Raw genomic sequence first — 112,994 nt, forward strand, 5'->3', positions numbered from 1 at the left:
GTCCTGGCGTACTCGGCGCAGGTCCTGGCGTGGCGGGCCGCCGTCCTGGCGTCCCGCTCGCAGACGTAGACGATCGTCCCCGGCGGGCCGTGACGGCACGGCTCGCCGTTCCTGAAGCAGTGGTCGTAGTGGATCTGCGACACGGCGCCCCCTCCGGGACCGGGCGGTTCTCCCCGCATTATGGCGCCGCCCGGCTCCGCGTACCTCCCACTCCGCGAGCTCGCTCTGATGTGCTGACGCGGGGGGTGGTTCAGTCCCGCGTGACCTTGATGTCCCAGCCTCCGGTGGCGGTGCGCTCGCCGACCTCGATCCGCACGCCCGCGTCCTCGTCGTAGTAGCTCTCGCCCGTCTCCAGCGGGGCGTCGGCCAGCCGCGGGTGCACGGAGCCCGCGTGGCAGGCGCTGGTGCCCGGATGGCCGTCCAGGACCTCCACGGGCCCCTCGGCGGACGCGACGTCGCTGCGGACGCGGTACAGGAGGACGCCACGGGTGCAGCTGGTCGCGTCGTTGCCGGTCGGCGTCCGCGCCTCCGCGACGAGCGCCTCGGCCGGGCCTGTGCGGACGACGGCGAGCCGGACGTCGGAGCCGGGCGGGGCCGCCGCCAGCGGGGCGCCGAGCGGTTGCAGCGTGTGATGGCTGGCGCCCGTGGTGCGGACGCAGGCGACATGGCCCGAGTTCAGCCAGCCCAGCTTCCACTTGTGCCAGCCGAACAGCTCGGGCGAGAGGCCGAACTGGCTGCCCATCAGGTCCCAGTCCCCCACATGGGTGTCCCAGTCACCGAAACCGTCCTCCGGCCGGTCGTACAGATCCGGCAGATCGAACACGTGGGCGGTTTCGTGGGCGAGCACATTGCGGTCCGGCGGGCGGCGTTCGAACACGGTCACGATCCGGCGGATCTCGGCCTCGCCGACGGTCACCGGGCTGTCGAAGTTGACCACCTTGGTGGCGTCGGAGTCCACGCCGGGGGCGTCCGGGTCGGCGACGAGGTAGACGAGGTCGTACGCCGCCAGATCGGCGCGTGAGGACACCGCGGCCAGCGCGTCGCCCAGGTAGGCGGACCGTTTCTCCGGCTCCCAGTCGCGCTGTATCCCGTACGCGCCCGACCGCTCCGGCATCTCGATCCACTCGCCGACCACGGTCTCGCGAAGGTCGAGCCGACCATAGGAAGCGGTGTCGAAGTAGTCGGAAGTCGCCGGGAAGTAGTCACGGGCGATCCGTTCCGGTGTCGTCCTGGGCTCGGCGTCCGGGAAGGACAGGAAGAACATCGCGGCCCGCAGCGTGCCGACCGGGCGCGGGTACTCCTCGTTCCAGCTGGCCACGCCCTCGGAGTGGTGCACCCCTGAACGCGGCAGGCTGCACGGCTCGTCGGCGACCGCGTCGGGGCCTGGCCCCGAGGTCAGCGTGGTACCCAGGAGAGCGGCCAGGACCGTGAGGACGGCCGCCGGGCGGCGGTGGGGACGGCGCACTTCGACCTCCCGTGCGGGCCGTAGGGGACACCGCCACCACTCTGTTCAGATTTGCCGGGGAATGACCTGTTTCACTAGGCCGCCCGAGTCATGGGCAATACGATTACCGTGCGTATTGTTCAATCGAGAACGATCGGGTCCGCCCACCGCCCGAGCAGAAACGGTCAGCTAATCGAAACCTCGGCGGGCGCGGACCGCGCGGCGACCAAGACAGGCGGCCGAAGCACTGGCTCCACCCGCTTCCCAGCCTCTATGATCGCCACATTTCCAGCGCGGATGCGCCGGCGGACGGGCGGGGCGCGGCCGACGGCGGCATCCACCAGGCGACCAGTGCCCTCCGGGAGCGATCGGTGAACGGACCCCCCCAAGGACCGGGCCAAGACCCCGGAGGCGGCCTCGGCCGGGGCCCGTCCCCGTTCACGGAGAGTAATATCCACCGTGATTACCAGGCCGCCTTCCGGATCGCCCAGCTGCCGATGGCGCTGGTTGGCAGATCGGGGCATATCGTCTCGGCGAACCCGGCCTTCGGCCTGCTCCTCGGCGTCGAGCCGACGTCGCTGGCCGGGCTGCGGGCCGACTCGGTGACCGGCCTCGGGCTCGACGGCCGCACGCGCGGCTCGTACCACGCCGTGCTGCGCGGGCTGAGCGAGCGCATGCGCTGCACGCGGCGCCTCAAGCACGCCGACGGGCACACGCTGTGGGCCGAGGTCACCGTGCTGCCCATCGAGCGCAGCGACTCGGCGGCCCTGCTGACCGTCCAGGACATCAGCGAGCGGCGCGACCTCCAGGAGCGCCTGCGGCACATCGAGATGCACGACCCGGTGACGCGGCTGCCCAACCGGGCCCTGTTCTTCGAGCGCCTGACCGCCGCCCTCGCCGAGTCGGCGACCGGCCGCATCGGGCTGTGCTACCTCGACCTCGACGGGTTCAAGGCCGTGAACGACACCCTCGGCCACCGCGTCGGCGACCAGCTCCTCGGCGCCGCCGCCCAGCGGCTCGCGCACTGCGCGACCGGCGCGGGCGGCCACCTGGTGGCGCGGCTCGGCGGGGACGAGTTCGCCGTCCTGGTCGAGGCGTCGAGCGGCACGGAGCAGCTGACCGGCCTGGCGGAGGGCATGCTGACGGCGCTCCAGCGGCCGTTCGACCTGGCGGGGCAGCGGCTGGCGGTCTCGGCGAGCATCGGCGTGGTCGAACGGGAGTCGGCCGGGACGACGGCGACCGGCCTCATGCAGGCCGCCGACACGACGCTGTACTGGGCGAAGGCGGACGGCAAGGCCCGCTGGACGCTCTTCGACCCCGAGCGCAACGCGCACCGCATGACCCGGCAGTCCCTGTCCTCGACGCTGCGCCCGGCCGTGGAGCGCGGCGAGTTCCGGCTGGAGTACCAGCCGATCGTCGGACTGGCGGACGACGTGGTGCGGGGCGCGGAGGCGCTGGTGCGCTGGCAGCATCCGCAGTTCGGTCGGCTCGGCCCCGACAAGTTCGTCGGGCTCGCCGAGGAGAACGGGGCGATCGTCCCGCTGGGCCGCTGGGTGCTGAACGAGGCGTGCCGCCAGGCGCGGCGCTGGCAGACGGAGGCGCCGGGGCCGCCGCTGTTCGTGAGCGTGAACGTGGCGGTGCGGCAGGTGTGGGACTCGGACCTGGTGAGCGACGTGGCGGCGGCGCTGCGCGACTCGGGGCTGCCGTCGGGGCTGCTCCAGCTGGAGCTGACCGAGTCGGCCGTCATGGGGTCGGCGGGACGGCCGCTCCAGGCGTTGCAGGCGCTCTCCGACATGGGGGTGCGGATCGCGATCGACGACTTCGGCACCGGTTACTCGAACCTCGCCTACCTCAGCAGGCTGCCGGTGCGCGCGCTGAAGCTGGACGGCACGTTCGTGCGGGGCTTCAGGACGGCGCGGCACCTGAACCCGGCGGACGAGACGATCGTGACGTCCCTCGTGCAGCTCGCGCACAAGCTGGGCCTCACGGTCACGGCGGAGTGCGTCGAGGGACCGGCGCAGGCGGAGCGGCTGCGGCGGATCGGCTGCGACACCGGCCAGGGGTGGCACTACGCCAAGCCGATGTCGGCCGACCATCTGACGACGATGCTGGCCGCGCGCGGCTGACGGCGCGGGGGCGGCGGGCGGCGTCCGTGCATGCGTGCGTGCGTCCGACGGAGCGGGACATGACGGGCTATGGACCGGCATGCCCGACTGCGGCCATACTCACGGGGCATGACGATCACGGCTGACCCGCTGACTCCCGACCGTTTCGACGCCCTGCTGACCGACGCGACCGTGCCCGTGGTGCACAGGGCGCTGTGGGCGCTGCTGTGGGAGACGGACATACGTGTCCTCGACCTGCTGGCCCTGGACGTGACGGACGCCGCGCCCGACGGGCGGCGTATAAGACCCGGTGCCCCGCCGCTGGGCCCGCGGGCCGCCGCGCTGCTGGCGGAGCTGGTGGGCGCCAGGGAGTCGGGGCCGTTGTTCGCGGTCGGGCGGGCGGCGGAGCGGCTGCTCACGTGGGAGGAGGCCGTGCGGGTCGCGACGGGGCGCGGGCTGGCGATCCACACGCTGCGGGCGACGGGGAAGGCGTACCGGCCGCGGGAGGACTGACGGCGGCGGCGTGACGGCAGCCGGGGGCGGTGGCGGGGGCGGTGGGCCCGCTCAGGCGAACAGGGACCCCATGGCGGGGCATCCGGCGGGCCGGTGGCCGAGGAGGCGGAGCCCTTCCCAGGCGGTGACCTGGTTGGCCGTCAGGACGGCCTTGCCGATCGCCGCCTCGAGATCGGGGAGCCAGGCGGCGGTGTGCAGGGCGGTGTCGGGCAGGAGCACGGCGTCGGCCGCCGGGTCGTCGCCCGCGCGGGTGAGGGCGAGCACGTCGTCGCGCCCCCAGGTGCCGACCTCGGCGGCCGTGATGACGCCGCTGCCGCGCAGCCCCACGACCTCGAAGCCCGCCGCGCGCAGGAAGGCGGCGAACAGGTCGGCGATGTCGTCGGGGTAGGTGGCGGCGATCGCGACCCGCCGGGCGCCCGCCGCGCGGGCGGCGTGGGCGAACGCGAAGGACGTGCTGGAGGCGGGTAGCCCGGCGCGCGCGGACAGCTGCTCGGCCTGCTCGCGCGCGCCCTCGTGGCCGTAGACGAAGCTGGCGCTGGTGCAGGCCCAGACGACGGCGCCGGGGGCGTGCGGGGTCAGTTCGCCGAGGGCGGCGGTCAGGCGATCGACGGAGCCCATCTCCAGGAGGGCGTCCACGCGGTGCGCGTCGGTGCCGATGTCGGTGTGGACGAGGGGCAGGCGGACGTCGGCTCCCGCCGCGCGCAGCAGGGCCTCCATGCGGGGGAAGTCGTCCTCGGCGGAGTGGCCGGGGTAAAGGAATCCTGCGGTCGCGGTCATCATGGGGCTCCGTTCCTGGTGGGGGCAGGGCGGGGGGTCAGCGGTCGTCGTCCGGCGGGGCGGGTTCCGCGGCGTCGCCGGGCGCCACGTCGGGGTCGGCGCCCGGGTCGGTGTCGGGTCCGGCGACGGGCGCGACGGCCACGGCGGGGATCTGCGGGGGGAGGGCGGGGAGCGCGGGCGGCAGGGAGGCGGGGCCGCGTCTGGCGGCCGGGTCGAGGAGCGCCTGGTAGGGGCCGACGGCCGACGTGCCGAGGGCGCGCAGGGCGGCCCAGACGGTGACCTGGTTGGCGGACAGGACGGGCATGCGCAGCTCGGCCTCCAGCTGCGGGATGACGTCGTACGTCGGCAGGTTGGTGCAGCTGATGAACAGGGCGTCGGGCCCGCCGTCCACGGCGCGGCGGGCCATGTCCACGACGTCGCGGTAGGGCACGCGCCAGATCTCGCGGGTGAGGCCGAGGTAGCTGCGTCCTGTGACCTCGATCCCGGCCTCGGCGAGGTAGTCCTCCAGGGCGTCCGTGACGGACTTGGTGTACGGGGTGACGACGGCGATGCGGCGGGCGTCGAGTTCGCGCAGGGCGTCGAGCAGGGCGCCGGAGGTGGTGACGGCGGGGATGCCTCCGGCCTGCGTCATGGCGGCGCTCATGGCGCGTTCCCCGGCGACGCCGCTGACGAAGCTGCCGGACGTGCAGGCGTAGGCGACGGCCTCGGGGGCGACGGCGTTCAGGGTGCCGACGGCGGCGCGCAGCGTCTCGTGCTCGCTGACCATGCGGGCGAGGTCGAGGGAGACCTCGACGGGGACGAACGGCGTGCGGGTGAGGTGCAGCGAGACGTGGTCGGGCACCCAGCGCCACAGTTCTCGGTCGAGCGCGAAGTCGAACGGCGCGACGACCCCGACGCCGCGCTGCGGCTGCGGCCCGCCCAGGAAGGAGACATCCATACGTGAACCCCGATTCGGCAAACGGAGGGGCGGTGCTGATGGAGGAATGCTGTTGTGGGGGGCGACGCCGGTGCTTCCGGGGTGGTGGCCGGAAGGGGCCCGCGTTGACGAAGGTAGATCTGGTTCCTACCGTGGTCAATCCTCGGATTCCACCCAAACAGGCACGCGTTTCGGAACGGTTTCTCCTCCATGTCACCTGCGGCGCAGCTCCTTCACCCCGGTCACACGCCTCGTCTGGTCGTGCTGGACGACGACCCGCCTCCCCGGCTCGGGCGGCTCGGCGGGCGCGCCGACGTCGTGCACGTGCGGGGGGTGGAGGCGCTGGCGCGTGAGCTGCCGGGCGCGGACGTCCTGCTCGTGTGGGACTTCCTGTCGGACGCGGTGCGCGACGCGTGGCCGGACGGCGGGCCGCGCCCCGGCTGGGTGCACACGGCGAGCGCGGGGGTGGACCGGCTGCTGTTCCCGGGCCTGGTGGGCTCGGACACGGTGGTGACGAACGCGCGGGGCGTGTTCGACCAGCCGATCGCGGAGTACGTCGCGGGGCTGGTGCTGGCGATGGCGAAGGACCTCTACGGGAGCTGGGACCTCCAGCGGGAGCGGCGCTGGCGGCACCGGGAGACGATGAAGGTCGCCGGGAGCAGGGCCGTCGTCGTCGGGGCGGGCCCGATCGGGCGGCGGATCGGGGCGCTGCTGGGTGCGCTCGGCGTCTCCGTCGAGCTGGTGGGGCGTGGGGCGCGGCCGGGGGTGCGGGGGGCGGAGGAGTTGCACGGGCTGCTGGGTGGGGCGGACTGGGTGGTGTGCGCGGCGCCGCTGACGGAGGCGACGCGCGGCATGTTCGACGCGGCGGCGTTCGCGCGGATGCGGCCCGGTGCGCGTTTCGTGAACGTCGGGCGGGGTCAGCACGTGGTGGAGGAGGATCTGGCCGCGGCCCTGTCGGCGGGGCGGCTGGCGGGGGCGGCGCTCGACGTCTTCGCGGAAGAGCCGCTGGCGCCCGGCAGTCCGCTGTGGTCGGCTCCCGGGCTGGTCGTGTCGCCGCACATGAGCGGGGACACGGTGGGCTGGCGTGACGACCTGGGTGAGCAGTTCCTGGACAACTTCGACCGCTGGCAGGCGGGCGAGCCGCTGCGCAACGTGGTGGACAAGCGGCTCGGCTACGTGCCGTCCGACCGCACGGAGGACTGATGACGGATCTCACCGCGCTGGGCGCTGCCCGGCTGACCGCGGGGTACGCGGCGCGTGACCTCTCGCCGGTGGAGGTGGCGCTGGCTGTGCTGGACCGGGCGGAGGCGGCGCAGCGGGCGGTGAACGCGTTCGTGCTGCTGGACCGGGAAGGGGCGCTGGCGGAGGCGCGGGCGTCGGAGCGGCGGTGGGGGCGTGGGGAGCCGAGGGGGCCGCTGGACGGGGTGCCGGTGACGGTGAAGGACATCCTGCTGCAGCGCGGGGCGCCGACGCGGCGCGGGTCGGCGGCGGTCCCGGCGGGCGGCGGGCCGTGGGAGGAGGACGCCCCGGCGGTGGCGCGGCTGCGGGAGTCGGGGGTGGTGTTCGTGGGGAAGACGACGACGCCCGAGTTCGGGTGGAAGGGCGTGACGGATTCGCCGCTGTCGGGCGTGACGGGTAATCCGTACGACGCGGGGCGGACGGCTGGCGGGTCGAGCGGGGGCAGTGCGGCGGCCGTAGCGCTGGGCGCGGGGCCTTTGAGCCTGGGTACGGACGGTGGGGGGTCGGTGCGTATCCCGGCGTCGTTCTGCGGGATCTTCGCGCTGAAGCCGACGTACGGGCGGGTGCCGCTGTATCCGGCGAGTGCGTTCGGGACGCTGGCGCATGTGGGGCCGATGACGCGGGACGTGGTGGACGCGGCGCTGCTGATGGACGTGATCGCGCGGCCGGACGCGCGGGACTGGTCGCAGCTGGCGCCGCTGACGGGGGGTTTCCGCGGCGCGCTGGTGGGTGGGGCGGCGCGGGTGCGGGGTCTGCGCGTGGCGTACTCGCCGACGTTGTGGCCGGGGGGTGCGGGGGTGCCGGTGGCGCCCGCCGTGGCGGAGGCGGTGCGGCGTGCGGTGGGGCGGCTGGCGGAGCTGGGTGCGGAGGTGACGGAGACGGACCCGGCGCTGCCGCCGCTGGACGAGCTGCGGGAGGCGTTCCACGTGCTGTGGTTCAGCGGCGCGGCGCGCGTGACGCAGGGTCTGGACGACGCGGCGGTGGCGGCGCTGGACCCGGGGCTGGCCGAGGTGCGGGAGCGGGGCGGGGCGTACGGGGCGCTGGACTACCTGGCGGCGGTGGACGTGCGGATGGCGGCCGGGCGGGCGATGGGCGGCTTCCACGAGCGGTTCGACGTGCTGGTGACGCCGACGATGCCGCTGACGGCGTTCGGTGCGGGCCGTGAGGGGCCGGAGGGGTCCGGGCTGACGCGGTGGACGGAGTGGACGCCGTTCACGTACCCGTTCAACATGACGCAGCAGCCCGCCGCGTCCCTGCCGTGCGGCGTGGACGGCGACGGGCTGCCGGTGGGGCTCCAGGTGGTGGCGGCGCGGCACGCGGACGCGACGGTCCTGCGGGTGGCGCACGCGCTGTACGAGGCGGGGGTCGCCGCGCTGCCCGCGCCGGGGGCCGTCAGGCCCGGCGGAAGCTGAGCGTCTCGCCGATGGCGCCCGCGCGCCACAGGTCCTGGCAGGCGTCGGCCATGCGGTCGAGGCCGTCCACGACGGCGCCCCAGACGATGCCGGGGACCCAGCCCGCGTCGCCGTTGATCAGGAGGTTGTTGCGCTCGTAGAAGAGCGCGAGATCGACGACGGTGGCGCGGCCACGGTGGGCGGCGCCCGTGCCGTAGCCGTAGGAGGCGGTGCCGAGCTGGGTGTCGGTGAAGGTGAAGTAGCACAGGTCGCCGGGGATGGGGGTGACCGTGGGGTTCTCCAGCGGCGGTTCCTCGGCGGCGAAGGCGGGGAACAGGGCGTAGATCTCGTTGCGCGCGTACTTGGCGTGGTAGACGTCGCCGCCGAGGGGGAGCGCGTCCCAGACGGCGGCGCAGGTGAGCGGGGCGCGGTCGGTGAGCAGGCGGGCGGTGCAGCTCACGCCGCGCCGGTCGAGCGAGACGGTGACGAAGCGTTCCTGGGCTGCGGTCGGGTCGTGGTCGGCCATGGCGGGAGCCTCCTGGTGCTGCCGGGGCGTACGGTCGCTGCGGTCCTGGTGGTCGGGGTGGTCGGGGTGGGTCGTGAGGCGCTGTCCAGGACGCCTTCCCCGGACGTCCGAAATGAGTCCGCATGGAACGTGTGGGACGGGGTAGCCGCGCCGCCATGGCTCCACCAGCGAGAACAATACGGACATATAACAGGAGACAGGGCGGTATCAGTCGGCGCTCGCTTCTGGCGGGCGTCGCGGCATTCGGTGCCCTGGGCGCCGCCGGGTGCACCCGGGTCGCGGCCGAGGGCACCGTCGAGGGCGGTGACCTGCTCGACCGGCTGCGGGAGCGCGGCGAGGTCAAGGTCGGCATCGCGAACGAGCCGCCGTTCGGCTACGTGGACGACGACGGCGAGCCCACCGGCGAGGCGCCGGAGGTGGCGAAGGTCCTCTTCGGGCGCCTGGGCGTCGAGCGGATCACGCCGGTCCCGGTCGATTTCAGCGCGCTGATCCCCGGCCTCAAGGCGCAGCAGTTCGACGTCGTGTCGGCCGGGATGACGATCAACCCGCCGCGCTGCGAGCAGGTGCTGTTCGCCGACCCCGACTTCCTCATGCTCGACGCGTTCATCGTGGCGCCGGGCAACCCGAGGAACATCACCACCTACGACGACATCGCCGAGCAGGGCCTCACGATGGCGACCGGCCAGGCGTACGCGCAGATCGGCTACGCCGCGGCGGCCGGGATCCCGGGCAGCAAGGTCCTGATCCTGCCGGACCAGGTCGCCGGGCTCGACGCCGTGGCGCAGGGCCGCGTGGACGCGTTCGCCGGGACGAACGTGACGGTCACCGGCGTCACCGAGGGCAGCGACCGCGCCGAGGCGAGCGAGCCGTTCCAGCCCATGGTGGACGGCGAACCGGCGCTCGGCGCGGGCGGTTTCGCGTTCCGGCTCACGGAGCGGAACCTGCGCGACGCGTTCAACGAGGAGCTGCACCGCATCAAGGACAGCGGCGAGCTGCTGGAGATCGTGCGCCCCTTCGGCTTCACCGAGGCGGAGATGACCGACCTCACGGCCGAGGAGCTGTGCCGATGATGACCTCGGGGATGTTCACGAACTACTTCCTGCCCGGGATCTGGATCACGGTCCAGGTGACCGTCTACAGCGCACTGCTGGCCGCCGCCGTGGCGTTCCTGGTGGGCACGCTGCGGACGTCGCGGCTGTGGATCGTCCGTTTCCTCGCCGGGTGCTACTTCGAGATCTTCCGCGGCATGTCCGCGCTGGTCTTCATGTTCTTCCTGGTGTTCTCGCTGCCGCTCATGCTGCGCTGGCAGCTCGTGCCGATGTGGGCGGGCGTCCTGGCGCTCGGCCTGACGTACGGCGCGTACGGGTCGGAGATCGTACGGGGCGCGCTGGCCGCCGTACCGGTGGCTCAGCGCGAGGCGGGGGTCGCGCTCGGGTTCAGCCGGTCGCAGCGGCTGCGACGCGTCGAGATCCCACAGGCGTGGCCCGAGATGGTGCCGCCGTTCAACAACCTGCTGATCGAACTGCTGAAGGGGACCGCGCTGGTCTCGGTGATCATGGTGTCCGACGTGACGTTCGCCGCGAACCTGGTGCGCTTCGCGAACAACGAGAGCGCGCCCGTCTACACGCTGCTGCTCGTCGTCTACTTCGCGATGGCGTTCGTCCTGACCCGCGGCATGCGCCTGCTGGAGCGGCGCGCCAAGGCGGGCGTCGGGCAGGAGCAGCCGCGCGGCGGCCTGCTGCGCCGGGGGCTCCACGAGGACGCGGGTGAGGGCGCCGGCGCGCTGACGGCGGGGGGTGCGGCCCGATGAACTGGGACTGGGACGTCGTCGGCGACTACATGCCGAGGTTCTGGGACGGGGTGCAGCTGACGCTCCAGGCGCTGGTGCTCGGCAGCCTGATCGCGTTCGGCCTCGGCCTCGTGTGGGCCATCGCGCAGCGCTCGCCGTACCGGTGGGTGCGCTGGCCGGTGAGCGCGGTCACGGAGTTCATCCGCAGCACGCCGCTGCTCGTGCAGCTGTTCTTCCTGTTCTACGTGGTGCCGGAGTGGGGGCCTTCGATGTCCCCGCTGACGACCGGGATCGTCGGTCTCGGCCTGCACTACTCGACGTACACGGCCGAGGTGTACCGCGCGGGCATCGGCGGCGTGCCGCAGGGCCAGTGGGAGGCGGCGACCGCCCTCAGCCTGCCGCGCGTGCGGACCTGGCTGGCGGTCATCCTGCCGCAGGCGATCCGCCGGGTCGTCCCTGCGCTCGGCAACTACGTCATCGCGATGCTGAAGGACTCCCCGATGATCGCCATCATCGGGGCGCTCGACATGTTCGGAGAGGCCAGGAGCTTCAGCAACGAGACCTTCACCAGCGAGGCGTACGTCGTGGTCGGCGTCGCCTTCGTCGTCATCGCCTATCCGGCCTCTGTGCTCATCCGACTTCTGGAGCGTCGTCTTGTCCTCACCAGCTGACACACCCGAGATCCCCCCGACCGTCACCGACCCGCCGGAGCCCGCCGTCGTCACGGCGGCGGAGAGCCGCGCGGCGGGCACGGAGCTGGTCAGGTTCGACAAGGTCACCAAGCGCTTCGGCGGGACGACCGTCCTCGACCAGCTCGACTTCTCCGTCGCGGCGGGCAAGCACGTCACGCTCATCGGCCCCTCGGGCTCGGGCAAGACGACGATCCTGCGCCTGCTGATGACGCTGCTGCGGCCCGACGAGGGCACGATCCGCGTGGACGGCGCGCTGCTGACCCACGAGGAGCGGAACGGGCGCCTCGTCAAGGCGGGCGACCGCCATGTCCGCGAGGTGCGCAAGAAGATCGGCATGGTCTTCCAGCAGTTCAACCTCTTCCCGAACATGCGGGTGTTGCGCAACGTGATGGAGGCGCCCGTGCACGTGCTGGGCCTCTCCAAGGACGAGGCGGAGCAGCGGGCCAGGGACCTGATAGAGCTGGTCGGCCTGTCCGAGCAGCTCGACAAGTACCCGAGCCAGCTGTCAGGCGGCCAGCAGCAGCGCGTGGCGATCGCCCGCGCGCTGGCGATGCGTCCGCAGGTGCTGCTGCTCGACGAGGTGACGTCCGCGCTGGACCCCGAACTGGTCGCCGGTGTGCTGGACGTGCTGCGGGACATCGCGCACAGCACGGACATCACGATGCTGTGCGTCACGCACGAGATGACGTTCGCCCGGGACATCTCGGACGCCGTTCTCATGTTCGACAAGGGGAAGATCGTGGAGTCGGGTCCGCCGGACAAGATCTTCAGCGACCCGGAGGAGAGCAGGACACGGGAGTTCCTGAGCACCGTGCTGTGACCTCTCCCCCGCGCGCCCGCCCTCGCGCGCAGGCGGCGAACGGCCGGAACCGGCACGTCCGGACGGCCGTTCGTCGCTACGCTGGAGTTCCGCCGCTCACCGGACCGGCGCTGTCAGGAGGCGAACGTGGCGATCACGTGCGGGCGGACCACGCCGTTCCACTCCGTGCGGCACGCGATGCGGCTGCTGGAGACGATAGCCGTCCACCCGGACGGCCTGCGCGAGGACGAACTCGCGGCCATGACGGGCCTGCCGCCCGCCCGGCTGACCCAACTGCTGCGGCTCCTCGACCGCGACGAGTACGTGCGGCGCCTGCCCGACGGCGGGTACGTGCCGGGTGACGCCCTCGTGCGGCTCGGCGGCAGCGGCGAGAGCGGGCGGCTGGAGCGGCAGCAGAAGCTGCAACAGGCCCTGGACGCGCTGCGCGACGCGGTCGGCGCGGCGGTCTACCTCGGCCGGTACACGGACGGCGAGCTGGAGGTGACCCACACCTCGCAGGCCCCGGCGCTGCCGACCGTCAACGAGTGGGTGGACTTCAGGTCGGCCGCCCACGCGACCGCGATCGGCAAGTGCCTGCTGGGCCAGCTCGACCACGACGGGCGCCGCGACCACCTGGCGCGCCACAAGGCGGCCCGGCTGACGTCGCGCACCATCACGGACCCGCGCGTCCTGCTGAGCGCCCTGGACAGGCAGCCCGCGACGATGCCGGTCCTCGACATCCAGGAGTACGCCGTCGGCACGCTGTGCGCGGCCGTGCCGCTGACGGCGGGCTCGGCCGTGGGCTGTCTCGCCCTGTCCCTGCCCGTCGGGCAGGCGCACCGGCTGCGCAAGGCGGCCGAGGCGCTGAACCGGCAGGCGGCGCCGACGCTGCTGTCGCTCACCGTGTGAGGACGTGCAGCCGGGGTGTCCGCCCGCCGGACTCGCGGCTGTCCAGGCGCATCTCGGGCCCCTCGTCGTCCTGGGCCAGCGCGAGCGTGACGTACGCCTCGCCGCGCGCGGCGGCGTCGCGTACGGCGCCGGTGACGTCGAGGCCCGTCCAGTCGGGGTAGGTCGTGAGCAGGCCCTCGCCGAGCGGCGCGGCGGGGGCGGGCGCGGTGTCCCAGGTGAGGCGCCGTTCGCCCCAGCGGGCCCCGGGCGCCGTCGCGTGGGCGCGCAGCGGGTGGTGCAGCAGGTCGGAGGCGCGGCTGTCCGGGTCCTTGGGGATCGCGCCGTACACCCACAGCACGGCGCGCTCGGGGCGGGCGCCGCCCGGCAGGCGGAAGCGGAGGTACGCGCGCCGGGTGTCGTCCGCGGCGGCGGCCCGGCGCACCGTCAGGACGTCGCCCCGCCCGTCGTTCAGCCCGGCGTGGGCGCCGCCGCGCACCGTCGCGTCGGCGTCGGGGGGCAGGGACGTCAGGCGCGCGGGGCGTGCCGGTGTTCCCGTGGCGGAGAAGGCGGCGGTGAGGCCGGCGCCCCGTGTGCCGCCCGTGGCCGCGTGCAGCCGCAGCCCGCCCCGGCCGGTGGCCAGGACGGTGAGGCCCGGGTCGGCGGCGAGCGTGCGGCGGCCGTCCGCGATCCGCAGGGTGACCGCAGGGACGGACCTGGACGGGTCGGCGACCGCCACGCGCAGCGTCCCCGCCGCGTCCTCGGCGAGCAGCACGGCGCACGGGCCGTCCGCCGTGATCCCGGCGGCGGAACCGGCGGTGAAGAAGACGGCAGCCGTGACCTGCCCGGCCCTGAACGCGTGCGCCTCCCGGTCCAGCCGCAGGACCTCCACGCCAGGCGCGGCCGCCCGCGCGGCGGTCGTGGCGGCGGTGGCGCCGGGCAGCAGCAGGTCGGCGAACGCGGCGTCGGCCGGTTCTTCGCCGTGGTCGTGCCACAGCGTCAGGTAGCGCCGCGTCAGCCGGGCCGTGGGGCCGCCCTGCCTGATGTCGGCCCACGCGCCCTCGCGGTCCTCGCGGAGGCTGCGCAGGCGGCAGGAGGCGGCGGTGTGCAGGAAGACGTGGCCGCCCGTGCCCGCGAGGTGTGCCCAGCGTGCGCCGGGGTGGGCGCGCGTCACGCCGGGGGTGTCGGGCTGGGCGGCGCCGTCCACGGTGAACGCGCCGGGCCGCTGCCGGTGTTGGACGACGGACTCGACGCGCCGTCCGCCGGTCGCCGTGATGCCGGATCCTGCGGTGAGCACGGCGTCGTCCAGGAACAGCCAGGAGCGGCGGGCGCGCAGCGGCGAGTCCGTGCCGCGCAGGTCGCAGCCCGCGAGGGCCGTGTCGCCGAGCCGCACGGAGCCTGACCAGCGGGTGCCGGACAGCGGCACGTGGTCGTTGTCGCCGCCGGCGCCGACGGGGAGGGGGGCGGTGTCCACGGTGATGCCCGCGAGGCGTTTGGGGTCGCAGGTGGGCCAGTAGGCGTCCGTGTACGGGTACGGGTCGGCGCCCTCGCCGTCCACGTACAGGAGGGAGGCGCCGTCGCCCGTGTGCCAGCCGTGGGCGTTCTCGCCGTTCATGTACTCGTAGCGGGCGACGCGGTCGGAGTTGAGCGAGAGGCAGTACGTCCAGCCGGGGCGGCGGTGCACGTACCGCTCCATGCCGTCGTAGCCGAAGTGGCCGAGGGGGCCGTCCGCCGGGACGACAGAGTCGTCACCGAGCACGGTAGCGGCGGTGGCGACCTGGGCGGGAGACCGGACGGCGAGATCGCGCCATGTGTTGTGCGCCAGCGCGTACTTGGCGGTGGCGCGCAGCCGGGCCGCCTCGGGGGGCGGCAGGGCGTCGGCCAGCAGGAGGAGGTCGAGCGCCAGCCGGAAGCCGTCGTCCGCGTCGGTCGCGGTGTGCCGGGCGATCGCACGGCCGCGCACCGCGTCGAGCGTCAGCCCGTGGTGGGTGAGCGGGACGAACGTGCGGTCCACCGCCTCGGCCGTCAGCCGCCGTTCGGGCGCGCCGACGTCCCAGGCCGTCCCGGCGAGCAGCCGCATCAGCTCGGCCATGCCCCGGAGCAGGACCTCGCCGTACGTCCCCGGGTAGGCGACCGACGTGTGCATGAGGAACGAACCGTCCGCGTGGAAGCCGTCGCCCAGCGGCACCGGGTCGAGCACCCCGGACAGCGCGGCGGCGGCCGACGTGAGCCGCCCGTCGTCGCCGCCGAGGGCGCCCCTGACGGCGACGACGCGGCACAGGTCCACGCGGTTGGCGCCGGTGGACTCCAGCTCGCCGCGCAGCATCCGGCGCGGGTCGGGCACGAAGTGATCGACGGCGGCGAGGAGTCCGGCCGCCGTCGCGGCGTCCGTGGCGGGGCCGAGGAGGGCGAGCGCGTCGGTGAGGGCGCGGGGCGTGCCGATCTCCCAGTCCCACCAGTTGCCGTACTGCGCCTGGCCCGCGTGGTAGCGGGCGCGCCACAGGACGCGGCAGCCGGAGGCGGTGCGGGCGGCGGCATCGGCGTTCCCGTACCACTGCCCGCCGGGGGTGGCGGTGGCGAGGGCGAGGGAGCGCAGGCGGTCGGCGGCGGCCGTGACGTTCGCGGACAGCGCCGGGGTCTCGTCCAGGGGCAGGTCGGGCCAGGGCGAGGGGGCGTCCTCGTCGATCACGAGCCCGGCCAGCCGTCCGGCCGCCACCGCGTCATGGGCGGCGACGGCGCGGGCGTACGCGTCGGCGTACGGGCCCTGCGGCGCGCCGGGCCCGACGAGCACGGCCCGCCAGCGCGCGAGCAGTTCGCCGTACGTGTCGCCGTCCCCGCCGGTACGGGCACGCGCGGACGCGCCGCTCCCGAGCCCCGTACCGGCGGCCAGGCCGAGGCCGCCCGCGAGGACCGTGCGCCGTCTCATCCGCACCACTCCTGACCGTCCGTCAGCAGGCGTCTACCCGCCGCCAGGGGCGTTCAGCCGCGCGCCGGATAGGCTCCGGGCCGTGGAACGCTTCCTGGTCTCGCACGACTACGGCATGGGCGCGCTGTGGTGGTGGGTGCGGGCGCCCTCGGCCGAGGACATCGTGCTCGCCTGCGCCGACGTGCAGGTGGTCACCTCGGAGGAGGCGTGGCGCTGGGCACGGGCCCAGGACACGCCGCTCCCCGAGGTGGACCTCGACGCCCCGCACCCCAACCCGCTGTCGTCCTTCCGGGCGACGCGCGACGCCCAGCGCGACCGGCCGGGCTTCGGCGCCCTGGCGGGCCGCGAACGCGTCCACCTGCGCGCGGAGGGCGAGGAGGGCGTCGTGCAGCTCGCGGAGCTGGGCCCGGACGGGCGCCGCCTGCGGCAGGTCGAGATCGGCCCTTCGGGGAAGGGCGTGCGCACGGGCCCGGCCGACTGGCTGTTCAACCCGCCGAGCGACCTGTACGACCCGGACCTCGCGCCGCTCGAGATCCCGGCCGACACCTTCGAGTCGGCCTGGCGCGCGGCGCGCTGAGCGGTCGGCCGCCGGTCAGTCCCGGCGCGGCGCGGCCTGCTGCACGACGTCGAACGACCACAGCGTCGCCCCGGCGGCGGCGGGCCGCTGGCCGCCGCCCTGGTGGGCCTCACGCATGGACCCGGCGAACCACTTCTGGAAGTCCTCCTCGCTGCGCCAGCGGGTGTAGACGAGGTACTGGTCGGTGCCCTCGACGGGCCGCAGCAGCTCGAACCACTCGAAGCCGTCCTCCCCCTCGACGAGCCCGGCCCGCGCCGCGAACCGCTGCTCCAACTCCTCCCGCCGCTCCTCGGGAACGGTCAGCACGTTGATCTTCACCACGGACATCTGCGGCACCTTTCGCACGGGGGTCGGGCGTTCCGGGACGAGCCGGACCACGTACGAGCAGTCTGCTACACCGGCCGGTCAACGCGGCGCGGGGACCGCCTTCCTCACCGTGAGCCCGGACTGACGCACCGGACGAACAGCGTGCCCGTGCGCCGACTTCCCGGGGGCGGGGCGATGACGGACGCCGACACCTCGACGTACCCGAACTCCTTCAACGTCAGCCCCCACACGTCGGGTTCGTAGTCCCAGCGCTTGACGACAGCGGGGTCCTCGTCGGGCCCGCGTGGGATGTAGGACGCCTGGCAGCCGTAGCACCCGTCGATCGGGGGCCGTTGGGAGAAGGCGAGCACTCCCCCGGGCTTGAGGCGTGCCTGGACGAGCGGGAGCAGCAGGCCGGGGTCGGTGAACCAGGCGGCGCCGAAGACGCTGTAGACCGCGTCGAAGGTCGTCGGTGTGTCGGCGAGGTGGGTGAGGGCGTCGGCCCGGTGGAGTTGCATCCCGTTGACGCCCGGCCAGCGCTCACGGGCCTTGGCGAGTTGCTCGGCGGAGAGGTCGATCCCGACGGATGTCATGCCGAGCGTCGCGAGGTGAGCGGCGTTCCCGCCGGAGCCGCACCCGAGGTCGAGCACGCGGTCTCCGGGGGCGAGGCCGAGCACGTCGGCCCCGGGGCCGTGGTCCGGGTACTGGGTCCAGTTGAACCACGTGGTCTCGCCCTTGGCGTTGGTCGTCCGCCGCTGGGGCTTGCCCTGCGCGTACGTGTCCCATGCGGTGCTGCGGGGGTCGGTCACTACCTGTCCGTTCTCGTCCACGGCGACAGCCGCCCGGCACGATACCGGGCGGCCGAAGCTCCGGTGGGTCGGTCGCTCCGCTTGTGGCGGAGCTACTTGACGACGGGGCTGTCGGAGCAGCCCGCGTAGCTCTGGGTGCAGTCGGCCGCGCCGTCGCTCGGCCAGAACTCCGTGTCCACGTCGAATCCGGCCGACCGGATCATCTCGGCCGTCCGGCGCATCGCGGCCCGGCCCTCGGCCGGGTCGTGGCCTTCGCCCCGATCGGGCACGTGGTGGATGAACCCGCCGCCGAGCGCGTCGCAGAAGGCGGCGTAGTGCTTGGTGTGGAGAACGAACGCGTGCCAGAAGAGGTCCACGCGGAGGCTGGGCGTGGCCCTCTCCGTGGTGGTCGCGGCGACGGCGAGGAAGGCCGCCAGCTGGCGGACGCCGCGCTCGCCCTGGTCGTAGGTCATCTCCGGCCAGGAGTCCTCACGGACCAGGGTGATGAGGTCGGCCCTGACCTCGGGGGTGATGAGGTCGTACACGGTCGTCGTCGTGCCGGTGATCGTCATGTGCGCCTACCTGTTCTTCGAGGGCCACAGCGGTCAACGGCCCCTCGGCCGTGCCGCCCGGGTGGATCACCTCCGGGCCGGACGTGCGGCGGATGGCGCGGAACTCCTGAACGCTCATGGTTCCCGCTCGCCTCCCGCCGCTCGGTCCCGTCGGTGAACCGATGGTCCCGCCGCCGTCCGGCCGGAACGACGACGCTCCAGGCGTCGCCTGGGCGTCACTCGGCGCGGGCAGAAGACGTCCGACAAGGCGTCAAAACGGTGTCATCACAGGGCCGACAGGTCTAGGTTCGACGCCATGACGACGTCTGCTGTGGTGCCGAACGATGTGCTGCGGGCCGTACGTATCGGCCTGCGCCAGAGTCAGGACGACTTCGCCAAGGCGCTCCGCCGGGCGGGTGCTGAGCTGGGGGAGCCGAACGAGGCGTCCAAGCGGCTGGTGCAGCGCTGGGAGTCCGGGACCAGCAGGACGCCCCGGGGCGTGTACGCCAGGGCGCTGGAACGGGTCACCGGCCGTCCGGTCGAGGCGTTGGGCTTCGCCCTGCCGGTGCCGATGCCACGGGTACGGGCCGACGGGAAGGGAGGGCACGACATGGAGACGGGCGCAGGTGGTGTCGCCTCGGCCGCGGTGAGCGTGCAGCAGGCCGTGCAGCCGACCGGGGAGACGTTCTCGGGAGTGTGGCTCAGTCGCTACGAGTTCTTCTCTTCGAGCCGGGACGACTCGTTCGAGGGGAGGCATCACGTGGTGATCGTCCAGCACGGGAACCGACTGACCGTCCAGAGCCTCCCGGGCGGGAGCAGCAACCCCGACAGCCCGCTCACGCTGGACCTGACCGTTGACCGCAACGTGGTCACCGGCACGTGGGTCGAGCAGACGGCCACGGACGGCTACTACAACGGCGCCCGCTACCACGGGGCCGTTCAGCTCCTGGTCGAACCGACAGGACGGCGCATGTCAGGGAAGTGGGTCGGCTTCGGCAAGGACTTCGACGTCAACACGGGACCGTGGGAGCTGCGGCTCGTGGACAGGTCCACGAGCAAGGCGGCGCTGGAGAGGTACGGCCGACCGCCGGAATGACGCCCCCGCCGGAGGGCAGTTGTCGGCATCCTCGCGCGGGGGCGGCGCAGGCTTCAATGGACCTGATAGCACGTCAACACCAGCGGAGGTGGCCGTGAGCCGTACCGTCATCGATCTCGACGACACTCTCGTCGCCGAGGTGGCGCAGGTCCTGGGGACCTGCACCGTGGAGCAGACGGTGAACACCGCGCTCCGGCAGGTGCTGGAGACCAGGCGGCTGTACGCGGCGGCCGGTCCGTATCCGTCCGGGGACCGGGCGGCTCAAGGCCGGTGACCGGCCTGGCGCGAAGGCGCCGCGCTCCCCGGGTGGGGGGGCGCGGCGCCGCCGTGCGGTGGTGCGGGGTCAGGCGAGGAGTTCGGCCTCAAGCGAGATGGGCGCCCCGGCGAGTGCCTTGCTGACCGGGCAGTTGGCCTTGGCGTTCTCGGCGGCGGTCTGGAAGTCCTCGGCGGACAGGCCGGGCACGCGGGCCTTGACGCGCAGCACGATGCCGGTGATGCCCTCACCCGGCTGGAACGTGACGTCGGCCTGCGTCTGCACCGTCTCGGGCGGGGTGCCCGCACCGGCGAGGCCGTGCGAGAGGGCCATGGAGAAGCACGACGAGTGGGCCGCCGCGATCAGTTCCTCCGGGCTGGTCCGCCCGTTGGGGTCCTCGGCACGGGACGCCCAGGTGACGTCGAAGGTGCCGACGCCCGAGGAGTCGAGGGCGACGGTGCCCGAGCCTCCCATGAGGGGGCCTTCCCAGTTCGTCGTCGCGGTGCGTGTGGTTGCCATGTGGTCGATCCTCCTGGAGGAACGCGGGATGCGGAAGCGGGAGTCGCCTCACGGTACCCACGCTACCGGGGTGACGAGTGGTGCGGCCGGAGGGATTCGAACCCTCACGCGCGCTAGCGCACTGGGACCTAAACCCAGCATGACTGCCAGTTCCATCACGGCCGCTCGGCGGGTCATCCTACCGGCCCGCCCCCCGGCCCTCAGCCGCCGAGCAGCCGGGTGACGGTGTGGATCGCGAGCCCCGCCAGCGCGCCGATGACCGTGCCGTTGAGGCGGATGAACTGGAGGTCACGGCCGATGTGCAGCTCGATCTTGCGCGAGGTGGTCTCCGCGTCCCAGGACGAGACGGTGTCGCTGATGAGGGAGGTGATCTCGGCGCGGTAGCCGGAGACGACGTGCACGGCGGCGTCGGTGACCCAGCCGTCGAGCTTGGCGCGGAGCCGTTCGTCCGTCACCAGCCGGTGGCCCGCGGCGAGGACGGCGGTGCGGGCGCGCAGCCGCAGGGCGCTGCGCTCGTCCTCGGCGGCGTTCATGATCATGGCGCGGATGTTGCCCCAGGCGGAGGCGATGAGGTCCTGGACCTCGGGCCGCGCGAGGAGTTCGGACTTGAGGCGTTCGACGCGGGCGCGCGTCTCCTCGTCGTGCTGGAGCTGGCCCGCGAAGTCGGCGAGGAAGCGGTCGAGCGCGCCGCGCGCGGGGTGGTCGGGGGCGTCGCGCATCTCCGTGACGAAGCGCAGCAGTTCGCGGTGGACGCGGTCGCCGACGCGGCGGTCCACGAAGCGCGGCGTCCAGCCGGGCGCGCCGCCCTCGACGGCCGACAGGACGGTGTCGCGGTGCTTGACGAGCCAGTCGTGCGCCTGGTTGACGAAGAGGTCCACGACGCGGCGGTGGCCGCCGTCGGCGACGGTGCGCTCCAGCAGGCGCCCGAGGTGCGGGGCGATCTCGGCGCCGTTGACGCGGCGGGTGATGGCCTCGCCGAGGACGGCCTGCACGTCGGCGTCGCGCAGGACCGTGAGGCCGCCGCGGACGGCGGTGGCCATCTCGGCGGTGACGCGGTCGGCGTTCTCGGGGCGGGCGAGCCAGGTGCCGAGGCGGCGGGCGATGCCGATGGCGGCGAGGCGTCCGCGCACGACGTCGGCGGCGAGGAAGTTCTCGCCCACGAAGTCGCCGAGCGACTGCCCGAGTTGGTCCTTCTTGGTGGGGATGATCGCCGTGTGCGGGATGCGCAGCCCCAGCGGGTGCTGGAAGAGGGCGGTGACGGCGAACCAGTCGGCGAGCGCGCCGACCATCCCCGCCTCGGCGGCCGAGGCGACGTAGCCCGCCCAGGCGCCCGCCCCCTGGTGCTCGGCCCAGGTCGCGACGGCGTACACCACCGTCACGAAGAGCAGCAGGCCGGTGGCGACGGCCTTCATGCGCCGCAGGCCCTTCGCGCGTTCGGCGTCGCCCGGGCTCGGCAGCGTTGTCTCGTCCATGCTTCCGATTGTCCCGTCCCCGGCGGGCGGACGGGCCCGCCGGTGCCGGTGTGCTCCGGCCGAGTGAGCCGACGTGGTCCGATCGTGGGACGATATGCGGGTGGGAGTGGTGAGAGCACGGTGGGGATTCGCCCTGCTCGCGGGCCTGCTGGTGGTCCTGCTCGGCGTCCTCGTGGCGGTCGGCGCGGGGCGCGACACGCGGCGGGACGTCGCGGCGGCCCCCGCGCCCGAGGCGGTGCCGACGCCGGACGTACGGCCCGCCGCGAGCGGTGCGTGGGTGGGGACCTGGACGGGCGCGCCGTCCGGCGCGGAGCCGGGCACGCGCGACGGGCTGCCGGGCCGGTCGTTGCGCAACGTGATGACGGCGTCGGTCGGCGGCAGCCGGGCGCGCGTGGAGCTGTCCAACGAGTACGGGACGCGCCCGGTGACGTTCACCGAGGTGACGGTGGCGCTCGCGGCGGGCCGCGGCCCGGCGGCGCTGCCGGGGACGCTGCGGGGGCTCACGTTCGACGGCGAGGGCGCGGTGACCGTGCCCGTGGGCGCGACGGTGCTCAGCGACCCGGTGGACCTGGAGGTCCCCGCAGGGGCGGGCCTGCTGGTGTCGGTGTACGCGCCGGAGCCGTCCGGCCCGGTGACGTACCACCGCATGGCCCGGCAGACCGGTTACTCGGCGGCAGGGGAGGCCGCGGGTGACGAGGGCGGCGCCGCGTACACGCGGACGACGGAGCACTGGCGCTACGTGACGGGCGTCCAGGTGTTCACGCCCTACACGGACGGCGCGGTCGTCGTCCTCGGCGACTCGCTCACCGACGGCGTCACGTCCACGCCGGACGCCGACCACCGCTGGACCGACTTCCTCGCCGCGCGGCTGCGCGAGGAGCCGGGCGCGCCGCGGATGGCGGTGCTCAACCAGGGCATCAGCGGGAACCGCCTGCTGCGCGACGCCCCGTTCGACCGCCTGTTCTACGGGGTGAGCGGGGAGCGGCGGCTGACGGCGGACGTGCTGCGCGAGGAGGGCGCCCGCACGCTGGTCGTCCAGCTGGGGATCAACGACCTCATCCTCGACCCGCACGAGACGGACGCCGACGCCGTCGTGGCCGGGCTGACGCGGCTGGCGGACGAGGCGCGGGCGGCCGGGCTGCACGTCGCGGGCGCGACGCTGACGCCGTTCGACTGGAACCGGGCGGAGTCCGTCCGGCTGGAGCGGGTGCGCCAGCAGGTCAACGCGCGCATCCGCGCGGGCGAGGTCTTCGACGTCGTCCTCGACTTCGACCGCGCCCTGCGCGACCCGAACCGCCCGCACCGCCTGCTGCCGCGCTACGACTCGGGCGACGGCCTGCACCCGAGCGACGAGGGCTTCCGCGCGATGTCAGCCGCCGTTGACCTGTCGCGCCTCGCGCACGGCGCCGACCGCACGCTCTGACGCCGCTCGCCGCGAGCCGCGCCCCCGGCGCCTGACGCCCCCCTTCCGGGTGAGCCGGACCACGGACGGGGTACGGGTGCGGCGGGTTGCCCGCGGCCGGTGCCAGAGTGGTTCCTCACGGACCGCGACGGCGGGCGGACGCACCGTGCGGGAGGCGTGACGGCAGCCATGAGCGACGACAGCGACGCGCGGGAGCCGGGGGAACCGGCAGGGCCGGGGGGACCGGCGGAGCCGGAGCGCGGCGCCCGCTGGCGGCGGTGGCCGTCACGGCGGGCGTCCCGGCCGCCGAGGACGAAGCGGCGGCGGCACGGCTGGCGCCGCCTGGTCCCGACCTGGCGCATGGCCCTGGGCGGTGTCCTGCTGGTGGTGCTGCTGGCGATGGGCGGCCTGGTGACGGCGTACTTCCTGGTGGACATCCCGAAGGCGAACGCGGCGGCGGCGGCGCAGAGCAACGTCTACCTCTACGCGGACGGCTCGGAGATCGCGGTCGCGGGGGAGGTGAACCGCGAGAACGTCGCGCTCGCCGACGTGCCGCTGACGGTGCGGCGCGCCGTCCTGGCGGCCGAGGACCGCAACTTCTACGACGACCCGCCCGTCGATCTGCGGGCCATGGTCCGCGCGGTGTGGAACATGGTGCGCGGCGAGGGGAAGCAGTCGGGCTCGACCATCACGCAGCAGTACGTGAAGAACTACTACCTCGACCAGCGCCAGACCCTGGGCCGCAAGGCGAAGGAGCTGGTCATCGCCGTGAAGCTGGGCCGCGAGGAGAGCAAGGACGACATCCTGCGCGGCTATCTCAACACCAGCTACTTCGGGCGGAACGCGTACGGCGTGCAGGCCGCAGCCCGCGCCTACTACGACAAGCAGGCGAAGGACCTCACCACCGAGGAGGGCGCGTACCTGGCCGCGCTGCTCAACGCGCCGGGGGCGTACGACGTGCGGGCCGACCCGGAGAACCGGGACCGCGCGCTGGCCCGCTGGAACTACGTGCTGGACGGCATGGTCAAGGAGGGCTGGCTGAACAAGACGCGGCGCGACGGGATGGAGTTCCCCGAGCCGGTCGAGATCGCGACGGACGAGCTGTCGGGCGAGCGCGGCTACCTGGTGGAGGCGGCGGCGGGATGGCTCCAGGCCAACGGCGTCGCGGAGAAGGACGAGCTGCTCGACGGCGGTTACCGGGTGCGGACGACCATCGACCCCGACCGGCAGGACCTGCTGCGGCGCGCGGTGGAGGAGGGCTTCCTCGATCGGCTCGCCACGGACGAGGCCCCCGACCGCTTCGCGCGCGTGGGCGCCACCTCGGTGGACGTGGACAGCGGCGAGGTGGTGGCGATGTACGGCGGCCGTGACTACACCGAGCAGTTCGTCAACAACGCGACGCGCCGCGACTACCAGGCCGCCTCGACGTTCAAGCCGTTCGTCTACGCCGCCGCGCTCGACCGGCGGGCCGAGACGGAGGACGGCGACCGCATCGGGCCGCGTACCGAGTACGACGGCGACAGCGGGCGCGAGGTGGTCGGCCGCGACGGCGAGAAGACCGGCTGGGCGCCGGAGAACGAGGACGACGCGGACTACGGCACGATCACCGTCGCCGAGGCCATGGACGCGTCGGTCAACGCGGTCTTCGCGCAGATGGGCGAGGACGTCGGCCCCGACCGTGTGAAGGAGACGGCGGTCGCGCTCGGCATCCCGGACAACACCCCCGGCCTCGACTCGGCGCAGGGCTCCATCTCGCTCGGCACGGCGACCCCGAGCACGGTGCACGTCGCGAACGCCTACGCGACGCTGGCCCGGCACGGCGTGCACCGGGAGGTCACGCTGATCGCCGAGGTGACGCGCAACGGGGAGCGGATCGACCTGCCGCGCCGCGACCCCGACCGGGCGATCTCCCGGGAGGCGGCGGACGGCACGACCGAGGTGCTGCTCGACGTCGTCCGCGTCGGCACGGGCGCGGCGGCGCAGGCCGCGGGGCGCCCCGCGGCGGGCAAGACGGGTACGGCGGAGAACGACAAGGCGGCCTGGTTCGCGGGCTACACGCCTGAACTGTCCACCGTGGTCGCGGTGTTCGGGCAGGACCCGGTGTCGGGCGCGCAGAAGGAGCTGTACGGGGTGGCCGGGCAGGACCGGATCAGCGGCGGCGGCTTCCCTGCGCAGATCTGGGCCCGGTACACGGCGGAGGCGCTGGAGGGCGAGCCGGAGCGGGACTTCACGCTGCGGTCGCGGCAGCCTGACCCCGAGCTGAGGCCGCGCGGCCCCGACCGGGAGGGGGCGCCGCGCCGGGAGGACCGCGACGCGGAGGAGAGCGCGTCGCCCGAGCCGTCGGAGGGGGCCGAGGAGCCCGACGAGTCGCAGGAACCGGAGGAGCCCGAGGAGACGGGCGGCCCCGAGGAACCGGAGGAACCCCCGGGCCCCACCGGGCCGGAGGAGCCGCAGGAGTCCGCCGCACCGGGCGGGCCGGGCGGCGGGGAGCCGACGGGAGCACCGGAGCCGTCAGGTCCCGAGGAAGGCACCGCGCCTGCCCCGGGCCCCCCGGGCGCGCTGCCGGGACGTGGCGGCGCGCAGGACAGGGGGCGGACGGCGCGGCGTACGGCTAGAGGTACAGGCCCGTCGAGCCGTCGGAGTCCTGGAGCCGCTCGGCGGCCACGGCGTGCAGGTCACGCTCGCGCATGAGGATGTAGGAGACGCCCCGCACCTCGACCTCGGCGCGGTCCTCCGGGTCGTAGAGCACGCGGTCGCCCGGCTCGACGGTCCGCACGTTCTGCCCCACGGCCACGACGTCGGCCCAGGCCAGCCGCCGCCCGACGGCGGCGGTCGCCGGGATGACGATGCCGCCCGAGGAGCGGCGCTCACCCTCGGCGGTGTCGGCGCGCACCAGCACCCGGTCGTGCAGCATCCGGATGGGCAGCTTGTCGGGCGAGGCGGGCAGGGGCGGAGAAGGACTCACGGGGGCACCGTATCCCAAGGCCGCGCGGGCACCGCCACCGCCCGGACCTCCGCTACCTGCCCCGGCGACGCGATCCGAGGACGAACAGCCCGGTCACGGCGGCCACCACGACGACGGCGGGCACCACCCGGTCCAGGCGCGGCGCGCCCTCGGGCGTCACGAACTGCGAACGGGCCGACGTGACGCCCCGGTTGGCGGTCACCAGCAGGCGGCCGACGCTGCGGTCCACGGTCGCCGCCGCGCGGGCCTTGAGGTCACCGGCGACAGTGCTGGGGTGGACGCGGACGGCGATCTCGTCCAGGGTCTGCGCGAGGCTCTCCCGACGCCGGGCGATCCCCGCCTCGATCTGTGCGGGCGTCCTGGCTGTGTCCGGCACTCTCGCGCCTCCGTCCTCCGCGTGGTTCTGGCTACGGCACAGTGTGTCAGTTCACGTCGCGGCCTGCCCGTCCGCGTCCCCGATTAGGCTGTGTGGCGGAGCCCGCGCCCGCCGACGGCGCGGAGCCTCCACCAGCGGACGAGCAGGTCCGCCCCACCCCGCGCACGGACGCGGACGACCGCGAGGAGCCTCCATGAGCGCGCGCCTTCAGCCGGGCGACCCGGCACCCGCCTTCACCTTGGACGACGCCGACGGCGAGCCCGTCTCCCTTGCGGACCACGCGGGCCGCAAGGTGATCGTGTACTTCTACCCGGCGGCGCTCACCCCGGGCTGCACGAAGCAGGCGTGCGACTTCACCGACAACCTCGACCTGCTCGCGGGCGCCGGGTACGACGTCATCGGCGTCTCCCCCGACAAGCCGGAGAAGCTGGCGAAGTTCCGCACGGCGGAGAGCCTGCGCGTCACCCTGGTCAGCGACCCGGACAAGGAGGTCCTGACGGCCTACGGGGCATACGGGGAGAAGCAGTTGTACGGCAAGACGGTCACCGGGGTCATCCGCTCCACGGTGGTCGTGGACGAACAGGGCAAGGTCGAGCGGGCGCTGTACAACGTGAAGGCCACCGGCCATGTCGCGAAACTGATCAAGGACCTGGAGATCTGAGGAGCCCCGCATGGCCGAGCGCAAGCCCGTCGAGTCCTGGCTGACCGACATGGACGGCGTCCTCATCCACGAGGGCGTCCCCGTGCCGGGGGCCGACCGCTTCCTGAAGCGGCTCCAGGAGTCGGGGAAACCGTTCCTGGTGCTGACCAACAACTCGATGTACACCCGGCGTGACCTCCAGGCCCGGCTGACGCGGATGGGGCTGACGGTGCCGCCCGAGGCGATCTGGACCTCGGCGCTGGCCACCGCGCAGTTCCTGGACATCCAGCGGCCGGGCGGCACGGCGTACGTCATCGGCGAGGCGGGCCTGACGACGGCGCTGCACGACGTCGGGTACGTGCTGAGCGACCAGGCGCCGGACTACGTGGTCCTGGGCGAGACCAGGACGTACAGCTTCGAGTCGCTGACCAAGGCGATCCGGCTGATCAACGGCGGGGCGCGGTTCATCGCGACCAACCCGGACCACACCGGCCCGTCGGCGGAGGGCGCGCTGCCCGCCACCGGCTCGGTCGCGGCGCTGATCACGAAGGCGACCGGCCGCGAGCCGTACTTCGTCGGCAAGCCCAACCCGCTGATGATGCGCACCGGGCTCAACATGCTGGGCGCGCACTCGGAGACGAGCGCGATGATCGGCGACCGGATGGACACCGACGTGCTGGCGGGCCTTGAGGCGGGGATGGAGACGTTCCTCGTGCTCACCGGGCTGACCGGCGCGGAGGAGATCGACCGGTTCCCGTTCCGGCCGTCCGCCGTGGTGGACTCGATCGCCGATCTGGTGGACAGGATCTGACGCACGCTCCCGGACGGCCCCCCTGCGGATGCGGGCGGCCGTCCGGGGAGGGACCTTCGAGATACCGATCCGGAGGTCTTCCCATGGGTATCCCCTTCTCTGTCAGGCTCACCGTGTGTGCGGCGCTGGTCACGGCGGCGGGCGGCGCCGCGGCGTCGGCGGCGGACGGCGATCCGGTCCCGGCCGCGGGTGGCGGCGGGGGCGCGGGCGTCCGCGTGACGCCGCTGAGTCCGCGCCCCGGTGACGAGATCGACCTGACGATCACCGGCTGCGCGGAGCGGCGGGCCACGGCCAGGTCGGACGGCTTCGCCGCCGAGGCGCTGCTGGCGCCCGCGCCGGACGACGACGGGAACGGCCTGTTCGGCGAGGCCCGCGTCAGCTCCACCGTGGAGCCGGGGGTGTACTCCATCGACGTCTCCTGCGACGGCGCGGACGCCAAGGTGTCGGGACGGCTCGTCATCACCGGCACGGGCGGCGGAGGCGGCGGGCGCGGGGAGGGCGAGGGCCACGGGCGTGACCACGAGCGCGAGCCGGGCGGCGGCGGGCCAGGCCCGCGTCCTGGGGAGCCCGCGCCCCGCCCCACGGGCCCGGTCGAGGCGGGCGGCGGCGGCACGGCGGGCGAAGGGCCGGGGGACGACGTCCTCACGACGGGCCCCGCCGGTCTCGCGCTCGGCGGCGGCGCGCTGCTCGGCGCGGGGACGCTCCTCGCCGTCCGCAGACTGCGGCGGCGGTGAAGGGCGCGCTGGCCGCGGCGGCGACCTGGGCGCTCCTCATCGGCGGACTGTGGCTGTGGGGCGCGCACCTGACGGACCGTGGCGCGTCGGAACCTCGGGCCGCCGCCGTACGGGGGCCGGGGAGCGAGGCGCGCGAGGCGGCCCCGCTGCCGCCCGCCGCGCGCCCCCTGACCGGCGGCGGGCCGCCGCGGCGGCTGGAGATCGCGGCGCTCGGCGTCAGCGCCGACGTCATCGAGCGCGGCGTGGACACCGCGTCGGGCGGCGTCGATCCGCCGCCGTTCACGGCCTCGGGCAAGGTCGGCTGGTACGCGGACGGCCCGACGCCCGGCGCGGTCGGCCCGGCCGTGCTGGTCGGCCATGTGGACACCGAGGAGGAGCCCGCCGTGTTCCACCGGCTGCGGGAGGCCGAGCCCGGCAGCGAGATCCGGGTGACGCGGCAGGACGGCAGCGTCGCGGAGTTCACCGTGCGGGCCGTGGAGCTGGTGGAGCGCGACGCGTTCGACGCCGACCTGGTGTACGGCGCGCGGCGGCCGGGGGCGGCCGAGCTGCGGCTGATCACCTGCGGCGGCGCCTTCGACAGGGAGCGCGACAGCTACTCGGCGAACGTGGTCGTGGACGCGTACCTGACGGGCACGTCCGCCGCGCACACGCCCGCCTGAACACGCCCGCCTGGCCCGGGGCGGGGCGCGCGTCAGGCCAGGACGGCGCCGATCTCGGGAGCCAGCGCGCGGAAGGCGCGCCCGCGGTGGCTGATCGCGTTCTTCTCGTCGGGCGACAGCTCGGCGCAGGTGCGGGTGTCGCCCTCGACCTCAAGGATCGGGTCGTAGCCGAAGCCGTTCGCCCCGGTGGGCGCGAACCGCAGGGTGCCGGGGAGGCGGCCCTCGGTGACGCGTTCGGTGCCGTCCGGCAGGGCGAGCGCGGCGGCGCACACGAAGTACGCGCCCCGGTGCCCGGCCGGGACGTCGGCGAGCTGCGCGAGCAGCAGGTCGAGGTTGGCGAGGTCGTCGCCGTGCCGCCCGGCCCAGCGCGCGGAGAAGATGCCGGGCGCCCCGCCGAGGACGTCCACGCACAGCCCCGAGTCGTCGGCGACGGCCGGGAGCCCGCTGGCGCGGGCGAGGGCGTGGGCCTTCAGCAGCGCGTTCTCCGCGAAGGTCACACCCGTCTCCCGGACGTCGGGCGCGCCGGGCACGGCGTCGGCGCCGATCAGCTCGACGGTGACACCGGCCTCGGTGAGGATGGCGCGCAGCTCGGTGATCTTGTGGGTGTTGCGGGTGGCGAGGACGAGTCGTTGCATGCGTCCGATTATGTCCGGGGCGGGTCTCGCCCCCGCCGCCCGGTCCTTCCGCCCCCGGGTCAGGCGGCGTAGCGGTACGCCGGGTACGTGAGGTACCCCGCGTCGCCGCCCTGGTAGTAGGTGTTCTCGTCCACGGGCGCGAGCGGGAGCCCGGCGCGCAGGCGTTCGACGAGGTCGGGGTTGGAGATGAAGGGCCGTCCGAAGCTGATCAGGTCGGCGCCGAGCCCGAGCCAGTGGTCGGCGGCGGCCCTGTCGGTCTGCTTGGGGCCCATGGGGACGACCGGGTTGACGATCAGGGCGCCGGGCCAGGCGCGGCGCAGCCCGGTCAGCACCTCTTCCTCCGTGGTCGCCTCCAGGTGGAGGTAGGCGAGGCCGAGGGGGGCGAGCGCGGCCAGCAGGGCGGCGTACAGCTCGGGCACGTCGGTCTCGCGGACGCCCCAGAAGGTGCCGCCAGGCGAGAGCCTGATGCCGGTGCGGGCGGCGCCCACGGCGTCCACGGTGGCGGTGACGGCCTCGACCGCGAACCGGATGCGGTGGGCGACGGGGCCGCCGTAGCGGTCGGTGCGCAGGTTGGCGTTGGAGGACAGGAACTGCGAGATGAGGTAGCCGTTGGCGCCGTGGAGTTCGACGCCGTCGAAGCCCGCCTCGACGGCGCGCCGGGCGGCGTCGGCGTAGGAGCGTGCCTGCTCGGGCACCTCGTCCGTGCCCAGGGCGCGGGGGACGGGCGCGGGCAGGGGTCCGCCGGGGGTGAACACCTGCCCCACGGCGGCGACGGCGGACGGCCCGACCGGCTGGCGTCCGATGGTGTCCGGGTGCGACACCCGGCCGCCGTGCATGATCTGGGCGAAGATGCGCCCGCCGCTCGCGTGGACGGCGTGCGTGACGGGCCGCCAGGCGTCCACCTGCGCGTCGGTGTGCAGGCCGGGGGTGCCCGGGTTGGACTGCCCGACGACGTTCGGCTGCACCCCCTCGCTGACGATCAGCCCGGCGGTGGACCGCTGCGCGTAGTAGGCGGCCATCGAGGGTGTCGCCAGGCCACCGGCGGCGGCGCGGACCCGGGTCATCGGGGCCATCACGACGCGGTTGGGCAGGTCCAGCTCTCCGAGGCGGTTGCGGTCGAACAGCGTGGTCATGCGGGGCTCCTTCACGCGGGCCGTCGAGAGGGACCCGCGGTGACGGGCCCCGACGGCTACGCTAGAACCTGACATTGATGTGAGAGGCAAGCGATGTGACGCGGGTCACAGACGGGAGCGTGGCATGCGGATCGGCGACCTCGCGGCGCGGACGGGGGCCAGCGTCCGTTCGCTGCGCTACTACGAGGAGCAGGGGCTGCTGGGGAGCACCCGCAGCCCCGGCGGGCAGCGGCACTACACGGAGGAGGACGTCGAGCGGGTCGCGTTCGTCCAGCGCCTGTACACGGCCGGGCTCTCCAGCCGCACCATCCGCGCACTCATGCCCTGCCGGGACGCCCCGAGCGACGAGAACTCGGCCGCCGCGCTGGCGCGCATGGCCGAGGAGCGCGACCGCCTCTCGGCGCACGTCGAGGAACTGCTGCGCACCCGCGACACGCTCGACGCGGTGATGGCCGCGGCGCGCGAGCACCACCAGGCGCTGCGGACCAGCGTCTAGCCCGCGCGCCCGGGAGACCTCGGCCTCCCGGGCGCGCGCGGGCGATCAGGAGCAGACCTCCGTCAGCTGCCCGGCCGCGTCGGTGATCGGCTGGAGATCGACCTGTACGGTCCCCTCGGCGTCCACCTGGAGCGTGTCGGCGGCGTCGGCGACGGAGTCGCCCACCTCCTGCACCTCGGCGTCCTCCATCCCGTGCAGCTCGTCGATGTTGGCCTGGAGCTCGTCCGTCGCCGCCTCGAACGCGTCGGGATCGTTGTCGTTGACGGCCTGCTGGATGTCGTTCACGTTCCCGGTGATCGCGAGGGACAGCCGGGCACAGTCCACGGCCTGCTGCACGTCACACGCGGTGGTCAGGCCGGCGGCGGTCAGCACCGTGAGGGCCGCCATCGCGGCCGTCGCCAGTCTCGTCTTCTTCATGACCGAATCTTTACCCTGTGGCCAGAGCCGTACGCTGCGCCTCGTCGAGTTGTGCGCAGCCGCCCGAGGCGAGGTCGAGGAGCGCGTCCAGTTCCTCGCGCGCGAACGGCGCGCCCTCCGCGGTGCCCTGCACCTCCACGAAGCGCCCGTCGCCGGTGCGGACGACGTTCATGTCCGTCTCCGCCTTCACGTCCTCGGCGTAGTTGAGGTCGAGCAGCGGCACGCCGTCCACGATGCCGACGCTGACCGCGGCGACGGAGCCGGTCAGCGGCTCGGCGCGCCCCTTGACCAGCTTGTGCGCGCGCGCCCAGGTGACGGCGTCGGCCAGCGCGACGTACGCGCCGGTGATGGCGGCGGTACGGGTGCCGCCGTCGGCCTGGAGGACGTCGCAGTCGAGCACGACGGTGTTCTCGCCCAGCGCCCTGAAGTCCACGACGGCGCGCAGCGAGCGGCCGATGAGGCGGGAGATCTCGTGCGTCCTGCCGCCGATCTTGCCGCGCACCGACTCGCGGTCGCCGCGAGTGTTGGTGGCGCGCGGGAGCATCGCGTACTCGCCGGTGACCCACCCCTCGCCGCTGCCCCGGCGCCAGCGCGGGACGCCCTCGGTCACGCTGGCCGTGCACAGCACCCGGGTGTCCCCGAAGGAGACGAGGACCGAGCCCTCGGCGTGCTTGCTCCAGCCGCGTTCGATGCGGACGGGGCGGAGCTGGTCGGCCGAGCGGCCGTCGATACGAGACATGGGCCGAGCCTAGTCGGGGTCAGATCTCGTAGACCGCCCCGGGCCTGGCCAGCTCGACGGGCCCGTCGAAGGCGGCCTTGGCGTCGGAGAGGTTGACCTGCGCGTCGGTCCACGGCGGGATGTGCGTGAGGACGAGCCGCTCCGCGCCCGCGCGCTGGGCGCACTCCCCCGCCTCGCGGCCGTTGATGTGGACCTCGGGCAGGTCCTCCTTGCCGTCGGTGAACGACGCCTCGCACAGGAAGAGGTCGGCGCCGCGCGCCAGTTCCGTGAGGCTGTCGCAGCGGCCGGTGTCACCCGAGTAGCACAGGACGCGCCCCCGGTGTTCGACGCGGAAGCCGTACGTCTCCACGGGGTGGACGACGCGGTGCGCGGTGACGAGGAACGGGCCGACGGCGAACGGCCGGTCGGGCACGAGCGTGTGGAACGCGAAGACCTCGCTCATGGACCGCTCGGTGGGGGTGTCGTCGTACGCGGTCGTGAGGCGGTGCTCGGTGCCTGTCGGGCCGAAGACGGGGAGCTGCGGGCACCGGCCGCCCTCGTGGCGGTAGTAGCGCGCGACGAAGTAGGCGCACATGTCGATGCAGTGGTCCGGGTGCAGGTGGCTGAGCGCGACGGCGTCGATGTCGTACAGCCCGCAGTACTTCTGGAGCTCCCCGAGGGCGCCGTTGCCCAGGTCGAGGAGCAGCCGGAAGCCCTCGGCCTCGACCAGGTAGCTGGAGCAGGCCGAGTCCGCGGACGGGAAGGAACCCGAGCAGCCGACGACGGTGAGCTTCATGGAACGGGGAACCTCCGGTGTGGGGTTCGAACGACTCTAAGTCGCATCGGACCGTGCCGTGCCTCGCGCGTGCCGCGGTGTGGGCGGAATCACCAGCGCGGGGTACCGTCGCACGTGTGGACGGAGTGTGGTGGCTGGCGCTGGGCGCGGTGGCCGTTCTGGGGCTGATCGCGGCGGTGGTCGATGGCGCCGGGCGGCTGGGCGGCAGGCCCCGCCGCGGGCGGCGGCGCGGACGCCGCCGCGACTGATCACATCCGGCTGCGCGAGCGGGCACGGATGGCCAGCAGCAGACCCACCGCGATCCAGATCGCGAACATGGACGAGCCGCCGTAGGACAGGAACGGAAGCGGCAGGCCGGTCACCGGCATGATGCCGAGCGCCATCCCCATGTTCTGGAACGCCTGGAACGCGATCCACGCCACGATCGAGGCGGCGACGATCGTCCCGTACATGTCCGGCGCGCCCGAGGCGATGCGGCAGCCGCGCCACAGGATCACCCCGATGAGCACGATGACGGACGCGGCGCCGACGAAGCCGAGTTCCTCGCCGACGACGGTGAAGATGAAGTCGGTGTGCTGCTCGGGCACGAACTGCCCCGTCGTCTGGCTGCCGTGGAACAGGCCTTGGCCGGTCAGCCCGCCGGAACCGATCGCGATGCGGGCCTGGTTGGTGTTGTACCCGACCCCGGCCGGGTCGAGGGAGGGGTTGGCGAAGGCCGCGAACCGGTTGATCTGGTACGCGTCCAGCAGCCCGGCCTGCCAGACGGCCAGCGCGCCGCCGATGCCGAGGCCGATGAGCCCGAGGATCCAGCCGCGCCCGGTGCCCGACGCGATGAGCGCGCCGAGCGTGATGGCGGCGAGCACCATCGTCTGGCCGACGTCCGGCATCAGCATGATGATCACGGCGGGGAGCGCGACGAGGCCGAGGGCCTGGAGGACGGCGCGGGTGTCGGGGCGGGGGCGCTGGTCGCTCTCCAGCGGCGCGGCGAGCAGCGTCGCGACGGCGAGGATGACGCCGACCTTGACCAGCTCGGACGGCTGGAACGCGAAGCCGCCCGGCAGCTGGATCCAGCTGCGGGAGCCGTTGATGGAGGAGCCGAGCGGGCTGAGGACGGCCAGCGACATCAGCAGCGACAGGACGTACAGGACGGGGACGGCGTTCCGCAGCCGCACGTGCCCGAGCCAGACCATGACGGCGGCGAGCCCGCCGCCGATGCTGAGGTTCAGGATGTGGCGCAGCAGGAAGTACTGCGGGTCACCGTTGTTGAGGTCGGTCCTGCCGCGTGTCGCGGAGTAGACGAGCAGGGTGCCGAGGACGGCCAGGACACCGGCCGACCCGAGCAGCCACCAGTCGAGGCGCCGGACGACGGAGTCCCGGGCTCTGATCCTGGTCCAGACGGACTGCTCGGCGGCCGGCGGCGCGAGGGGGTAGCTGCGTACGGTCACTCCGGTGACGATACGTGGCGACGCGTGCGCCTTCGGTGATTACGCCCACAGCTGGCCGTGCAGCAGGGCGACCGCCTCCTCGGTGGACGCGGCGGTGTAGACGCCGGTGGACAGGTACTTCCAGCCGCCGTCGGCGACGACGAAGACGATGTCGGCCTCCTCGCCCGCCGCCACGGCCTTGCGCGCGGTGCCGAGCGCGGCGTGCAGGGCGGCGCCCGTGGAGATCCCGGCGAAGATGCCCTCCTCGGAGAGGAGTTCACGCGTCCGGGCGACGGCGTCCGTGGAGCTGACGGAGTAACGGGAGGTGAGCACGGCGGCGTCGTACAGCTCGGGCACGAAGCCCTCGTCGAGGTTCCGCAGCCCGTAGACCAGGTCGTCGTAGCGCGGTTCCGCGGCGATGATCTTCACGCCGGGGCGCTGCTCGCGCAGGTAGCGTCCGGCGCCCATGAGGGTGCCCGTGGTGCCGAGCCCGGCGACGAAGTGGGTGACCGAGGGCAGGTCGGCGAGGATCTCGGGGCCGGTCGTCGCGTAGTGGGCGCCCGCGTTGTCCGGGTTGCCGTACTGGTAGAGCATCACCCAGTCGGGGTGTTCCGCGGCCAGTTCCTTGGCGACGCGGACGGCGGTGTTCGAGCCGCCAGCGGCGGGGGACGAGATGATCTCGGCGCCCCACATGGCCAGCAGTTCCCGGCGCTCCGCCGAGGTGTTCTCCGGCATGACGCAGACGATCCGGTAGCCCTTGAGGCGGGCGGCCATGGCCAGGGAGATGCCCGTGTTGCCCGAGGTGGGCTCCAGGATGGTGCATCCGGGGGTGAGGCGCCCGTCCTTCTCGGCCTGTTCGATCATGAACAGCGCGGGGCGGTCCTTGATCGATCCTGTCGGGTTGCGGTCCTCCAGCTTCGCCCACACGCGGACGGACTCGGCCGGGGACAGCCGCGGCAGCCGTACGAGCGGGGTGTTGCCGACGGCTGCCAGCGGGGAGTCGAAGCGCATCAGCGCATGCCTCCGGCGACGGCCGGGAGGATCGTGACGCTGTCGCCGTCCTTGAGCGAGGTGGCGATGCCATCGAGGAAGCGCACGTCCTCGTCGTTCAGGTAGACGTTGATGAAACGGCGCAGCTCGCCGCCGTCCACCAGCCGCTCCCGGATGCCGGGGTGGCTGGCGTCCAGGTCCGCGAACAGCTCGGCGAGCGTGCCGCCGCTCCCCGCGACGGCCTTCTCGCCGTCGGTGTAGCTGCGCAGGATGGTCGGGATGCGGACCTCGATGGCCATGGGGGCTCCAGGGAAGACTCGGCTCGGGTGACGTGGACGGGCAGCGGACCGTGCGATCGACCGTGATCAGTCGCGACCGGTCGTGATCAACGAGACGCCGGACACAGGGCACCGGCGAGACGGCACAGATCGACATGCAGACGTGCCACGAGCAGCACACCGCCGCCCCGGATCTCGTCGCTCACGCCGTGGGGAACCATGGCGGCATCGTATCGATTCCCCCCAGGCCCCCCAGCGATCGGTTCATCATACGGACGTGGCCGTCCCGCAGGGTGGGACCGCAGGTCAGACGACCCGCACCTCCTCCTCGGTCACCACGCCCTCCACGATGCGGAACGACCGGAAGGAGACCGGCCCTTCGCCGCCGCCGCTCTCGGCGGTGGAGACGAGGACGTAGTGCGCGCCCGGCTCGTTCGCGTAGGTGATGTCGGTGCGCGAGGGGTACGCCTCGGTCGCGGTGTGCGAGTGGTAGACGACCACCGGCTCCTCGTCGCGGTCGTCCATCTCCCGGTAGAGCTTCAGCAGATCGCCCGAGTCGAACTCGTAGAACGTCGGGGAGCGGGCCGCGTTCAGCATGGGGACGAAACGCTCGGGCCGGTCGCTGCCCGCCGGTCCCGCGACGACGCCGCACGCCTCGTCGGGGTGATCGGCGCGGGCGTGGGCGGTGATCCGGTCCACCAGGTCCTGGGTGATGGTCAGCATGCGGTCAGGGTAGAGCGCGCCCTCCGGCTCACTGCGTGAGGGTGACGGACCCGGCGGGCGGTCCCGGGTCGTCCTCCGGCGGACCGGCCGCGCCGCCGGGGCCGCCGTCGGGGTCCTCGTCGGGCAGCCCGGCGTCGCGGCGGCGCAGGAAGACCTCGACCTTGCGCAGCTCGGCCCGTACGACGGGGGCGAGCAGGTAGAGCCCGATGATGTTGAAGACGGCGGCCAGGAAGAGGAAGACGTCCGCCAGGTCCACCAGCGTGCCCAGCGAGAGCAGCGCGCCCGCGACGATCATCACGCAGAACAGCGCCTTGTAGGCGGCGTCGGCGATCCGGCCGCCGCCGAAGAGGTAGGCCCACGCCTTCTGGCCGTAGTAGCCCCAGGTGATGATCGTGGCGAAGGCGAAGAGGAAGACGGCCACCGTCAGCACGCCGGGGAACCAGGGCAGGGCCGTCGCGAAGGCGTCGGAGGTGAGCGAGATCCCGGCCGTGGTGTCCCCGCCCTCGCCGCCCTGCGCGGCGGCCTCGCGCGCGGCGGCGTAGCTCGGGGCGCCCGCGACGACGATGGTGAGCGCGGTCATCGTGCACAGCACGACGGTGTCGGCGAACGGCTCCAGCAGCGCCACGAGCCCCTCGGTCGCGGGCCGGGTGGTCTTGACGGCGGAGTGGACGATGGGCGCCGAGCCGACGCCCGCCTCGTTGGAGAACGCGGCCCGCTGGAAGCCGGTGATCAGCGCCCCGGCCATGCCGCCCGCGACCCCCTCGGGGCGGAACGCCTCGCGCCAGATGGTGGCGACCGCGTCGGGGATCTGCGGCGCGTTGGCCAGCAGGACGACGAGACAGGCGGCGACGTACAGGACCGTCATCGCGGGCACGAGGCGGCTGGTCACGCGCCCGATGGCGCGCATGCCGCCGAGCAGCACGAGCGCGGCGAGCACGGCGACGACGACGCCGAAGAGCAGGGCGCCGCCCGAGCCGGTGAAGAACGCGGTGTGGTCCTCGGTGGCGGTGGCGAGCTGTTCGAGGGACTGGTTGACCTGGAAGAGGTTCCCGCCGAAGAAGGCGAAGAAGAGGATCATCGCGGCGGCGGGCGGGGCCAGGGCGCGGCCGAGGCGCGGCATGCCGCGTTCGGCGAGCCCCTTGGTGAGGTACTGCATGGGGCCGCCGGAGACGCGGCCCCGCGCGTCGATGTCGCGGTACTTCACGCCGAGTGTGCACTCGACGAACTTGGTGGCCATCCCGAGGAAGCCGCAGAGCATCATCCACAGCGTGGCGCCGGGACCGCCGACCGAGACGGCGATGGCGACACCGGCGATGTTGCCGAGGCCCGCCGTGCCGGACAGGGCGGACGTCAGCGCCTGGAAGTGGGTGACCTCGCCCGGCGCGTCCGGCTGCTCGTACCGCCCCGAGGCCAGCTTGAGCGCGGTGCCGAACCGCCGGATCTGGACGAAGCCGAACCCGGCCGTGAAGAGCAGCCCGGCGAGGACCAGCCAGCCGACGATGAGCGGGAAGCGCGTGCCCGCGATCCCGATCTCGCAGAAGACGACGGCGTTCAGGACATCGCGAACAGGTTCGAATACGTCATTGACGGCCGTGTCGATCCGGTCGGTCCATGATGCGTCGCTCGCCATGGCATGGGAGATTACCCATCGCCGCCCGCTATTCCGTGATTATCGGATCAGGGCGCCAGCGTTTCGATAAGTGATTCCTGAAGAAGTCCGAGCCAGGAATAGGCGATGACCAGCGGCCGGCCGGGATCGTCCTGCGGAGTGTCGAACAGACGGTCGCTGCTCTCGTCATCCGAAAGGCCGAGCCTGCTGCCGAGGGCGAGCCGCATGTCGTTCAGCGCGCCGAGCCAGCGCCGGGAGGCGTCCGCCTCCAGGGTCAGCAGCGCGTCCCCCTCCGTCTCGGCCGCGTCACGCGCCGCCGCGTCGAGACCGCCCACCATGAGCAGCAGGTTCTCCCGCTTGGCCGTGCGCAGCTCGGTCTCGGTGAACCGCCTGAACTCGGCGGACAGGCGCCTGGTCTCCTCGTCGGGCGGCGCGCCCGGCTCGCCGTAGGCGTCCGGGAAGAGGCGCGCGAGCGCGGGGTCGGACGGCGGTTCGCTGGGGCCCTCGGCGAACAGCGCGGCGAGCGGGTCGTCGCCGTCCGCCGGTCCTTCGCCAGGACCGATCAGTTCCAGCAGCTGCACGGCCAGGCTGCGGAGGATCGAGATCTCCGCCCCGTCCAGCGCGACGGCCGCCGCGCCGTCGCCGCTCTTCTCGAAACGTCCCGCCATCACCGTTCCTGCTGAAGCGTCGCCCAGAGGCCATATCCATGCATGGCCTGCACGTCCCGTTCCATTTCCTCGCGGCTGCCCTGCGAGACGGTCGCCCGCCCCTTCTCGTGCACGTCGCGCATGAGCTTGGTCGCCTTGTCCTTCGGATAACCGAAATAGGACTGGAAGACGTAGGTCACGTAGCTCATCAGGTTCACCGGGTCGTTGTGCACGACCGTCACCCATGGGACCTCGGGGAGCGGGGCCTCCACCCGTGCCTCGTCGGTCTCCGTGCGCTCGACTTCCATGGGCATCGCAGCACTCACGCCCCCCATGCTGCCACCGCAGCCCCCCCGATGGCCAAACGACGCCCGCGCGCCCCATATCGTCAATCTGACGAGATGGGGTGTACGCTGGCCGTCATGGATGCCACACACGACGCGGCTGGCCTGCCGGTGGCCGTGCCATCGACCGCCCTGTTCACCGACCAGTACGAACTGACCATGCTCCAGGCCGCGCTGCGCTCCGGCACGGCGCACCGGCGGTCGGTCTTCGAGGTCTTCACCCGCCGCCTGCCCGAGGGCCGCCGCTACGGCGTCGTGGCGGGCACGGGGCGCATGCTCGACGCGGTCGAGAACTTCCGCTTCGACCCCGCCATCCTGGCCTTCCTGCGCGAGCGGGAGATCGTGGACGCGCCGACCGTCGAGTGGCTGGCGGGCTACCGCTTCGGCGGCGACATCGACGGCTACCCCGAGGGCGAGGTGTACTTCCCCGGCTCGCCCCTGCTGCGCGTCGAAGGCACGTTCGCCGAGTGCGTCCTGCTGGAGACGGTGATCCTGTCGATCCTCAACTACGACTCGGCGGTCGCCGCGGCGGCCTCCCGGATGGCGGTGGCGGCGAACGGCAGGTCGCTCGTGGAGATGGGCGCCCGCCGGATGCACGAGCTGGCGGCCGTCGCCGCCTCGCGCGCGGCGTACATCGGGGGCTTCTCGACCACCTCCGACCTCGCGGCGGGCTTCCGCCACGGCATCCCCACCGTCGGCACCAGCGCGCACGCCTTCACCCTGCTGCACGACACGGAGCGCGAGGCGTTCACCGCGCAGGTCGCCTCGCTGGGCGAGGGCACGACGCTGCTGGTGGACACCTACGACGTCCGCGAGGCCGTGCGGATCGCCGTCGAGGTGGCGGGGCCCGACCTCGGCGCGGTGCGGATCGACTCGGGCGACCTGCTGATGGTCGCCCACCAGGTGCGGCGGCAGCTCGACGAGCTGGGCGCGCACGGCACCCGCATCGTCGTCACCAGCGACCTGGACGAGTACGCCATCGCGTCCCTGGCCGCCGCCCCGGTGGACGCCTACGGCGTGGGGACGCAGCTCGTCACCGGCAGCGGCCACCCGACGTGCTCGATGGTCTACAAGCTGGTCGCGCGGGCCGGGGACGACCCCGGGGCGCCGCTGGTGCCGGTGGCCAAGAGGTCGTCGGGCGGCAAGCTGTCCGTCGGCGGCCGGAAGTGGGCCGCGCGGCCCACCGACGAGGAGGGCGTGGCGACCGCCGAGGTGATCGGCACGGGCGAGGTCCCCGCCGAGTACGCCGGGCGGCTGCTCATGGCGCCGCTGATGCGCGCGGGGCGCGCCGTTGCCAGGGAACGGCTCGACGCGGCCCGCGACCGCCACGTACGGGCCCGCGCGGGGCTGCCGCTGTCCGCGACGCAGCTCTCGCGCGGCGAACCCGCCCTGCCGACCCGCTACCTGACCACGCCCTCCGCCTGACGCCGCCGTCCCGGGGCCGTAGGCTCGGGGCCGGTCCGCGCGAACCCACTCGAAGAGGTGTCCATCACATGCACCGCGCCCTGATCGTCGTCGATGTCCAGAACGACTTCTGCGAGGGCGGCTCGCTCGCGGTCACGGGCGGCGCGGACGTCGCCGCCGCGATCACCGACCTGATCGGCGCGGCCACGCCCGCGTACGACCACGTCGTCGCCACCCGCGACCACCACATCGCGCCGGGCGACCACTTCTCCGACACCCCGGACTTCGTCCACTCCTGGCCGAGGCACTGCGTCGCGGGCACCGAGGGCGTCGGCTTCCACCCGAACTTCGCGCCGGCCGTCACCGCCGGGTCCGTGGACGCCTGCTTCGACAAGGGCGCCTACTCGGCCGCCTACAGCGGCTTCGAGGGGACGGACGAGTCGGGCGCAGGACTCGCCCGGTGGCTGCACGCGCGCAACGTGACGGCGGTGGACGTCGTGGGCATCGCGACCGACCACTGCGTGCGGGCCACGGCCCTGGACGCCGCCCGCGAGGGCTTCGCCACCCGCGTCCTGCTGAGCCTCACCGCGGGCGTGTCCCGCGCGACGACGGACCGGGCCCTGGCCGAGCTGCGGGCCGCCGGGGTCGAGCTGACGGGCGAGCCGGTCGTCAGCGGCTGACTCCCCTGCCGGGACCTCCCCCGCGCGTGGCGCCGGGGGACGAGCGGACGGCGGCGGGCCCGGGGCCCGTCACGCCCTGCGCCTGGCCCTGCGGGGCGGCGACGGGGAGCGCCCGGCCGTGCCGGTGCGGGTAGGAGCGGCGCCTGCGGCGCGCCGGGCCGACGAGCCGGGCCATCGGGCACCAGCCCGCGGCGGCGTCGCAGGAGGCGGGGCGCCAGACGGCGCCGTCCGGGTGGTACAGGACCGCCGAGATCTCGTCGGGGGTGGGCGGCGCCCCGTTGCCGCGCAGCGACAGCACGCGCAGGCCGAGGTTCCGCAGGCGCGTCAGCGCCCGCGGGCGGTTCGCGGCGTGGACCAGCACACGGACGGCGTGTCCCTGCTCCCCGTGCCCCTGCTCTCGGGGGTGCGGGAGCACGAGCGCGACAACGACACTGCCGTCCGGCAGCTGGATGAAACCTCCATCGGACATGACACACATCTTTACGCGCTTGCCCGCCGTCCGTCGAGAGGTAGTCAGCAAAATGACCTCTGACCTGCGGCTTTACCTATTCGAACACCAGTGGCCATGATCTCGTCACGCTGCGCTGCTAAAGATCTCCCCCGGGCACTTGTAGGGAGGCCACTGTCCCGCCCGCCCTGGCCCACCCCGCCGATCGCGTTCTGACGGACGGTCACCACATCGAACAGCCGTGCGCCCCCCGTGCTTCCCCCCACGCCCCGCACCACGGTTGCACGGCTCCCGGCGGGGGCATCGAGGCCCGTAGAGGCGTGCGGACGGCGGCCGTTCACGGTCACGCGCGCGCACGCACGCACGCACGCCGACGGGATCACGACGAGGACGGAACCGACATGCCGCACCCGACTCCCGCGCAACTCGTCTCCGGCTCGGTGACCGTCGTCGGAAGCGCGCTCGCGCTCCTCCTCCTGCTGCCCTCGGGTTCCGCCCTCGCGCTCACGGCCGTCGCCGCGGTGTCCCTCACGCTCGGCACCGTCGCGGCGCTCGCGGCGGCGCCGGAACGCGCCGCGCGCAACCGCCGGGCACACGCGCGGTCCGTGTCCGAGCGCGCGGCGGTCAGACGGCCGTGACGACCACCGTCCGGGCCGACTTGTCGTGCAGACACTGGCGGTACGGCTGGTCCCAGGTGCACCACAGCACGTTCACCAGCCAGAAGAGGAACCCGATGCACGGCACGAGCTGCGGCAGCGAGTAGACGGCCGCCCGGTTCCAGGCCGGGTTGCCGCGCGGCACCGCGCCGTCGTCCAGCATCGCCACCCGGATACGCACCGCCATCTTGCCGAGCGTCTGGCCGCGGGCGCTCAGCATCAGCCCCTCGTAGAGGAAGTAGACCAGCAGCACGATCGCTTGCTGCGTCCAGGAGCCGCCGGTGCTCGCGTTCTCGTTCCAGTCGTAGTCGCCGCGCAGCGGCCACAGGAGCAGCGACACCGGGACGCCCACGACGATCGCGTCGATGACCCGCGCGATCAACCGCCGGAAGCGGGACGGCAGCGGGGGCATCCCGGCCAGGGGATCGACGGCCCCCTCGCCGTTGCCGTACGGGTTGGCGCCGTACGGGTCGCCGGGCGGCGGGGCCTTGGGGATGCCCGGGTCGGGACCGGCGGGCTCGCCCGGCGCGCGGTCGCCGTCGCGGTCGGGGTCGCCCTCGTCGCCGGGTCGCGGCTGATCGGTGGTCATGAGGCCCAGTGCAACCCGGCCCGGCGCCCGGCGCATCCGGCGCCGGGCGATCGGGTCACGGCACTGGGCCGGGCGGGGTCAGTTCCGCGCGGGCTCCGGCTCGCCGTTCCGCTTCCCCGCGACGAACGTCTTGGCCGCCTTGTCGTGCCACGCCTGGCGCCACGGCTTGTCGCGCGCGCCCATCACCAGGCTGACGACGCCGACGACGAACAGGGCCGACGCATTGAACACCAGCCAGCGCAGGAGTGCCGCGCCGAACGAGGGCTTCTCCTGGTTCTGGAGGTCGAGCACGCGCGCGCCGACCATGCCCTTGCCCGGCGTCGTCCCCCAGATGGCGGTGGGCAGTGCCTCGAACAGCAGCCCGACCACCAGGAACACGCCGAGGACGAGCGCGATGTAGCCGCCCGTCGTGCCGTCCACCAGCCAGATCTGCCGGGTGACACCGGCGCGTTCCGCCGCGTCGATCTGGTCCTGGATGTGGTCACGCGCGCTGCCGAGCAGCGGCCAGGCGACGGCGGCGGCGACGGCGGTGGGCAGCAGCGTGTCCACGATCCGCGCCAGGAGGCGCCGCCCCAGCTTCGCCGGGTACGGGCGTCCTGGATCGACCAGGCGGCCCGTCATGGTGAGCGGCGCGCCCTCGTGCGACTGGAGGAACGGCGACTGCGACGGGTTCGCGGCCTGCGGCGGGTAGCCGTAGCCGCCCTGGCCGCCCGGCTGCACCGGCGGCGGGTAGCCGTAGCCCCCGGGGCCCGCCTGCTGGGGGTGCGGGAAGCCGTAACCCCCGGGCGGCGTGCCCGGTTGCTGCGCGCCAGGCTGCGGATAGCCGTAACCCGGCGGGGGTCCCGTCTGGGCCGGGATGCCCTGCGGCGGGCTGACGTGGCCCGGCTGCGGGCCCGCGTTCTGCGGCGGGACGGCCGCTCCCGGCAGGCCGAGCCCCGGCACGCCCTGCGGCGGGCTCGCCTGCGCGGGCGGCACGGGGCCGCCTTGCGCCGGGGTGCCGGGGGCCTGGCGGGCGAGGTCGTGGACCTGCCGCTCCCAGGAGCCGCCGCTCTCCGTCCTGCGCAGGGCCGCCGTCTGCGGGTCCGTCACCTCGGGGGCGTCCGCGCGCGGCTCCTGGTGCCCTTGGCCCGGCACGGCCGCGCCGTCGGCCGGGGTCCGGCCGAACGGGGAGCGCGGGTCGGAGCCCTGCGCCACGGCGGCGGACGGTGAGGCGCTGACGTCCTCGTCGGAACCCCACGGGGCGCGCTGGTCGCCGCCGCCCGCCCACGCGGCGCCGCCCGCGGCGGGCGCGACGTCGCCGCGCCTGCGCAGCTCGGGCAGGGAACTGCCGGACGCCTGGTCGGGGATCAGCCGCTCGCCCGCGTCGCCGCCCGCGGCGGCGGGGAGGCTGTCCTCGTCGAAGAAGAAGGGCTGCGTCTCGTGTTTGGGCGGGTCCTGGGCCGGGCCGGGCGCCGGGTTCGCCGATCCGCTGGGCGGGGTGGGCACGGGCTCGCCCTCCCGCGGCTCAGGCCGGCTGCTGCCCGGCACCCACGAGGTGCCGTTCCAGTACCGGATGTAGCCGGGAATGGACGGGTCCGGATACCAGTTGGGCCCCGGGCCGTCGCCTGCGGGTGGGGAGCTCATACGCGGTCCGAATCTCCTCGTCCGTTACGTCCGTACAGTCTGTCGCGCTGCTGGAGCAGCATCGTAGTCGCCGGGCGGCCCGCCGGTTCGCCCGCGGGTCAGGACAGGACCCTAACGAACGCGCGGCGGTCGCGGGCGCCCCTCCGTACGCAACAGCCGTACGACGACGCTCACATCGAGCGTATCGCCGCCCGGAGCGGGGTGTGCAGGCCGAGGAGGTCGGTGTTGTCGGCCCACTGGTCGGCGGCGCCCGTGAGTGGCAGGCGCCGCAACGCGGGGTCGGTGACGGTCGCGCGCAGCGCCTCGGCGAACCGCTGGGCGCCGATGACGAGATACGGGCGTCCGTGGAAGGGCCGCCGCGACGGGTCGAGGGGCGGCGCGAGCCCCGACTCGTTCTGGACGGCGGCGACTCGCTCGTACGCCGTGCACAAGTGGCGTTCGCGCAGGGGCGCTCCGGTGGCGGCGAGGGCGCCGCGCAGGTGCGGGGTCAGCTCCGCCGCGACGGGCAGGCGGGCGAACGCGCTGCCGAGCCACTTGCTGTAGGGCGCGTAACGGCGGGCCAGCAGCAGGCACAGCCGCATCAGGTCGCGGACGAGACGGCCCGTGACGACGGCGGCGCCGAGGTCGTCGCCCGCCTCGGCGCAGCGCCCGGGGAACGCCTCCTCCTGGGCTATGCGTTGCCACTGGCAGGCCAGCAGATGACGCCACACCTGGTCGGGGTACCAGCTCAACGCCCCTCTTGCGGCGGTCAGTTCCCCGCTGTCGTCACGGAACACCTCGCCCCCGGTGGCCTCGGCGAGCCGCTGCTGGGGCATCGCGAGCCAGTCCTCGGTGACGGGCTCCCGGTGGCGCAGCCCGAGCGTCGCCGCGAGCCAGGAGTCCAGGTCGGTCACCCCGACGCGGTGCGCGACCGGCCCGTCCGTGCGGGCCATCCGGCCGACGGGGTCGAGCGGGTCGTCTCCCCCCTCGAAGTGCGTGGGCCAGCCGTGGACCTCCTTCGGCAGCCGCTCGGCGAACAGCCGCACGAGGTCCGCGCCGTGCGCGGCGGCGTCGGGCGCGGAGAGGAACAGCGTCAGACGCGGGCCCCACTCGTGGTCGGCCGAGCGGGCCGAGTCGAGGCCGAGCACCTCGGAACCGGAACCGACGCGGGCGGCGGCGTACCGCAGCCCAGGCAGCGCCTCCGCCAGGAGGGGCCGCACCGCCTCCTCGTACAGGTACCGGGACAGACGCAGACCGGGGAGGAAGCGCGCGTGCGTGGGAGACATACGTTCCACTCTCTGCGCGCGGGGCGGGAGGGTCCAGTGGTTTACGGGGCCGATCGGGCGGCGTCGGGCGGATGCCGGAATCAATTCCGGGAAACCGCGTAATGAATCGCCGCACGGCCCCTCTATCTCTTGCGTGCGGGCCGCCGGGCGGGCCGCGAGGACAGCACAGGAGAGAGAGGGCGCATCTCATGCACACCATCATCGAGCGCGAGCTCGACATCGAGCTGGTGCTCTCGGCGGAGCGCAGTGTCCCCGTGCCGGCGCGGCTCGTGTACCGGTCGAACGACCCGTTCGCCGTGCATGTCACCTTCCACATCGGCTCGGACGTGCCGGTGCACTGGACGTTCGCGCGCGACCTGCTGGTCGAGGGGGTGTTCAGGCCGTGCGGGGAGGGCGACGTGCGGGTGTGGCCGAGCGGCCCCGACAGCAGGCGCGTCATCTTCTTCGCGCTGCGCTCACCGGACGGGGACGCGCTGCTGAAGGCCCCGGCGCCGGTCGTCTCCGCCTGGCTGGAGCGGACGCTGCGCGTCGTGCCGCCGGGTGAGGAGACCGACCAGATCGACGCCGAGGAGTGCCTGTTCGCCCTGCTCACCGCCCGCCCGGCGGACGACGGGGGGGACGGCCGCCCGTGAGCCGCGCGGGCCACCCCGCGCCACCCCGGGGGACGGGGACGCCGCCGCGCCCGCATTCTCCCGGCCGTGGCGGGGCGTGAAGCCGTCGGGCCGGGGCATCATCAAGGAACCACCCCCCAAGAGCCGCCCCCGCGACCTGCACTCGCGGGGGCGGTTTCCGTGCGGGGGCCGGGGGTGTGGCGCAGCGCCCGCGGGCGGCATGACACGGTGCGACGCGTGCCCCGCACCCTCCGGTTCTTCTTCAGCCACGGCGTCCAGGACACCCCGTTGTGGCCCGACGACGTGGACAGCCCGTACGGCTACCCGTGCGATCTGCGGCGGTTGCCGATCGGCCGGGCGACCAGGACCGAGCTCGCCCGGTTGTGCGAGTGCTACCAGTCGTCCCTGGACGTGGACGATCCCGGCGGCGCGTCCCCGTGGCCCGAGGAGCGACGGGAGCTGTTCGAACAGCGGGCGGACGCCGCGCTCGTGGCGCTGCGACGCGACCTCGGTGACGGTTGGGTGGTCGTGGACCGGCGTTCCCGCCACCGCTGATCCCCGCGGCGGCCGGGCCGTCGGACGGCAGACTCAGCAGGACGGCACGTGGTCACCCGCGGCCAGCGCGCGCAGGCTCTCCACGGCGCCGCTCAGCGAGGTCACCGGGATGAGCCGCAGCCCGCCAGGGGCGTCGGCCGTCGCGTCGCCGCACTCGTCGGCCGGGACGAGGAAGACGGTCGCGCCGTCGCGGCGGGCCGCCTGCGTCTTGAGCGCGACGCCGCCGACCGGCCCCACCGCGCCCTCGGCGTCGATCGTGCCGGTCCCCGCGATCGTGGCGCCGCCGGTGAGGTCGCCGCCGTCGCCGTCGCCGTCCAGCATCTCCACGATGCCGAGGGAGAAGAGCAGCCCGGCGCTCGGGCCGCCGACGTCCGCGAGGTTCAGCTCGACGGTGACGTCGTCGGCGTCGCGGTCGAGGAAGGCGAGGGCGGCGGTCACGGCGGCGTTCTGCGAGGCGCGCATCTCGTCGGCGTTGTGCTCACGGATCTCGTCCGTCGAGTCGCCCTGCGGGTAGACGGAGTCGCGCGGCAGCACGGCCTGGTCCCCCGCGAAGTAGCCGCGCAGCACGTCGGGGAGGCGCACGGTGGCGTCGGGTGCGGTGGCCTGGATGGTCGTCAGGCGCAGTTCGCCCTCCGTCTCGCGCACCGGCGCGCCGCTGATCGTGATCACCGGCTCGCCGTCCCGTTCGCCGAGCACGTCGGTGGTCTCCCCCGGATGGGTGACCGAGAACGGCAGCGGCGCCAGCGCGGCGACGGCCAGCAGCGCCGCGAACAGGGCGGCGCACACGGCGAGCAGCAGCGGACGGCGTGCGCCTGCGGGCCGGGCCGGTGGCGTGGTGGGCGTGGGCGTGGCGGGCGGGGCGGCGGGCATGGCAGCGAATCTAACGCAGGACGGCGGCCACCTCCCGCGCGGCCCGCACCACCCGCGGCCCGACGCCGGGCGGCACCGTCTCGCGCAGCATCACGACGCCGACGCTCCCCTCGATCCCGCAGTCGGACGGCAGCGGCGCCGCCGCGGCGGCGGCGCCCGCGGCGGACAGCGCGCGGGTGAGGACGAAGCCGTCCTCGTCGTCGATGTCCTTGCAGCGCCCGGTGAGGATCGCCTGCCCCGCCGCGCCCCGGTCCAGCGGCTCGCGGAACCCCGTGCGGTAGGCGACGTGGTAGCCCGCCCTGCTGGGCTCGACGACGGCCACGGTCAGCGCGTCCTGCCCGTCGGGGACGGTCAGGTGGGCCGTGGCGCCGACGTCCTCGGCGAGCGAGCGCAGGGCGGGCAGCGCCGCCTCGCGCACCAGCGGGTGCACCTGGCGGCCGAGGCCGAGCACGCCGACGCCGACACGGGCGCGCCCGGTGGCGTCCCGCCGGACCAGCGCGTGCTGTTCGAGCGTGGTCAGCAGCCGGTAGACGACGGTGCGGTTCACCCCGAGGCGGCGGGCCAGCTCGGTGACGGTGAGCCCTTGGTCGGTGTCGGCCAGGAGCTTCAGGACACGCAGTCCCCGGTCGAGTGTCTGAGAGGTCTCCGCGGTCAACGGGGCCCCCTTCGGTGAGGTGCGCGCTGCCGGTCCCGTGGGCGGCGAGCACGGGTTCCTGACATGACGGACGTCGAACAGTGCGGAGGCCGACGCCGTCCGGGGCCACTCTGCCACCGGGCGGACGGGCGTTCGGAAACTATCGCCGTGTTCCGATTGCCGGAAGGGGGCGTCCACCATGCGAGCGCGCGCCGGGAACCGCACGGGCGGCGGCGCCGCGCCGTGCCGTCCGGCGGCTCAGCGCATCCGGGTGGCCCACTCCCTGACCTTGGCGACGCGCTGCCGCAGCTGCCCCGCCGTCGCCTCGGCGCTCGGCGGGCCGCCGCACGTCCTGCGCAGCTCGGTGTGGATCGCGCCGTGCGGCTTGCCGGACTGGTGGGCGTAGGCGCCGACGAGCGAGTTCAGCTCGCGCCGCAGCTCCATCAGCTCCTTGTGCGTGACGACGGGCCGCCGCTCGGCGGGCAGCTCGACGAGGTCGGCCTCCGCGTCCGGCTTGCGGCGGCTGTGGGCGATCTGCCGGGCCTGCCGCCGCTGGAGGAGCATCTGGACCTGGTCGGGTTCGAGCAGGCCAGGGATGCCGAGGTAGTCCTGCTCCTCCTCGCTGCCCGGGTGCGCCTGCATGCCGAACTCGGCGCCGTCGTACATGACACGGTCGAAGACCGCGTCCGACTCCAGTGCCTCGAAGGGCAGTTGGTCCTGCTCGCCGTCCGGCTCGTCCTTCTCGCGCTCGGCGTCGCGCAGGAGGGCGTCCTCCTCGGCGTACGGGTCCTCCTCCGTGGTCCTCTTCGGCTTGTCGAGGACGTGGTCGCGCTCGACCTCCAGCTCGTGCGCGAAACCGAGGAGCGTGGGGATGGTCGGCAGGAACACCGAGGCCGTCTCGCCCCGGCGCCGTGAGCGGACGAAGCGGCCCACCGCCTGGGCGAAGAACAGCGGCGTCGAGATCGTCGTCGCGTACACGCCGACCGCGAGGCGCGGCACGTCCACGCCCTCGGACACCATGCGGACGGCGACCATCCACCGCTCGTCCGACGCGCGGAACTCCTCGATGCGCCCCGAGGCGCCCGCGTCGTCGGACAGGACGACGGTCGGCGCGCTCCCCGTGATCCCGCGCAGCAGCTTGGCGTACGCGCGCGCGGACTCCTGGTCGGCGGCGATGACGAGACCGCCCGCGTCGTGGATCGAGCGGCGCACCTCGCTCAGCCGCCGGTCGGCGGCGCCGAGGACGGCGGGCATCCAGTCGCCCTTGGGGTCGAGCGCCGTGCGCCACGCCTGGGACGTCGCGTCCTTCGTCATCGGCTCGCCGAGCCGCGCGGCGATCTCGTCGCCCGCCTTGGTGCGCCAGCGCATGCTGCCGCTGTACGACAGGAAGATGACGGGCCGCACGACGCCGTCGCCGAGCGCGCTGCCGTACCCGTACGTGTAGTCGGCGACGGAACGGCGGATGCCGTCGTTGCCCTCGGCGTAGGCGACGAACGGGATCGGGTTGGTGTCCGAGCGGAACGGGGTGCCGGTGAGGGCGAGCCGCCGCGTCGCGGGCTCGAACGCCTCCAGGCACGCCTCGCCCCAGGACCGCGAGTCGCCCGCGTGGTGGATCTCGTCCAGGATCACCAGGGACTTGCGCTGCTCGCTGCGGTTGCGGTGCAGCATCGGCCGCACGCCGACGCCCGCGTACGTCACCGCCACGCCGTGGTACTCGCGGCCCACCGGCCCGGCGCTGTAGCCGGGGTCGAGCCTGATCCCTATCCGCGCCGCCGCCTCGGCCCACTGGCTCTTCAGGTGCTCGGTGGGCGCGACGACGGTCACCTGCTGCACGACGTGGTGGTGCAGCAGCCAGGACGCGAGGGTGAGCGCGAACGTCGTCTTGCCCGCGCCGGGTGTGGCGACGGCGAGGAAGTCCCGCGGCTGGAGCCGCAGGTACTCCCCCATGGCCGCCTCCTGCCAGGCGCGCAGCTTTCCCGCCGTGCCCCAGGGGGCGCGGCCGGGGAAGGCGGGCGAGAGGTGGTGGGACGACGAGGTGGGGGACGATGCTGTGCTGGTCACGGTCTCCACGGTGCGGGGGTCGGCGGCGGCTGGGGACCGCGACAGCCTAACCGAGCCGGGACGCGCTCCCCGGCGGGCGGGCGACGGTGTGGAGAACGCCACACCACCGCCCGTCAACGGACCCGCGCGGCCCCCGCGTTCACGCCCCCGCGCCCCGCTCGCGCGGCTCCAGGCGCCGCGCCACGGCGACGCTCGTCAGCGCCGCGACCGCCGTCAGCGCGTAGACGGCGACGAACGCCCCCGCGCCCACCGCGCCCTCCAGCGCCCCGCCGTGCGAGGCGGCCGGGGTGTCGCCGCCGAGCGCGGCGAACGCGCTGCCGACCAGGGTGAGCATCACGACGTTCCCCAGGCTGTCGCAGACCTGGAGCGAGGCGACGTTCCCGCCCGCCTCCCCCGGGGCCGACAGCCGCAGCACCAGGACGCCGAGCGTCGTCACCACCAGGCCCATGCCGAACCCGGCGAACCCGAGTGTCACCACGGGCAGCCACACCGGCACGGCGTCCAGCAGCACCAGCGGCGTCGTCACGACGCCCAGCGTCAGCAGCAGCGTGCCGATCCGCACCAGCCGCGCGCGGTGCCCCTCGGCCCAGGGCCGCGACTGCGTCCAGGAGCCGATCGCCCACAGCCCGCCTGACGCGGCGAGCGTCAACCCGGCCTCGGTGTACGACAGTCCGCGCTGCGTCACCAGCATGAGCGGCAGGAAGGTCTCCGTCGCCAGGTAGGCGGCGGAGATCAGGCCCCTGGTGACGATCACGGAGGGCAGCCCCCGGCGGAAGAGGAACGTGCCGGACGGCAGCAGCCTGGTCGCGGCGGGAACCATCAGCCCGAGCCCGGCCAGCACGGGGATCAGCGCCAGGAGGTCGAGCCGCTGCCCGCCGTACTGGAGCAGCCCCGCGCCGAGCGCCACGAGCAGCGCGAGCCGCAGCCGGCGCCCGTCGAACCGGTCCGCGCCGCCGCCCTCGGGCGGCCCCGCCGCCTGCCGCCGCAGCGCGGGCACGAGCACGGCGAGCGGCAGCACGACCAGGGCCGTGATCCCGAGGAACACCCAGCGCCAGCTGAACTGTTCCGTCACCGTCCCGGCGATGACCGGGCCGACCAGCGAGGGCACCACCCACGCCGCCGAGAACGCCGCCAGCGCCGACGCCCGCAGCCGCTCGGGGTACGCCCTGCCCACCGCCACGTACAGCGCGACGATGACGAGGCCGCCGCCTATCCCCTGCGCCGCCCGCCCCAGCACGAACGCCCACATCGTCTGCGCCGCGCCGGACAGCAGCAGCCCGGCGGAGAACGCGGCGATGCCCGCGAGCACCGGGCCGACCGGCCCGCGCCGGTCGCACCACTGCCCGGAGAAGGACATGCCCAGCAGGCTCGTCGTGAAGAAGGCGGAGAACGCGAAGGCGTACAGCGACAGGCCGTCCAGCGCGTCGGCCGCGGCGGGCATGGCCGTGCCGACGGCCATCGCCTCGAAGGCGATCAGCAGGATGACGCTGACGCAGCCCAGCGTGAGCGCCCGGTACCGCGCGCTCAGCACCCCGTCCCCGGCGTCGGCGGCCTCCGCGGGGGAGGCGGGCGGCACGTCCGCGCCGGGGCCGTCGGGGACCGTACGGGCGGCGTGGCGCGCCTGCTCACCGGCGTCGTCGCCGGTCTGGGTGTCCTGCATGGTCACACGGTAAGGAGCGGACCGGCCCGCTGCCTATGGACCGTGGGGTGAGAGCCCTCACCCCACGGTCCTACGCCTCACGCCCCGCCGACGGCGCTCTGCGGCCGGATCGGCAGCCGGTTCACCGGCCGCCCGGTGGCCGCCCGCACCGCCGCGGCGACCGCCGCGGGCGACACGACCAGCGGCACGGCGCTCGCCGCCTTCGCCCCGAACGGCGCGACGACGTCCCGCTCCTCCAGCAGCGCCACGATCCGCACGTCCGGCGCGTCCAGCGCGGTCGGCAGCGGATAGCCCGCCAGGTCGGGGCGGCGCACCACGCCGCGCACGACGCGCAGGTGCTCGGTCAGCGCCGCGCCGACGCCCTGCACGACCCCCGCCTCGATCCGCGCCCGCAGCTGACGCGGGTTCAGCACCCGCCCGACGTCCTGCGCGATCGCCATCTCGACGACGCGGACGGCCCCCAGCTCGACATCGACATCGACCACCGCGCGTACCGCCGCGAAGGCCAGCCCGACGAACGCGTCGCCCTGCCCGGCCCCGTCCAGCGGCTCGGTCGGATGCGGGCGGCACTGCGCCGTCGCCCACAGCTCCTTGCCCTCAAGCGCCTCCGCGACCGTCGTGCTGAGCACGCCGTCGTAGGAGGTGATCTTCCCGTCCGTGATGCTCAGCAGCTCGGCCGACATCCCGAACGTCGCGGCCAGCGGCTGGAGGAGCTGGGTGCGCACCATCTTCGCCGCGCGCTCCACGGCGCCGCCCGACACCCACGTGTGCCGCCCGTGCCCGCCGGGCCCCGCAGGGGGCAGGTCGGTGTCCACGGGCGCGACGTGCACCTCGTCGATGCCCAGCACGTCCTGCACGATCTGCCGCGCCAGCGTCGCGAAGCCCTGCCCCGTCTCGACGGCCGCGCACAGCACGGTCGCGACGGTGCCCTCGACCTTGACCGTGGCCGTGGCCACCTCGTCGGTGCCCTCGGCACCGAGCATGTGCACCATGCCCAGGGCATATCCGACGCCACGGCGAACGGCCCCCGGGTCGCCCGCGCCGTCGGGCCCGCCGGGCAGCAGCCAGTCCTCGACCGGCCCGTCCTTCGGCAGCGCGGGCATCGGCGCCTCACGGACCGCGGCCAGCAGCTCGGCCACCGGCGCGGGGCACGTGACGGCCTGGCCGGTGGGCAGCGTGTCCCCTGTGGCCATGACGTTGCGGGCGCGCAGCTCGGCAGGATCGACGCCGAGCCGGGCCGCCAGCTTGTCCATCTGCCCCTCGTACGCGGCGCACACCTGGAGGGCGCCCTCGCCGCGCAGGTAGCCGGACGGCGGGTTGTTCGTGCGCACGGCCCAGCCGTCGATGACGGCGTTCGGCACGACGTACGGGCCCGCGGCGAACGACACGGCGGCGGCGAGCACCTCGGCGGAGTCGTCGGCGTAGGCGCCCGCGTCCATCAGGAGCTGCGCCTCGACCTTGACGAGCTTGCCCTCGCGGTCGGCGTGGTGCCAGTAGCGCAGCAGCGTGGGGTGCCGGTGCGCGTGCCCGAGGAAGGACTCCTCGCGCGTCGCGGCCAGTTTGACGGGCGAGCCGGTGCGGACGGCGAGCAGCGCCAGGGGCAGCTGGAAGCCCAGGTCCTCGCGGTCGCCGAGCGCGCCGGGCACGCCGGTGACGCAGATCTTGACCTGCTCGGCGGCCAGCCCGAGGCAGGCGGCGAGCCGGTCGCGGTCGGTGTGCGGGTCGGTCGAGGCGATGTACAGCTCGACGCCGCCGTCGGGGCGCGGCACGGCGAGCCCGGACTCGACGCCGACCGGCGCCGGGTCCTGCCGTCCCACCCGGTACAGGCCCTCGACGACGACCTCGCCGGTGACCGCCGGGTCGCCGTGGCGCAGCGGGATGTGCCTCACGAGGTTGCCGTCCGGGTGGAGGGGCGGCGCCTCGAAGGACTTCTCCGGGTCGGTGACGGCGTCCTGGACCTCGTACTCGACCACGATCGCGGCGGCGGCGAGCCGTGCCGTCTCCGGGTGGTCGGCGGCGACGGCGGCGACCGGCTCCCCGTGGTAGCGCACCACCTCGGAGGCGAACGCGGGCCGGTCGGGGACGGCGCGGCCGAGCCCGCCTGGCCCGGTGGCGTCCTCGTGCGTGACGACGGCGCGCACGCCGGGCATCGCGGCGGCCTGGGCGGTGTCGATGCGCCTGATCCTGGCGTGCGGGTGCGGCGAGCGGAGCACGGCGGCCCACAGCAGGCCCTCGGCCCACAGGTCGGCGGTGTAGGGGTAGGTGCCGAGCGCCTTGGCCTGCGCGTCGGCGGGGGGCAGCGACGTGCCGAGGCCGTGCGCGGGCGCGTCCGCGGGCCTCTCGACCGGCGGGGTGGCCAGGGCCGGGGTCACGGTGATGGCGGCGGCGGTGTCGGCGGCCCGGTCAGTCATGGCGTAGCCCTTTCATCCCCTTCAACCCCTCCGGCCCTCTCCGGTCCCCACGGGACGGGGGGCGCTCACGGCGCTCCCGCCGAGCGCTGGTGCGGCAGCGGCGTGGCCTGGCGTTCCGCCGCCGCCTCGTGCGCCGCGGCGCGTTCATCGACGACGGTGCGCACCGCGTCGAGGACGCCGCGGTAGCCGGTGCAGCGGCACAGGTTGCCGCTGAGCGCCTGCCGGGTCTCCAGCTCGGTGGGGGCGTGGTTGCCCTCCAGGAGGTCATGGACGGTCATGGCCATGCCGGGCAGGCAGAAGCCGCACTGGACGGCGGTGGCGGCCAGCGCCCGCTGCACGTCGGAGGCGGCCCCGTCCTGGCTCAGGCCCTCGACGGTGCGGATCTCGGAGCCCGCGGCGGTGGCCGCGGGGACGAGGCAGGCCGCGACCAGGCGGCCGTCCACCTGCACGGAGCAGGCGCCGCACTCGCCCTGCGCGCAGCCGTCCTTGGCCCCGGCGAGCCCCAGCCGCTCGCGCAGCACGTAGAGCAGCGACTCGCCGATCCACGCGCCGGTGACGGGACGGTCCGCGCCGTTCACCCGCAGGACGTAGCTGACCTCGGGGTGGTCGCTGTGGCTGGCGGTGGGCGCGGGCGGGACGGCGACCGGGTCGGCGTCCGCGTGCCGCGGCGGGTCGAGCACGGGCGCGGGCGGGTAGGGCTCGCCCGCCTGCTCGGGGGTCCACACCTCGGGCGGCACGTCGTGGCCGGGCAGCTCGGCGGCCGGGCGGCGGTTCTGGGCCAGTGCCGCGCCCTGGCCCATGGCGGCGGCGGCCTGGCCGGGGCGCAGGCCGTGTCCTGGCGCGGCGGGCGCGCCGTCCCCGGCAGCGCCCCCGGCGAAGGGCATGGTCCACTGCCCGGTGGCCCCCGGGTCCATGGTGGCGGCGGCGGTGGCGGGCGGGGCGGTGGGTTCGTCGATGACCGGCGGTTCGTAGCCGTGGCCCGGCGCGGCGAGCGGCTGGGCGCCGGTGCCGTCGCGGTAGCCGCCCGGCAGCTCTATGAACGCGGTGGCCTCGGCGTCGTACTCGCCGCCCCAGCCGCCCTGCGGGCCTGGGGCGGTGGGATCGGGCTGCTGGTCGTTGCTCATCGGAGAGCCCTTCCGAGTCCACGGCGGGCCAGTGCTGCCACCGTACGCCTCAAGTGGAGCAGCGCGGGGGAAAGTTGCGGAGTTTCCCCGCCGTCCGCCGGTGGTTCCGGGTCCGGGATGCAGGCCATGCCGACGTACGTGCCGAACGCGTCGAGCGCCTCGGGCGTCAGGCCGCGTTCGCCGTCCCAGTCCACGAGGGACGCGACCCACCGTTCGGCGTCCAGGGGCCGCAGCGGCATGGGGGCGACGGCGCCGACGGCGCAGCGCACCTCCCGGTGCATCGGGTCGAGGACGACGGCGACGGACGCGGTGGCGCGTGCGGGCCCCGTGCGCGCGGTGGCGCGCAGGTACGTCTGGGGCGCGTGCAGCAGCGGGACGCGGACGTGCGCGACGAGTTCGCCCGGCCGCAGCCGGTCGCGGCCCGCGAGGAGGTTGCCGACGGGGATCTGCCGCCCGTCGCCGTCCGGGCCCGCGACGAGCAGCGTCGCGTCGAGCGCGGCGAGGACGGGGAGGGTGTCGCCCGAGGGCGCCGCGGTGATGATGTTGCCGCCGAGGGTGCCCGCGTTGCGTACCTGCGGGGGCCCGGCCGCCCGTGAGGCGGCGGCGAGGGCGGGGATGAGGGCGGCGAAGTCGGGGCGGCTCATCCGCGCGTGGGTGAGGCAGGCGCCCAGCAGGGCGTGCCCGTCCTGGTAGGCCCAGCCGCGCAGTTCGGCGAGTCTGCCGAGGCCGACGAGGGCGGCGGGACGCAGCAGCCCGGCGTTCACGCTCGCCATCAGGTCGGTGCCCCCGGCGACCGGCACGGCGGCCGGGATCTCGGCGAGCGCGGCGACGGCGTCGTCCAGCGTGGACGGGAGCGCGACGAGCCGCGCGGAGTCGGGTGCGTGCGGTGCGTGCGTGCTCAATCCTGCTGCCCCTTTCCGGTGTCCCGGCGCCCAGCCGTACGGTACGTCCTCGGGGCCCGGACGTGGCAACTCTGGCACAGATCCGAGCGCGGTCCACGCGGGGGTTGGGCGGGCCACGGCTCACCCGATCGGGGCATGCGCGGAGCAGCGGTGACGGGTGGGGCGGCGCGGGCACGCCGGACGGCGCGGGCGCCGGGCACGACGGCGCGGCGGGCCAGGCGGGACGTACCGGCGGGACGTCTCACCTGACCGTGCGGAACGGGAGCGGGCGCGGCGGGCGCGTGGCGGCTACTTGCCGCCGCCGCCCTTGCCGCCCTTCCCGTCCTTGCCACCGCCGAACGAGCCCATCGACTCGTAGATCTCCTTGCACATGGGACAGACCGGGTACTTCTTCGGGTCGCGCCCCGGGACCCAGACCTTGCCGCAGAGCGCGACGACGGGGGTGCCGTCGAGCGCGCTCGCCATGATCTTGTCCTTCTGGACGTAGTGGGCGAAGCGCTCGTGGTCGCCGTCGCCGTGGGTCGTCTGCGGGACGGGCTCGACGAGCGTGCCGGTGCCCGCTCCGCGTTCGGGCTCAAGAGTGCTCATGGACCCCAAGCCTAATTCAGCGACGGGTCCTCCGGGTATGTGGCGAGCAGGGCCAGCGAACCGCGCTGCCGCCGCAGGACCGCGCGCCACAGGCCCTCGGGGCGGGGCACGGAGACGTCGCCCGGCTCGGAGTCCACGACGTACCAGGCACCCTCGTCCAGCTCCCGTTCCAGCTGCGCCGGGCCCCAGCCCGCGTAACCGGCGAAGATGCGCAGGCTGCCCAGCTCGGCGGCGAGCACCTCGGGCGGCGCGTCGAGGTCCACCAGGCCGATGGAGCCGTGCACGCGGCGCCAGCCCAGCGGCCCCTGCCCCGGCACGACGGCCAGCGCGAGCGCCGCGTCCAGCGCGACGGGGCCGCCCTGGAAGACGACCCCCGGCTCGCCCGCGAGCCCGGCCCACGCCTCCAGGACCTCGGACACGCCGACGGGCGTGGGGCGGTTCAGGACCACTCCGAGGGCCCCCTCCCGGTCGTGGTCGAGCAGGAGCACGACGGAACGGTCGAAGTTCGGGTCGGACAGTGCCGGGGTGGCCACCAGCAGCCGCCCGGTGAGGGAGGACTCCTCGGTCATGGGGCCATGATTCCGCATCCGGGGGGTAGAGGGGAGGCCCGGCCTCGCGGCCCCGCCCCCCTGGGCGGTCATACCATGACGGGTTCAAGGCCACTACCATTTCGCAACGGATCACCGTTCCGAGTACGCGGGGCCCCCGCATCCACCCAGAGATCGTGAGTTCGATGACCGACGACGTACTGCTTGTCCACGGCGGCACCCCGATCGAGGGGGAGATCAGGGTCCGCGGGGCGAAGAACCTGGTTCCCAAGGCGATGGTGGCGGCCCTGCTGGGGAGCGGCCCGAGCCGGCTGCGCAACGTGCCGGACATCCGCGACGTACGGGTCGTGCGCGGCCTGCTCCAGCTGCACGGCGTGACCGTCCGCAGCGGCGACGAGCCGGGCGAGCTGATCCTGGACCCCTCGCACGTCGAGAGCGCGAACGTCGCGGACATCGACGCGCACGCGGGCTCGTCCCGTATCCCGATCCTCTTCTGCGGCCCGCTGCTGCACCGCCTCGGCCACGCGTTCATCCCCGGCCTCGGCGGCTGCGACATCGGCGGCAGGCCGGTGGACTTCCACTTCGACGTGCTGCGCAAGTTCGGCGCGACGATCGACAAACGCGAGGACGGGCAGTACCTGGAGGCCCCGCAGCGGCTGCGCGGCTGCAAGATCCGGCTGCCGTACCCGTCGGTGGGCTCCACCGAGCAGGTGCTGCTGACGGCCGTGCTCGCCGAGGGCGTCACCGAGCTGTCGAACGCGGCGGTCGAGCCGGAGATCGAGGACCTGATCTGCGTGCTCCAGAAGATGGGCGCGATCATCTCGCTGGACACCGACCGGACGATCCGCATCACCGGCGTTGACCGCCTCGGCGGCTACACGCACCGCGCCCTGCCCGACCGCTTGGAGGCCGCCTCGTGGGCGAGCGCCGCCCTCGCCACGAAGGGCAGCGTCTACGTCAAGGGCGCGCAGCAGCGCGAGATGATGACGTTCCTGAACGTCTACCGGAAGGTCGGCGGCGCCTTCGAGATCGACGACGCGGGCATCCGCTTCTGGCACCCGGGCGGCCCGCTGAACGCGATCGCGCTGGAGACGGACGTGCACCCCGGCTTCCAGACCGACTGGCAGCAGCCCCTCGTCGTCGCGCTGACGCAGGCGTCGGGCCTGTCGATCGTGCACGAGACGGTGTACGAGTCGCGGCTCGGCTTCACCAGCGCGCTGAACCAGATGGGGGCGCACATCCAGGTCTACCGCGAGTGCCTGGGCGGCACGCCCTGCCGCTTCGGCCAGCGGAACTTCCTGCACTCGGCCGTCATCTCGGGGCCGACGACGCTCCAGGGCGCCGATCTCGTCATCCCCGACCTGCGCGGCGGCTTCTCGTACCTGATCGCGGCCCTCGCGGCGCAGGGGACGTCCCATGTGCACGGCATCGGGCTGATCAACCGGGGCTACGAGAACTTCGTCAACAAGCTGGAGGACCTCGGCGCCAAGGTGGAGCGCGCTTGACGCCACCGCCGCCGCTCCCCTCCGGCGGGTGCCGGAGGGAGCGGCGGCGCGGGTGAAGAACGTGACGGACATGACGAAGGGGTGACCCCCTGCGGGAGGGTCACCCCTGCGGCGCGTTCACCGCGTCGTCACGTCGTCACTGGCCCTTGGCGGCTTCCTTCAGCTTCGAACCGGCCGAGACCTTCACGCTGTATCCGGCGGGGATGTTGATCGGCTCGCCGGTCTGCGGGTTACGGGCGGTGCGAGCGGCACGGTGGGTGCGCTCGAAGGTCAGGAAGCCGGGAATGGTGACCTTCTGGTCGCCCTTGGCGACGACCTCCCCGACGGTCTCGGCCAGGGCCGCCAGCACGGCGTCGGCGTCCTTCCGAGTCACCTCGGCGCGCTCCGACAGAGCGGCCACCAGCTCACTGCGGTTCATATTACGTACTCCCGTGTTCAACTTGCCGATGAGGCGTGAGATCGAAGCCGATGCTGCCAGGACCCACTGACAGTTCCCGGTGCCGGGTCTGTCGCGCTGGTTCCCTCGCGCCCGGACGCATCCTGCCCCTCCGAGTGGCGCGAAGGCCAATCCGCGCCCGGGGGGTCACACGGAGAGCGTCCACGCCACGCCGCGGTGACGGTCCCCGAGGCCGTTCGCCTCCGAGCCACCCTACGGGGCCGCCGCGCGGCCCGGGGAACCGACTCGCCGCCGGATGGCCCACACGACACGCGGGCCCCGCGCGGGCGTCACCGTGCGCGGGCGCCCGCGCGCGTCCGGTCGGCGGGGGTCACTCCTCGGCGGGGCCGGGGAGGGGCGCGGGGGCGGTGTCCGCGTGCTGGGCGGCCTGCCGGACGGCCCCGGCGACGGCGCCCGAGACCCGCTCGTTGAAGACGCTCGGCACGATGTAGTTCGCGTTGAGTTCGCCTTCGCCGACGACGTCGGCGAGCGCGCGGGCGGCGGCCAGCATCATGTCGATGCTCACGGTCCGCGACTGGGCGTCCAGCAGGCCCCGGAAGACACCGGGGAAGACCAGCACGTTGTTGATCTGGTTGGGGAAGTCGGAGCGTCCCGTGGCGACGACGGCGGCGGTCTGCCGGGCGATCGCCGGGTCGATCTCCGGGTCAGGATTCGCGAGTGCGAACACAATGGCGTTGTCCGCCATCGCGGCGACGTCCGCGGCGTCCAGCACGTCGGGCGCGGAGACGCCGATGAAGACGTCCGCGCCGACGACCGCCTCGCGCAGCGTCCCGGTGACGCCCTCGGGGTTGGTGTTGTCGGCGATCCAGCGCAGCGGCGAGTCGCGCTCCGCGTCCACCAGGTCCTCGCGCCCGGCGTGGACGACGCCGTGGATGTCGGCGACGACGGCGTGTCGCACGCCCGCCTCAAGCAGCAGCTTCAGGATGGCGGTCCCGGCGGCGCCCGCACCGGACATGACGACGCGCACGTCGCCGAGCCGCTTGTCCACGACGCGCAGCGCGTTGTGGAGCGCGGCGAGGACGACGATGGCCGTGCCGTGCTGGTCGTCGTGGAAGACGGGGATGTCCAGGGCCTCGCGCAGTCTGGCCTCGATCTCGAAGCAGCGGGGCGCGGAGATGTCCTCCAGGTTGATCCCGGCGAAGCCGGGGGCGATCGCCTTGACGATGGCGACGATCTCGTCCGTGTCCTGCGTGTCCAGGCACAGCGGCCAGGCGTCGATGCCAGCGAACCGCTTGAACAGGGCCGCCTTGCCCTCCATCACCGGCAGCGCGGCGTGCGGGCCGATGTTGCCGAGGCCGAGGACCGCCGAGCCGTCGGTGACGACGGCGACGCTGTTGCGCTTGATCGTGAGGCGGCGGGCGTCCTCGGGGTGCGCGGCGATCTGCGTGCACACGCGGGCCACGCCCGGCGTGTAGATCATGGAGAGATCGTCACGATTGCGAATGGGATGTTTGGACGACATCTCGATCTTGCCACCGAGGTGCATCAGGAAGGTACGGTCGGACACCTTGCCCAGGGCCACGCCCTCGATGGTCCGCAGCTTCTGCACGATCTCGTCCGCGTGCGCGGTCGAGGTGGCGGCGATGGTGACGTCGATCCGGAGCTTCTCGTGCCCCGAGGCGGTGACGTCGAGACCGGTGACCGATCCGCCGGAGGACTCGACCACGGTGGTGAGCTGACTGACCGCCGTACCGCTGGCCGGTACCTCAAGCCGGACGGTCATCGAGTACGAGACACTGGGCGCCGTTGCCATGGCCGATAACTTCCTTCGCTTTCCAGAAAACGCCCCCCGAAAACCTTGTCACCATACGAGAGATACGCCCGGACGGGAAAGCCAGGGTGCCGGGACGACCACAGGAGGGTGGATAAGCGGAGGAATCGGGCGGCGGGCGGTGTCCGGCGCGGGACGACCGGCCCCGTGCCGGATTCCGGGAGTTTTCCCGTTGTCCCGATGGCACAGCCGCCTCAGCGGTTAGCCTGGTGAGCCCTGTCACCGAACTCCCTTACGAGACACGGGTGTTCATGATCCGGAGGAGGGGCGAGGTGACGGTGGCACGGTGCGGGCGGTCGGCCGGTGATCCCACGGCCAGGCCACACGCGGACGTCCGGCCGGGCCGGACCGGCGCGCCATGACCGGGGACCGCGACACGACCCGGGACCTGGAGACGGCCTCGGCCTCACCCGGCGGGCGCCCCCGCGCGGCGCCGTCCACCGCCCGGCTCGTCGGGCTCGACCTGGCACGTGGCGTCGCGCTGTTCGGGATGTACACCGCGCACCTCGCGCCCGACCCCGCCCACGGCGGGTCCGCCGCCTTCTTCTCCGAGCTGTCCCGTGGCCGCTCCTCCGCGCTGTTCGCGGTGCTGGCGGGCGTGACCCTGATCATCCTCGCCGGTCGGCCCACCCCGAGGACCGGTCACGCGGGCGTCAGGGCCGCCGTCGGCGTCGCGATCAGGGCCGGGGTGCTGATCGTGCTCGGCACGCTCCTGACGCGGATGGACACGCCGATCGCCGTGATCCTCCCCTACTACGGGCTCTGTCTCCTGCTGGCGCTGCCCTTCTCCCGGATGTCGGCCCGCGTGCTCGCGCCGCTCGCCGTGGGCGCGGCCCTGGTGGGCCCCCAACTCCTCTACGTGCTGCGCGACCTGGCGTACGCCGAGACCGGCGGGTACGCCGACTGGGTGATCGCCGTCAACGCCCTCGACCCGATCAGCCGGGCGGACGGCGACGGCCTGGTCGATCTTCTGATCACCGGCAACTACCCCGTGCCCGCCTGGCTGCCGTACCTCCTCGCCGGGATGGTGCTGGGGCGGCTCGACCTGGCCTCGGCGGCGGTGCGCGCGCGGCTCCTGGTGCTGGGGCCCGCGCTCGCCGCGCTGGGCTACGGCGGCTCGTGGCTGGCGTTCCGCCTCTTCCCGTCGGCCGCGCGGACGATCGGTGCCCCGAGCGCCTGGTGGTCGGAGGCGGAGTTCACCGTGCCGGGTGACGGTCCCGCATGGCTGCTGGTCGGCGCGCCGCACACCGAGACGACGTTCGCGACGGTCGGCAACACCGGGGTCGCGGTCCTCGTGATCGCCGCCGCGCTGACGGTGCTCGCCCACCGGCCGTCCGCATCGCGGCTGGCCGCGCCGCTGATCGCGGTGGGCGCCATGTCACTGACCGCGTACACGGGCCACCTGGTGGCCATCGAGCTGCTGGGCATGGACGACCGGCTGGACCGCCGGCTCCCCGTGCTGTTCGCCTTCATCGCCGTCGCGGCGGTCGTGGCGCTCGTGTGGCGGCGCTTCTTCCGGCGCGGCCCACTGGAGTACGGCATGCACGTCCTGACCGGCCTGTCGCGCTACAGCGTGCCGCCGTGGGGGCGATGACGACGGGACAGCCGTCGCGGAGGAACCGGGAGAATTGAGGACGTCGGCCCGCCAGCTCGCCTCGCGGCAAGGGGTCGCTCAAAGCGACTATGGTTGGGCCCGGGGGCATGGAATCGGGCCGACGCCACTTCCAGGCTACCGCACTCAGCGCGAGGGTCAACCGGCCACAAGCCGCAGGTCAGGGCGTTGACACCGGGTGTCCGGCCGTCACCGCGCGTCCCCACGCCGGACGCTGAACCGTCAACACACCGTTCCCCTGACGCCGCCTCCGGATGCTCCCCCCCGGCCCCTCCCGGGCTCAGGCTGGCGCCCGGTGGTCCGACGGCATGTCCTGCGCGGGCGCCGCGTGGGAAGCGTGGCCCAGGCGCAGGTACCGGCAACGGGCGGACACGCGGCTGCGTGGCCCCATGCGCCGAGACGCTTCTCCACCAGCTCACGGACCCCGGCGAGGGACGACACTCGCCGCTTGTCGCACACGGCGGCGAGGCGGCGATGGGCGTGGGCGGCGTGCATGTCGTGGACGGTGACCTCGAAGGCGGTCTGTGTCCGGCGCAGCGCGAGATGGATCATCTGACCGGCCCCGGTGAACCGGCAGGCGTGGATGGGAGGTTCGGCCGCGACCCCAGCCTTCCGCCGCCTCCGGAAGGTGGACGCGAGTACAAACGCGGCAGCCAGTACCCTTCCGACTACTGGACGAGCACCCATGACCACCTGACCGCCCACCACACGGACGAAGGAGTCGCCGCAGGCCGCGCTCCAGTCGTTGCCGACGGCCGTCGCATACCCCGAGATCAATTGAAACCTGGCGCGACGGCTCGGGAAACGTGATCCGGGAAGCGACCGCGGACAACGCGAGGTCATTCAGCCGGACGGTGACCTACGAACACCTGGACCCCGTGGTGGAGCACTGGAACAACACAGGAAGGTTCTCCGACCGCGAGACCCGGAGAACCTTCTACAACAACACGGACCGCCTTGAACCGGGGGAGTTGCGCCAGAATTCGGCTGGGGGCGGCAGGATGACAGCCGAGTACATCCAGGAGACCGGTCCAGGGTACTCATGTTGACCGAGGAGATCTCATGAACATCCGGGAGGTGGTCACCGGATTCCACGGCGCGGTGGAACTCGACGGCCTCGAAGACGCCTGGCACTGGTCGCCCGTGCGGGGTATCGATTTCGCCGGTGGCCTCTCCGCCGATGGGCTCAGGCTCCTCCAGACGAGCAGTCGTGGCTCCTACCGGCAGGATCTCGCGCTGGCGACGCTGCGGTTCGCCCGCGAGCGGGAGGAGGAGAGGAGGAGATGTCCGCCCGGAATCGACATCTCGGGTCCGCCGAGGGATTCACGGCACCGGACGGGACACCGTTCGACACGGTGGCCGCTGCGGCACCGGCGGTGCACCGCTTCTATCACGTCGAACTGCCTGAGCTGACGCCGTTGGTCAGGTATGTCTTCCCTGCCTACGCCTGCGAGTTCTCCGGATACGAAACGTTTGAGGAGTCGATCACGCGCTACCGCATACTGCGGGCAGCCCAGTGGGAACGCCGTCCCGTGCCCTTCCTGAAGATGCAATACGCGAATACCAGAACACAGGGTCGCAGCACGAACGCAGGGCGAGTCTTCGCACGGGTGGACGTCCTCGACAACGAACTGCGTCTCATGGCCGACGCCCCCGGCAGCTTCGTGGAATTCGAGAACCGTCACAGCCACGTCTGGCGCGTCGAATGGCACGGCGCCTGGTACCTCGCCGAGTGGGACACCCAGGACGGGGCACCCCGGGAGATCGGTTTCGATGACCTCCTCACCTTTGCTGACGCCCGCCTGCACGACTGAGACCGACCACCGGCGGGAGCACCCTGGGAGCGGGACATCGAGGCAGGCAAAGCCGGCCAACCTGCTGTGGCGGCCCAGGGGTGGAGGCCTTGAGCGCCTCCACCCCAGAGGGTTCACGATCGAGATCCGGTCTCGTGATTGCCTATACGGCACGCCTGGCGCCTCATCAGGCAATGTCCGCTCTGTCGCGAGGCAGTCAGTTGGTCGGCCCCGGTGCCCTGAGCCTTCCCGGGGAGACGTCCGCGCCATTGAGGGCGTTGACGAGGCGGAGCGCCTGTTCCGCGATCACCAGATCCTGCGGAACGTCGGGGACCGGGGCGCCGACGTCCCGCAGGAATATGGCATTTCGGCCCCAGGAGCAGAACACCGTACCTTCACCGGATTCGATCAGCGACCGGGCGCCATGTCCGCTGTGCTGAGCTGCTTCGTCGAGTGTCACGATGTCCGGCAGGGTGACGCCGACAGCGCGGAGCCCGTCGATGAGCCGAATGCGGCGTACGGCATGGGCAACGGCGTCCAGAAGGGGCGGAGCCTCAACGTCGCAGACCAGCTCCCGCAGCATGGCTGAGTCGGCGGGCTACGGGCGAGCGTCGGGATTCTCCGGGGCGAGCGTGTGAGAGATCACCCCCGCCGGGCTCACCGACCTCGCCGTCTGGCGATACGGCTCATATGCCTACGACACCGCCCTGCGCCTGCTCTCCACGCCCTCAGTCCTGGTTGACCGCGGCGCCCCGGGCGTGCCCGCGCCCCTGGACGGCTCGGTCGAGGAGTCACTCCTCGCCACCGGCTTCGACCACCCGGACATCGTGTCATTCGGCGTACGGGGAGTCTCCGCCGCCTACGCCGGATGGTCCGGCGTCGCCTATGCCTCCCACTCACGCGAGCGCAGCCTCTCCATCGACGAGTTGGTCAGCTGCGAACTGACCGTGCAAGCGCTGCGGTGCTTCACCCGCCAGATACAGCAGATGATCGAGGACGGCCAGGACCCCTCCGTGCCCGAGCGGCACGGCTGGCGTTTCCTGCGCGCCGCCTACTCCCGGCTCACCACCGCCCGTGCCCAGGAGACCGCGCAGCACGTCCTGATGCGGGAGGCCATCTTGAAGACCAGCGGGCTGGCTGAACGGCTGCGCGCCGGGCAGGACGCTTCACATGAGGGCTTCGGCTGAGAAGACGGGTCAGGAGAGACAGCGGATGGAGATCGCCGGCGCAGCGTTGCTCGTGATCGACATGCGGAACGGCTTCGTGAACCATCACAGCCGCCATGCCGTGCACCCAGTCTCCGACCTGGTCGCCCAGTGGTCCGCCGCCGGTCGGCCTGTGGTCTTCACCCGGTACTTCAACTATGCGGACAGTCCCTACGAGCGCTTCTTCCAGTGGCGCCGACTCCAGGAACCGCCCGAGACCGACATCGTTCCCGAGCTCGCAGAAGCAGCCACCCGCGCACATGCGATTGTTGACAAGACCGGGTACACGCTCTTCATCGCCGAGGCCAGGGAACTGATCCGCCGGGCCGGCTGGACCGACCTCGTCTTCTGCGGGATTGCGACGGAGAGCTGTGTCCTGAAGTCCGCGGCCGACGCCTTCGAGCACGCCCACGCGCCCTGGATCGTCACGGACGCCTGTGCCGGCGACGCCGGCCCAGATGTCCACGACGCCGGCCTTCTCGTCGCTCGCCGCTTGGTCGGAGTCGGCCGACTCGTCGCCATGGACCACGTGATAGGCCAACTCACTGCTCACTCCGGAGCCCCGGTGCCGGAATAGCACCATGGCCGGCACACCGCCCCGCACCGGTTCACCCGCCGCCCACGACACAGACCTGATCATCATCGGCGGCGGCCCGGCCGGCTGCGCCGCCGCCCGAATGGCCGCCGGTGTCGGCACTTGCTCGATCCTGGTCGAGGTCGTGCAGCAGTTCCATGCGGGGGCCGGTCCACTGGCCGTCGCCGTCGAAGTGGTGCAGGATCACGGTCTCCTCGTCCATGACCCAGCCGTCGAGCGCCGGGAGCCGGAGACCACGCGCGCGCGAGCGTGGCAGCCGGCGGACGTCCTCACCGGCCGCCACGTTCCGTGAACGTGCCGTCGTACTCGTAGCGGACGTAGCCGCTCAGCGGCTCGGAGACGACACGCAGCCCCGCCGCATGACCACCCCCCGGGCAGTCGTCGCGGCCACCACCTCCAGCCACGAGCGCCACCACGACCCGCGGTCCGCCGGGTCGTACCGATGGCCTTCCTGCCAGCGGACGAACTCGGGGTCGTCGCGCATGCAGCTGTCGCGCATCTCCAGGTGCAGCGCCGAGCGCCGCGCCTGGCAGAGAGCTTCACGAACCGCTGTTGCCACTGTTGTCCTCTACTGCCCGGGCGGACGGCCCGGCGTCTCAGGCGTAGGGGTTGGACGAGAAATCGGGTTGCTCGCTCGGGAAGTCATAGGGAAAGATCCGGACGCGCAACGCCCCGGTCAGCAGGTCGAGAACGAGCCCGGTCGAGTCCCGTTCCACCAGGACGCTGTCCAGTTGCCCGGCCTCGATGATCAGAGTCGGCCAGACGTCCGGGGGTCCGGCCGGGAGCCAGAACAGCGAGTCACCGTTGTCTGTGCCTCCCCACTGAACGAGCTGTTCAGGCGCCAGGCCATAAGGGCGGAGAATCTTCCGGATTGCGGGGATCTCCTTGTCCCTCAGCAGCGACCCCATGCTGTCGGTGGCCGCGGCGATGTCGAGGTACGGATTTTCGGCACCGGCCCCGTAGATCCACAGGAACTCGTCGAAGCAGCCGACGCCGTAGGCATCGACGAGTTCCCGGTGGCTGTCCGGGACGGCGTACCGTGTCGCCGCCTCCCCGGAACCCACAGGTCGCCGCGGGGCGGCCGGCGGCGGGCAAAGCGCGAGGAGGGCGCGCAGGCTATCTGTCATGAAAGCTCTCTCATATGCTCGGAATTCTTTCGCGGAAGGACCAGCCGAAGTCATCGACGGCTTCGATGAGGACATGACTCGGGATATCCGCCACCGCACTCGCGTACTCGGGCGTCACGCTCAGGATGACCGTATTTCCGCTGTTGCGCACATGGGCGGCGATCAGGTTCTCCACCTCCGAGATCCGCCCGCTGTTCTGGATGCTCCCCTGCGTGACCAGGTTGCGCATGTCCCTCCCGTCGCCGCCGAACTGCCTGCCGATCAGGTGGCCGCGCGTGTGGCCTATCTCCCCGCCCCCGAATCCCGGCGGCGCGTAGCGGCGGCCACGACCGGCGGAGGTTCCGATCAGTTGGTTTGCGGCGTCCTGCAACAACTGCGGGGTCACCTCCGCGTAGGCGGCGCCACGCTGCCCGTTGGGGCCGATGTCGCTGTAGTAGGGCGAGAGCCCGAGGGGGTCCATGCCCGTGTGGGGGTTGTGGACATAGGTGGCCGGGTTGGGCGCCGGGGCGAGGCCGAGGGGATCGGGGGAGAGGTAACGCGCGGTCTCCGGGTCGTAATGGCGGAAGTAGTTGTAGTGCAGGCCGGTCTCCGCGTCGAAGTACTGGCCCGGGAACCGCAGCGGGGTGTGGGCGACCGCGTCCGCGCTCCTGGCTGTCCGGCCCCACAGGGTGGCACGCGTGCGCCAGGCGATCTCCCCGGACTCCCCGATCAGTTCAGTCGGTGTCCCGACGAGATCGGTGACGACGGCGAAGAAGCGCGAGTCGATCTCCTCTTGAGGGGCGGTGGCGGTGGTGATGCGTTCCGTCTGGGTGATCGGACGGGTCCCGTCGTGTTCCCAGGTCAGGGTCACAGCGTGCGCGTGGGACACGGAGCGGGTCGTCTGCTCGCAGAGGGTGACCCCGTCCCAGGTGAAGTCGGTCTGCTCGGTGACGGTACGGCCGTCCTCGGCGAGCCGCTGCTTGGCGGTGCGCCGCCCCAGGGGGTCGTACAGATAGCGCCAGCGGGTGCCGTCCGGGGTGACGACCGAGGACAGCCGGTCCTCGGCGTCCCAGGTGTAGTGGCAGGCCGCGGGTTCCCGGGACGGCCGCGCCTGGTGGCGCGCCGTGCGGCGGCCCAGTGCGTCGTGTTCGTAGTGCGTGTTGCCCGCTCGGGTGACGCGGGTCCCGGCGTAGCTGCGGCGGCCGGTCGCCTCCTCGTCCCCGGGGCGGCCGGTCGGCCAGTGCGCGTTCGTCTGGTTCCCGGCCGTGTCGTAGGCATAGCGCTCGGTCCAGTTCCGGCCCTGGACCGCCGTGACACGCTTCGCCGGGTCGAGAGTGAAGCGAAGGCTGCCGGAGAGCTGATCGTCGATGCCGGTGAGGCTGCCGTCCTCGGCGTAGGTGTAGGAGCGGTGCTGCACCCGTCGTCCGTCGTACGCCGACACCGACTGGTCGGTGAGGCGGCCCAGTTCGTCCAGCTGCTGGGTCAGCGTGACGCCGCCGCCAAAGCGGCGGGTCCGTTCCCGGCCCGACCAGTCATGGGTGAAGCGCACCGTACGCCCGGAGGTGTCGAGCCGGACACGGTTTCCGGCCGCGTCGTAGGCCCATTCCGAGGTCGTTCCGCCGGGAGTGGTGCGGCCCACGGGACGGCCCAGCGCGTCGTGGACGTATCGCAGCGTCCGGCCGTTGACGGTCTCACTGACGAGTCGGCCGTTTCCGTCCCTCTCCAGGGACAGGCTCGTGCCGGGAGCCGTCGCCTCGGCGAGGCGGCCGCGGGCGTCGTAGGCGAAGGTCGTGACCCGTCCGGCGCTGTCCTTGCTGATCATGCGGCCCATCGGGTCGTATGCGAAGCGGACTGTACCGCCCAGGGCATTGGTGCGGGCCGTCAGACGACCCGCCGCGTCGTGGACATAGGTGACGGTGCGGCCGTCGAAATCGGTCTCCGAGACGAGGTGACCGGCCAGGTCGTAGGAGTAGGACCATGTCAGGCCCAGGGGGTCGGTGACCTCGGTGAGGCGCAGGCTGGTGTCGTGCGTGAACGTGCAGCGCGCACCGTCGGGCCCGACGCGGGCGGCCGGCAGATCGAAATGGGTGTACTCGAAGCGGGACACTTCGCCGGACGGGGTAGTGTGGCTGGTGCAGTTGCCCTCGCCGTCGTAGGTCCAGCTCTCGACGGCGCCGTCCGCCGTGACCCGGCGCAGCAGTCGGCCCTCGGCCGACCACGTCAGGCGAGTGGCGTGGCCTTGGGGATCGACCAGGGCGACGATGCGGCCGAAGGCGTCGTGCTCCCACGAACTGGTCTCGCCCAGGGGATCGGACGTGCTCACGGGAAGGCCCGCGGCATTGCAGCGGACGGTCCGCCGGTTGCCCAGCGCGTCGGTCACCTCGGTCGGGCGCCCCTGCTCGTCATAGGCGTACCGCGTGGTGGCGCCGAGCGGATCGGTGACGCTCGTGCAGTTCCCGTTGGCGTCGTACGCACGCTGTGAGATGCCCCCGTCGGGGAAGGTGACGGCGGAGAGCAGGCCCCTGTCGTCATACGCGAAGCGGGACTCGGTCCCGTCGGCGTAGGTCACCACGGCGGGCATGCCGAGCGGACTCATGGCGAAACGGGTGGTGTGCCCGAGGGGATCGGTCTCGGACAGCAGTTGATGGTGGGCGTCGTACTCGGTGCGGGTGACCTGGCCCAGGGGGTCGATCTCGGCGACGGCCTGGCAGGTGTCGTTGATCACGAACCGGGTGACGGCGCCCTCGGCGGTGGTCAGGGTCGTCAGGGCATGGCCGGGCCAGTCGGGGTCGGTCCCGTCATAGGCGAGGGTGAGGGCGACATGGCCTGCCTCGCCGCCTTCGGCGACACAGCGGTCCTGGTCGTCGTAGGTGTAGTCGTAGCGCCGATCGTTCCGGTCGGTCCAGGACGTCACCCGCAGCCGCTCGTCGTAGGTGAAACGCAGCGGCAGGCCGGAGGAGTTGATGTCCTCGGTCAGACAGCCGTCGGTGTAGCCGAACCTCTTGATCACCACGTCGGAACCGTCGTCGGCGGCGTGCGCCAGGGAAAGGGCGGTGATCAGGCCGTCGGCCGTGGTCAGCAGCAGGTGGTAACCGCCGGAGTGCCGGATGCCGGTGGGCATCCCGTCGGGGTCGTAGGCGAAGGTGAGGACGTGCCCGTTCCGGTCGGCCACGCGCTCGATCCTGGCGAAGCCGTCCTCGGCGGGCCGGGCGAAACTGCGGGTGTGGCCGGTGATCGGGTCGGTGACAGCGTAGCCGCCGGTGTCGAGAAGGGTCAGCGGCCAGCGTGGACCGCGCGCGGGGAGCACCGGGATCGCCACGTCCACCGGGTGCGGGTAGGTCAGCAGCAGCCCGTCCTCTGTGACGAACACCAGCCCTTCGTCGTCCACTTCGAGGCGCTGGTCGGCGGTGGAGGACCAGGTGGGGCCGAATCGCCGACCGGCCCGGTAGGTGGAGGCCAGCCGACGGGTGAAGGTCAGGGGCAGGATGCCGGGAAGTTCGACGTCGATCTGCGGAAGGTACATCTGTCCGGTGGCCAGGTCGATCGGGTCGGTTCCGCCGGAGCGCACCGCGCCCCGGACCCGGTTGTAGGCGCCTTGAAGGCCATCCGCCACCATGTTCCGACCGCTGCGGGCCAAGCCGCGGGCGCCCTGGGCCATACCTCGCAGGCCGACGCGTCCGAGCCCCCGGATTCCGGCGGCGAGGCCGCCGAGGGTGGTGAGGCCCTTCATGCCGGGGATGCAGTCGAGTGCGGCGAACGCGACGTCCCAGAGGGTGGCTTCGCCGCGTGCGTACTTGATCAACGTGTCAGCGAGGACGATCAGTGCTGCGGCGAGGACGATGAGGGCGAGGGGTCCGCCGATGATCATGACGACGACGCCGAGGACGGCGACGATCACCTTGCAGACGTCAACGATGGTGTCCCAGTTCTCGGTGACCCAGTGGACGGCCTTCTGCCACCATTTCCGGTTCTGGATGCCCGCGTCGGAGGCTTCGTCGATGTCGCGTGCGGCCTCGCGTGCGGCTTCCTCACGCATCTCCCTTGCCTGCTGGGCGAGTTCGCGGGCGGCGTCCAGTGACTCCTGCGCGGTATCGACACGGGCCTGCGCCGCGTCACGCGCGGAGTCTGCCGCCTGGCGGTCGCGGGTGGCCGCCCGTACCTCCGCCTCGTCCGGCGGTGGGGCGTTGTCGCGTTCCCCCTCGCGCTGCAACCGGTCCGACTCGTCCCCCGCCCGCGACACCCAGTCCTGCGCATCACCCAACGAGCCCTGCGCCGACGTCAGATCGGCTTGGGCGGCTATCGCACGGTCCAGCGCACGATCCGCCTGGCCCTGCGCCGTCTGCAACCTCGGCCAGTACGTCTGCAACGCCTGCGCGCACAGATCGTACGAGTCACGCAGTTTGGTCAAGTTCCCCGGCACGCCGTCGAACTCGGAACGGAACGCCTCCGCCGACAACCCCGCCCAGTCCTGCACCGCACGATCCGACGCCAACCCCCGCACCCGCCCCAGCGCTTCCCCCACGTCGTCCGAGAACGTCTGCAAAGCATCCGCCAGTTCACGGACCTCCTCCGGATCCCCCGGCGTCGGGTCCGACTCCATCCCGACCGGAGACCAGTCAGCAGGACGTGCCACGGCTGAACCCCCATGCCCCGGGCGCCGCCCGGATAGCCCCTGTGATCTCCCGAGGCAGGACGAGATGTGACAGCTTCACGGTTCCCGGACCGACCGGTCGCAGTTCGCCGGTTCCGCGTGGCCGTCCCGGGCAACGCGGACATGGGGGCTTCCGAGTGCTGTCCCACGGATGAGCAGTCCACCGGGGTGCACCTGGCCGGGCCGCGCCGTCGGGATCGTCGCAGCCCGGCACCTCACCGACTACCCGGACAACAGGTGATCGCCGTGACCAGGCAATCACTCAGGCGGGCCGCAGCAGTTCCGGGACGCCCGTGTCCGGGTCGGGTGCGTCGGCCGGGCCCGACAGGACCGTGAGCCGCTGCGTCGCCCGCGTCAGCGCGACGTAGAGCACGCGCAGCCCGGCCGGGGACTCCGCCGCGATCCCGGCGGGCGCGGCGACGAGCGTCGCGTCGTACTCAAGCCCCTTCGCCTCCAGGCTGCCGAGCACGAGCAGCCGCTCCCCCGCCCCCAGGCCCTCCACCCACGAACGGACCTCGGCCCGCCGGTCCATCGCCACCACGATCCCGACCGTACCGGGCACCTCCGACAACAGCCGCTCCGCTTCCGCGCGCACGGACGCCGCGAAGTCGTCCCCCGCGACGGCGAAGCGCGGCTCCACGCCGGTGGAGCGCACGGCCACCGGCGGCTCGGTGCCCGGCATCGCCCGCGCCAGCACCCCGTCCGCGACGCGCGCGATCTCCGCCGGGTTGCGGTAGTTGACCGTCAGCCGGAACCGCCGCCTCGGCCGCCTGCCGAGCGCCGCGCCCTGCTCGGCCGCCGCCTCCTCCGGCGCGGGCCACGAACTCTGCGCCGGGTCGCCGACGACGGTCCATGTCGCGTGCCGTCCGCGCCGCCCCACCATCCGCCACTGCATCGGCGTGAGGTCCTGCGCCTCGTCCACCATCACGTGCGCGTACTCGGTGCGTTCCTCGGGATCACGGTCGGCGCGGTCGCGGCGCGAGCCGAACCGGTCGGCCTGCGTGGTCAGTTCGGCGAGCCCCGTCAACTGGTCGAGCGGGTCCACCTCGCGGGGCACGGCGGGCCGCGCCGGGGCGCCGAGCAGCGTGCGCAGCTCGTCCAGGATCGCGACGTCGTGCGCCGACAGCCCGGCGCCCTCCGGCGTGATCCGCCGCAGCGACCTGGCCAGCCTGCGGATCTCGCGCGGACGCAGCAAGCGCCGCCCCCAGCGGGAGAGGCGCTGCTCGTCGGCCATGGCCCGCAGCACGCCGAGCGGCGTCAGCTCGGGCCACCAGGCGTCGAGGAAGCCGGTGAAGTCGTCCTCCGTGCCGATGTCCTCGACGAACGCGTCACGCGCCTCGGCCGCCAGCTCGCCGTCCGGGTAGCGCGCCGCGGCGCCTGACGCCTGCCACAGCGCGTCGAGCAGCAGGCGGCGCGCGCGGGGCCGCAGCAGATTGACGGGCGCGGTGCCCGACAGGGCCTGCTGCCGGACGCGCGCCAGGTCCTCGCGGCCCAGCTCGACCCGGCGGCCGAACGCGACGACGCGCAGCCGCTCCGGGGCCCGCGCGGCGTCGAGGGCGCCCCGCGCGGCACGCGGCAGGAGCTTCACCATCGCCGCCGATCCCTTGACGCGCGCGACGGCCTGGTCGTCGTACGCGTCCGCCTCGAAGCCGTCCACGAGGGAGCCGAGCGACCGGATGGCGACCTGCCCCTCCTCGCCGAGCGCGGGCAGCACGCCCTCGGTGTACGAGACGAGCAGCGGCGTGGGGCTGACGACGAGGATGCCGCCCGCGTACCGCCTGCGGTCCTGGTAGAGCAGGTACGCGGCCCGGTGCAGCGCGACGGCCGTCTTGCCCGTGCCGGGGCCGCCGGTGACCTCGGTGACGGACCCGGCGGGGGCGCGGATCACCTCGTCCTGCTCGGCCTGGATGGAGGCGACGATGTCGTGCATCCGGGCGCCGCGCGCGCGGCCGAGGGCGGCCATCAGCGCGCCGTCGCCGACGACGGGCAGTTCCTCGCCGTTCAGCAGGGCGCGCAGCCGGGGGCGCAGCAGGTCGTCCTCGACGCCGAGGACGCGGCGGCCCCGGCTGCGGATGACGCGCCGCCTGACGACGCGGCCGGGCGCGACGGGCGTGGCCCGGTAGAAGGGGGCGGCGGCCGGGGCGCGCCAGTCGATGACCAGCGGCGCGTAGTCGCTGTCGAGGACGCCGATGCGGCCGATGTGCAGAGTCTCGGCGATCTCGGCGACGGCCTGGCCGTCGGGCAGGGTGACGACGGCGTCGTCGGCCGGTTCCAGGGACGTCTGCGCGCCGTCGGGGCCGCGTTCGCCGTCCTTGCCGGGCAGCAGGTCGATGCGGCCGAAGAGGAAGTCCTCGAACTCGTTGTTGAGGCGGGAGAGGTGCTGCCCGGCGCGGAAGACCTGCGCGTCGCGCTCGGCGAGCGCGCCTGGCGTGCCGACCTGGACGCGCCGCGCCGCGTCGGCCATGAGGTACTCGGCCTCGGCGATCTTCTCGGTCAGCCGCCGGTAGACGGCGTCGAGGTGCCGCTGCTCGTCGCCGATCTCACGTTCCCGCACGTGCGTCCCCTTCACCTGTCACCGCGCAGCGCTCCACGGTAGTCCACGGCGCGGGGCGGCGCCGCCCGCCAGGGGCGGGTCATCCGCCGTACTTGTGGGCGTCGGGCGTGGGGTCGAGGGCGAGGCGGTAGCCGCGTTTGACGACGGTCTGGATGAGCGTGGGCGCGCCGAGGGCGGTGCGCAGGCGGGCCATGGCGGTCTCGACGGCGTGCTCGTCGCGCCCGGCGCCCGGCAGGGCGCGCAGCAGGTCGGCGCGGGAGACGACCCAGCCGGGGCGGCGGGCGAGGGCGCGCAGCAGGGCGATCCCGGCGGGGGGCACGGGCCGCAGCGCGCCGTCGAGGACGACGGCGTGGCCCCGTATCTGGAGGTGGTGCCCGGCGATCGGCAGGAGGCGGGCGCGGGCGGGCAGTTCGCGGCACAGGAGCTGGACGAGGGGGCCGAGGCGGAAGCGTTCGGGCTGGCAGGTGGGGATGTCGTGCGCCTGGAGCGGCAGGGCGGTGACGGGGCCGACGCAGGCGGGCAGCACGTCGCGGCGCAGCGCGGCGACGAGGTCGTCCCGCAGGCCGCGTTCCTCCGCGCGGCGCAGGACGGAGGCGGCGGCGGGCGCGCTCGTGAAGGTGAGGGCGTCGAGGGCGCGGGCGCAGGTGGCGTCGATGAGGCGGTCGAGCGGGCCGGTGTCGGCCGGGGGCATCCAGCGGTAGACGGGGACGGCGACGACCTCGGCGCCCGCCGCGCGCAGCGTCTCGATGAAGCCGGGCAGGGGCTCGCCGTGGAGCTGGAGGGCGATGCGGCGGCCGTCCACGCCCTCGTCGAGGAGGCGTTGGAGTACCTCGGCCATGGACTCGGAGGCGGGTGACCAGGTCTCGGTGAGTCCGGCGGCGCGGATGGCGCCGCGTACCTTCGGGCCGCGCGCGAGGAGTTCGGCGCCGCCGAGGGTGCCGAGCAGGGCGTCGCCGACGCCCCAGCCGTCGGCGGCCTCCACCCAGCCGCGGAAGCCGATGGCGGTGGTGGCGACGACGGTGTCGGGGGCGTGGGCGACGAGGTCGCGGGTGGCGGCGAGGAGCCGTTCGTCGTCCGGGAGGGGCACGATGCGCAGCGCCGGGCCGTGCTGGACCCCGGCGCCGCGCCGGTGGAGCAGGGTCGCCAGCTCCTCGGCGCGGCGCGCGGCGGTGACGCCGACGGTGAAGCCGTCGAGCGGCCTGGTCGCGGGGGCGCCGGAGGCGCCGGGGGTGTCCGGGGCGTCCGGCTGGGGGTGTTGCTGCTGCATCGCGTTCCGCTCCGGCCTGGGTGTTGCGGTACAGGACGGCCGAGCCTGTCAACTGGGCGTGTCCGACCGGGTTCCTACGGGTTTCCCCGACGTTACGCGGGGCCGCTCAGACGCGGGCGTACGCGGCCCGGCGGCCTGCGCCGCTGTCGGCCGGGAGCGCCGCCGCCGGTGCGGTGGGCCGGGGCCGCAGGTATACGGCCCAGGTGACGAGGGAGCAGACGGCGTAGAAGCCGAGGAATGCGGCGAAGGCGCCCGTGCCGCTCCCGGTGGCGAGGAAGGACTGCCGGAACGCGAGGTTGACGCCCAGGCCGCCGAGCGCCCCGACCGCGCCGATGAGGCCGATGGCGGCGCCGGACAGCCGCCGTCCGCGCGCGGCGGCCTCCTCGCCGGTCAGCCCCTCGGCCAGGGCGCGGGCGTGGTAGATGCCGGGGATCATCTTGTACGTCGAGCCGTTGCCGAGGCCGCTGAGCACGAACAGCGCGATGAAGCCCGGCAGGAAGACGGCGAGCGAGTCGCCGCGCGAGGCGGCGAGGACGACGAGGGTCGCCGCCGCCATGCCGGCGAACGTCCACAGCGTGATCCGCGCCCCGCCGTGCCGGTCGGCCCAGTGCCCGCCGAGCGGCCGGACGAGGGAGCCGAGCAGCGGCCCGATGAACGTGACGGCGGCGGCCTGGAGCGGCGTGCGGTCGAACTGGTTCTGGAGCACGAGGCCGAAGGCGAAGCCGTAGCCGATGAACGAGCCGAAGGTGCCGGTGTACAGGAACGCCATGATCCACGTGTGCCGGTCGCGCAGGGACTCGGCGGCGGCCCCGGTGTCGGCGGTGACCGGCGCCAGGTTGTCCATGAACCGCCAGGCCAGCACGGCGGCGAGCACGATGAGCGGCGCGTACGCGGCCAGCAGCAGCCGGGGGCTGCCGTCGCCCGCCGTGGCGATGACGAGGAGCCCGGCGAGCTGCACGACGGGCACGCCGATGTTGCCGCCGCCCGCGTTCAGCCCGAGGGCCCAGCCCTTGCGGCGCAGCGGGAAGAAGGCGTTGATGTTGGTCATGGACGAGGCGAAGTTGCCGCCGCCGACGCCGGTCAGGACCGCGACGAGCAGGAACGTGCCGTAGCCGGTGCCGGGTTCCATCACCCACCAGGCGGCGGCGGTGGGCGCGAGGAGCAGCGCGGCGGAGACGACCGTCCAGTTGCGCCCGCCGAAGCGCGCGACGGCGAACGTGTACGGCACGCGGACGCAGGCGCCGACCAGCGTGGCGACCGAGACGAGGAAGAACTTGCCCGCCGCGTCCACGCCGTACTCGGGCCCCATGAACAGGACAAGGACCGACCACAGCGACCAGATGGAGAAGCCGATGTGCTCGGACAGGACGGACAGCGCCAGGTTGCGGCGGGCGACGCGCTCGCCCGTGGTGCGCCAGAAGTGGTCGTCCTCGGGGTCCCACTCCTCGATCCATCGGCCGCCGCGGCGGCGTACGGGCGTGCGCGGGTCGGCGGGCTGGGCGGGCATGGCGGCCTCCCACAGGTCGTCGGCTTCGTCGGGACGACCGTAGGGACGGCGCGTTTCGGTGCCGTGGTGCGACGTGACGCGGACGCAACCCTGTGCTCACGCGCCGCGCCGCCGCGCCGTGAGCCCCGCGCACCGGCCGCTCAGGACGGCCGCAGGGACCACCCGGCGGTCAGCGGGACGGGCCCGAGGCTGGTGCTCTTCGGCGGCATGCCCGCGCCGCTCGCCGCCCCGGCCCAGATCTGGTCCCACGTCGGCGGCGGCAGGACGAGCCCCACCTCGCCCGGCCCCGGCGGTTCGGCGCTGTGGCGCGGCAGGGGCACGAGGCCCTGGTCCTCGCACAGCACCGGCAGGACGACGTGGTCGCAGATCGCCGCGGGCAGCTCGACCCACTCGGGGGGCAGGGAGCGCAGCCGCCCGGCCAGGGCGGCGGGCGAGATCTCCGACAGCTCGAAGACCTGGCCGTCCCCGATCAGCAGGAACGTCCCCGGCCGGGGCGCCGGGCGCGGGCCCGGGGGCCGCTCCTCGACCCGGGCGACGCCCGCGGCGGCCCGTACGGCGCGCCGCAGGTCGAGGCCGGGGACGACGCGGTGGGTCGCGGCCAGGGTCAGCGGGAACCGCCGGTGGTCCACGACCAGCGCGGGCAGCCGGTCGGCCACGGCGTCCGGCTGGGCGCGGTGCAGGCGCCTGGCGGCTTCGAGCCGGTGGTGGCCGTCGGCGAGGAGCACGGGCGGCAGGGCGGGCGGCTCGGTGGTCCACGAGCCGTCGTAGGCCCACAGGCGCTGCACGCCGCCCTCCGGCGTCTCCCGTTCCTGCGCGGGCACGCCCTTGACCGTCCGTTCGATGCACTCGTCGAACGAGCCGAGGTCGGGGGCGGCGAGCAGCAGCGGCTCGTCGATGCCGCCGCGTTCCCGCAGCAGCCGCAGGTGGACGGCGGTCAGGGCCTCGGCGACCTGCTGGTGCCGCAGGACGTGCCCGGTCTCGACGCCGTGGAGGCTGAGGGCGCCGAGGATGCCGCGCTGTTCGACGGCACCGGTCGCGTCACGCCGTTCGAGGACGTGGTACCCGGCCACGGCGAGCGGTCCGGCCGCGGCGCCGGGAAGGGGGAGGAGCAGATCTGTCCGTGGGGCCGGGGTCCTCGGGAGGACCAGCTCGGGGAACAGGTCAGGCGGCAGAGTGCTCCTCCTCCTTCACCGGGTTCCGCAGGCCCGTCTCCCGCAGGGACAGCGGCTCGGGCACGACGACCGGCCGCAGCGCGCCGAGCGCCTTGCGCAGCAGCGCGTCCCGTTCGTGCGGGCTGTCCGCGACGACCGTCACGCGGCCATGTCCGGCGACCCGGCTGGTGGTCTCCGGAACATGGCTGCCGACGGGGACCCCGATCTCCACGCCGGTGACGCCGGGCAGCGCCCGCGCCTCCTCCAGGCCGTCCACGGCGGTGAGCAGCCCGGGGGGCAGCCGCAGGAACCGCACCCCGGCGTGCCGGGCGGCGGCGGACGGCGGCGGTCCCGGCGGCCGGGGCAGGCCCAGCGCCGAGGCGACGGTGAGGGCGTGGACGTCCGTACCGGTCGCCGCCAGCAGCTCGGCGACGCACTCGTCGCCCGGGTGCGCGTGCGACTCGATGAGCCGGGGGCCGTGCGCCGTGACGACGACCTCCGTCTGCGACGGGCCGCTGCGCTGTCCGGCGGCGCCCAGCGTGCACTGCACCAGCGCGTGGATCTCCGCCGCGGTGGCCGGGTCGAGGACGGCGGGCAGGTCGTGCCCGCCCGCGTCGGGCCCGGCGCCCGGCGGGTGGATCCGTGTGATCGCCAGGACGGTGTGGACCCCGGCCCGCGAGTGCGCCTCGACGCTGTACTCGGGTCCTTCGAGGAACTCCTCGACGATCAGGGCCGGTTCGGGGTTCAGTTCGGCGGCCAGGAGCGCCGCGTCCGCCGCGTCACGCAGCAGGTGGACGTCCTGGCCGCCGGAACCGGTGCGTGGCTTGGCCACGCACGGGAAGCCGACGCGCTCCGCGGTGGGGACCACATGGGCGGCATGGTCGCACCGCTCGAACCGGACGGGGGCACCGGTGAGCTGGTTGACCTTGGCCCGCAGGGTGGCCTTGTCCGTCAGATACGCGACGGCCGCATGGGGGTTGCCCGGCAGCCGCAGGGCCTCGTTGGCCCGCGCCGCGGCCAGGGCACTGGTCTCGGTGAACCCGAAGACCGACGCCACGGCCGGGAGATGGGCGAGATGACCGATGGCCATCATCAGCCGGGGATGGTCGCGCCACTCGACGGTGAGGGCGGAGTCGGCCGCGGCGACGGCCTCCCGGACGGACGGTGACGACAGGTCGGGGGCGAGGACGAGTGTGCGGGCGCCGACCCGGCGCGCGGCCAGGACGACCGCGCGGCGCGGACTGAGCAGAACCGCCAGGGGGGCCTGGGGCGTCATCGTGCCGCCTCCTTCGTCCTTCGTCCCGGTGGGGGCGGCCCGTCAGTCCCAGACGCTGCCGGTGGGGCTGACGTCCGTGCCGGACTCGGTGGCCTCGTCCGCCGCGGCGATCCCGGAGGACGCTGCCACGACCAGGAAGGCGGCGGCGAGACTCAGAGCAAACTTCTTCACGGGATCCCTCTTCCGTGTCCACATCGGCGAACATGAGTGGCATGCTGGCGCAATCACTCTCACGAGCTTTCACAGCGAAGTCGATAGAGTCGCTGTGGCATCATCTCGCCTGTCAAGTTGACGCCAAGGGGCTGGCCGGCGTCGTTCGAGGAAGAAGAGCGTGAGCGAAACCGGCAAAATAGACGCAGCGGCTGCCCGAGTCTACCGACTCCGCGTCATCCATCCCACGGATCCGGTCGAACGTATCGCGGTCCGCGCGGATCTGCCGGTCGAGGACGTCGTCCTCGCGGAGTCCCGACTGGCCGAGCTGGGGCTGCTGCGCCCGTCGCCGAGCGGCGGCCGGGTCGCCATCAGCCCCGAGAGCGCCGCCGACGCCCTGCTCGCGCCCATGGAGCAGGACATCCTGGAGCGCCGGATAGCGATGGCCGCCACCCGCGCCCGGCTGCACGCGCTCTCCGGCGACTACCTGGAGGCCCGCAGCCTGCGGTCGGCCAAGAGCAGCATCGAGATCGTCGAGGGCATCGACAACATCCGCGCCGTCATCGACGACCTCGGCCGCACCTGCGCCAAGTCGCTCGACGCGCTGGTCCCCGGCGGCGCGCAGTCCGACGCGTCGCTGCGCGCGGCCGTCGCCGTGGACCTCGAACTCCTCTCCCGCGGCATCCGCATCCGCTCCCTCTTCCAGCACACCGCGCGGACGCACCGCGCGACGGCCGTCTACGCCGCGACGCTCGCGGGCGCGGGCGGCCAGGTGCGCAGCACCAGCGTGCTGCCGACGCGGATGCTCATCTACGACGAGTGCGCCGTGCTGCCGCTCGACCCGCTGGACACCGCCGCCGGGGGTGCCCTGGTGCGCGATCCTGCCGTCCTCAAGTTCCTGAAGCAGCTCTTCGAGCACTACTGGGACCGGGCGCTGGACTTCGCGGAGGACGAGCAGAAGGCGGGCCCGGAGCCGACCGGCGTGGAGCGTGAGGTGCTGCTGCTGATGGCGGCGGGCAAGAAGGACGAGGCGATAGCGCACCAACTGGGCATGTCGCCGCGGTCGGTCAGCCGGATCGTCGCGCGCCTGATGGAGCGTCTGGAGGCGGACAGCCGCTTCCAGGCCGGGGTCCGCGCCGCGCAGAGCGGCTGGCTCTCCTGAGGGGTCTGCCGATGCACGGGGAACGGGAGCTGGACGCCGTCACCGTCCGCGTCTACCAGCTGCGGGTCACGCATCCGACGGACGGCCTGGGGCAGTTGGCCGCCCGCGCCGGGCTCGCGCCCGAGGAGACCGCGCGCGCGGAGGGGCGGCTGCTCGCCCTCGGCCTGCTCCAGCGCTCACCGGGCGGCGGCTGGGTGGCGATCAACCCGGAGAGCGCGGCGGAGAACCTGCTCGCACCGGCGGAACAGGGCATACTCCAGCGGCGCATCGCCATGGCCGCCACCCGCGAGCAGCTGCTCGCGCTCTCGGGTGACTACCTGGAGGCCAGGGGCATGCGCTCGGCCCGCAGCAGCATCGAGATCGTGGAGGGCATCGACAACATCCGCGCCGTCATCGACGACCTGGCGCGCAACTGCGTGCGCTGCCTGGACGTCCTCGTGCCGGGCGGCGGGCAGAGCGAGGTGGCCATCAGGGCGGCCCTGCCGCTCGACCTGGCGCTGCGGGCGCGGCGCGTGGAGATCAGGGCACTTTTCCAGCACACGGCGCGCCGCCACCGCGCGACGCTCCAGTACATGCAGCGCCTCGGCCTGGCGGGCGCCCAGGTCCGCACGAGCAGCACGCTCCCGGCCCGGATGCAGATCTACGACCGCGAGTGCACGGTGCTGCCCCTCGACCCGCTGCGGGCGCAGGCGGGGGTGGCGATCGTGCGTGACCCGGCGGTGCTGCGCTTCCTGTGCCAGCTGTTCGACCTGTGCTGGGCGGACGGGACGGACTTCGGCGAGACGGAGGAGGCGGGCGGCCCCGAGCCGGTCGGCACCGAGCGCGAGGTCCTGCTGCTGATGGCGGCGGGGCGGACGAACGACGAGATCGCGCGCAGCCTCGGGCTGTCGCAGCGGTCGGTGAGCCGGACCGTCGCGCGGCTCATGGCGCGGCTCGACGCGTCCAACCGCTTCCAGGCCGGGGCCCTGGCCGCGCTGCGCGGCTGGCTGGCCTGAGCGGCCGGGGCCGGGGCCCCGGCCGCCTCACGGGGCGTCCTGGCGCCGTCTCACAGCGCGTTCAGGAAGTCGGCGGCGACCGGACCCGCGTCCGAGCCGCCGGAGCCCCCGTCCTCCAGCACGACGGCGAACGCGAGGTCGTCCTCGCCGAGGAAGCCGATCATCCAGGCGTTGGTGGACGTCTCGCCGTCCCCGTCCGCGTCGAACTCCGCCGTGCCCGTCTTGGCGGCGGGCGCACCGGCGACACCGGCGAGCGCCGAGGCGCTGCCCTCGGTCACCGTGTCCCGCATCAGGGTGCGCAGCGCCTCGACGGTCCCCTCGGCGAGCTGGGAGGGCGCCTCGTACGGCTGCTCCACCGCGTCGGGCACCAGCAGCGGCTGGCGGAACGTGCCGTCCGCCACCGTCGCGGCGACCGAGGCCATGACCAACGGGCTGGCCTGGACCTGCCCTTGGCCGATCAGCGCGGCGGCGAGCGCGTTGTCGCCTTCGGGCAGGGGCACGCTGCCGTCGAAGCTGGTGGCGCCGACGCTCCACTCGCCGCCGATGCCGAACGCCTCGGCCGTGCGCACCAGGGCCTCGGGATCGACGCGGTCACGGTTGCCGATGAAGGCGGTGTTGCAGGAGGCGGTGAAGGCGTCGTGCAGGGTGGTGTCGGGGCCGAGTTCGAAGCGGCCCTGGTTCTCGAACGGCTGGCCGTCCACGGTGACGGTCTGCGGGCAGCCGAGCACGTCGCCCGGGGCGGTGCCGCCCTCGATGAGCGCGGCGGCCGTGACGACCTTGAAGGTCGATCCTGGCGCCAACTGACCCTGGAAGGAGCGGTTGAACGCGTCCTCCGGCCAGTCGGCCGCCGCCAGGACCTCGCCCGTCGAGGGCCGCAGCGCCACTATCGAGCCCGCGCGGTCCACCGCGGCGAGCGCCTCCTCGGCGGCGCGCTGCACGGCCGGGTCGATCGTGGTGCGCACCGGCGCCCCTGACTCCCCGCCCTCCTGGGTGAAGAGCGTGTCCACGGCCGCGCCCGACGCGCGCTCGGCGATGACGACGGCGGCCGACGGGGACCCGGCGAGCTGTTCGTCGTACCGCTCCTGGAGGCCGGAGGCCCCCGCCCCCGACTCCGGGTCGAGCCCGCCGACCAAGGGCCGGGCGGCGAACGCCAGGGGCCTGGTGCCCTCCTCGAACTGGAGGCCCTCGACGGCCCGCAGCGCGTCCTCCGCGTCACGGAACGCCGCGTCGCGCAGCGTGATGACGTCCAGTGCCTGGTCGGGTTCTGCCGCCTCGACGCGCTCGGCCAGCGCGTCGGTGTCGATGCCCGCCTCCAGGCCGTCGAGCGCCGCCCAGGCGGCCTCGGGGTCGCTGAGCAGGGCGGGCCAGATGCTGACGTTCCAGACGGTGGCGGGTCCGGCGAGCTGGCTGCCGTCCGCCGCGAGTATGGGCGCGCGCTGCGGTTCGTCCACGGACAGGACGAGGGTCTGGCCCTCTTCGAGCCGGGGGTGGACGAGCCCGGACGCCCAGGCGACGGTCCAGGCGTCCTCCCCCGACTCCGTGTCGGGCTGGACGACGGCGGCGGACTCGTAACTCCACTCCCCCACGCCCTCCAGCGTGAAGGTGGCGGTGAAGGGGACCGTCAGCGACCCGGCGGGCACGTCGGCGCCCTCGGCCTCGGCGGGATCCCCGGTGAGCGTGAACTCGGCGCTCTCGGGGCGCAGATACTGGGCCACGGACTCCAGCAGGGACCTGGCGGCCTCGGGGTCGTCGGTGTGGGTGGCGGCCTGCGCCGGGTCACCGGCCGCCCAGGCGTCGAGGAACGCCCGCGCCTGCGCGACCGCCTCGTCCGAGCCGTCGTCCTCGTCACCGCCGCGCAGCAGCAGGACCGCGCCCACGGCGAGGAGGGTGACGGCGACCGCCCCCGCTATGACCTTTGTCCGGTACGTCCGCCAGCTGCCCGGCCGTCTGTCGGTGTCCCACCCCACTGCGTCGTTCCCCATGGCGAGACCCTACCGCCCGTCCCGGCCGGGGCCCATGCCCCCCGACGCGTCAGCCCCGGCCCGGAGAACCGGGTCGGGGCTGACGAAGTGCGGGCACAGAGAGTGGAGATGGCGGGAATCGAACCCGCGTCCAACGAAGAGAGAGGAGGGCTTCTCCGAGCGCAGTCCGCTGCGATTTTCTCGGCCCCGGAGATCACGCGGACAAGTCTCCGACGGGCTCAGTCACTGTGAAATGTCCCGCGCCGCTCCCGTGACCGGAACGTGCGGTGAGTCCCCTGGCTGATGCCAGTACCCGGGCCGGGAACACTCCCGGGCTGACACCTCACACTCGCTGCTCAGGCAGCGAGGGTGAAGGAATCGCGCTTGTTATTGGCGATTATTTTTTTGCGACACATGGTTAACGAGATCATTGCCGCTTCCTCGGCTCGCTTCCCCTGCTCCGACATCCGCTGTCGAAACCGATCATCCCCTGGGATGACGCTGAAGCCTCTGTGCCAACACCCTGTTGAGTTGTCCTGCGGTACGGCACGGGACGTGTCCCGTCCCTCCATCATACGTCACGCGCGCTGGCGGCGGCGGGCCGCGGAGATCGCGCGGTCCGACTCACGGCGGTCCTGCTTCTCGCGGAGCGTCTGCCGCTTGTCGTACTCCCGCTTGCCGCGCGCGAGCGCCAGCTCCAGCTTCGCCCGGCCGTCCTTGAAGTACAGGGCGATCGGCACGAGCGTGAGGCCGCTCTCCTGCGTCTTGCCGACCAGCTTGTCGATCTCCGAGCGGTGCAGCAGCAGCTTGCGCCGACGACGGGCGCTGTGGTTGGTCCACGTGCCCTGCGTGTACTCGGGGATGTGGACGTTGTGCAGCCAGACCTCGCCGCCGTCGATCTGCGCGAAGCCGTCCACCAGGGACGCGCGCCCCTGCCGCAGGGACTTCACCTCGGTGCCGGTCAGTACCAGACCGCACTCGTACGTATCCAGAATGTGATAGTCGTGCCGCGCGCGCTTGTGCTGCGCGATCAGCTTCCGACCCTTTTCCTTTGCCATGGCCTGCCAAGTCTACGTCGGGTACGACAACGGTGCGGCGGCCCAGTAAACCGGGCCCCCGCGGTGGGCGCTAACGACTTCCCGCCAGCCCGCCGAGGACCGTGCCCGCGCTCTCCTGCGCGTCCTCGCCAGGACCGACCACCAGATCGGGCACGAGGCCGTCCTCGTCCACGACACGCCCCGAGGGCGTCGCGTAGTGGCCCACGGTCAGCTCGGCGACCGAGCCGTCCGGCTGGACGCTCGGCATCTGCACCGTGCCCTTGCCGAAGGTCCGCCCGCCGACGACGACCGCACGGCCGCGGTCCTGGAGCGCGCCGGTCACCAGCTCGGCAGAACTCATCGTCCCGCCGTCCACCAGGACCACGAGCGGCGTCCTGGTGTCCCCGCCGGGCTCGGCGTGCAGGGCGCGCTGCTCGCCGTGGACGTCGTACGTGGCGACCAGGCCGCCGTCGAGGAAGACGGACGCGGCGCCCGCCGCCTCCGTGAGAAGACCGCCCGCGTTGCCCCGCAGGTCGAGGACCAGCCCGTCCCCCGCGGGCGCGGACGCGACGGCGTCGCGCAGCAGCTCGGCGGTGCCCTGCGTGAAGGAGGCGACGCGCACGCGGGTCACGCCGGGGGCGTCGCGGCTGACGGACACCGGCTCGGTGGTCAGCCTGGCCCGCGCCACGACGGCCGACCAGTGGCGCCCGTCCCGTTCGAGACCGACGCGCACCGTCGAGCCGGGGCCCGCGGCGGACGGCTCGTCGCTGCCGCGCAGCCGCGCGACGGTGTCGGTGACGGCCCGGCCGTCCACCGGCACGCCGTCCACCGTCCGCAGCGTGTCCCCTGCCAGGACGCCCGCCCGCTCGGCCGGGCTGTCCGCGTGGACCTCGCTCACCTCGACGCGGCCCGCCGCGGTGCGGACGACCGCTATGCCGGTGCCGACGTACTCACCGGCCAGCGCGTGCCGCAGCCGCTCGTACTCCTCGGGCGAGTACGCGGAGGCCCAGCGGTCACCGCTGCGGTTCACCAGCAGCTCGGCGTCCGCGACCGGGGCGTCGGCGCCGCGCGCCGCGCTCTCCGGCCAGGAGCCGGTGGCCGCGCCGGTCACCAGGACGCCGAGGAAGACACCTGCCAGGGTCGCCCCACGCCGTACGGAGTGGGGCGAACGACTGTGGCTCGCACGGGACATGCTGCGGAGTGTAGGCCACGCCCCCGGGGCTCACGGGAGTCCCCGCGCCCCCGTGCGGCGGGCGGCCGGGCGCGCCCCGATCACACCTTCAGGTACTTGCGCAGCGCGAAGAACGCCGCCACCGAGGGCATGAACGCCCCGACCACCAGCACCATCGGCAACACACCGAGCACGGCGTCCCAGCCGATGAACTCGATCAGCGGGATCTCCTGCGCCAGGAAGTTGTTGATCGCGAAGTACTTGACGCCCACTATCAACACGCAGGCGAACAGGGCCCCGAGCACGCCCGCGATCGCCGCCTCCAGGATGAACGGCATCTGGATGTACAGGCCGGACGCGCCGACCAGCCGCATGATCCCCGTCTCACGACGCCTGCTGAACGCCGACACACGCACCGTGTTGACGATCAGCAGCAGCGCGACGACGAGCATCAGCGCCATGAGGCCGAGCGCCGCGTAGTTGACGCCGTTCAGCAGGTTGAAGAGGTTCTCCAGCTGCGAGCGCTGATCGACGACCTCGTAGACGCCGTCACGCCCGGCGAACGCCGAGGAGATCACGTCGTACTGCGTCGGGTCGAACAGGGCGACGCGGAACGACTCCTGCATCTGCTCCGCCGTGACGACGGCGGCGAGCGGCGAGTCGGCCTGCTGCTCCTCGTAGTGCTGGTACGCCTCGGCCGCGGACTCGTAGTGCACGTCCTCGACGATGTCGAACTCGGTCAGCTCGGCCTCGATCTGGTCCTTCTGCTCCTGGGTGACGGCGCCGCGCCGACAGGCGGGCGAGTCGGCGTCCAGCTCGCTGCAGAGGAATATCGAGACCTCGACCTTGTCGTACCAGTAGTCCTTCATGCTGTCCACCTGCTGGCGAGCCAGCAGGGCGCCGCCGAGCAGCGACAGGGACAGGGCGACCGAGACGATCACCGCGAAGGTCATGGTGAGGTTCCGGCGGAGACCGACACCGATCTCCGACAGGACGAAGTGGGCGCGCATGGCGTCCTTTCCGTGGATGAGTCAGTGCTGGTAGCCGTAGACGCCGCGCTGCTGGTCGCGGACGAGACGGCCCTTCTCCAGCTCGATCACGCGCTTGCGCATCTGGTCCACGATCTGCGCGTCGTGGGTCGCCATCACCACGGTCGTGCCGGTTCTGTTGATGCGGTCGAGCAGCTTCATGATGCCCACCGACGTCTGCGGGTCGAGGTTGCCCGTCGGCTCGTCGGCGATCAGCAGCATCGGGCGGTTGACGAACGCGCGCGCGATGGCGACGCGTTGCTGCTCACCGCCGGACAGCTCGCCCGGCATCCGCTCCTCCTTGCCGCCGAGGCCGACCAGGTCGAGCACCTCGGGCACGGTCTTGCGGATCTGGCCGCGCGGGCGGCCGATGACCTCCAGGGCGAACGCGACGTTCTCGCCGACCGTCTTGTTGGGCAGCAGCCGGAAGTCCTGGAAGACCGTGCCCAACTGGCGCCGCACCTGGGGCACCTTCCAGTTGGACAGCCGGCCGAGGTCCTTGCCGAGGACGTGGACCGAGCCGGTCGAGGCCCGCTCCTCGCGCAGCAGGAGCCGCAGGAACGTGGACTTGCCCGAGCCGGAGGAACCCACCAGGAAGACGAACTCGCCGCGCTCGACCTCCAGGGAGACGTCCCGCAACGCCGGCGCGTTCTGCCGGGGATACGTCTTGGACACGTTGTCGAATCGGATCACGGTTACACCATGTCGTTATGGGGTACATGCGAGGGGCTCCCCCTTGCTGGGGCAGACCCTACGCGAACCGGCGCCCCGTCCGCAGGCAGCGTCCCGTCGCATCCCCTTTGTCCGGTCACCGGGCGCGCCGTCACGCGTACGCGCCGCTCCCGCCCCGCTCGTCCGCCGGGGCGCGGCGGGTCGGGGTTACGTCACAGTGCGGGCCGGGCTTCTGCGTTTCCGGCCGCCTCCTGGCAGAGTGGAGGGCGAGGGGGACACGAGAGGAGACGATCGCATGACCGCCGACTGGCTGGTGTGCGCGAACTGCGCGGGGCGGGTGAGCGAGGGCAGGTGCGCGGTCTGCCGCGCCGAGCGGGCCCGGCTGCGGGACGCCGAGCGCGGTTCCTGGGCCTCCCTGGGCGGACCTGCGGGGCTCGCGGCCCTGCTGCTGGCGCTGGTCGCCGTCTGTCTGCTGGTGGCGCGACCGGCCTGAGCCGCGTCCGTACGTGGGACGGTCGGCAGGACGGGAGAACACGGAAGGGCCCGGAGCGATCGCTCCGGGCCCTTCACGCTGTGCGCGCGGTACGCGTCGCGGGGTGCCGTCAGGCAGCCGCCGCGCCGCCGCCGCCCTTGGTGATCAGACGGGGCAGGTAGCGGAACGCCACGCCGCCCGCGATCATCGTCGCGGCACCGATGAAGAGCAGCGTCTGGTTCATCGACGCGCCGGTCTCGGCCAGCTCGTCGCGCTCCTGACCGCCGACCGTCTGCTGCTCGGTGAGGTCCTCGTCCGGCGCGGGCTGCTCGATCGGGTTGCCGGCGCCCTGGTTGTCGGGTTCGAGGCCGCCGTTGCTGCCGCCCTCGTTCACGCCCTGCGGGCCGCCGTTGCCACCGTTGCCCCCGTTGCCGCCCCCGGGAGTGCCGGGGCCGTCCGAGGAACCCTCGTCCGTGGCACCTTCGTCGGTCGCGCCCTCGTCGGTCGCACCTTCGTCAGTGGCGCCCTCGTCCGTGGCACCTTCGTCGGTCGCGCCCTCGTCCGTGGCACCCTCGTCAGTGGCGCCCTCGTCGGTCGCACCTTCGTCGGTCGCGCCCTCGTCCGTGGCACCCTCGTCGGTCGCGCCCTCGTCGGTCGCACCTTCGTCAGTGGCGCCCTCGTCGGTCGCACCTTCGTCGGTCGCGCCCTCGTCCGTGGCACCCTCGTCAGTGGCGCCCTCGTCGGTCGCACCCTCGGTGAGGCCGAGGACCGAGCCGTCCGTGCCCTCGGTGAGGCCGAGGACGCTGCTCTCGGACTCGGCCCGTGAGGTCGGGTTCTCGGCCGAAGCCGTGCCGACGACGGCGAGCGAGGCGCCCGCGGCGAAGACGGCGGCTGCGGCGACGCGCGCCATGTTGGCCCTCGTCTTGGGACTGGCCATGTATCCACTACCCCCTGTAGCTGTTGGAGCTGACATCATTCCGTGGGATACGGGGCAGCCTGGCGCAGGGAGGATGGCGGTGTGGGGATTCCGTAACCTTCACTCGCCCCTGGCGCTCCACACGACCCCGGATCACAGAGGCATGCCAGGCGATCAGCCTTCCCGTTGAACGCACCCGCGTCAAGCGGGATGTCCGGTAAATTCCGGGTGGGGCATGAAAGTTGCGTGAAGGTTACCTGTCCTGCTGTTTCCGCCACCGGATTCCGGCGTCCAGGAAGTCGTCGATATCCCCGTCCAAAACACCCTGCGGGTTTCCGACTTCGTGATCCGTCCGCAGATCCTTGACCATCTGGTACGGCTGAAGAACATAGCTGCGCATCTGGTTGCCCCAGGAGTTGCCGCCGTCGCCCTTGAGCGCGTCCATCTTCGCCTGCTCCTGCGCCCGCTGATGGGCCAGCAGCCTCGACTGGAGGACGCGCATCGCCGCCGCGCGGTTCTGGATCTGCGACTTCTCGTTCTGACAGGAGACGACGATCCCGGTCGGCAGGTGCGTGATGCGCACGGCGGAGTCGGTCGTGTTGACGGACTGCCCGCCGGGCCCCGAGGAGCGGAAGACGTCCACCCGGATGTCGTTCTCCGGGACGTCGATGTGGTCGGTCTGCTCGACCACCGGCAGGACCTCGACACCGGCGAACGACGTCTGGCGGCGGCCCTGGTTGTCGAAGGGCGAGATGCGCACCATGCGGTGGGTGCCCTGCTCGACGGAGAGGGTGCCGTACGCGTACGGCGCCTTGACGGCGAAGGTCGTGGACTTGATGCCCGCCTCCTCCGCGTACGAGGTGTCGAGGATCTCGGTCGCGTAGCCCCGGCGCTCGGCCCAGCGCAGGTACATGCGCTGGAGCTGCTCGGCGAAGTCGGCCGCGTCCACGCCACCGGCCTCGGCGCGGATGGAGATCATGGCCTCGCGCTGGTCGTACTCGCCGGAGAGCAGCGTGCGGACCTCCAGCTCGTCCACGGCCCTGCGCACCGACGTCAGCTCGGCCTCGGCCTCGCGCCGCGTGTCCGCGTCGTCCTCCGCCTCGGCCAGCTCGAACAGGACCTCCAGGTCGTCGATGCGCCCGTGCAGTTCCTCGATCTTGGTGACCTGGCCCTGGAGCAGCGAGAGCTTGCTGGTGACGAGCTGCGCGCTGTCGGGGTCGTCCCACAGCGTGGGAGCGGCGGCCTGCTCCTCAAGCGAAGCCACCTCGGCCTTCATCCTGCCCAGGTCGAGGACGGCCTCGATCGACTCCATGGTGGAGCGCAGGGACTTCAGAACTTCGGAAACATCGACGACTGCCACGCGACCAGCGTAACCGCTGGGCGCCGGGGTCAGCGGGTGGCCGGGGCCTCGTTCCCCTCGACGACGGCGGGAGCGCCGCCGGGGGGCGCGCCGTTGTCGTCGCCCGAGCCGCCGGACAGGAGCAGCCAGCCGCCGATCGCACCGGCCACGGCCACGCCCGCCGCCGTGAGCGCCAGGCGGCGCCTGCGGTCGCCCGCGCCGCGCCGCGCGGCGCCCGCCCGGCGTGTGCCAGCGGCCCGGGGGGCGCGCGCGGTGCCGTGGGCGCCGCCCGCCAGCTCGTCGGCGTCGGGGACGCGCATGCGGGTGTGGGTGATCCGCTCGTCGTCCGGCGCGGCGCCCCTGACGAGCGGGACGGCCGCGCGGGCGGGCCCCGGCTCGCGCCGGGCGCCCGCCGCGACGGGCTCGGGCGCCGGGGCGGACTCGTCCGCGTCCGGGTCGCCGATGTCGAGCGGCGGCAGGCCGGTGAGCAGGGGCGTCAGCTCGCGCAGCCGGGACGCCAGCTCGGCCGCCCGGAGCCTGGAGGCGGGGGCCTTGGCCAGGCACTGCTGGATCAGCTCGGACAACTCCCGGGGCAGCCCGGGCAGTTCCGCGGCCTTCTCGGTGACCTGACGGCGCAGGACGGCGCCCGGGTGGCCGCCGCCGAAGGGCGTGAACCCGGCCAGCAGCTCGTACAGGACGGTGACCAGCGCGTAGATGTCCACGGCGGCGCGCGGGGGCAGGCCCTCGACGATCTCGGGGGCCATGTAGTCGGGGGTGCCGACGACGCCCGACCGGCCGCCGTGGCGCGGCTCGTCGATGAGCTTGGCCACGCCGAAGTCGGTGAGGAGCGCGGTGGTGGCGCCGTCGCGGATGTCGAGCAGGATGTTCTCCGGCTTGACGTCGCGGTGGACGATCCCCGCCGCGTGCGCGACGGCGAGGCCCGAGGCGATGCCCGCGACGATGGTGACGGCCTCCAGGGGCGCGAGCCTGCGCTCGCGTTCGAGGTGGCCGCGCAGGTCGGGGCCGCGCACGAGGTCCATGACGAGGGCGATGCGCTCGTCGGGGCCCGCCCCGGCGTCCGCGGGGTCGCCGACGATCAGGTCGCGGACGCCGACGATGTTCGGGTGTTCGAGACCGAGCAGCGCGTGCCGTTCGTGGGCGAACCGTTCGGCCAGCTCGGGGTCGGCCGCCAGGTCCTCGCGCAGCAGCTTGATGGCCACGGGGCCGTCCGGCCCGTCCCCGAGCCAGACCGTTCCGGCGCTGCCGCGCCCCAGGACGCGGTGGGCGGTGTAGACGCCGCCGATGTTCCGTGCCATGGCGTGAGGCTACGACGAGCGCCGGGCGCCGCGCGGACAAGCACGCCAGGATTGCCCGGTTTTATAGGCATGCCCCGGCGAAATTCTCCGCGCGGAAGTCGATAAATCCCCGACGTCATTGGCTATTCGGGATGTTCTCCTGGATGTCCTCGACGTTCTGGTTCGCTTCCTCGATCAGGCCGAGCGCTTCGCGCAGTTCGTCGAACCAGTCGGTGACCGTGTCCCAGAAACTCCGGCCGTCCGCAATCCAGTCCTGGAGCGGTGTGAAGTTCCACACGAGAAATGCGATGACCACAAGGATCACGATCACGAAGAGACAGCCCTTGAGGCAGCCGAGCCCGGGAATGCGCATGGGGTTCGCGCTGCGTGACCGTCCGCGATCACGGGAGGCGTCGTCCCTGCGGTCGTCCTGCCGCCGCGGCGGCACCGGCTGCTGGGGCGGGACGGGCTGGCGGTAGGGCTGCTGGTACTGCTGCTGATAGGGCTGCTGCGCATAGGGCGGCGGCTGCGGCTTGCGGTAGTCCTGCTGCGGGGGCTGCGGCTGCTGCTGCGGCGGGTACGCGTACCCCTGCTGCGGCTGGGGCGGCGGCGCCGGGCGCTGCTGGGGCTGGCGCCGGGGCGCGCGCTGGAGCGGGTCGTACGGCTCGGCGCGCTGCACGCGCGTGGGCTCGTTGCGGTCCCTGGCGGCCCGCATCTGGTCCTGCCAGGGGTGCGGGGTGTCGGGCTCGGGCGTGCCGGGCGTGGGCAGGGCGCGGGTGCTGCCGAGGTCGTCGCCGCCGTCGCGCTGGGGCAGGACGCTGGTCCTGGCGAACGGGTCGGCGGCGCCCTGGCCGCCGCCGGAGCCGCCGGGGAGTGCCTGGGTGGGCTCGGCGGAGCCGGGGGGCGAGATGCCGGTGCCGGGGACCTTCACGGGGCGCGCGTCCGGCACGAGGAGGGCCGTCACGCCGAGGGCGGCGTCGCGCTCCTCGGTGCCCGCGTGGTCGGCGATGCCCGCGGCGACGGTGCGCAGCGCGCGGGCGAGCCCGGCGGCGCTGGGGCGCTCGGCCGGGTTCTTGCGCAGGCAGCACTCGATGACGGTCCACAGCGGTCCTGGCAGCCCGTCGGGGCGGCGGGGCTCGTCGCTGAGGTGGCGGCGCAGGACCTCAAGGGTGCTGCCGCCGCCGAACGGCGGCTGGCCGGTGAGGAGTTCGTACAGGACGATGCCCGCGGCGTAGATGTCCACGGCGGAGGTCTGCTGCCTGCCCTCGGCGGACTCGGGCGCGACGTAGGACGGGGTGCCGACGAACTCGTGGGCGCGCGTGACACCGGGCGAGTCCGCGAGCCTGGCGATGCCGAAGTCGGTCAGCATCGGGCGCATGGGGCGCGGTGTGGTGGGCGGTCCTGGCGGGTCGGTGCGCTGCTCGGCGCCCGCGAGGAGGACGTTGGCGGGCTTCAGGTCGCGGTGGACGATGCCCTTGGCGTGCGCGGCGGCGAGGGCGTCGGCGATCTGGGCGGTGAGGAGCGCGGCGCCCACGGGGCTGAAGGGCCCGTTCTCGTACAGGTAGCGGTGCAGGTCGGGGCCGTCGATGAGGTCCATGACCAGGGCGATGACGTCGCCCTCCACGACCAGGTCGCGGGTGCGGACGATGTTCTGGTGGCTGTCGCCGCCGAGGCGCAGCAGGACGGCGCGCTCGCGCATGAAGCGCATCACGACGTCGGGGTCGGCGGCCAGCTCCTCCTTGAGGACCTTGACGGCGACGCGTTCGCCCGCCTCGCCCGTGACGGCGGCCTCGTCCCCGGCGGCCTGGCGCTGGCGGCCGAGCCAGACGGTGCCTGTGGCGCCGCGTCCGAGCGGCTCTTCGAGCAGGTACTTGCTGCCTACCGGCCGCACGTGCGCTCCCTGGTGCTGTGTAGGGACCCGAGTTCCCCACTCTAGTGGGGCCGCCCCGGGCCACGAACGTGTGTGTGACACGGCGGGCGGCGTCAAGGAGGACGCGGGGAGACGCCCGTACGGTTTCCCGCGCGGGCCGGTCGTCGGCGGCGGGGGCGGCTTCGGACGGGGGTGGCCCGGAAGAGGCGGGAACGACCGGTTCGCCGGACCGTGATCGCCCCGCCCACCGATCAGTTCCGGTCAGAAATAGCTAATCAAGATCGTTAAGGGTCAGCGGCGGGGCGCACCGTCCGTGGCGGGTGCGAGGATGCTTTCAGCATCAGCATCCGATGCGACCGCAGTCGAGGCGGTCACGGGAGCGCCGGGCTGGTGAGCTGACCGGGAGGGCCGATGCCGATTCAGATCAGGGTGACCGTGTGGCCCGGTGACGGCTCGGGCGGCGCCGACGTACGGATCGCCGCCCCCACCGGGACCCCGCTCGAAACGGTGCTCGGCGGCCTGGCGGGCGCGGTGTCCCCCGGCTCGGCGGCGCCCGGCGCCGTCTTCTGCGAGGACCGGCGCCTCGACCCGCGCCGCACCGTGCTCGGCGAACCGCCGCTGGTGGACGGCGCGGTGCTCTCCTTCCACCGCCCCCAGGAGTCCGCGCGCCGCGAACCCGTCCCGGCCACGCTGCTGGTGGCGGCGGGCCCCGACGCGGGCGGCGTCCACCTGCTGCGCGGCGGCGAGGTGCGGATCGGCAGATCGGCGCAGGCCGACGTCCCCCTCGACGACCCCGACATCTCCCGGGCGCACTGCTCGCTGTGGGTGGGCCCCGACGGCTCGGTGACGGTGACCGACACCGGATCGACGAACGGCACGCTGCTCGACGGCCGTCCCGTGCCCGGCGGCCCGGTGCCCGTGCCGCCCGGCGCCGTCCTGCGGCTCGGCGAGACGGCGCTGCGCGTCGTCGCGGACGGCGGGCGGGAGGCCGCCCCCGGGCTCCACCCGGCGCCCCCGCCCGAGGAGGAGCCCTCCTCCGACGAGGACGGACGGCGCCCCACGCGGCGCGGCCTCGGCAACTGGGCGCGCGGTCGGCAGCCGGGGAACGACACGGGCACCCGCCGCGTGCCCCGCTGGGACGAACTCGCGGCGGACCCCGGCGCACCGGCGCAGCCCACGTACGCCCCCGGCGGCGCGGACGCCGACGCGGAGACCCGCTGGCCCGACCCCGCGACCGTGCTCCTCACCGCCCTGGACCGCGGCCCCCGGCTGTGGGAGCGGGCGCCGGGGCACCGGGACACGCTGCACGTCCGCGTCGGCACGGTCCACCGCCCGTCGCGGGCGCTGCCGCCCGTCACCATCGACCTGGCCGCCACCGGCTCGCTCGGGCTCGCCGGGCCGCGCGCCCGCGTGACGGGCGTGGCGCGCGCCGTCCTCGCCCAGCTCGCGGCGTTCCACGCGCCGGGCGCGCTGGAGATCGTCGTCGTCGCGCCCGGCAGGGCCGCCGACTGGTCCTGGCTCGGCTGGCTGCCCCACACGCGGCCCACGCGCGGGCAGGACTGCCGCCTCCTCCTCGCCTTCGACGCGGAACAGGCCGCCGCCCGGCTGCGCGAGCTCGCCGACCTGCCGGGCAGGCCGCTGCCGCCCGGCGGGGCGCGGACGGTCGTGCTGGCCGACTGCGGCCCCGGCACGCCCCCGGCCACCGTCGCGGCGCTCACCCGGCTCGCCGCCGGGGGCGCGGCGTCGGGCGTGCACGTCGTGGCGCTCACCGAGGCGGCCTCGGCCACGCCCGCCTCGCCGGTCGCGCGGTCGCTGGCCACGGCGCGTTCCGCGTCCGCCGTGTTCGCGGCGTGCGGCACGTCCGTGCTGCTCAGCGGCGCGGTGGCCACGTCGCTGCGCGTCGTCGGGCCCGACGGCGAGGCCGGCCCCCCGGCGGGCGCGGACGCGGTGTCCGTCGCCTGGGCGGAACGGTTCGCGCGCGCCTTGGCTCCGGTCGCCGAGGAGCCGGGCTCCGGCGGGGTGCCCGCGCCCGCGCGGGCGGCGGCGCTGCCTGACACCTGCCGCCTCCTCGACGTGCTGGAGCTGTCGCGCGTCACGCCGGGCACGCTGCGCGAACGCTGGACGGGCCGCGACGGGCTCACGGCCGTCCTCGGCGCCGGACCGCACGGCCGGGTGGCGGTCGATCTGGCCGCGCTGAAGGGCCCGTTGACCATCACGGGCGACCCGGGGAGCGGACGTACCGAGCTGCTGAGCACGCTCGCCGCCTCCCTCGCCACCGCACGGGGGCCGCGCGACCTGTCGCTGCTGCTCGTCGAGGGCGCGGGCGAGGGCCTGCGGCCCGGCGCGGAGCTGCCGCACGTCGCGACGTACCTCGGGGCCACCGACCCGGTGCGCATGCGGGCGTTCGCCCAGGCCCTGCGCGCCGAGCTGAAGCGCCGGGCCGCGCTGCTCGGCGAGGCGGACTTCGGCGCCGTACGGGGGCGCGTCGGCCGGGTGCACGCGCCGCGCGCCGCCGGGGACGAGACGCTGCCCGCGCCGGAGGGGCCGCCCGTGCTCGCGCCGGGGAGCGACCCGCTGCCGTGGCTCGTCGTGCTCGTGGACGACTTCGACGCGCTGCTCGCGCCGCCTCTCGGCGCGCCGGGGCGGCAGGCGGCCGGGTCCGTGGTGCGCGTGCTGGACGCGGTGGCCGCCGAGGGCGGGCGGCTCGGGGTGCGGCTGGTCGTGGTGGGCGGCCCCGTGGCGCCGGGCGGGGGCATATCGGTGGCCATGACAGGAGCGCCCGCCGGACGGGGCGAGGTGCGCCGCCCCGGCGGGGCCGCGCCGTTCCAGGCCGGGCGGGTCACCGGGCGCATCCCGAGGACCGCGACCGCGCGGCCGACCGTGACCCCCCTCGACTGGGCCCGCGAGGGCGACCCGCCGACGCGTCGTCCCGTCCGCGAACTGGGCAACGGTCCCACCGACATCGCCCTGCTCGCCAGTGCCGCGTCCCGCGCCGCGGACTCCGACCGTTCGGCGACGGCGAGCCTCGTCTGATCAGGTCGGTACATGATCGGAAAATCTGCGTTCCGTCGCCCCGATGGCGGGTAACAGCCGCATCACAAACGGCTGGTGACACGCTCCGTGGTCTTGCCCGTACAGATGCACGGGCGTAGACCTCAGTGATCAGGACGTGCGGCGTTGCACTCCCTGCGCTGTAGGGGCGTTTGCCGTACCAAATGGGGTGAGGCGGTGCGCATGCGCGGTTCGGGCCGGGTTTCCCGGCGGAGGGTCTTCCGTGCGACGGCGGTGACGGTCGCGGTGACCGCGCTGACGCTGTCGGCGTGCAGCGCGGAGGAGGACGAGGCCGGGAGCGAACGCCCGGCGACGATCGAACTGCCGGACCTCAGCGGTGAGTCGCTTGAGGTCTCGGCCGTGTGGACAGGCGCGGAACGGGACAACTTCCTGCGCGTGCTCGACGAGTTCGAGGCGCGGACCGGCGCCTCGGTGAGCTTCGTGCCGAGCGGCGACAACGTCTCGCAGTTCGTCGGCACCAAGATCGAGGGCGGCTCGCCGCCTGACATCGTGATGGTCCCGCAGCCTGGCGTGCTCCAGGAGTTCGCGGAACAGGGCTGGATAGCCCCGGTCGGTGACCTCGTGCAGGAACAGCTCGACGCCAACTACACGCAGGGCTGGCAGGACATCGCCGCCCGCGACGGCGTGCAGTACGGCGTCTACGTGAAGGCGGCCAACAAGTCGCTGGTCTGGTACAGCGACACGGCGTTCGAGTACGCCGGGGTCTCCGTGCCAGAGGACTGGGACGCGTTCGTGGACACGTCCTGGACGCTGTGGGAGTCGGGCACGACGCCGCTGTCCGTGGCGGGCGGCGACGGCTGGACGCTCACCGACTGGTTCGAGAACATCTACCTCTCCCAGTCGGGCCCCGAGATGTACGACCGGCTGATCGCCCACGACATCCCGTGGACCGACCCGAGCGTCACCGACGCGCTGACGGCGCTGGCGCAGGTCTTCGGCGAGGAACGGCTGCTGGTGGGCGGCGCGAGCGGCGCGCTCCAGACGGACTTCCCGACCTCGGTCACCCAGACGTTCACCGACCTGGAGACCCCCGCCGCCGGGATGGTCTTCGAGGCGGACTTCGTCGGCGCCGTCATCACCGACAGCACCGACGCCGTGATCGGCGAGGACGCGCGCGTCTTCCCGTTCCCCGCCGTGGGCGGCGGGGACGCGCCGGTCGTCAGCGCGGGTGACGCGGCCGTCGCCGTCGCGCCGGACGGCGAGGCCAGCGAGGCGCAGCAGGCGCTGCTCGCCTTCCTCGCCTCGACGGACGCGGCGTGGATCTGGGCCGAGCCGGGCGGCTACGTCTCGCCCAACAGGTCGCTCGACCTCGACGCCTACCCCAACGAGACGCAACGCGGCATCGCCGAGGCCCTGATCGCCGCGGGCGACGACTTCAGGTTCGACCTGTCGGACCAGACCCCGGCCGACTTCGGCGGCACCACCGGCCAGGGCATGTGGCAGGGCCTCCAGAACTTCCTGCGCGACCCGTCCGACGTCCAGGGGGCCCAGGAGTACCTGGAGTCCCAGGCCGCCGACGCCTACGGCGGCTGACGGCTCGTCCCCCCGCGGCGCCTCGCCGCGGCCCGTCACCGCGGCCCCCCGCCGCGGTGCTCCCCCACCGCTGTTCCCTCTTCGACGGACGGAGACTGACATCCCATGGCATCCGGCAAGGCGGTGATCAGAGCCCGGCCCTGGGCCGTCGCGTGCTTCCTGCTGCCCGCGCTGCTGCTCCTCGGCGCACTGGTCGTCTACCCCATCGCGTACTCGGTCTGGCGCAGTCTCTTCGACGCGTCGGGCGACGGGTTCGTCGGCCTGGACAACTTCACCCAGTTGTTCACGGACGACTCGATCCGGCACGCACTGCGCAACAACCTCATATGGATCGTGGTCGCCCCCACCGTGGCGACCGGACTCGGCCTGATCTTCGCGGTCCTGACGGAACGTATCCGCTGGGCCACCGCATTCAAGCTGATCATCTTCATGCCGATGGCCATCTCCATGCTGGCGGCCGGCATCATCTTCCGGCTCGTCTACGAGCAGGACCCGGACCGCGGCCTCGCCAACGCGGTGCTGACCACCGTGCACGACGCGTTCTCCGGCGACTCGTCCTGGCCTGACGCCGAGCCGCGCCCCGACGGGCCGATCACGGCGCAGGAGGACGGCTCGTTCCTCCTGGAGACGCCGGTGTCCGCGGGGCAGCCGGTGCTGCTGCCGCTGGTGGCGGTGCCGCAGCCCGAGCTGGAGGGCGCGGCGGTCGCCGCCGCGCCGTCGGGCGACCCGGCGGCGGTGACCGGCACCGTGTGGATGGACTTCACGCGGGGCGGCGGCACCCCCGACACCATCGACCCGGAGGAGAAGGCACTCGCCGGGATCACGGTGGAGGCCGTGCGGGACGGCGAGGTCGTCGCCGACGCGACGACGGGCGACGACGGCACGTTCACCCTCCCCGCCGAGGCGGACGGCGCGCAGCTGCGGCTGGCGGCGGACAGCTTCACCGCCCCGTACAACGGCGCCGAGTGGCTGGGGCCCAACCTGGTGACGCCCGCGATCATCGGGTCGTACGTCTGGATGTGGGCCGGGTTCGCGATGGTCCTCATCGCCGCGGGCCTCGCCGGGGTGCCACGCGAGACGCTGGAGGCCGCCCGCGTGGACGGCGCGAACGAGTGGCAGGTCTTCCGCCGCATCACCGTCCCGCTCCTCGCCCCGCTGCTGGCGGTGGTGATGGTGACGCTGATGATCAACGTGCTGAAGATCTTCGACCTCGTGTACGTCATCCCGCCCAGCTCCAGCCAGGGTGACGCCAATGTGCTGGCGCTCCAGCTCTACCTGGAGTCCTTCGGCACGGGCGGCGACCAGGGGGTGGGCAGCGCCATCGCGGTGCTCCTGCTGCTCCTGGTGCTGCCGGTGATGTTCTTCAACCTGAGAAGGCTGCGACGGGAGAACCAGCGGTGAGCGCGACGACCCTGACGGCGAAAGAACCGGAACCGACGGGCACGGCGGCGGACGGCGCCGCGGGGCCGCCCCGGCGTTCCCTGGCCTCCCGGGCCGCCGCGTTCGCCGCGAGCGGCGCGGTGCGGGTGGTGCTGGTGATCCTGGCGGTGGTCTGGCTGCTGCCGACCGCCGGGCTGCTCGTGTCCTCGTTCCGCGACTCGCGGGACATCGCCTCGTCCGGCTGGTGGGAGACGCTGACCGACCCGGGGCAGTGGACGGTCGGCAACTACGACGCGCTGCTGAGCAACGACACGTTCACCGACTCGGTGTGGACGACGGTGCTGATCACCGTGCCCGCGACCGGGCTGGTGATCATCCTGGGGGCACTGGCCGCGTACGCGTTCGCGTGGCTGGACTTCCCCGGGCGCGACTGGTGGTTCCTGCTGGTGGTGGCGCTGCTGGTGGTGCCGGTGCAGGTGGCGCTGATCCCCGTGGCGCGGCTGTTCAACACGCTGGGGATCTTCGAGACGACGCTCGGCGTCGTCCTGTTCCACTCCGCGTTCGGCCTGCCGTTCGCCATCTTCCTGCTGCGGAACTTCTTCGCCGAGATACCGCGCGAGCTGCTGGAGGCGGCGAAGCTGGACGGCGCGGGCGAGCTGCGGCTGTTCACCCGGGTGGTGCTGCCGCTGGCCGGCCCGGCGATCGCGGCGCTCGGCATCTTCCAGTTCATGTGGGTGTGGAACGACATGCTGGTGGCGCTGATCTTCGCCGACTCGGGCTCGCCGCCGATGACGGTCGCGCTCCAGCAGGAGATGCGGCAGTTCGGCAGCAACTTCGACGTGCTCGCGCCGGGCGCGTTCCTCACGATGGTCATCCCGCTGGCGATCTTCTTCGCGTTCCAGCGGCAGTTCGTGGCCGGGATGATGTCCGGCGCCGTGAAGTAGGCCGCGCGGCGGCGGAACGGGGCCGGGCCCGGCGGGCGACCGCCGGGCCCGGCCCCTCGTGCTGCTCCGAACGGACGGATCGGGGCCGCGACACTTCCGGCGTCCCCGGCGCGGCGGCATCGAAGAGAGATTGTCGGATGGTCATTGGTCATCCGATATGCCGCCCCGTGGATGTGGTGCCGTGCCCCGCTTCAGCATCATCGTGCCCGCCTACCAGGTGCAGGCGTATCTCCCCGCCTGCCTCACGTCCGTCCTCGCACAGGACTTCGCCGACGTCGAACTGCTCGTCGTGGACGACGCGTCGCCCGACGCGTGCGGCGAGATCATCGCCGAGTTCGCCGCCGCCGACGCCCGCGTCACCGGACTGCGCCACGCGCGCACCGAGGGCCCGGGACCGGCCAGGAACACGGCCCTGGAGCGCGCCACGGGCGACTACGTCCTCTTCCTCGACGGCGACGACACCCTCACGCCCGGCGCGCTGACCGCCGTCGCCGCCCACCTCGACGCCACGGGGCACCCGCAGCTCCTCGTCACGGACCACGCCGTCCTGTCCTTCGACGGCACCCTCACCCCCGGGCTCCCCGCCGACCTCCTCGCACGGCGCGGCCCCGACGTCGGCCCCCTCACCGCCCGCCCCTCCCTCCTGCGGCTGCCCCCCACGGCATGGGGCCGCGCGTACCGCCGCGACTTCCTGCTCCGGCGCGACCTGCGCTTCCCGCCCGGCCACCACCAGGACATCCCCTTCGCCTACCCGGCGCTGATCGCCGCCGAGAGCATCGCCGTCCTGGACCGCGTCTGCCTGCACCACCGCGCCCGCCGCCGGGGCGGCCGTACGCACGGCCCGGGCCCCGGCCACGCCGACCTCGTCGAGCAGTACGAACGCGCCTTCGCCCTGCTGCCGTCCCCCCGCTGGCGCGCGGCGCTCTACCGGCGCATGGCCGAACACCTCAGCGCCGTCCACCGCACCCCCGGCCTGCTGCCCGCCGACGTGCGCCCCGACTTCTTCCGCCGCAGCGCCGCCCTGTGCAGACGCCACCGCACGGCGGCCGGGGCCACGGCGCTGGGGGCCAGGCAGGGCGGGGCGCACGTCCTCTTCCGGCTCGGGGCGCGCCGCGCGTTCCGGCTCGCGTCCGCGCTCCAGCGCCTCGGCGGACGGCTGCGGGCCACCGCACGCGGCGCGGTCCGCGCGGTGCGCGCGCTGGCCCTGCGGGCGCACTACCGCTGCCAGCTCCGGCTGCCGCTCGACACGCACCTCGCCGTGTTCACCGCGGGACGCGGCGGCCGGTACGGCTGCCACCCGGCCGCCATCGAGGCGAAGCTGCGCGAACTGGCCACCGGCATCCGCACGGCCTGGGTCGCAGGCCCCGGCCAGACCCTGCCCCACGGCGTACGGCGCCTGACGCCCGGCACCGCCGCGTACTGGTCCGCGCTCGCCCGCGCCCGCTACCTCGTCAGCAACAGCGGCTTCCCCGACGTCCTCGCCGACCGCCCCGGGCAACTGCGCCTCCAGACGCACCAGGGCACCCCCCTCGCCCACCGCGGCCTGGACACCCCGGTGCGCGACGTGCCCCGGCTGCTGCGGCAGATCGACACCTGGGACTACTGCCTCTCCGCCAACCGCCACTCCACCCTCGCCTGGGAGGCCGCCTACCCGGCCGACTTCGTCACGCTGGAGTACGGCTCCCCCCGCGCCGACGTCTTCCACACCGCGAGCGTCGCCGACGTGCTGCGCGCCCGCGCCCGCCTCGGCGTACCCGACGGCGTGCTCGCCGTCCTCTACGCACCCGCGCCGCGCGCGTACGCCGCCAGGCGACGCTCCCCGCTGGACCTCGCGCTCCTCGCCCGCGCCCTGGGCCCGCGCTTCCGGCTGCTCGCCGCGACGGACGACGCGCTGGAGGAACAGTGCCTCGCGGCGGACGCGCTGGTCACGGACTACGCGCCCGTGCTGTTCGACTACGCGGCGCTCGACCGGCCCGTCGTCGTCCACGCCGACGACTGGGAGACGTACCGCACGGTGCACGGCGCCTACTTCGACCTGCCCGCCGCCGCCCCAGGGCCGGTCACCCGCACGGCCGCCGAACTGACCGCCGTCCTCACCGACCCCCGCCTGTGGACCGACCCGGGGCTCGCCGCACGGCGGGCCGCGTTCCGGCAGCGCTTCTGCCCCTACGACGACGGGCTCGCCGCCGAGCGCGTCGTGCGCACGTTCTTCCTCGACGGCCGGGACGTGCCGCCCGTCATCCCCGCCAAGGCCCGCCGCCCCGTCCCGGGCGCGGTCGCGGTGGCCGCCCCCCGGCGGCCGTCCGCGCAGGGCCGCATTCCGCGCGAGTTCCTGGAGGTATGACATGTCCTTCCTGATCACCGGCGGCGCCGGATACATCGGCGCCCACGTGGTGCGCGCGCTGGCCCTGGCGGGCGAACGGGTCGTGGCGTACGACGACCTGTCGGCGGGCGACGCCACGCGCCTGCCGGACGGCGTGCCGCTCGTGCAGGGCTCGATCCTCGACCGGGGCGTCCTCGACCGGACCATCGCCGACCACCGCGTGCACACGGTGATCCACCTGGCCGCGCGCAAGGACGCCGCCGAGTCCGTCCGCCAGCCGCTGCGCTACTACCGCGAGAACCTGCACGGCCTCCAGATCCTGCTGGAGGCGGCGCGCGGCGCCCGCGTCGGCCGCTTCGTGCTCTCCTCGTCCGCCGCCGTCTACGGCTCCCCGTACACCGACCTGGTGACGGAGGACACGCCCTGCCGCCCGCTCAGCCCGTACGGCGAGACGAAGCTCGCCGGGGAGTGGCTGGTGCGTGACGTCGGCCGCGCGCACGGCATGGCGACCGCGTGCCTGCGCTACTTCAACGTGGCGGGCGCCGCCCTCCCCGCGCTCGCCGACCGGGGCACCTCCACGCTCGTCCCGATGACGTTCGACCTCCTCGCCGCCGGGCTGCCGCCGCAGATCTTCGGCGACGACTACCCGACGCGGGACGGCACCTGCGTCCGCGACTGGGTGCACGTCGAGGACCTGGCCGACGCGCACGTCGCGACCGTCCGCACCCTCGCCGAGCAGGCCGGGCCCGAGCACCTGACACTCAACATCGGGCGCGGGCGTGGCGTCTCGGTGCGCGAGATGGTCGGCCACATCTCCGCGCTCACCTGCACCACGCACCTGCGCCCCACCACGGCCCCGCGCCGCCCCGGCGACCCGGCCCACGTCGTGGCCTCCCCCGACCTCGCCACCAAACAGCTCGGCTGGACGGCCCACCGCGACCTGGACAGCATGATCACCTCGTCCTGGGCGGGCTGGCTGCACCACACGGCGTGACCTTGCGGGGGGGCCGGGCCGTTCGGCCGGGTGAGAAAGCGGATGATCCGCTCCCGGAGGTGATCGGGCGCCCCCCGGCTCCCGGGCGGCCGACCGCCGACCGCCGCTCGCCGCAGGACGAGCAGCATGCGGTGATCTTCCGCAATGCCCCGCCCCGGACATCCCCGAGATCGTCAGGCGGACCGGACGGCGATGGTGCACAGGCGCTTGGTGGCCCGGGTCAGGGCCACGTACAAGTCCCTTTCCCCACCGGGGCGGGCCGTGACGATCTCCTCGGGGTTCATGACGACGACCCCGTCGAACTCCAGGCCGCGCGCCTCGGACGCGGGCACGACGCGTGCGTGGTGGGCGATGCCCTGGGCCGTCAGCTCGCTCACCCTGGTGTCCGCGCAGATCACTCCCAGAAGCTCGCCCGGGTGCGCGGTGCTCTGGGCTCGGAGCTCCTGGACGACGGCGGTGACCAACCCGTCCGGAGGCGTGGTCACGGTGCGGGGGCTCTCGCCGCTTCGCAGTGACCGCGTCGGCTTCTGGTCAGGAGCGATCCGCGCGAGCAGGTCCCGGACGCTCTCCAGGATCTCCTGCGTGGTGCGGTAGCTGACGGTCAGGCTGTGCAGCTTGAACCGCGGTCCGACGTGCGGGCTCAGCGCTTCCTTCCAGTCGCGGGCCGCCGCGACCGGGCCTGCCTGGGCGAAGTCACCCACCAGCGTCATCGCCCTTGCCGGGCAGCGGCGGACGATCATCCGCCACTGCATGGCGGTCAGTTCCTGCGCCTCGTCTACGACGACGTGCCCGTACGTCCGCTCCGGCGGGCCGTCGATCAGGCTCGCCGCCTCGTCCAGCAACGGCACATCGGCATCGGTCCACGGGGCGTCCGGGCCGCGCAGCAGGAGGGACCGCTCCTCCGCCGTCGATCGGGGCAGGCGCTCGGCGAGAGCGCCGGTGTCCGTCAGGAGCGCTCTCACGAGGTCACCGGGTACCAGCCGCGGCCACAGGACCTCGACCGCTCGGTCAACGCCGGCGTCGTCGAGGAGATCCGTCCGGATGGCGTCCAGGTCCAGTTCGTGCGCCGGACCCGGGTCGGCCGCGCCTTCGGCGCGGCGCTGGGCGGCTCCCGTGAACCGGTCGAGGTCCAGGCCCGTCATGCTGGCGGCATCGGCGTCGATCTGCTCCAGAAGGTCGCCCATGTCCCGTTGCATCGCGTCGGTGACGGCGTCGAGCAGGAGTTCCTTGAACACCTGGCGCGCGGGGTTGTGCCCCGGTACGGCCGCCACCGCGGCGTCGCGTGCCGTGGCGACCTCCTCGCCGGACAGGTGGACCAGGTCTCGTCCGACCCGCACGGTGAAGTCACCGGCGGGGGCCTGGTGCGCGCGCAGCAGGTCGGCCAAGGCCTCGGCGAGGTCGGAACTGCCCTTGAGACGCGCCGTGTCGAACGGGTCCACCGCGTCCGTGGACACTCCGGCCAGTTCCCGGCAGGTCGCCAGGACGACGTCGTTCTCACCGAGCGAGGGAAGGACCTGGGAGATGTAGTCGAGGAACCGGGTGTTCGGGCCCACCACGAGGACGCCTTCCTCCGCGGCGCGCGGGAACGCGTACAGGACATAGGCCGCCCGGTGCAGGGCGACCACCGTCTTGCCGGTGCCCGGCCCGCCCTGCACCACGGTCACCCCGCGGTGCGCGGAGCGGACGATCTCGTCCTGCTCGGCCTGCAGCGTCGCGACGGCCGCGTGCATCCTGCCCGTACGCCGTGCCGACAGGGCCTCGGTCAACGGGCCGTCCCCCACGACGTCCTCGTCGGTCGGGGCGGTCCCGTCCAGCAGTTCGTCGCTCACCGAGACGACCGTGCGCTCGTCGAGGCGCAGGTGCCGACGCCGCCGCAGGCCCATCGGGTGGACCGGTGTCGCCTCGTAGAAGGGCCGCGCCGCGTTCGCGCGCCAGTCCACGAGCAGGGGCAGGTCGTCCTCCTCCGTGTGCAGTCCGATCCGCCCGATGCGCAGGGCCGTGCCGTCCGTCCAGTCGATGCGCCCGAAGACCAGTCCCCTTTCGGCGCCCTCCAGCCGGCCGATCTCCTTGGCCAGACGCTCGGCGGCGATTTCTCTCTCGTATGCCTCACCGGCGCTTTCCGCCGGCGCCTTCAGCACACTCGCCCGGTGGACTCGCGCCTCGGAAAGCCGCTCGGCGAGCAACCCGTACAGGGAGGACACATAATCCCGCTCCGATGCAACCGCGCGCACAACGGGATCATTGGTTTTCGACAACAGGGGGCTCCTTCGATTCGAGCCACACCATACGGTCACATTCCCGCGAAGGTAAGTCTTGACTTACCTGCGGCATCATGGCCTCACGGCCGAATCCATGACGGCTGACGACCGGGTTCGCCGACAGCAGGGGTCGAATGCGACCGCCGCACCCATGTACCGGCGAGCTGCTGCCACCGTGAAATTCATGGCGCAGAGGAACGGGCCTCTTCCTCGGAAGTGTCCAGGCAGCAGCTCGGCAGCCAGCAGATGACACCTCGATCCCGGGCGAATTCCCGGAGTACGGATCGCTCGGTGACCTGCCCTTTCTCCAGTTCTCGCGCGCCACGTCCCTTTCTCTGCGGCACCACGAAAACACCCGCTCGCCCGATATCATTCATCCGGGTATGACGTGTGGCCCCATGGCCCTTTCCGGCTTGCCCAAGCGTCCCCCTTTGACGGCCCAGCTCGTCAGGCTGTTCCACAGCGCCGCGATCAATCCGCGCCGCGCGCGGCAAAGGTGTGGTTCACCGAGAAGAACGCCCGCGGAGAGACGACGCCCCCTCTCTCTCCGACTTCCGGCCGCGTGCGGGTGAGGACCATGAACGGCATTACCCGGGGCGGGACTAGCCGACGCCTCGGCGGCGGCGGCCGGTCACGCACGCGCCGTCCTCGCGCTCCGGTGGCGGGCCACCGCGTCGTTGTTCGCGCAGCGGACCGTGCAGTACGCGCGGCGGCCGTTGCGCGACGTGTCCACGTACGCGCGGTCGCAGCGCGCGCAGCGGCCGAGGCGGTGCGGCGCCGCGTGGCAGATGACGAACGCGAGGCCAGCCGCCGTCACGGCGCGGATGTGCGCCGCAGGGTCGGCGCCCGGGGCGCTGTAGTGGAGGTGCGGCGCGTGGCCGTCGTGCGTCGTGATGCGGGGGCTGCTGGACGCGTCGGCGAGCAGCGCGTTGACCGACGCCACGCGCTCCGCGAGGTCCTGGTCGCCGAAGCAGCGGCCGAGGCGGCGGCTCCACGTCCACAACTCGTCGGCCTGGCCCGGCGTCAGGTCGCGGCGCAGGATCTCGTGCGCGGCGAGGAGCGGTTCGAGCGCGGCGGGCTCCGGGGGCGCGGGCAGGTTGACGAGCGCGGCGGCGAGGGCGGCGGCCTGGCCGCCGTAATGGTTGAACTGCACAAGCCCATGACACCACGCTGGACGGCATGGCTCCAGCCCTTCTCGTCCTCGGCCAGATCGTCAGCATGCAGCTCGGCTCGGCCGTCGCGAAGGCGACGTACGACGACGCCGGTCCCGCCGCGCTCGCCGGGATGCGGCTGGTCTTCGCCGCCCTCGTCCTGTGCGCCCTGGTACGTCCCCGCCTGCGGCGCCTGACCGCCCGGCAGTGGCGCGCGGCGCTCGCGCTCGGCGTGGTGATCGGCGTCATGAACATGGCCTACTTCTCCGCGATCGGCCACCTGCCGCTCGGCGTCGCCGCCACCCTCGAACTCCTCGGCCCGCTCGCCCTCGCCGTCGCCCTGTCCCGCAGGCCGGCGCATCTCGCCGCCGCCCTGCTCGCCCTCGCGGGCGTCCTGCTGCTCACCGCCCCGGGCGGCGCGCTGCCCGCCGCCGGGCTGGCGCTCGGCGCGACGGCGGCGGTCTGCCGGGCGGGCTACGTGGTGCTGAACGGGCGCGTGGGGCGGCTGTTCGACGACTGGACGGGCCTGGCCGTGGCACTGGCCGTGGGCGCCGTCGTCGTCGCGCCGTTCGCCGCCGTGACGAGCGGCGCCGCCGTCGCCGCCCACCCGTCCGTGCTCCTGCCCGGCCTCGCCGTCGCGCTGCTGTCCTCGCTCATCCCCTACTCGCTCGACATGGCGGCGCTGCGCAGGATCGGCCCGCGCGTCTTCGGCGTGCTGCTGGCGCTGACCCCTGCGGTCGGCGCGGGCGTCGGATTCCTGTTCCTGGACGAGGAGTTGTCCGCGCGGCAGCTCTGCGCCGTGGGGCTCGTGGTGGTGGCGGGTGCCTGGTCCGTGGGGCAGACACGGCCCGTACGGCACGCCGCGCCCGTCGCGTCCTCACGCACCGGCACCGGCGGGCTGTGCCCCGTGTGCCTGCGGCCGGGCGGCGGCACGTGGACGCTGCGCTCCCGGCACACCACGTCGGCGGGCGAGACGGAGTACTGCGTCAGCCCTGGCGGCTGCCTCGTGGTGCTGCTCGACGGCCGGATCGTCAAGCACGTCCCGGTGTGACCGCCCAGGACGCACCGCTCACGGCGGGCCCGACCCGAGCAGCGTGAACGCCCCGTACGCCCCCGACGCCAGCGCCGCCCCCGCGAGCACCAGCGCCGCACGCGCCCGCCGCAGCCGCAGCACCGCCACCGCGGCCGGGAGCAGCAGGCCGAACGCGGGCATCATCAGCCGGGGCCGCGACCCGAAGTAGCCCGAGCCCACCAACGACGTCGCCACCATCACCACCGTGAACACCAGCAACGGCAGCGGCTGCCCCTGCCGTACGCCCAGCACGACCAGCCAGCCGACGAGGGCCAGCGCGGCGATCAGCCCGAGGCCGCCGACGACGTTCGACGTCAGGTTGTCCAGGACGAAACCGGCCAGCGCCAGCCCGCCGTCGAACCCGTTGCCCCACCCCGCCTGCACGTCGAAGTAGCCGAACGGTCCGCCCTCGCGCACCCCGACGTACAGCACGTAGCCGAACCAGCCGAGCGGCGCCAGCAGCGCGCCCAGCAGCGGACGCACCGGGAGCGGACGCCCCCCGCGCCGCGCCCCCAGCAGCGCGACAGCAGCCGACACCCACACCGCCGCGACCACCGCGGCGCCGGAGGGGCGCGTCAGCCCCGCGGCGACGGCCAGCGCGCCCGCCGTCACCCACCGGCCGGTCAGCAGCGCGTACAGGGCCCACGCCGCCAGCGCCGTGAACAGCGCCTCGGTGTACGCCATCGACTGCACGAACGCGGTCGGGTACGCGCCCCACAGCCCGGCGAGGACGACGCCGACCGCGCCGCGCCCCGAGACCAGCCGGGCGACGGCCCAGATCCCCCAGGCCGCGGCCAGCGAGGCGGCCCAGCCGATCAGGAGCCCCGCGTCGTTCACGGACAGCGGCGTGACGGCGGCCAGCGCGCGCTCCAGCGCGGGGAGGAGCGGGAAGAACGCCAGGTCGGAGTGGAGGTCGCCGTCCGGGAGCCGGATCTCGTAGCCGTAGCCGTTCTCGGCGACGCGCGCGTACCAGACGGAGTCCCAGCGGTCGCTCAGCAGCGTGTGCGGGCTCTTGTCCTCGACGGCCGCCCAGCAGGCCAGGATCAGCAGCCCGGTCAGGCGCACCGCCGCGTAGAGCAGCAGGGCGGGGGCGGCGGCCCGCAGCGTCGGGGACGTACGGGCGGCGGCCGGGGCGTGTATGTCCCGTATACCGGTCAGCAGGGCCATGGCGCCGCCGTCACCGGGTCCGCGACGTGACGGCCGACGGCGGCTCGGCGGGCGCGCGACGGCGGCCCGTCAGGTCGCCGAGCAGCAGCCGCCAGGGCAGCAGCGCGGCCTCGAACTGCACGCGGGCCGACATCTTCGACGCGCCCTGCCGCCGCTCCTCGAAGCGGATCGGGATCTCCACCGCCGCGTGCCCGGCGCGCACGGCGGCGTGCTTCAGCTCGACCTGGAAGCTGTAGCCGTTGCTGCGCGTCTGCTCAAGGCCGAGGGCGCGCACGACGTCGGCGCGCCACAGGACGAACCCGGCGGTCGCGTCCCGCAGCCCGGTGCGCAGGACGGCGCCCACGTACCGGTTGGCCCAGCGGGAGAGCAGCCTGCGGTGCGGCGCCCACTCCTCGGCCACCCGGCCGCCCGGGACGTAGCGGCTGCCGACGACGAGCCCCGCGCCGGTCGCCAGCGCCGTGCCGACGAGCTGCGGCACGTACTCCGTGCCGTGGCTGCCGTCCGCGTCCATCTGGAGGACGTACGCCGCGCCCTCGTCCACCGCGCGCGTCATGCCCGCGACGTACGCGCGCCCCAGGCCGTCCTTCGCCGTGCGGTGGAGGACGGACACGCGGCCCGGATGGCGGGCGGCGAGCCCGTCGGCCAGCTCGCCCGTGCCGTCGGGGCTCGCGTCGTCCACGACGAGCAGCCGCAGCCCCGGGAGCGGCAGGGCGAGCAGGCGCGCGGCCGTGACCGGCAGGCTGTCCGCCTCGTTGTAGGTGGGCATCACCACCGTCACGGCCGTTTCGGCACAGGCCGGGCCGACTCCCGCCATGGCAGCGCTCCCGTCACGGATGAGGCAGTGATCCGCCCGTCATCCTAGGTGCTGCCATGGCGGGACCAGGTCAGCGGTTGCTGCGCAGCATGGTGCGCATGGTCCGCATGGCCACCGACAGATTCGCCAGGTCGAAGCTCTCCGACTCCTGGATCTCGCCCAGGGTGGAGCGGGCCCGGCTGAGGATCGCCGCGTTCCGCTGTGCCCAGGCCGTGAACCGCTCGTCGGGCGCCGCCTGCGGGTCGCCCTCGGCGAGGACGTCCGCGGTGATCAGCTGGTGGGCCGCGTAGAGGTCCTCACGGATCGCCGTGCGGGCCATCGACTGCCACCGGTCGGCGCGCGGCAGGGCGCTGACGCCGTCCTGGAGCCGCGTGATGCCGAGCTGGTCGCTCAGGTGGTAGTACACCTGCGCGACGTCCATCAGCTCCCGGCCCGTACGGTCGGCGACGGCCACGATGTCCAGCGCCGGGAAGGCGGCGGACAGGCCCGCGACCTTGAGCGCCAGTTCCTCGGGGACGCCCGCGCCGATCAGCTCGTCGTGCAGCGCGTCGTGCGTCTCCAGGTCCTTGCCGCGCAGCAGCTTGGGCAGCTCCTGCCTGACCTGCGCGACGCGCTCGGCGAACAGCTGGATGGTGTCCGCGAGGGCGAGCGGCTGCGGCCGGTTGTTGAGCAGCCAGCGGGCGCCGCGCTCCACCAGCCGCCTGGCGTGCAGCCGGATGCGGGTGAGCACGGCGGCCGTGACCTCGTTGTCCAGCCCCTCGGCGGTGTCCCAGATGTCGGCCAGCCGGAAGATGGCCCGGGACGCGGTGTGGGCGCGGACGATCTCCTCCGTGGAGGCGCCCGACTCCTCCTGCATGCGGTGCAGGAAGGAGGCGCCGCCCGCGTTGACCGTGTCGTTGACCAGCATCGTGGTCACGATCTCGCGGCGCAGCGCGTGCGCCTCGATCTGCTCGGGGAACCGCTCGCGCAGCGCCGTCGGGAAGTACGCCTGGAGGAGGCGCCCCACGTACGGGTCGTCGGGCAGCTCGGTGCCCAGCAGCTCGGCGGTGACCGTCAGCTTGGCGTAGGCCAGCAGCACGGACAGCTCAGGCTGCGTCAGCCCCGCACCGGCCGCGCGGTGCTCGCGGAACTCGTCGTCCGAGGGCAGGAACTCCAGGTCACGGTCGAGCTTGCCCTCCTCGGACAGGCGCCTGACCAGCCGCTGGTGCGCGAGGACGAGCCCTGACGCGGTCGTCCCGCTGTTGGCGAGGGCCACGTTCTGCGCGTAGTTGTTGCGCAGGACGAGCGCGGCGACCTCGTCGGTCATCTCGGCCAGCAGGGCGTTGCGCTGCTTGAGGGTCAGGTCGCCGTTGGCCACGACCGCGTTGAGGAGGATCTTGATGTTCACCTCGTGGTCCGAGGTGTCCACACCGGCGCTGTTGTCGATCGCGTCGGTGTTGCACCGGCCACCGGCCGCGGCGTACTCGATGCGGCCCCGCTGCGTGAGGCCGAGGTTGCCGCCCTCGCCGATCACCTTGGCGCGGATGTCGCGGCCGTTGACGCGGATGGCGTCGTTGGCCTTGTCGCCGACGTCCGCGTGCGACTCGGCGGACGACTTCACGTACGTGCCGATGCCGCCGTTCCACAGCAGATCGACCGGCGCCCGCAGGATGGCCTGCATCAGCTCGGCCGGGGTCATGGCGCCCACCCCTGAGCCGAGGCCGAGGGCGGCCCTGACCTGCGGCGTCAGCGGGATCGACTTGGCCGTTCTCGGGTGGATGCCGCCGCCCTTGGACAGG

At 73.6% G+C, this 112,994-nt stretch carries 104 protein-coding genes, 1 tRNA gene, 1 other RNA gene and 3 pseudogenes (2 of these 109 only partly in view); 42 read left to right on the forward strand and 67 right to left on the reverse strand.

Annotated elements, in window-relative coordinates:
* Both IF27_RS06090 and IF27_RS06095 read right to left on the reverse strand, forming a co-directional pair.
* Positions 1–143 carry the beginning of a hypothetical protein gene (locus IF27_RS06090; RefSeq protein ID WP_052848306.1) on the reverse strand. It extends 247 nt beyond the left edge of the window, so 143 of the gene's 390 nt are visible here — the first part of the coding sequence; its start codon is at positions 141–143; its stop codon lies beyond the left edge, outside the window.
* Between the two features lie 107 nt (positions 144–250).
* Positions 251–1,465 (reverse strand): M6 family metalloprotease domain-containing protein, encoded by a 1,215-nt coding sequence (locus tag IF27_RS06095; RefSeq protein WP_052848307.1) that lies wholly within the window; start codon positions 1,463–1,465, stop codon positions 251–253.
* Positions 1,466–1,815: 350 nt separating this feature from the next.
* Between IF27_RS06095 and IF27_RS06100 the strand changes: the two genes are divergently transcribed.
* Both IF27_RS06100 and IF27_RS06105 read left to right on the forward strand, forming a co-directional pair.
* Positions 1,816–3,570, forward strand: a complete 1,755-nt coding sequence (locus tag IF27_RS06100; RefSeq protein ID WP_420821979.1) for a putative bifunctional diguanylate cyclase/phosphodiesterase — start codon at positions 1,816–1,818, stop codon at positions 3,568–3,570.
* A 108-nt stretch (positions 3,571–3,678) separates the two neighbouring features.
* Positions 3,679–4,062: a hypothetical protein gene (locus IF27_RS06105; protein WP_052848308.1), complete on the forward strand. Its 384-nt coding sequence runs from the start codon at positions 3,679–3,681 to the stop codon at positions 4,060–4,062.
* A 51-nt stretch (positions 4,063–4,113) separates the two neighbouring features.
* On the opposite strand, the gene IF27_RS06110 is transcribed toward IF27_RS06105, so the two are convergent.
* Positions 4,114–4,839, reverse strand: coding sequence for a maleate cis-trans isomerase family protein (locus IF27_RS06110; protein ID WP_052848457.1), 726 nt, complete (start codon positions 4,837–4,839; stop codon positions 4,114–4,116).
* A 37-nt stretch (positions 4,840–4,876) separates the two neighbouring features.
* On the reverse strand, positions 4,877–5,776 hold the full coding sequence (locus IF27_RS06115) for a maleate cis-trans isomerase family protein (protein ID WP_052848309.1): 900 nt from the start codon (positions 5,774–5,776) through the stop codon (positions 4,877–4,879).
* Between the two features lie 189 nt (positions 5,777–5,965).
* On the opposite strand from IF27_RS06115, the gene IF27_RS06120 reads away from it, so the two are divergent.
* Positions 5,966–6,958: a D-2-hydroxyacid dehydrogenase gene (locus IF27_RS06120; protein WP_052848310.1), complete on the forward strand. Its 993-nt coding sequence runs from the start codon at positions 5,966–5,968 to the stop codon at positions 6,956–6,958.
* The gene (locus IF27_RS06125; protein ID WP_052848311.1) at positions 6,958–8,406 is read left to right on the forward strand and encodes an amidase; all 1,449 of its coding nucleotides are present in this window, start codon (positions 6,958–6,960) and stop codon (positions 8,404–8,406) included. The genes IF27_RS06120 and IF27_RS06125 overlap by 1 nt, the downstream gene beginning before the upstream one ends.
* Here the strand turns inward: IF27_RS06125 and IF27_RS06130 are convergent.
* The gene (locus tag IF27_RS06130) at positions 8,387–8,911 is read right to left on the reverse strand and encodes a DUF3830 family protein (protein ID WP_052848312.1); all 525 of its coding nucleotides are present in this window, start codon (positions 8,909–8,911) and stop codon (positions 8,387–8,389) included. The two genes, IF27_RS06125 and IF27_RS06130, sit on opposite strands and share 20 nt — an antisense overlap.
* 155 nt (positions 8,912–9,066) lie before the next feature.
* Between IF27_RS06130 and ehuB the strand changes: the two genes are divergently transcribed.
* The 5 genes from ehuB (at position 9,067) to IF27_RS06155 (ending at position 13,100) form a co-directional block, all read left to right on the forward strand.
* Positions 9,067–9,981, forward strand: coding sequence for an ectoine/hydroxyectoine ABC transporter substrate-binding protein EhuB (gene ehuB / locus IF27_RS06135; protein WP_052848313.1), 915 nt, complete (start codon positions 9,067–9,069; stop codon positions 9,979–9,981).
* Positions 9,978–10,721: an ectoine/hydroxyectoine ABC transporter permease subunit EhuC gene (gene ehuC, locus IF27_RS06140; protein WP_052848314.1), complete on the forward strand. Its 744-nt coding sequence runs from the start codon at positions 9,978–9,980 to the stop codon at positions 10,719–10,721. Before ehuB ends, ehuC begins: the two co-directional genes overlap by 4 nt.
* Positions 10,718–11,371 carry an ectoine/hydroxyectoine ABC transporter permease subunit EhuD gene (gene ehuD / locus IF27_RS06145; protein WP_052848315.1) on the forward strand — a complete coding sequence of 218 codons (654 nt, stop codon included), beginning with the start codon at positions 10,718–10,720 and terminating at the stop codon, positions 11,369–11,371. The genes ehuC and ehuD overlap by 4 nt, the downstream gene beginning before the upstream one ends.
* A gap of 85 nt (positions 11,372–11,456) precedes the next feature.
* Positions 11,457–12,212, forward strand: a complete 756-nt coding sequence (gene ehuA, locus IF27_RS06150; protein ID WP_052848458.1) for an ectoine/hydroxyectoine ABC transporter ATP-binding protein EhuA — start codon at positions 11,457–11,459, stop codon at positions 12,210–12,212.
* A gap of 126 nt (positions 12,213–12,338) precedes the next feature.
* On the forward strand, positions 12,339–13,100 hold the full coding sequence (locus IF27_RS06155) for an IclR family transcriptional regulator (RefSeq protein ID WP_052848316.1): 762 nt from the start codon (positions 12,339–12,341) through the stop codon (positions 13,098–13,100).
* Here IF27_RS06155 and IF27_RS06160 read toward each other — a convergent pair.
* Positions 13,090–16,002 (reverse strand): polysaccharide lyase family 8 super-sandwich domain-containing protein, encoded by a 2,913-nt coding sequence (locus IF27_RS06160; protein WP_052848317.1) that lies wholly within the window; start codon positions 16,000–16,002, stop codon positions 13,090–13,092. The genes IF27_RS06155 and IF27_RS06160 overlap by 11 nt on opposite strands.
* Before the next feature lie 82 nt (positions 16,003–16,084).
* Here IF27_RS06160 and IF27_RS06165 point away from each other — a divergent pair, with 82 nt between their 5' ends.
* Entirely contained in the window at positions 16,085–16,579 is a 495-nt protein-coding gene (locus IF27_RS06165; protein WP_223290933.1) for a hypothetical protein, read from the forward strand.
* A gap of 15 nt (positions 16,580–16,594) precedes the next feature.
* Here IF27_RS06165 and IF27_RS06170 read toward each other — a convergent pair whose 3' ends face one another.
* From IF27_RS06170 to IF27_RS06180, 3 genes are all read right to left on the reverse strand, one after another.
* Entirely contained in the window at positions 16,595–16,906 is a 312-nt protein-coding gene (locus tag IF27_RS06170) for an antibiotic biosynthesis monooxygenase family protein (RefSeq protein WP_052848318.1), read from the reverse strand.
* Between the two features lie 104 nt (positions 16,907–17,010).
* Positions 17,011–17,694 (reverse strand): class I SAM-dependent methyltransferase, encoded by a 684-nt coding sequence (locus IF27_RS06175; RefSeq protein WP_052848319.1) that lies wholly within the window; start codon positions 17,692–17,694, stop codon positions 17,011–17,013.
* 92 nt (positions 17,695–17,786) lie between these two features.
* Entirely contained in the window at positions 17,787–18,245 is a 459-nt protein-coding gene (locus IF27_RS06180) for a glycine-rich domain-containing protein (RefSeq protein ID WP_052848320.1), read from the reverse strand.
* Between the two features lie 295 nt (positions 18,246–18,540).
* On the opposite strand from IF27_RS06180, the gene IF27_RS06185 reads away from it, so the two are divergent.
* Positions 18,541–19,320, forward strand: a complete 780-nt coding sequence (locus IF27_RS06185) for a helix-turn-helix domain-containing protein (RefSeq protein ID WP_052848321.1) — start codon at positions 18,541–18,543, stop codon at positions 19,318–19,320.
* A 94-nt stretch (positions 19,321–19,414) separates the two neighbouring features.
* The gene (locus IF27_RS06190; RefSeq protein ID WP_052848322.1) at positions 19,415–19,594 is read left to right on the forward strand and encodes a type II toxin-antitoxin system VapB family antitoxin; all 180 of its coding nucleotides are present in this window, start codon (positions 19,415–19,417) and stop codon (positions 19,592–19,594) included.
* 69 nt (positions 19,595–19,663) lie between these two features.
* On the opposite strand, the gene IF27_RS06195 is transcribed toward IF27_RS06190, so the two are convergent.
* The 3 genes from IF27_RS06195 to IF27_RS06205 form a co-directional block, all read right to left on the reverse strand.
* A complete protein-coding gene (locus IF27_RS06195; RefSeq protein ID WP_052848323.1) occupies positions 19,664–20,092 on the reverse strand; it encodes an OsmC family protein in 429 nt (142 codons plus the stop codon).
* A 78-nt stretch (positions 20,093–20,170) separates the two neighbouring features.
* Positions 20,171–20,257 (reverse strand) — tRNA-Leu (locus IF27_RS06200).
* A gap of 35 nt (positions 20,258–20,292) precedes the next feature.
* Positions 20,293–21,564, reverse strand: coding sequence for a DUF445 domain-containing protein (locus IF27_RS06205; protein WP_110945588.1), 1,272 nt, complete (start codon positions 21,562–21,564; stop codon positions 20,293–20,295).
* A gap of 109 nt (positions 21,565–21,673) precedes the next feature.
* Between IF27_RS06205 and IF27_RS06210 the strand changes: the two genes are divergently transcribed.
* Both IF27_RS06210 and IF27_RS06215 read left to right on the forward strand, forming a co-directional pair.
* Positions 21,674–22,987 carry an SGNH/GDSL hydrolase family protein gene (locus IF27_RS06210; protein ID WP_110945622.1) on the forward strand — a complete coding sequence of 438 codons (1,314 nt, stop codon included), beginning with the start codon at positions 21,674–21,676 and terminating at the stop codon, positions 22,985–22,987.
* A 168-nt stretch (positions 22,988–23,155) separates the two neighbouring features.
* Entirely contained in the window at positions 23,156–25,657 is a 2,502-nt protein-coding gene (locus IF27_RS06215) for a transglycosylase domain-containing protein (protein WP_110945589.1), read from the forward strand.
* On the opposite strand, the gene IF27_RS06220 is transcribed toward IF27_RS06215, so the two are convergent.
* Entirely contained in the window at positions 25,578–25,880 is a 303-nt protein-coding gene (locus IF27_RS06220) for a GroES family chaperonin (protein ID WP_052848325.1), read from the reverse strand. The genes IF27_RS06215 and IF27_RS06220 overlap by 80 nt on opposite strands.
* 103 nt (positions 25,881–25,983) lie before the next feature.
* A complete protein-coding gene (locus IF27_RS06225; protein WP_052848326.1) occupies positions 25,984–26,307 on the reverse strand; it encodes a DUF3618 domain-containing protein in 324 nt (107 codons plus the stop codon).
* Between the two features lie 193 nt (positions 26,308–26,500).
* On the opposite strand from IF27_RS06225, the gene bcp reads away from it, so the two are divergent.
* The 4 genes from bcp to IF27_RS06245 all read left to right on the forward strand — a co-directional run bounded on the left by bcp (position 26,501) and on the right by IF27_RS06245 (position 29,151).
* Entirely contained in the window at positions 26,501–26,968 is a 468-nt protein-coding gene (gene bcp, locus IF27_RS06230) for a thioredoxin-dependent thiol peroxidase (RefSeq protein WP_052848327.1), read from the forward strand.
* A gap of 10 nt (positions 26,969–26,978) precedes the next feature.
* Positions 26,979–27,758, forward strand: coding sequence for an HAD-IIA family hydrolase (locus IF27_RS06235; protein ID WP_052848328.1), 780 nt, complete (start codon positions 26,979–26,981; stop codon positions 27,756–27,758).
* A gap of 83 nt (positions 27,759–27,841) precedes the next feature.
* Positions 27,842–28,492, forward strand: a complete 651-nt coding sequence (locus tag IF27_RS06240; protein WP_052848329.1) for a hypothetical protein — start codon at positions 27,842–27,844, stop codon at positions 28,490–28,492.
* Positions 28,489–29,151: a class F sortase gene (locus tag IF27_RS06245; RefSeq protein ID WP_052848330.1), complete on the forward strand. Its 663-nt coding sequence runs from the start codon at positions 28,489–28,491 to the stop codon at positions 29,149–29,151. The genes IF27_RS06240 and IF27_RS06245 overlap by 4 nt, the downstream gene beginning before the upstream one ends.
* A gap of 32 nt (positions 29,152–29,183) precedes the next feature.
* On the opposite strand, the gene rdgB is transcribed toward IF27_RS06245, so the two are convergent.
* On the reverse strand, positions 29,184–29,786 hold the full coding sequence (gene rdgB, locus IF27_RS06250; RefSeq protein WP_052848331.1) for an RdgB/HAM1 family non-canonical purine NTP pyrophosphatase: 603 nt from the start codon (positions 29,784–29,786) through the stop codon (positions 29,184–29,186).
* Positions 29,787–29,845: 59 nt separating this feature from the next.
* Positions 29,846–30,919, reverse strand: a complete 1,074-nt coding sequence (locus tag IF27_RS06255) for an alkene reductase (protein WP_052848332.1) — start codon at positions 30,917–30,919, stop codon at positions 29,846–29,848.
* Positions 30,920–31,043: 124 nt separating this feature from the next.
* Between IF27_RS06255 and IF27_RS06260 the strand changes: the two genes are divergently transcribed.
* Positions 31,044–31,415, forward strand: coding sequence for a MerR family transcriptional regulator (locus IF27_RS06260; RefSeq protein WP_052848333.1), 372 nt, complete (start codon positions 31,044–31,046; stop codon positions 31,413–31,415).
* Between the two features lie 45 nt (positions 31,416–31,460).
* On the opposite strand, the gene IF27_RS06265 is transcribed toward IF27_RS06260, so the two are convergent.
* Genes IF27_RS06265 through IF27_RS06275 form a run of 3 tightly spaced genes read right to left on the reverse strand, consistent with a single transcriptional unit; the run spans position 31,461 to position 33,346 of the window.
* Positions 31,461–31,832 (reverse strand): hypothetical protein, encoded by a 372-nt coding sequence (locus IF27_RS06265; protein ID WP_052848334.1) that lies wholly within the window; start codon positions 31,830–31,832, stop codon positions 31,461–31,463.
* Positions 31,833–31,842: 10 nt separating this feature from the next.
* Positions 31,843–32,571, reverse strand: coding sequence for a ribonuclease PH (gene rph, locus IF27_RS06270; protein ID WP_052848335.1), 729 nt, complete (start codon positions 32,569–32,571; stop codon positions 31,843–31,845).
* 19 nt (positions 32,572–32,590) lie between these two features.
* Positions 32,591–33,346, reverse strand: a complete 756-nt coding sequence (locus tag IF27_RS06275) for an MBL fold metallo-hydrolase (protein ID WP_052848336.1) — start codon at positions 33,344–33,346, stop codon at positions 32,591–32,593.
* A gap of 116 nt (positions 33,347–33,462) precedes the next feature.
* On the opposite strand from IF27_RS06275, the gene IF27_RS31780 reads away from it, so the two are divergent.
* The gene (locus tag IF27_RS31780) at positions 33,463–33,594 is read left to right on the forward strand and encodes a hypothetical protein (protein WP_263053830.1); all 132 of its coding nucleotides are present in this window, start codon (positions 33,463–33,465) and stop codon (positions 33,592–33,594) included.
* On the opposite strand, the gene IF27_RS06280 is transcribed toward IF27_RS31780, so the two are convergent.
* The 8 genes from IF27_RS06280 to clpS all read right to left on the reverse strand — a co-directional run bounded on the left by IF27_RS06280 (position 33,595) and on the right by clpS (position 39,352).
* On the reverse strand, positions 33,595–34,791 hold the full coding sequence (locus IF27_RS06280; protein ID WP_052848337.1) for an FtsW/RodA/SpoVE family cell cycle protein: 1,197 nt from the start codon (positions 34,789–34,791) through the stop codon (positions 33,595–33,597).
* Positions 34,792–34,830: 39 nt separating this feature from the next.
* Positions 34,831–35,781: a PLP-dependent cysteine synthase family protein gene (locus IF27_RS06285; RefSeq protein WP_052848338.1), complete on the reverse strand. Its 951-nt coding sequence runs from the start codon at positions 35,779–35,781 to the stop codon at positions 34,831–34,833.
* Positions 35,781–36,059, reverse strand: a complete 279-nt coding sequence (locus IF27_RS06290; protein ID WP_052848339.1) for a MoaD/ThiS family protein — start codon at positions 36,057–36,059, stop codon at positions 35,781–35,783. The genes IF27_RS06285 and IF27_RS06290 overlap by 1 nt, the downstream gene beginning before the upstream one ends.
* Before the next feature lie 86 nt (positions 36,060–36,145).
* Complete coding sequence (locus IF27_RS31930; protein WP_338058193.1) at positions 36,146–36,259, reverse strand: putative leader peptide; 114 nt, start codon at positions 36,257–36,259, stop codon at positions 36,146–36,148.
* A gap of 85 nt (positions 36,260–36,344) precedes the next feature.
* Positions 36,345–36,761 carry a M67 family metallopeptidase gene (locus IF27_RS06295; protein ID WP_052848340.1) on the reverse strand — a complete coding sequence of 139 codons (417 nt, stop codon included), beginning with the start codon at positions 36,759–36,761 and terminating at the stop codon, positions 36,345–36,347.
* Positions 36,762–36,789: 28 nt separating this feature from the next.
* Positions 36,790–38,391, reverse strand: coding sequence for an alanine/glycine:cation symporter family protein (locus IF27_RS06300; RefSeq protein WP_110945590.1), 1,602 nt, complete (start codon positions 38,389–38,391; stop codon positions 36,790–36,792).
* A gap of 47 nt (positions 38,392–38,438) precedes the next feature.
* Positions 38,439–39,038 carry a DUF2017 domain-containing protein gene (locus tag IF27_RS06305; RefSeq protein ID WP_052848341.1) on the reverse strand — a complete coding sequence of 200 codons (600 nt, stop codon included), beginning with the start codon at positions 39,036–39,038 and terminating at the stop codon, positions 38,439–38,441.
* The gene (gene clpS, locus IF27_RS06310; RefSeq protein ID WP_052848342.1) at positions 39,038–39,352 is read right to left on the reverse strand and encodes an ATP-dependent Clp protease adapter ClpS; all 315 of its coding nucleotides are present in this window, start codon (positions 39,350–39,352) and stop codon (positions 39,038–39,040) included. The genes IF27_RS06305 and clpS overlap by 1 nt, the downstream gene beginning before the upstream one ends.
* Before the next feature lie 87 nt (positions 39,353–39,439).
* Here clpS and IF27_RS06315 point away from each other — a divergent pair, with 87 nt between their 5' ends.
* Together IF27_RS06315 and IF27_RS06320 are read left to right on the forward strand one after the other, a co-directional pair.
* Positions 39,440–40,786 carry a nicotinate phosphoribosyltransferase gene (locus IF27_RS06315; RefSeq protein WP_052848461.1) on the forward strand — a complete coding sequence of 449 codons (1,347 nt, stop codon included), beginning with the start codon at positions 39,440–39,442 and terminating at the stop codon, positions 40,784–40,786.
* Between the two features lie 68 nt (positions 40,787–40,854).
* On the forward strand, positions 40,855–41,445 hold the full coding sequence (locus IF27_RS06320) for an isochorismatase family protein (protein ID WP_052848343.1): 591 nt from the start codon (positions 40,855–40,857) through the stop codon (positions 41,443–41,445).
* On the opposite strand, the gene IF27_RS32005 is transcribed toward IF27_RS06320, so the two are convergent.
* Entirely contained in the window at positions 41,435–41,914 is a 480-nt protein-coding gene (locus tag IF27_RS32005) for a hypothetical protein (RefSeq protein ID WP_420821980.1), read from the reverse strand. The genes IF27_RS06320 and IF27_RS32005 overlap by 11 nt on opposite strands.
* Positions 41,915–42,294: 380 nt before the next feature.
* On the opposite strand from IF27_RS32005, the gene IF27_RS06330 reads away from it, so the two are divergent.
* Complete coding sequence (locus IF27_RS06330; protein ID WP_052848344.1) at positions 42,295–42,531, forward strand: hypothetical protein; 237 nt, start codon at positions 42,295–42,297, stop codon at positions 42,529–42,531.
* On the opposite strand, the gene IF27_RS06335 is transcribed toward IF27_RS06330, so the two are convergent.
* The 3 genes from IF27_RS06335 to IF27_RS06345 form a co-directional block, all read right to left on the reverse strand.
* The gene (locus IF27_RS06335; protein ID WP_052848345.1) at positions 42,518–43,138 is read right to left on the reverse strand and encodes an RDD family protein; all 621 of its coding nucleotides are present in this window, start codon (positions 43,136–43,138) and stop codon (positions 42,518–42,520) included. The two genes, IF27_RS06330 and IF27_RS06335, sit on opposite strands and share 14 nt — an antisense overlap.
* 78 nt (positions 43,139–43,216) lie before the next feature.
* A complete protein-coding gene (locus IF27_RS06340; RefSeq protein WP_052848346.1) occupies positions 43,217–44,761 on the reverse strand; it encodes an RDD family protein in 1,545 nt (514 codons plus the stop codon).
* A 170-nt stretch (positions 44,762–44,931) separates the two neighbouring features.
* Positions 44,932–46,026, reverse strand: coding sequence for a DUF4037 domain-containing protein (locus IF27_RS06345; protein WP_052848347.1), 1,095 nt, complete (start codon positions 46,024–46,026; stop codon positions 44,932–44,934).
* 188 nt (positions 46,027–46,214) lie between these two features.
* Here IF27_RS06345 and IF27_RS06350 point away from each other — a divergent pair, with 188 nt between their 5' ends.
* Both IF27_RS06350 and IF27_RS06355 read left to right on the forward strand, forming a co-directional pair.
* Positions 46,215–46,658, forward strand: coding sequence for an SsgA family sporulation/cell division regulator (locus tag IF27_RS06350; protein WP_052848348.1), 444 nt, complete (start codon positions 46,215–46,217; stop codon positions 46,656–46,658).
* Positions 46,659–46,874: 216 nt separating this feature from the next.
* The gene (locus tag IF27_RS06355) at positions 46,875–47,192 is read left to right on the forward strand and encodes a hypothetical protein (protein WP_052848349.1); all 318 of its coding nucleotides are present in this window, start codon (positions 46,875–46,877) and stop codon (positions 47,190–47,192) included.
* A 33-nt stretch (positions 47,193–47,225) separates the two neighbouring features.
* On the opposite strand, the gene IF27_RS06360 is transcribed toward IF27_RS06355, so the two are convergent.
* From IF27_RS06360 to IF27_RS06400, 9 genes and pseudogenes are all read right to left on the reverse strand, one after another.
* Positions 47,226–48,062 carry a S16 family serine protease gene (locus IF27_RS06360; RefSeq protein WP_110945591.1) on the reverse strand — a complete coding sequence of 279 codons (837 nt, stop codon included), beginning with the start codon at positions 48,060–48,062 and terminating at the stop codon, positions 47,226–47,228.
* A gap of 10 nt (positions 48,063–48,072) precedes the next feature.
* Complete coding sequence (locus IF27_RS06365; RefSeq protein ID WP_052848350.1) at positions 48,073–48,717, reverse strand: IclR family transcriptional regulator; 645 nt, start codon at positions 48,715–48,717, stop codon at positions 48,073–48,075.
* Positions 48,718–48,954: 237 nt separating this feature from the next.
* On the reverse strand, positions 48,955–50,757 hold the full coding sequence (locus IF27_RS06370) for a DEAD/DEAH box helicase (RefSeq protein ID WP_110945623.1): 1,803 nt from the start codon (positions 50,755–50,757) through the stop codon (positions 48,955–48,957).
* 139 nt (positions 50,758–50,896) lie between these two features.
* Positions 50,897–52,417: an MFS transporter gene (locus IF27_RS06375; protein WP_110945624.1), complete on the reverse strand. Its 1,521-nt coding sequence runs from the start codon at positions 52,415–52,417 to the stop codon at positions 50,897–50,899.
* 77 nt (positions 52,418–52,494) lie between these two features.
* Positions 52,495–54,828 carry a xanthine dehydrogenase family protein molybdopterin-binding subunit gene (locus tag IF27_RS06380; RefSeq protein WP_052848352.1) on the reverse strand — a complete coding sequence of 778 codons (2,334 nt, stop codon included), beginning with the start codon at positions 54,826–54,828 and terminating at the stop codon, positions 52,495–52,497.
* 65 nt (positions 54,829–54,893) lie between these two features.
* Positions 54,894–55,664: pseudogene (locus IF27_RS32010) on the reverse strand ((2Fe-2S)-binding protein); the annotation flags it as partial.
* Between the two features lie 284 nt (positions 55,665–55,948).
* Complete coding sequence (locus IF27_RS06390) at positions 55,949–56,854, reverse strand: FAD binding domain-containing protein (protein WP_052848353.1); 906 nt, start codon at positions 56,852–56,854, stop codon at positions 55,949–55,951.
* 288 nt (positions 56,855–57,142) lie between these two features.
* Positions 57,143–57,442, reverse strand: a complete 300-nt coding sequence (locus IF27_RS06395) for a DUF3039 domain-containing protein (protein ID WP_052848354.1) — start codon at positions 57,440–57,442, stop codon at positions 57,143–57,145.
* An 11-nt stretch (positions 57,443–57,453) separates the two neighbouring features.
* The gene (locus tag IF27_RS06400) at positions 57,454–58,011 is read right to left on the reverse strand and encodes a YqgE/AlgH family protein (RefSeq protein ID WP_052848355.1); all 558 of its coding nucleotides are present in this window, start codon (positions 58,009–58,011) and stop codon (positions 57,454–57,456) included.
* 164 nt (positions 58,012–58,175) lie between these two features.
* Between IF27_RS06400 and murA the strand changes: the two genes are divergently transcribed.
* Entirely contained in the window at positions 58,176–59,495 is a 1,320-nt protein-coding gene (gene murA / locus IF27_RS06405; RefSeq protein ID WP_052848356.1) for a UDP-N-acetylglucosamine 1-carboxyvinyltransferase, read from the forward strand.
* 136 nt (positions 59,496–59,631) lie between these two features.
* On the opposite strand, the gene IF27_RS06410 is transcribed toward murA, so the two are convergent.
* Both IF27_RS06410 and IF27_RS06415 read right to left on the reverse strand, forming a co-directional pair.
* Positions 59,632–59,913 (reverse strand): HU family DNA-binding protein, encoded by a 282-nt coding sequence (locus IF27_RS06410; protein WP_052848357.1) that lies wholly within the window; start codon positions 59,911–59,913, stop codon positions 59,632–59,634.
* Between the two features lie 349 nt (positions 59,914–60,262).
* Positions 60,263–61,705 (reverse strand): NAD-dependent malic enzyme, encoded by a 1,443-nt coding sequence (locus IF27_RS06415; RefSeq protein WP_052848358.1) that lies wholly within the window; start codon positions 61,703–61,705, stop codon positions 60,263–60,265.
* A 376-nt stretch (positions 61,706–62,081) separates the two neighbouring features.
* Here IF27_RS06415 and IF27_RS06420 point away from each other — a divergent pair, with 376 nt between their 5' ends.
* The 3 genes from IF27_RS06420 (at position 62,082) to IF27_RS30885 (ending at position 65,149) form a co-directional block, all read left to right on the forward strand.
* Positions 62,082–63,317 carry a DUF418 domain-containing protein gene (locus IF27_RS06420; RefSeq protein ID WP_052848359.1) on the forward strand — a complete coding sequence of 412 codons (1,236 nt, stop codon included), beginning with the start codon at positions 62,082–62,084 and terminating at the stop codon, positions 63,315–63,317.
* Between the two features lie 1,080 nt (positions 63,318–64,397).
* Complete coding sequence (locus IF27_RS06430; protein WP_052848361.1) at positions 64,398–64,748, forward strand: hypothetical protein; 351 nt, start codon at positions 64,398–64,400, stop codon at positions 64,746–64,748.
* Positions 64,691–65,149, forward strand: coding sequence for a hypothetical protein (locus tag IF27_RS30885; protein ID WP_190232832.1), 459 nt, complete (start codon positions 64,691–64,693; stop codon positions 65,147–65,149). Before IF27_RS06430 ends, IF27_RS30885 begins: the two co-directional genes overlap by 58 nt.
* A 196-nt stretch (positions 65,150–65,345) precedes the next feature.
* Here IF27_RS30885 and IF27_RS06440 read toward each other — a convergent pair whose 3' ends face one another.
* Positions 65,346–65,711, reverse strand: coding sequence for a hypothetical protein (locus IF27_RS06440; RefSeq protein WP_052848363.1), 366 nt, complete (start codon positions 65,709–65,711; stop codon positions 65,346–65,348).
* Positions 65,712–65,886: 175 nt separating this feature from the next.
* Between IF27_RS06440 and IF27_RS06445 the strand changes: the two genes are divergently transcribed.
* From IF27_RS06445 to IF27_RS31460, 3 genes and pseudogenes are all read left to right on the forward strand, one after another.
* Complete coding sequence (locus IF27_RS06445; protein ID WP_223290934.1) at positions 65,887–66,315, forward strand: hypothetical protein; 429 nt, start codon at positions 65,887–65,889, stop codon at positions 66,313–66,315.
* 25 nt (positions 66,316–66,340) lie between these two features.
* A complete protein-coding gene (locus IF27_RS06450; RefSeq protein ID WP_052848465.1) occupies positions 66,341–66,910 on the forward strand; it encodes a cysteine hydrolase family protein in 570 nt (189 codons plus the stop codon).
* A gap of 4 nt (positions 66,911–66,914) precedes the next feature.
* A pseudogene (locus IF27_RS31460) lies at positions 66,915–67,049 on the forward strand (pyridine nucleotide-disulfide oxidoreductase); the annotation flags it as partial.
* Between the two features lie 78 nt (positions 67,050–67,127).
* On the opposite strand, the pseudogene IF27_RS06455 reads toward IF27_RS31460, so the two are convergent.
* The 9 genes and pseudogenes from IF27_RS06455 to IF27_RS31785 all read right to left on the reverse strand — a co-directional run.
* A pseudogene (locus IF27_RS06455) lies at positions 67,128–67,427 on the reverse strand (DUF6879 family protein); the annotation flags it as partial.
* Positions 67,428–67,524: 97 nt separating this feature from the next.
* The gene (locus IF27_RS06460) at positions 67,525–68,055 is read right to left on the reverse strand and encodes a hypothetical protein (RefSeq protein ID WP_052848364.1); all 531 of its coding nucleotides are present in this window, start codon (positions 68,053–68,055) and stop codon (positions 67,525–67,527) included.
* 10 nt (positions 68,056–68,065) lie between these two features.
* A complete protein-coding gene (locus IF27_RS06465) occupies positions 68,066–72,667 on the reverse strand; it encodes a DUF6531 domain-containing protein (RefSeq protein WP_190232833.1) in 4,602 nt (1,533 codons plus the stop codon).
* Between the two features lie 280 nt (positions 72,668–72,947).
* The gene (locus tag IF27_RS06470) at positions 72,948–75,254 is read right to left on the reverse strand and encodes a HelD family protein (protein WP_052848366.1); all 2,307 of its coding nucleotides are present in this window, start codon (positions 75,252–75,254) and stop codon (positions 72,948–72,950) included.
* A 64-nt stretch (positions 75,255–75,318) separates the two neighbouring features.
* Positions 75,319–76,506, reverse strand: coding sequence for a uroporphyrinogen-III synthase (locus IF27_RS06475; RefSeq protein ID WP_052848367.1), 1,188 nt, complete (start codon positions 76,504–76,506; stop codon positions 75,319–75,321).
* 106 nt (positions 76,507–76,612) lie between these two features.
* A complete protein-coding gene (locus IF27_RS06480; protein WP_052848368.1) occupies positions 76,613–78,013 on the reverse strand; it encodes a nitrate/nitrite transporter in 1,401 nt (466 codons plus the stop codon).
* Between the two features lie 140 nt (positions 78,014–78,153).
* Positions 78,154–79,083: a DUF1015 family protein gene (locus tag IF27_RS06485; RefSeq protein ID WP_052848369.1), complete on the reverse strand. Its 930-nt coding sequence runs from the start codon at positions 79,081–79,083 to the stop codon at positions 78,154–78,156.
* 91 nt (positions 79,084–79,174) lie between these two features.
* Positions 79,175–80,440, reverse strand: coding sequence for an ATP-grasp domain-containing protein (locus IF27_RS06490; RefSeq protein WP_052848370.1), 1,266 nt, complete (start codon positions 80,438–80,440; stop codon positions 79,175–79,177).
* A 42-nt stretch (positions 80,441–80,482) separates the two neighbouring features.
* Positions 80,483–80,611: a hypothetical protein gene (locus tag IF27_RS31785; protein ID WP_263053831.1), complete on the reverse strand. Its 129-nt coding sequence runs from the start codon at positions 80,609–80,611 to the stop codon at positions 80,483–80,485.
* Positions 80,612–80,771: 160 nt separating this feature from the next.
* On the opposite strand from IF27_RS31785, the gene IF27_RS06495 reads away from it, so the two are divergent.
* The gene (locus tag IF27_RS06495) at positions 80,772–81,752 is read left to right on the forward strand and encodes a helix-turn-helix transcriptional regulator (protein WP_052848371.1); all 981 of its coding nucleotides are present in this window, start codon (positions 80,772–80,774) and stop codon (positions 81,750–81,752) included.
* Positions 81,753–81,763: 11 nt separating this feature from the next.
* On the forward strand, positions 81,764–82,747 hold the full coding sequence (locus IF27_RS06500; RefSeq protein ID WP_052848372.1) for a helix-turn-helix transcriptional regulator: 984 nt from the start codon (positions 81,764–81,766) through the stop codon (positions 82,745–82,747).
* A gap of 50 nt (positions 82,748–82,797) precedes the next feature.
* On the opposite strand, the gene IF27_RS06505 is transcribed toward IF27_RS06500, so the two are convergent.
* The 6 genes from IF27_RS06505 to ftsE all read right to left on the reverse strand — a co-directional run bounded on the left by IF27_RS06505 (position 82,798) and on the right by ftsE (position 88,637).
* The gene (locus IF27_RS06505; protein ID WP_110945594.1) at positions 82,798–84,729 is read right to left on the reverse strand and encodes a penicillin-binding transpeptidase domain-containing protein; all 1,932 of its coding nucleotides are present in this window, start codon (positions 84,727–84,729) and stop codon (positions 82,798–82,800) included.
* 100 nt (positions 84,730–84,829) lie between these two features.
* Positions 84,830–85,199, reverse strand: a transfer-messenger RNA (tmRNA) gene (gene ssrA, locus IF27_RS29980).
* Positions 85,200–85,286: 87 nt separating this feature from the next.
* Positions 85,287–85,766 (reverse strand): SsrA-binding protein SmpB, encoded by a 480-nt coding sequence (gene smpB, locus IF27_RS06510; RefSeq protein ID WP_052848374.1) that lies wholly within the window; start codon positions 85,764–85,766, stop codon positions 85,287–85,289.
* Positions 85,767–85,836: 70 nt separating this feature from the next.
* Positions 85,837–86,937: a S41 family peptidase gene (locus IF27_RS06515; protein ID WP_052848375.1), complete on the reverse strand. Its 1,101-nt coding sequence runs from the start codon at positions 86,935–86,937 to the stop codon at positions 85,837–85,839.
* 80 nt (positions 86,938–87,017) lie between these two features.
* Positions 87,018–87,926 (reverse strand): permease-like cell division protein FtsX, encoded by a 909-nt coding sequence (ftsX, locus tag IF27_RS06520; protein WP_052848376.1) that lies wholly within the window; start codon positions 87,924–87,926, stop codon positions 87,018–87,020.
* A 21-nt stretch (positions 87,927–87,947) separates the two neighbouring features.
* Complete coding sequence (gene ftsE / locus IF27_RS06525; RefSeq protein ID WP_052848377.1) at positions 87,948–88,637, reverse strand: cell division ATP-binding protein FtsE; 690 nt, start codon at positions 88,635–88,637, stop codon at positions 87,948–87,950.
* 274 nt (positions 88,638–88,911) lie between these two features.
* On the opposite strand from ftsE, the gene IF27_RS06530 reads away from it, so the two are divergent.
* Positions 88,912–89,109, forward strand: coding sequence for a hypothetical protein (locus IF27_RS06530; RefSeq protein ID WP_052848378.1), 198 nt, complete (start codon positions 88,912–88,914; stop codon positions 89,107–89,109).
* Positions 89,110–89,218: 109 nt separating this feature from the next.
* Here the strand turns inward: IF27_RS06530 and IF27_RS06535 are convergent, their stop codons facing one another.
* The 4 genes from IF27_RS06535 to IF27_RS06550 all read right to left on the reverse strand — a co-directional run bounded on the left by IF27_RS06535 (position 89,219) and on the right by IF27_RS06550 (position 94,529).
* Positions 89,219–90,025: an LPXTG cell wall anchor domain-containing protein gene (locus tag IF27_RS06535; protein ID WP_110945595.1), complete on the reverse strand. Its 807-nt coding sequence runs from the start codon at positions 90,023–90,025 to the stop codon at positions 89,219–89,221.
* A gap of 232 nt (positions 90,026–90,257) precedes the next feature.
* Positions 90,258–91,364 carry a peptide chain release factor 2 gene (gene prfB / locus IF27_RS06540; protein WP_052848380.1) on the reverse strand — a complete coding sequence of 369 codons (1,107 nt, stop codon included), beginning with the start codon at positions 91,362–91,364 and terminating at the stop codon, positions 90,258–90,260.
* 29 nt (positions 91,365–91,393) lie between these two features.
* Positions 91,394–92,659, reverse strand: coding sequence for a serine/threonine-protein kinase (locus tag IF27_RS06545; RefSeq protein WP_052848381.1), 1,266 nt, complete (start codon positions 92,657–92,659; stop codon positions 91,394–91,396).
* Between the two features lie 115 nt (positions 92,660–92,774).
* Positions 92,775–94,529 (reverse strand): serine/threonine-protein kinase, encoded by a 1,755-nt coding sequence (locus IF27_RS06550; protein ID WP_052848382.1) that lies wholly within the window; start codon positions 94,527–94,529, stop codon positions 92,775–92,777.
* 390 nt (positions 94,530–94,919) lie between these two features.
* On the opposite strand from IF27_RS06550, the gene IF27_RS06555 reads away from it, so the two are divergent.
* The 6 genes from IF27_RS06555 (at position 94,920) to galE (ending at position 104,754) form a co-directional block, all read left to right on the forward strand.
* Positions 94,920–97,541 (forward strand): FHA domain-containing protein, encoded by a 2,622-nt coding sequence (locus IF27_RS06555; protein ID WP_052848383.1) that lies wholly within the window; start codon positions 94,920–94,922, stop codon positions 97,539–97,541.
* A gap of 201 nt (positions 97,542–97,742) precedes the next feature.
* A complete protein-coding gene (locus IF27_RS06560; RefSeq protein ID WP_052848384.1) occupies positions 97,743–99,113 on the forward strand; it encodes an ABC transporter substrate-binding protein in 1,371 nt (456 codons plus the stop codon).
* A 105-nt stretch (positions 99,114–99,218) separates the two neighbouring features.
* Entirely contained in the window at positions 99,219–100,514 is a 1,296-nt protein-coding gene (locus IF27_RS06565) for a carbohydrate ABC transporter permease (protein ID WP_052848385.1), read from the forward strand.
* Positions 100,511–101,437 carry a carbohydrate ABC transporter permease gene (locus IF27_RS06570; protein WP_052848386.1) on the forward strand — a complete coding sequence of 309 codons (927 nt, stop codon included), beginning with the start codon at positions 100,511–100,513 and terminating at the stop codon, positions 101,435–101,437. The genes IF27_RS06565 and IF27_RS06570 overlap by 4 nt, the downstream gene beginning before the upstream one ends.
* Positions 101,438–101,618: 181 nt before the next feature.
* A complete protein-coding gene (locus tag IF27_RS31470; RefSeq protein WP_263053832.1) occupies positions 101,619–103,781 on the forward strand; it encodes a bifunctional glycosyltransferase/CDP-glycerol:glycerophosphate glycerophosphotransferase in 2,163 nt (720 codons plus the stop codon).
* Between the two features lies 1 nt (position 103,782).
* Positions 103,783–104,754, forward strand: coding sequence for a UDP-glucose 4-epimerase GalE (gene galE, locus IF27_RS06580; protein ID WP_052848387.1), 972 nt, complete (start codon positions 103,783–103,785; stop codon positions 104,752–104,754).
* Between the two features lie 173 nt (positions 104,755–104,927).
* Here the strand turns inward: galE and IF27_RS06585 are convergent, their stop codons facing one another.
* Positions 104,928–106,955, reverse strand: coding sequence for a HelD family protein (locus tag IF27_RS06585; RefSeq protein WP_052848388.1), 2,028 nt, complete (start codon positions 106,953–106,955; stop codon positions 104,928–104,930).
* Positions 106,956–107,643: 688 nt separating this feature from the next.
* On the reverse strand, positions 107,644–108,165 hold the full coding sequence (locus IF27_RS06590; RefSeq protein ID WP_052848389.1) for a CGNR zinc finger domain-containing protein: 522 nt from the start codon (positions 108,163–108,165) through the stop codon (positions 107,644–107,646).
* 26 nt (positions 108,166–108,191) lie between these two features.
* On the opposite strand from IF27_RS06590, the gene IF27_RS06595 reads away from it, so the two are divergent.
* Entirely contained in the window at positions 108,192–109,214 is a 1,023-nt protein-coding gene (locus tag IF27_RS06595) for an EamA family transporter (protein WP_052848390.1), read from the forward strand.
* 18 nt (positions 109,215–109,232) lie between these two features.
* On the opposite strand, the gene IF27_RS06600 is transcribed toward IF27_RS06595, so the two are convergent.
* The 3 genes from IF27_RS06600 to IF27_RS06610 form a co-directional block, all read right to left on the reverse strand.
* Complete coding sequence (locus tag IF27_RS06600) at positions 109,233–110,402, reverse strand: hypothetical protein (protein WP_052848391.1); 1,170 nt, start codon at positions 110,400–110,402, stop codon at positions 109,233–109,235.
* Between the two features lie 10 nt (positions 110,403–110,412).
* Positions 110,413–111,216 carry a polyprenol monophosphomannose synthase gene (locus IF27_RS06605; RefSeq protein WP_052848392.1) on the reverse strand — a complete coding sequence of 268 codons (804 nt, stop codon included), beginning with the start codon at positions 111,214–111,216 and terminating at the stop codon, positions 110,413–110,415.
* A 70-nt stretch (positions 111,217–111,286) separates the two neighbouring features.
* Positions 111,287–112,994, reverse strand: partial view of an NAD-glutamate dehydrogenase gene (locus tag IF27_RS06610; RefSeq protein ID WP_052848393.1) — the 3' portion only. It continues 3,260 nt past the right edge of the window; the window shows 1,708 of its 4,968 coding nt (coding positions 3,261–4,968); its start codon lies off the right edge, out of view; its stop codon occupies positions 111,287–111,289.

The sequence above is a fragment of the Streptomyces avicenniae genome (assembly GCF_000719135.1).
Classification (GTDB): Bacteria; Actinomycetota; Actinomycetes; order Streptomycetales; family Streptomycetaceae; genus Streptomyces; species Streptomyces avicenniae.

Coding starts and splice junctions, on each gene's coding strand:
- IF27_RS06125 (WP_052848311.1), top strand. CDS start 6,958: ATGACGGATCTCACCGCGCTGGGCGCTGCCCGGCTGACCGCGGGGTAC.
- IF27_RS06195 (WP_052848323.1), bottom strand. CDS start 20,092: ATGGCAACCACACGCACCGCGACGACGAACTGGGAAGGCCCCCTCATG.
- clpS (WP_052848342.1), bottom strand. CDS start 39,352: ATGGGGGGCGTGAGTGCTGCGATGCCCATGGAAGTCGAGCGCACGGAG.
- IF27_RS06110 (WP_052848457.1), bottom strand. CDS start 4,839: ATGACCGCGACCGCAGGATTCCTTTACCCCGGCCACTCCGCCGAGGAC.
- IF27_RS06500 (WP_052848372.1), top strand. CDS start 81,764: ATGCACGGGGAACGGGAGCTGGACGCCGTCACCGTCCGCGTCTACCAG.
- IF27_RS06115 (WP_052848309.1), bottom strand. CDS start 5,776: ATGGATGTCTCCTTCCTGGGCGGGCCGCAGCCGCAGCGCGGCGTCGGG.
- IF27_RS06185 (WP_052848321.1), top strand. CDS start 18,541: ATGACGACGTCTGCTGTGGTGCCGAACGATGTGCTGCGGGCCGTACGT.
- IF27_RS06605 (WP_052848392.1), bottom strand. CDS start 111,216: ATGGCGGGAGTCGGCCCGGCCTGTGCCGAAACGGCCGTGACGGTGGTG.
- galE (WP_052848387.1), top strand. CDS start 103,783: ATGTCCTTCCTGATCACCGGCGGCGCCGGATACATCGGCGCCCACGTG.
- ehuC (WP_052848314.1), top strand. CDS start 9,978: ATGATGACCTCGGGGATGTTCACGAACTACTTCCTGCCCGGGATCTGG.
- IF27_RS06350 (WP_052848348.1), top strand. CDS start 46,215: ATGCACACCATCATCGAGCGCGAGCTCGACATCGAGCTGGTGCTCTCG.
- IF27_RS06255 (WP_052848332.1), bottom strand. CDS start 30,919: ATGACCACGCTGTTCGACCGCAACCGCCTCGGAGAGCTGGACCTGCCC.
- IF27_RS06430 (WP_052848361.1), top strand. CDS start 64,398: ATGAACATCCGGGAGGTGGTCACCGGATTCCACGGCGCGGTGGAACTC.
- IF27_RS06475 (WP_052848367.1), bottom strand. CDS start 76,506: ATGCAGCAGCAACACCCCCAGCCGGACGCCCCGGACACCCCCGGCGCC.
- IF27_RS06545 (WP_052848381.1), bottom strand. CDS start 92,659: ATGGCACGGAACATCGGCGGCGTCTACACCGCCCACCGCGTCCTGGGG.
- rdgB (WP_052848331.1), bottom strand. CDS start 29,786: ATGCAACGACTCGTCCTCGCCACCCGCAACACCCACAAGATCACCGAG.
- IF27_RS06300 (WP_110945590.1), bottom strand. CDS start 38,391: ATGGCGAGCGACGCATCATGGACCGACCGGATCGACACGGCCGTCAAT.
- IF27_RS06420 (WP_052848359.1), top strand. CDS start 62,082: ATGACCGGGGACCGCGACACGACCCGGGACCTGGAGACGGCCTCGGCC.
- IF27_RS06460 (WP_052848364.1), bottom strand. CDS start 68,055: ATGACAGATAGCCTGCGCGCCCTCCTCGCGCTTTGCCCGCCGCCGGCC.
- IF27_RS06275 (WP_052848336.1), bottom strand. CDS start 33,346: ATGAAGCTCACCGTCGTCGGCTGCTCGGGTTCCTTCCCGTCCGCGGAC.
- smpB (WP_052848374.1), bottom strand. CDS start 85,766: ATGGCAAAGGAAAAGGGTCGGAAGCTGATCGCGCAGCACAAGCGCGCG.
- IF27_RS06600 (WP_052848391.1), bottom strand. CDS start 110,402: ATGGCCCTGCTGACCGGTATACGGGACATACACGCCCCGGCCGCCGCC.
- IF27_RS06330 (WP_052848344.1), top strand. CDS start 42,295: ATGCCGCACCCGACTCCCGCGCAACTCGTCTCCGGCTCGGTGACCGTC.
- IF27_RS06530 (WP_052848378.1), top strand. CDS start 88,912: ATGACCGCCGACTGGCTGGTGTGCGCGAACTGCGCGGGGCGGGTGAGC.
- IF27_RS06120 (WP_052848310.1), top strand. CDS start 5,966: ATGTCACCTGCGGCGCAGCTCCTTCACCCCGGTCACACGCCTCGTCTG.
- IF27_RS06360 (WP_110945591.1), bottom strand. CDS start 48,062: ATGCCCGCCGCCCCGCCCGCCACGCCCACGCCCACCACGCCACCGGCC.
- IF27_RS06555 (WP_052848383.1), top strand. CDS start 94,920: ATGCCGATTCAGATCAGGGTGACCGTGTGGCCCGGTGACGGCTCGGGC.
- IF27_RS31930 (WP_338058193.1), bottom strand. CDS start 36,259: ATGGTTCCCCACGGCGTGAGCGACGAGATCCGGGGCGGCGGTGTGCTG.
- IF27_RS06180 (WP_052848320.1), bottom strand. CDS start 18,245: ATGACGATCACCGGCACGACGACGACCGTGTACGACCTCATCACCCCC.
- murA (WP_052848356.1), top strand. CDS start 58,176: ATGACCGACGACGTACTGCTTGTCCACGGCGGCACCCCGATCGAGGGG.
- IF27_RS06305 (WP_052848341.1), bottom strand. CDS start 39,038: ATGGCGGGACGTTTCGAGAAGAGCGGCGACGGCGCGGCGGCCGTCGCG.
- IF27_RS06375 (WP_110945624.1), bottom strand. CDS start 52,417: ATGCAGGACACCCAGACCGGCGACGACGCCGGTGAGCAGGCGCGCCAC.
- IF27_RS06335 (WP_052848345.1), bottom strand. CDS start 43,138: ATGACCACCGATCAGCCGCGACCCGGCGACGAGGGCGACCCCGACCGC.
- IF27_RS06440 (WP_052848363.1), bottom strand. CDS start 65,711: ATGCTGCGGGAGCTGGTCTGCGACGTTGAGGCTCCGCCCCTTCTGGAC.
- IF27_RS06340 (WP_052848346.1), bottom strand. CDS start 44,761: ATGAGCTCCCCACCCGCAGGCGACGGCCCGGGGCCCAACTGGTATCCG.
- bcp (WP_052848327.1), top strand. CDS start 26,501: ATGAGCGCGCGCCTTCAGCCGGGCGACCCGGCACCCGCCTTCACCTTG.
- IF27_RS06400 (WP_052848355.1), bottom strand. CDS start 58,011: ATGACCGAGGAGTCCTCCCTCACCGGGCGGCTGCTGGTGGCCACCCCG.
- IF27_RS06395 (WP_052848354.1), bottom strand. CDS start 57,442: ATGAGCACTCTTGAGCCCGAACGCGGAGCGGGCACCGGCACGCTCGTC.
- IF27_RS32005 (WP_420821980.1), bottom strand. CDS start 41,914: ATGTCCGATGGAGGTTTCATCCAGCTGCCGGACGGCAGTGTCGTTGTC.
- IF27_RS06265 (WP_052848334.1), bottom strand. CDS start 31,832: ATGAAGAAGACGAGACTGGCGACGGCCGCGATGGCGGCCCTCACGGTG.
- IF27_RS06170 (WP_052848318.1), bottom strand. CDS start 16,906: ATGTCCGTGGTGAAGATCAACGTGCTGACCGTTCCCGAGGAGCGGCGG.
- IF27_RS06595 (WP_052848390.1), top strand. CDS start 108,192: ATGGCTCCAGCCCTTCTCGTCCTCGGCCAGATCGTCAGCATGCAGCTC.
- ehuB (WP_052848313.1), top strand. CDS start 9,067: ATGGCTCCACCAGCGAGAACAATACGGACATATAACAGGAGACAGGGC.
- IF27_RS06415 (WP_052848358.1), bottom strand. CDS start 61,705: ATGGCAACGGCGCCCAGTGTCTCGTACTCGATGACCGTCCGGCTTGAG.
- IF27_RS06220 (WP_052848325.1), bottom strand. CDS start 25,880: ATGCTGCACGACCGGGTGCTGGTGCGCGCCGACACCGCCGAGGGTGAG.
- IF27_RS06410 (WP_052848357.1), bottom strand. CDS start 59,913: ATGAACCGCAGTGAGCTGGTGGCCGCTCTGTCGGAGCGCGCCGAGGTG.
- IF27_RS06160 (WP_052848317.1), bottom strand. CDS start 16,002: ATGAGACGGCGCACGGTCCTCGCGGGCGGCCTCGGCCTGGCCGCCGGT.
- IF27_RS06515 (WP_052848375.1), bottom strand. CDS start 86,937: ATGTCCCGTGCGAGCCACAGTCGTTCGCCCCACTCCGTACGGCGTGGG.
- IF27_RS06105 (WP_052848308.1), top strand. CDS start 3,679: ATGACGATCACGGCTGACCCGCTGACTCCCGACCGTTTCGACGCCCTG.
- ehuD (WP_052848315.1), top strand. CDS start 10,718: ATGAACTGGGACTGGGACGTCGTCGGCGACTACATGCCGAGGTTCTGG.
- IF27_RS06235 (WP_052848328.1), top strand. CDS start 26,979: ATGGCCGAGCGCAAGCCCGTCGAGTCCTGGCTGACCGACATGGACGGC.
- IF27_RS06535 (WP_110945595.1), bottom strand. CDS start 90,025: ATGGCCAGTCCCAAGACGAGGGCCAACATGGCGCGCGTCGCCGCAGCC.
- IF27_RS06480 (WP_052848368.1), bottom strand. CDS start 78,013: ATGCCCGCCCAGCCCGCCGACCCGCGCACGCCCGTACGCCGCCGCGGC.
- IF27_RS06285 (WP_052848338.1), bottom strand. CDS start 35,781: ATGCGCTTCGACTCCCCGCTGGCAGCCGTCGGCAACACCCCGCTCGTA.
- IF27_RS06260 (WP_052848333.1), top strand. CDS start 31,044: ATGCGGATCGGCGACCTCGCGGCGCGGACGGGGGCCAGCGTCCGTTCG.
- IF27_RS06130 (WP_052848312.1), bottom strand. CDS start 8,911: ATGGCCGACCACGACCCGACCGCAGCCCAGGAACGCTTCGTCACCGTC.
- IF27_RS06205 (WP_110945588.1), bottom strand. CDS start 21,564: ATGGACGAGACAACGCTGCCGAGCCCGGGCGACGCCGAACGCGCGAAG.
- IF27_RS06295 (WP_052848340.1), bottom strand. CDS start 36,761: ATGCTGACCATCACCCAGGACCTGGTGGACCGGATCACCGCCCACGCC.
- IF27_RS06240 (WP_052848329.1), top strand. CDS start 27,842: ATGGGTATCCCCTTCTCTGTCAGGCTCACCGTGTGTGCGGCGCTGGTC.
- IF27_RS06290 (WP_052848339.1), bottom strand. CDS start 36,059: ATGGCCATCGAGGTCCGCATCCCGACCATCCTGCGCAGCTACACCGAC.
- IF27_RS06565 (WP_052848385.1), top strand. CDS start 99,219: ATGGCATCCGGCAAGGCGGTGATCAGAGCCCGGCCCTGGGCCGTCGCG.
- IF27_RS06320 (WP_052848343.1), top strand. CDS start 40,855: ATGCACCGCGCCCTGATCGTCGTCGATGTCCAGAACGACTTCTGCGAG.
- IF27_RS06345 (WP_052848347.1), bottom strand. CDS start 46,026: ATGTCTCCCACGCACGCGCGCTTCCTCCCCGGTCTGCGTCTGTCCCGG.
- IF27_RS06490 (WP_052848370.1), bottom strand. CDS start 80,440: ATGACGCCCCAGGCCCCCCTGGCGGTTCTGCTCAGTCCGCGCCGCGCG.
- IF27_RS06315 (WP_052848461.1), top strand. CDS start 39,440: ATGGATGCCACACACGACGCGGCTGGCCTGCCGGTGGCCGTGCCATCG.
- ftsX (WP_052848376.1), bottom strand. CDS start 87,926: ATGCGCGCCCACTTCGTCCTGTCGGAGATCGGTGTCGGTCTCCGCCGG.
- IF27_RS06380 (WP_052848352.1), bottom strand. CDS start 54,828: ATGACTGACCGGGCCGCCGACACCGCCGCCGCCATCACCGTGACCCCG.
- rph (WP_052848335.1), bottom strand. CDS start 32,571: ATGTCTCGTATCGACGGCCGCTCGGCCGACCAGCTCCGCCCCGTCCGC.
- IF27_RS06215 (WP_110945589.1), top strand. CDS start 23,156: ATGAGCGACGACAGCGACGCGCGGGAGCCGGGGGAACCGGCAGGGCCG.
- IF27_RS06505 (WP_110945594.1), bottom strand. CDS start 84,729: ATGGGGAACGACGCAGTGGGGTGGGACACCGACAGACGGCCGGGCAGC.
- IF27_RS06560 (WP_052848384.1), top strand. CDS start 97,743: ATGCGCGGTTCGGGCCGGGTTTCCCGGCGGAGGGTCTTCCGTGCGACG.
- IF27_RS06450 (WP_052848465.1), top strand. CDS start 66,341: ATGGAGATCGCCGGCGCAGCGTTGCTCGTGATCGACATGCGGAACGGC.